At 66.6% G+C, this 110,386-nt stretch carries 118 protein-coding genes, 2 tRNA genes and 3 pseudogenes (1 of these 123 running past the window's edge); 70 read left to right on the forward strand and 53 right to left on the reverse strand.

Features of this window, described 5'->3' with window-relative positions; all coding sequences use genetic code 11:
* A protein-coding gene (rhaI, locus tag D7252_RS07910) for an L-rhamnose isomerase (protein WP_120774882.1) crosses the window boundary here: on the reverse strand, positions 1 to 90 show its start. 1,077 nt of this gene lie to the left of the window's left edge; the window shows 90 of its 1,167 coding nt (coding positions 1-90); it begins with the start codon at positions 88 to 90; its stop codon lies beyond the left edge, outside the window.
* A complete protein-coding gene (locus D7252_RS07915; protein WP_120774883.1) occupies positions 87 to 473 on the reverse strand; it encodes an L-rhamnose mutarotase in 387 nt (128 codons plus the stop codon). The genes rhaI and D7252_RS07915 overlap by 4 nt, the downstream gene beginning before the upstream one ends.
* Before the next feature lie 136 nt (positions 474 to 609).
* On the opposite strand from D7252_RS07915, the gene D7252_RS07920 reads away from it, so the two are divergent.
* Entirely contained in the window at positions 610 to 1,629 is a 1,020-nt protein-coding gene (locus D7252_RS07920) for a LacI family DNA-binding transcriptional regulator (protein WP_120774884.1), read from the forward strand.
* 70 nt (positions 1,630 to 1,699) lie between these two features.
* Positions 1,700 to 1,788: transfer RNA gene (locus tag D7252_RS07925), tRNA-Ser, on the forward strand.
* A 55-nt stretch (positions 1,789 to 1,843) separates the two neighbouring features.
* Here the strand turns inward: D7252_RS07925 and D7252_RS07930 are convergent.
* Positions 1,844 to 2,977 carry a site-specific integrase gene (locus tag D7252_RS07930; protein WP_183055220.1) on the reverse strand — a complete coding sequence of 378 codons (1,134 nt, stop codon included), beginning with the start codon at positions 2,975 to 2,977 and terminating at the stop codon, positions 1,844 to 1,846.
* Positions 2,970 to 3,524 carry a helix-turn-helix transcriptional regulator gene (locus D7252_RS07935; protein ID WP_120774886.1) on the reverse strand — a complete coding sequence of 185 codons (555 nt, stop codon included), beginning with the start codon at positions 3,522 to 3,524 and terminating at the stop codon, positions 2,970 to 2,972. The genes D7252_RS07930 and D7252_RS07935 overlap by 8 nt, the downstream gene beginning before the upstream one ends.
* A gap of 311 nt (positions 3,525 to 3,835) precedes the next feature.
* Between D7252_RS07935 and D7252_RS07945 the strand changes: the two genes are divergently transcribed.
* The 11 genes from D7252_RS07945 (at position 3,836) to D7252_RS07975 (ending at position 10,406) form a co-directional block, all read left to right on the forward strand.
* Positions 3,836 to 4,198 carry a hypothetical protein gene (locus D7252_RS07945; protein WP_120774888.1) on the forward strand — a complete coding sequence of 121 codons (363 nt, stop codon included), beginning with the start codon at positions 3,836 to 3,838 and terminating at the stop codon, positions 4,196 to 4,198.
* Entirely contained in the window at positions 4,191 to 4,718 is a 528-nt protein-coding gene (locus D7252_RS07950; protein ID WP_120774889.1) for a hypothetical protein, read from the forward strand. Before D7252_RS07945 ends, D7252_RS07950 begins: the two co-directional genes overlap by 8 nt.
* Positions 4,719 to 4,804: 86 nt before the next feature.
* A complete protein-coding gene (locus D7252_RS07955) occupies positions 4,805 to 5,041 on the forward strand; it encodes a hypothetical protein (protein WP_147406709.1) in 237 nt (78 codons plus the stop codon).
* A gap of 159 nt (positions 5,042 to 5,200) precedes the next feature.
* A complete protein-coding gene (locus tag D7252_RS19980; protein ID WP_183055221.1) occupies positions 5,201 to 5,350 on the forward strand; it encodes a hypothetical protein in 150 nt (49 codons plus the stop codon).
* Between the two features lie 114 nt (positions 5,351 to 5,464).
* The gene (locus tag D7252_RS20350; protein WP_259461066.1) at positions 5,465 to 5,593 is read left to right on the forward strand and encodes a hypothetical protein; all 129 of its coding nucleotides are present in this window, start codon (positions 5,465 to 5,467) and stop codon (positions 5,591 to 5,593) included.
* Positions 5,580 to 6,155, forward strand: coding sequence for a hypothetical protein (locus D7252_RS07960; RefSeq protein ID WP_120774891.1), 576 nt, complete (start codon positions 5,580 to 5,582; stop codon positions 6,153 to 6,155). Before D7252_RS20350 ends, D7252_RS07960 begins: the two co-directional genes overlap by 14 nt.
* A gap of 130 nt (positions 6,156 to 6,285) precedes the next feature.
* Positions 6,286 to 6,582 (forward strand): hypothetical protein, encoded by a 297-nt coding sequence (locus tag D7252_RS07965; RefSeq protein ID WP_147406710.1) that lies wholly within the window; start codon positions 6,286 to 6,288, stop codon positions 6,580 to 6,582.
* A 173-nt stretch (positions 6,583 to 6,755) separates the two neighbouring features.
* A complete protein-coding gene (locus tag D7252_RS19985) occupies positions 6,756 to 6,920 on the forward strand; it encodes a hypothetical protein (RefSeq protein WP_183055222.1) in 165 nt (54 codons plus the stop codon).
* 10 nt (positions 6,921 to 6,930) lie between these two features.
* Positions 6,931 to 8,538 carry a hypothetical protein gene (locus D7252_RS07970; RefSeq protein ID WP_120774893.1) on the forward strand — a complete coding sequence of 536 codons (1,608 nt, stop codon included), beginning with the start codon at positions 6,931 to 6,933 and terminating at the stop codon, positions 8,536 to 8,538.
* A gap of 148 nt (positions 8,539 to 8,686) precedes the next feature.
* The gene (locus tag D7252_RS20355; protein ID WP_259461067.1) at positions 8,687 to 8,815 is read left to right on the forward strand and encodes a hypothetical protein; all 129 of its coding nucleotides are present in this window, start codon (positions 8,687 to 8,689) and stop codon (positions 8,813 to 8,815) included.
* 43 nt (positions 8,816 to 8,858) lie between these two features.
* Positions 8,859 to 10,406, forward strand: a complete 1,548-nt coding sequence (locus tag D7252_RS07975) for an SGNH/GDSL hydrolase family protein (RefSeq protein WP_120774894.1) — start codon at positions 8,859 to 8,861, stop codon at positions 10,404 to 10,406.
* A gap of 825 nt (positions 10,407 to 11,231) precedes the next feature.
* On the opposite strand, the gene D7252_RS07985 is transcribed toward D7252_RS07975, so the two are convergent.
* A complete protein-coding gene (locus D7252_RS07985) occupies positions 11,232 to 11,570 on the reverse strand; it encodes an ATP-dependent DNA ligase (RefSeq protein ID WP_120774896.1) in 339 nt (112 codons plus the stop codon).
* A 123-nt stretch (positions 11,571 to 11,693) separates the two neighbouring features.
* On the opposite strand from D7252_RS07985, the gene D7252_RS07990 reads away from it, so the two are divergent.
* The 4 genes from D7252_RS07990 to D7252_RS08005 all read left to right on the forward strand — a co-directional run bounded on the left by D7252_RS07990 (position 11,694) and on the right by D7252_RS08005 (position 14,245).
* Positions 11,694 to 11,990: a hypothetical protein gene (locus tag D7252_RS07990; protein WP_120774897.1), complete on the forward strand. Its 297-nt coding sequence runs from the start codon at positions 11,694 to 11,696 to the stop codon at positions 11,988 to 11,990.
* Between the two features lie 832 nt (positions 11,991 to 12,822).
* Positions 12,823 to 13,098, forward strand: coding sequence for a hypothetical protein (locus tag D7252_RS07995; RefSeq protein ID WP_251050667.1), 276 nt, complete (start codon positions 12,823 to 12,825; stop codon positions 13,096 to 13,098).
* A 94-nt stretch (positions 13,099 to 13,192) separates the two neighbouring features.
* A complete protein-coding gene (locus D7252_RS08000) occupies positions 13,193 to 13,516 on the forward strand; it encodes a hypothetical protein (RefSeq protein WP_120774899.1) in 324 nt (107 codons plus the stop codon).
* Between the two features lie 447 nt (positions 13,517 to 13,963).
* Positions 13,964 to 14,245 (forward strand): hypothetical protein, encoded by a 282-nt coding sequence (locus tag D7252_RS08005; protein WP_120774900.1) that lies wholly within the window; start codon positions 13,964 to 13,966, stop codon positions 14,243 to 14,245.
* Between the two features lie 503 nt (positions 14,246 to 14,748).
* Here D7252_RS08005 and D7252_RS08010 read toward each other — a convergent pair.
* Positions 14,749 to 15,021, reverse strand: coding sequence for a hypothetical protein (locus tag D7252_RS08010; protein WP_120774901.1), 273 nt, complete (start codon positions 15,019 to 15,021; stop codon positions 14,749 to 14,751).
* Between the two features lie 272 nt (positions 15,022 to 15,293).
* Between D7252_RS08010 and D7252_RS08015 the strand changes: the two genes are divergently transcribed.
* A complete protein-coding gene (locus D7252_RS08015; RefSeq protein WP_120774902.1) occupies positions 15,294 to 15,557 on the forward strand; it encodes a hypothetical protein in 264 nt (87 codons plus the stop codon).
* Between the two features lie 3 nt (positions 15,558 to 15,560).
* On the opposite strand, the gene D7252_RS08020 is transcribed toward D7252_RS08015, so the two are convergent.
* The gene (locus D7252_RS08020; RefSeq protein WP_120774903.1) at positions 15,561 to 16,199 is read right to left on the reverse strand and encodes an NYN domain-containing protein; all 639 of its coding nucleotides are present in this window, start codon (positions 16,197 to 16,199) and stop codon (positions 15,561 to 15,563) included.
* 217 nt (positions 16,200 to 16,416) lie between these two features.
* Positions 16,417 to 16,968 (reverse strand): hypothetical protein, encoded by a 552-nt coding sequence (locus D7252_RS08025; RefSeq protein ID WP_147406711.1) that lies wholly within the window; start codon positions 16,966 to 16,968, stop codon positions 16,417 to 16,419.
* A gap of 84 nt (positions 16,969 to 17,052) precedes the next feature.
* On the opposite strand from D7252_RS08025, the gene D7252_RS08030 reads away from it, so the two are divergent.
* Together D7252_RS08030 and D7252_RS08035 are read left to right on the forward strand one after the other, a co-directional pair.
* Entirely contained in the window at positions 17,053 to 17,496 is a 444-nt protein-coding gene (locus D7252_RS08030; protein WP_120774905.1) for a hypothetical protein, read from the forward strand.
* A 691-nt stretch (positions 17,497 to 18,187) separates the two neighbouring features.
* A complete protein-coding gene (locus tag D7252_RS08035) occupies positions 18,188 to 19,072 on the forward strand; it encodes an aldo/keto reductase (RefSeq protein WP_120774906.1) in 885 nt (294 codons plus the stop codon).
* A gap of 24 nt (positions 19,073 to 19,096) precedes the next feature.
* On the opposite strand, the gene D7252_RS08040 is transcribed toward D7252_RS08035, so the two are convergent.
* On the reverse strand, positions 19,097 to 20,497 hold the full coding sequence (locus tag D7252_RS08040) for a threonine/serine exporter ThrE family protein (RefSeq protein ID WP_120774907.1): 1,401 nt from the start codon (positions 20,495 to 20,497) through the stop codon (positions 19,097 to 19,099).
* Positions 20,498 to 20,541: 44 nt separating this feature from the next.
* Positions 20,542 to 21,525: an alpha/beta hydrolase gene (locus tag D7252_RS08045; protein WP_120774908.1), complete on the reverse strand. Its 984-nt coding sequence runs from the start codon at positions 21,523 to 21,525 to the stop codon at positions 20,542 to 20,544.
* Between the two features lie 183 nt (positions 21,526 to 21,708).
* Here D7252_RS08045 and D7252_RS08050 point away from each other — a divergent pair, with 183 nt between their 5' ends.
* From D7252_RS08050 to D7252_RS08115, 14 genes are all read left to right on the forward strand, one after another.
* Positions 21,709 to 23,031 (forward strand): DUF4434 domain-containing protein, encoded by a 1,323-nt coding sequence (locus D7252_RS08050; protein WP_120774909.1) that lies wholly within the window; start codon positions 21,709 to 21,711, stop codon positions 23,029 to 23,031.
* Between the two features lie 109 nt (positions 23,032 to 23,140).
* Entirely contained in the window at positions 23,141 to 24,763 is a 1,623-nt protein-coding gene (locus tag D7252_RS08055; RefSeq protein ID WP_120774910.1) for a sodium-dependent transporter, read from the forward strand.
* A complete protein-coding gene (locus tag D7252_RS08060) occupies positions 24,760 to 24,894 on the forward strand; it encodes a methionine/alanine import family NSS transporter small subunit (RefSeq protein ID WP_120774911.1) in 135 nt (44 codons plus the stop codon). Before D7252_RS08055 ends, D7252_RS08060 begins: the two co-directional genes overlap by 4 nt.
* 209 nt (positions 24,895 to 25,103) lie before the next feature.
* Positions 25,104 to 25,982, forward strand: a complete 879-nt coding sequence (locus tag D7252_RS08065) for an AraC family transcriptional regulator (RefSeq protein ID WP_120774912.1) — start codon at positions 25,104 to 25,106, stop codon at positions 25,980 to 25,982.
* Positions 25,983 to 26,020: 38 nt separating this feature from the next.
* Positions 26,021 to 26,821, forward strand: a complete 801-nt coding sequence (locus tag D7252_RS08070; RefSeq protein ID WP_120774913.1) for a DUF1206 domain-containing protein — start codon at positions 26,021 to 26,023, stop codon at positions 26,819 to 26,821.
* Between the two features lie 57 nt (positions 26,822 to 26,878).
* The gene (locus D7252_RS08075; RefSeq protein ID WP_120774914.1) at positions 26,879 to 28,186 is read left to right on the forward strand and encodes a cysteine desulfurase; all 1,308 of its coding nucleotides are present in this window, start codon (positions 26,879 to 26,881) and stop codon (positions 28,184 to 28,186) included.
* Entirely contained in the window at positions 28,183 to 28,617 is a 435-nt protein-coding gene (sufU, locus tag D7252_RS08080) for a Fe-S cluster assembly sulfur transfer protein SufU (RefSeq protein ID WP_120774915.1), read from the forward strand. The genes D7252_RS08075 and sufU overlap by 4 nt, the downstream gene beginning before the upstream one ends.
* Before the next feature lie 16 nt (positions 28,618 to 28,633).
* Positions 28,634 to 29,575 carry an N-acetyltransferase gene (locus D7252_RS08085; protein WP_183055223.1) on the forward strand — a complete coding sequence of 314 codons (942 nt, stop codon included), beginning with the start codon at positions 28,634 to 28,636 and terminating at the stop codon, positions 29,573 to 29,575.
* Positions 29,572 to 30,285 carry an NADPH-dependent F420 reductase gene (locus D7252_RS08090; protein WP_374225785.1) on the forward strand — a complete coding sequence of 238 codons (714 nt, stop codon included), beginning with the start codon at positions 29,572 to 29,574 and terminating at the stop codon, positions 30,283 to 30,285. The genes D7252_RS08085 and D7252_RS08090 overlap by 4 nt, the downstream gene beginning before the upstream one ends.
* A gap of 70 nt (positions 30,286 to 30,355) precedes the next feature.
* Positions 30,356 to 31,015 (forward strand): GntR family transcriptional regulator, encoded by a 660-nt coding sequence (locus tag D7252_RS08095; protein WP_120774918.1) that lies wholly within the window; start codon positions 30,356 to 30,358, stop codon positions 31,013 to 31,015.
* Between the two features lie 104 nt (positions 31,016 to 31,119).
* Positions 31,120 to 31,365 (forward strand): hypothetical protein, encoded by a 246-nt coding sequence (locus D7252_RS08100; RefSeq protein WP_120774919.1) that lies wholly within the window; start codon positions 31,120 to 31,122, stop codon positions 31,363 to 31,365.
* Positions 31,362 to 32,234 carry a hypothetical protein gene (locus D7252_RS08105; protein ID WP_120774920.1) on the forward strand — a complete coding sequence of 291 codons (873 nt, stop codon included), beginning with the start codon at positions 31,362 to 31,364 and terminating at the stop codon, positions 32,232 to 32,234. Before D7252_RS08100 ends, D7252_RS08105 begins: the two co-directional genes overlap by 4 nt.
* A gap of 133 nt (positions 32,235 to 32,367) precedes the next feature.
* Positions 32,368 to 32,952 (forward strand): asparagine synthase, encoded by a 585-nt coding sequence (locus tag D7252_RS08110; protein WP_120774921.1) that lies wholly within the window; start codon positions 32,368 to 32,370, stop codon positions 32,950 to 32,952.
* 77 nt (positions 32,953 to 33,029) lie between these two features.
* Positions 33,030 to 33,102: transfer RNA gene (locus D7252_RS08115), tRNA-Arg, on the forward strand.
* 58 nt (positions 33,103 to 33,160) lie between these two features.
* On the opposite strand, the gene D7252_RS08120 is transcribed toward D7252_RS08115, so the two are convergent.
* Entirely contained in the window at positions 33,161 to 34,090 is a 930-nt protein-coding gene (locus D7252_RS08120; RefSeq protein ID WP_120774922.1) for a LysR family transcriptional regulator, read from the reverse strand.
* A 70-nt stretch (positions 34,091 to 34,160) separates the two neighbouring features.
* Here D7252_RS08120 and D7252_RS08125 point away from each other — a divergent pair, with 70 nt between their 5' ends.
* A complete protein-coding gene (locus tag D7252_RS08125) occupies positions 34,161 to 35,891 on the forward strand; it encodes an L-aspartate oxidase (protein WP_120774923.1) in 1,731 nt (576 codons plus the stop codon).
* Positions 35,892 to 36,039: 148 nt separating this feature from the next.
* Here the strand turns inward: D7252_RS08125 and D7252_RS08130 are convergent, their stop codons facing one another.
* The gene (locus D7252_RS08130; RefSeq protein WP_251050669.1) at positions 36,040 to 36,420 is read right to left on the reverse strand and encodes a hypothetical protein; all 381 of its coding nucleotides are present in this window, start codon (positions 36,418 to 36,420) and stop codon (positions 36,040 to 36,042) included.
* Positions 36,421 to 36,573: 153 nt separating this feature from the next.
* Here D7252_RS08130 and D7252_RS08135 point away from each other — a divergent pair, with 153 nt between their 5' ends.
* The gene (locus D7252_RS08135; RefSeq protein WP_120776871.1) at positions 36,574 to 38,103 is read left to right on the forward strand and encodes an L-serine ammonia-lyase, iron-sulfur-dependent, subunit alpha; all 1,530 of its coding nucleotides are present in this window, start codon (positions 36,574 to 36,576) and stop codon (positions 38,101 to 38,103) included.
* Between the two features lie 81 nt (positions 38,104 to 38,184).
* Positions 38,185 to 38,937: an AAA family ATPase gene (locus D7252_RS08140; protein ID WP_120774924.1), complete on the forward strand. Its 753-nt coding sequence runs from the start codon at positions 38,185 to 38,187 to the stop codon at positions 38,935 to 38,937.
* Positions 38,938 to 39,050: 113 nt separating this feature from the next.
* Here D7252_RS08140 and D7252_RS08145 read toward each other — a convergent pair whose 3' ends face one another.
* Genes D7252_RS08145 through fdxA form a run of 4 tightly spaced genes read right to left on the reverse strand, consistent with a single transcriptional unit; the run spans position 39,051 to position 41,890 of the window.
* Complete coding sequence (locus D7252_RS08145; protein WP_120774925.1) at positions 39,051 to 39,680, reverse strand: superoxide dismutase; 630 nt, start codon at positions 39,678 to 39,680, stop codon at positions 39,051 to 39,053.
* A 22-nt stretch (positions 39,681 to 39,702) separates the two neighbouring features.
* Entirely contained in the window at positions 39,703 to 40,212 is a 510-nt protein-coding gene (locus D7252_RS08150; protein WP_120774926.1) for a flavin reductase family protein, read from the reverse strand.
* Positions 40,209 to 41,567, reverse strand: coding sequence for an FAD-dependent oxidoreductase (locus tag D7252_RS08155; RefSeq protein WP_120774927.1), 1,359 nt, complete (start codon positions 41,565 to 41,567; stop codon positions 40,209 to 40,211). Before D7252_RS08155 ends, D7252_RS08150 begins: the two co-directional genes overlap by 4 nt.
* The gene (fdxA, locus tag D7252_RS08160) at positions 41,564 to 41,890 is read right to left on the reverse strand and encodes a ferredoxin (RefSeq protein ID WP_120774928.1); all 327 of its coding nucleotides are present in this window, start codon (positions 41,888 to 41,890) and stop codon (positions 41,564 to 41,566) included. Before fdxA ends, D7252_RS08155 begins: the two co-directional genes overlap by 4 nt.
* 118 nt (positions 41,891 to 42,008) lie before the next feature.
* Here fdxA and soxR point away from each other — a divergent pair, with 118 nt between their 5' ends.
* A complete protein-coding gene (soxR, locus tag D7252_RS08165) occupies positions 42,009 to 42,458 on the forward strand; it encodes a redox-sensitive transcriptional activator SoxR (protein ID WP_120774929.1) in 450 nt (149 codons plus the stop codon).
* Positions 42,459 to 42,500: 42 nt separating this feature from the next.
* Here the strand turns inward: soxR and D7252_RS08170 are convergent, their stop codons facing one another.
* Positions 42,501 to 44,093 (reverse strand): SPFH domain-containing protein, encoded by a 1,593-nt coding sequence (locus D7252_RS08170; protein ID WP_120774930.1) that lies wholly within the window; start codon positions 44,091 to 44,093, stop codon positions 42,501 to 42,503.
* A 139-nt stretch (positions 44,094 to 44,232) separates the two neighbouring features.
* On the reverse strand, positions 44,233 to 44,661 hold the full coding sequence (locus tag D7252_RS08175; RefSeq protein WP_120774931.1) for a MarR family winged helix-turn-helix transcriptional regulator: 429 nt from the start codon (positions 44,659 to 44,661) through the stop codon (positions 44,233 to 44,235).
* Between the two features lie 251 nt (positions 44,662 to 44,912).
* On the opposite strand from D7252_RS08175, the gene D7252_RS08180 reads away from it, so the two are divergent.
* Positions 44,913 to 45,947: a MerR family transcriptional regulator gene (locus D7252_RS08180; protein WP_183055225.1), complete on the forward strand. Its 1,035-nt coding sequence runs from the start codon at positions 44,913 to 44,915 to the stop codon at positions 45,945 to 45,947.
* A 72-nt stretch (positions 45,948 to 46,019) separates the two neighbouring features.
* Here D7252_RS08180 and D7252_RS08185 read toward each other — a convergent pair whose 3' ends face one another.
* The 5 genes from D7252_RS08185 to D7252_RS08205 all read right to left on the reverse strand — a co-directional run bounded on the left by D7252_RS08185 (position 46,020) and on the right by D7252_RS08205 (position 49,119).
* Complete coding sequence (locus tag D7252_RS08185; protein ID WP_120774933.1) at positions 46,020 to 46,811, reverse strand: FAD-dependent monooxygenase; 792 nt, start codon at positions 46,809 to 46,811, stop codon at positions 46,020 to 46,022.
* Positions 46,796 to 47,161 (reverse strand): FAD-dependent oxidoreductase, encoded by a 366-nt coding sequence (locus tag D7252_RS08190; protein ID WP_120774934.1) that lies wholly within the window; start codon positions 47,159 to 47,161, stop codon positions 46,796 to 46,798. Before D7252_RS08190 ends, D7252_RS08185 begins: the two co-directional genes overlap by 16 nt.
* 49 nt (positions 47,162 to 47,210) lie before the next feature.
* Positions 47,211 to 47,981, reverse strand: coding sequence for an alpha/beta hydrolase (locus D7252_RS08195; RefSeq protein ID WP_183055226.1), 771 nt, complete (start codon positions 47,979 to 47,981; stop codon positions 47,211 to 47,213).
* A gap of 101 nt (positions 47,982 to 48,082) precedes the next feature.
* On the reverse strand, positions 48,083 to 48,679 hold the full coding sequence (locus tag D7252_RS08200) for a TetR/AcrR family transcriptional regulator (protein ID WP_183055227.1): 597 nt from the start codon (positions 48,677 to 48,679) through the stop codon (positions 48,083 to 48,085).
* Positions 48,680 to 48,876: 197 nt separating this feature from the next.
* Positions 48,877 to 49,119: a hypothetical protein gene (locus D7252_RS08205; RefSeq protein ID WP_120774937.1), complete on the reverse strand. Its 243-nt coding sequence runs from the start codon at positions 49,117 to 49,119 to the stop codon at positions 48,877 to 48,879.
* A gap of 220 nt (positions 49,120 to 49,339) precedes the next feature.
* On the opposite strand from D7252_RS08205, the gene D7252_RS08210 reads away from it, so the two are divergent.
* On the forward strand, positions 49,340 to 49,753 hold the full coding sequence (locus D7252_RS08210) for a CBS domain-containing protein (RefSeq protein WP_120774938.1): 414 nt from the start codon (positions 49,340 to 49,342) through the stop codon (positions 49,751 to 49,753).
* Between the two features lie 169 nt (positions 49,754 to 49,922).
* Here the strand turns inward: D7252_RS08210 and D7252_RS20210 are convergent, their stop codons facing one another.
* A complete protein-coding gene (locus D7252_RS20210) occupies positions 49,923 to 50,168 on the reverse strand; it encodes an Atu4866 domain-containing protein (protein WP_215110921.1) in 246 nt (81 codons plus the stop codon).
* 19 nt (positions 50,169 to 50,187) lie between these two features.
* Complete coding sequence (locus D7252_RS20360) at positions 50,188 to 50,931, reverse strand: Atu4866 domain-containing protein (RefSeq protein WP_251050671.1); 744 nt, start codon at positions 50,929 to 50,931, stop codon at positions 50,188 to 50,190.
* 173 nt (positions 50,932 to 51,104) lie between these two features.
* On the opposite strand from D7252_RS20360, the gene D7252_RS08225 reads away from it, so the two are divergent.
* Entirely contained in the window at positions 51,105 to 51,470 is a 366-nt protein-coding gene (locus D7252_RS08225) for a DUF4345 family protein (protein ID WP_183055228.1), read from the forward strand.
* A 78-nt stretch (positions 51,471 to 51,548) separates the two neighbouring features.
* Here D7252_RS08225 and D7252_RS20220 read toward each other — a convergent pair.
* Together D7252_RS20220 and D7252_RS08230 are read right to left on the reverse strand one after the other, a co-directional pair.
* Positions 51,549 to 51,713, reverse strand: a pseudogene (locus tag D7252_RS20220) (LacI family DNA-binding transcriptional regulator); the annotation flags it as partial.
* 72 nt (positions 51,714 to 51,785) lie between these two features.
* Positions 51,786 to 52,289: pseudogene (locus D7252_RS08230) on the reverse strand (CGNR zinc finger domain-containing protein); the annotation flags it as partial.
* 137 nt (positions 52,290 to 52,426) lie between these two features.
* Here D7252_RS08230 and D7252_RS08235 point away from each other — a divergent pair.
* Both D7252_RS08235 and D7252_RS08240 read left to right on the forward strand, forming a co-directional pair.
* On the forward strand, positions 52,427 to 53,683 hold the full coding sequence (locus D7252_RS08235) for an MFS transporter (protein WP_120774942.1): 1,257 nt from the start codon (positions 52,427 to 52,429) through the stop codon (positions 53,681 to 53,683).
* Positions 53,684 to 53,775: 92 nt separating this feature from the next.
* Complete coding sequence (locus D7252_RS08240; protein WP_120774943.1) at positions 53,776 to 53,970, forward strand: three-helix bundle dimerization domain-containing protein; 195 nt, start codon at positions 53,776 to 53,778, stop codon at positions 53,968 to 53,970.
* A gap of 51 nt (positions 53,971 to 54,021) precedes the next feature.
* Here D7252_RS08240 and D7252_RS08245 read toward each other — a convergent pair whose 3' ends face one another.
* On the reverse strand, positions 54,022 to 54,654 hold the full coding sequence (locus D7252_RS08245; protein WP_120774944.1) for a hypothetical protein: 633 nt from the start codon (positions 54,652 to 54,654) through the stop codon (positions 54,022 to 54,024).
* Between the two features lie 97 nt (positions 54,655 to 54,751).
* On the opposite strand from D7252_RS08245, the gene D7252_RS08250 reads away from it, so the two are divergent.
* The gene (locus D7252_RS08250; protein WP_120774945.1) at positions 54,752 to 55,354 is read left to right on the forward strand and encodes a TetR/AcrR family transcriptional regulator; all 603 of its coding nucleotides are present in this window, start codon (positions 54,752 to 54,754) and stop codon (positions 55,352 to 55,354) included.
* A 206-nt stretch (positions 55,355 to 55,560) separates the two neighbouring features.
* Positions 55,561 to 58,101, forward strand: a complete 2,541-nt coding sequence (locus tag D7252_RS08255; protein ID WP_183055229.1) for a LamG-like jellyroll fold domain-containing protein — start codon at positions 55,561 to 55,563, stop codon at positions 58,099 to 58,101.
* Between the two features lie 131 nt (positions 58,102 to 58,232).
* On the opposite strand, the gene D7252_RS08260 is transcribed toward D7252_RS08255, so the two are convergent.
* From D7252_RS08260 to D7252_RS08285, 7 genes and pseudogenes are all read right to left on the reverse strand, one after another.
* A complete protein-coding gene (locus D7252_RS08260) occupies positions 58,233 to 58,892 on the reverse strand; it encodes a response regulator transcription factor (protein WP_120774947.1) in 660 nt (219 codons plus the stop codon).
* Entirely contained in the window at positions 58,889 to 60,133 is a 1,245-nt protein-coding gene (locus tag D7252_RS08265) for a sensor histidine kinase (RefSeq protein ID WP_120774948.1), read from the reverse strand. Before D7252_RS08265 ends, D7252_RS08260 begins: the two co-directional genes overlap by 4 nt.
* Positions 60,134 to 60,201: 68 nt before the next feature.
* Positions 60,202 to 60,864, reverse strand: coding sequence for a serine hydrolase (locus tag D7252_RS20225; RefSeq protein WP_251050673.1), 663 nt, complete (start codon positions 60,862 to 60,864; stop codon positions 60,202 to 60,204).
* Positions 60,865 to 60,976: 112 nt separating this feature from the next.
* A pseudogene (locus D7252_RS20510) lies at positions 60,977 to 61,426 on the reverse strand (serine hydrolase); the annotation flags it as partial.
* A 32-nt stretch (positions 61,427 to 61,458) separates the two neighbouring features.
* Positions 61,459 to 62,283, reverse strand: a complete 825-nt coding sequence (locus D7252_RS08275) for a hypothetical protein (RefSeq protein ID WP_120774949.1) — start codon at positions 62,281 to 62,283, stop codon at positions 61,459 to 61,461.
* Entirely contained in the window at positions 62,283 to 63,014 is a 732-nt protein-coding gene (locus tag D7252_RS08280; RefSeq protein WP_120774950.1) for an ABC transporter ATP-binding protein, read from the reverse strand. The genes D7252_RS08275 and D7252_RS08280 overlap by 1 nt, the downstream gene beginning before the upstream one ends.
* 111 nt (positions 63,015 to 63,125) lie before the next feature.
* Positions 63,126 to 63,569, reverse strand: a complete 444-nt coding sequence (locus D7252_RS08285) for a hypothetical protein (protein WP_120774951.1) — start codon at positions 63,567 to 63,569, stop codon at positions 63,126 to 63,128.
* Positions 63,570 to 63,842: 273 nt separating this feature from the next.
* On the opposite strand from D7252_RS08285, the gene D7252_RS08290 reads away from it, so the two are divergent.
* Positions 63,843 to 66,212, forward strand: a complete 2,370-nt coding sequence (locus tag D7252_RS08290; protein ID WP_259461068.1) for a glycoside hydrolase family 65 protein — start codon at positions 63,843 to 63,845, stop codon at positions 66,210 to 66,212.
* 170 nt (positions 66,213 to 66,382) lie between these two features.
* Complete coding sequence (locus D7252_RS08295) at positions 66,383 to 67,060, forward strand: DUF6766 family protein (protein WP_120774952.1); 678 nt, start codon at positions 66,383 to 66,385, stop codon at positions 67,058 to 67,060.
* Positions 67,061 to 67,141: 81 nt separating this feature from the next.
* Here D7252_RS08295 and aztD read toward each other — a convergent pair whose 3' ends face one another.
* Genes aztD through aztB form a run of 4 tightly spaced genes read right to left on the reverse strand, consistent with a single transcriptional unit; the run spans position 67,142 to position 71,442 of the window.
* The gene (gene aztD, locus D7252_RS08300) at positions 67,142 to 68,353 is read right to left on the reverse strand and encodes a zinc metallochaperone AztD (RefSeq protein WP_120774953.1); all 1,212 of its coding nucleotides are present in this window, start codon (positions 68,351 to 68,353) and stop codon (positions 67,142 to 67,144) included.
* A gap of 29 nt (positions 68,354 to 68,382) precedes the next feature.
* On the reverse strand, positions 68,383 to 69,303 hold the full coding sequence (gene aztC / locus D7252_RS08305) for a zinc ABC transporter substrate-binding protein AztC (RefSeq protein WP_120774954.1): 921 nt from the start codon (positions 69,301 to 69,303) through the stop codon (positions 68,383 to 68,385).
* A gap of 1 nt (position 69,304) precedes the next feature.
* Positions 69,305 to 70,534 (reverse strand): ABC transporter, encoded by a 1,230-nt coding sequence (locus tag D7252_RS08310; protein WP_120774955.1) that lies wholly within the window; start codon positions 70,532 to 70,534, stop codon positions 69,305 to 69,307.
* A gap of 56 nt (positions 70,535 to 70,590) precedes the next feature.
* Complete coding sequence (gene aztB / locus D7252_RS08315; protein ID WP_259461069.1) at positions 70,591 to 71,442, reverse strand: zinc ABC transporter permease AztB; 852 nt, start codon at positions 71,440 to 71,442, stop codon at positions 70,591 to 70,593.
* 55 nt (positions 71,443 to 71,497) lie between these two features.
* Between aztB and aztA the strand changes: the two genes are divergently transcribed.
* Positions 71,498 to 72,148, forward strand: a complete 651-nt coding sequence (gene aztA, locus D7252_RS08320; RefSeq protein ID WP_120774957.1) for a zinc ABC transporter ATP-binding protein AztA — start codon at positions 71,498 to 71,500, stop codon at positions 72,146 to 72,148.
* Positions 72,149 to 72,172: 24 nt separating this feature from the next.
* Here aztA and D7252_RS08325 read toward each other — a convergent pair whose 3' ends face one another.
* Together D7252_RS08325 and D7252_RS08330 are read right to left on the reverse strand one after the other, a co-directional pair.
* Entirely contained in the window at positions 72,173 to 72,739 is a 567-nt protein-coding gene (locus D7252_RS08325; RefSeq protein WP_120774958.1) for a TetR/AcrR family transcriptional regulator, read from the reverse strand.
* Between the two features lie 235 nt (positions 72,740 to 72,974).
* Positions 72,975 to 73,688: a YafY family protein gene (locus tag D7252_RS08330; RefSeq protein ID WP_120774959.1), complete on the reverse strand. Its 714-nt coding sequence runs from the start codon at positions 73,686 to 73,688 to the stop codon at positions 72,975 to 72,977.
* A 99-nt stretch (positions 73,689 to 73,787) separates the two neighbouring features.
* Here D7252_RS08330 and D7252_RS08335 point away from each other — a divergent pair, with 99 nt between their 5' ends.
* Complete coding sequence (locus D7252_RS08335) at positions 73,788 to 74,648, forward strand: NAD(P)H-binding protein (RefSeq protein WP_120774960.1); 861 nt, start codon at positions 73,788 to 73,790, stop codon at positions 74,646 to 74,648.
* Here the strand turns inward: D7252_RS08335 and D7252_RS08340 are convergent.
* Positions 74,641 to 75,657, reverse strand: coding sequence for a LacI family DNA-binding transcriptional regulator (locus tag D7252_RS08340; protein ID WP_183055230.1), 1,017 nt, complete (start codon positions 75,655 to 75,657; stop codon positions 74,641 to 74,643). The genes D7252_RS08335 and D7252_RS08340 overlap by 8 nt on opposite strands.
* A 112-nt stretch (positions 75,658 to 75,769) precedes the next feature.
* On the opposite strand from D7252_RS08340, the gene D7252_RS08345 reads away from it, so the two are divergent.
* The 14 genes from D7252_RS08345 to D7252_RS08410 all read left to right on the forward strand — a co-directional run bounded on the left by D7252_RS08345 (position 75,770) and on the right by D7252_RS08410 (position 93,315).
* Positions 75,770 to 77,152, forward strand: a complete 1,383-nt coding sequence (locus D7252_RS08345; protein WP_120774962.1) for an extracellular solute-binding protein — start codon at positions 75,770 to 75,772, stop codon at positions 77,150 to 77,152.
* A gap of 55 nt (positions 77,153 to 77,207) precedes the next feature.
* Positions 77,208 to 78,194, forward strand: a complete 987-nt coding sequence (locus D7252_RS08350; protein WP_120774963.1) for a carbohydrate ABC transporter permease — start codon at positions 77,208 to 77,210, stop codon at positions 78,192 to 78,194.
* On the forward strand, positions 78,191 to 79,006 hold the full coding sequence (locus D7252_RS08355) for a carbohydrate ABC transporter permease (RefSeq protein WP_120774964.1): 816 nt from the start codon (positions 78,191 to 78,193) through the stop codon (positions 79,004 to 79,006). Before D7252_RS08350 ends, D7252_RS08355 begins: the two co-directional genes overlap by 4 nt.
* A 3-nt stretch (positions 79,007 to 79,009) precedes the next feature.
* A complete protein-coding gene (locus D7252_RS08360; protein WP_120774965.1) occupies positions 79,010 to 81,433 on the forward strand; it encodes a TIM-barrel domain-containing protein in 2,424 nt (807 codons plus the stop codon).
* Positions 81,434 to 81,629: 196 nt separating this feature from the next.
* Positions 81,630 to 82,703: a LacI family DNA-binding transcriptional regulator gene (locus tag D7252_RS08365; RefSeq protein WP_120774966.1), complete on the forward strand. Its 1,074-nt coding sequence runs from the start codon at positions 81,630 to 81,632 to the stop codon at positions 82,701 to 82,703.
* The gene (locus D7252_RS08370) at positions 82,700 to 83,650 is read left to right on the forward strand and encodes a carbohydrate ABC transporter permease (protein ID WP_120774967.1); all 951 of its coding nucleotides are present in this window, start codon (positions 82,700 to 82,702) and stop codon (positions 83,648 to 83,650) included. The genes D7252_RS08365 and D7252_RS08370 overlap by 4 nt, the downstream gene beginning before the upstream one ends.
* Positions 83,647 to 84,486, forward strand: coding sequence for a carbohydrate ABC transporter permease (locus D7252_RS08375; RefSeq protein ID WP_120774968.1), 840 nt, complete (start codon positions 83,647 to 83,649; stop codon positions 84,484 to 84,486). The genes D7252_RS08370 and D7252_RS08375 overlap by 4 nt, the downstream gene beginning before the upstream one ends.
* A 43-nt stretch (positions 84,487 to 84,529) precedes the next feature.
* Positions 84,530 to 85,825, forward strand: a complete 1,296-nt coding sequence (locus D7252_RS08380; RefSeq protein WP_120774969.1) for an ABC transporter substrate-binding protein — start codon at positions 84,530 to 84,532, stop codon at positions 85,823 to 85,825.
* A gap of 70 nt (positions 85,826 to 85,895) precedes the next feature.
* Positions 85,896 to 87,065, forward strand: coding sequence for an ADP-ribosylglycohydrolase family protein (locus tag D7252_RS08385; protein WP_120774970.1), 1,170 nt, complete (start codon positions 85,896 to 85,898; stop codon positions 87,063 to 87,065).
* The gene (locus D7252_RS08390; RefSeq protein ID WP_120774971.1) at positions 87,062 to 88,426 is read left to right on the forward strand and encodes an ADP-ribosylglycohydrolase family protein; all 1,365 of its coding nucleotides are present in this window, start codon (positions 87,062 to 87,064) and stop codon (positions 88,424 to 88,426) included. Before D7252_RS08385 ends, D7252_RS08390 begins: the two co-directional genes overlap by 4 nt.
* Positions 88,423 to 89,355 carry a PfkB family carbohydrate kinase gene (locus D7252_RS08395; protein WP_120774972.1) on the forward strand — a complete coding sequence of 311 codons (933 nt, stop codon included), beginning with the start codon at positions 88,423 to 88,425 and terminating at the stop codon, positions 89,353 to 89,355. The genes D7252_RS08390 and D7252_RS08395 overlap by 4 nt, the downstream gene beginning before the upstream one ends.
* On the forward strand, positions 89,352 to 91,289 hold the full coding sequence (locus tag D7252_RS08400; protein WP_120774973.1) for an SUMF1/EgtB/PvdO family nonheme iron enzyme: 1,938 nt from the start codon (positions 89,352 to 89,354) through the stop codon (positions 91,287 to 91,289). The genes D7252_RS08395 and D7252_RS08400 overlap by 4 nt, the downstream gene beginning before the upstream one ends.
* Positions 91,286 to 92,473, forward strand: coding sequence for a CaiB/BaiF CoA-transferase family protein (locus D7252_RS08405; RefSeq protein WP_120774974.1), 1,188 nt, complete (start codon positions 91,286 to 91,288; stop codon positions 92,471 to 92,473). The genes D7252_RS08400 and D7252_RS08405 overlap by 4 nt, the downstream gene beginning before the upstream one ends.
* A complete protein-coding gene (locus tag D7252_RS08410) occupies positions 92,470 to 93,315 on the forward strand; it encodes a CoA ester lyase (protein ID WP_120774975.1) in 846 nt (281 codons plus the stop codon). Before D7252_RS08405 ends, D7252_RS08410 begins: the two co-directional genes overlap by 4 nt.
* A gap of 183 nt (positions 93,316 to 93,498) precedes the next feature.
* Here D7252_RS08410 and arr read toward each other — a convergent pair whose 3' ends face one another.
* Both arr and D7252_RS08420 read right to left on the reverse strand, forming a co-directional pair.
* Positions 93,499 to 93,909 carry an NAD(+)--rifampin ADP-ribosyltransferase gene (arr, locus tag D7252_RS08415; protein ID WP_120774976.1) on the reverse strand — a complete coding sequence of 137 codons (411 nt, stop codon included), beginning with the start codon at positions 93,907 to 93,909 and terminating at the stop codon, positions 93,499 to 93,501.
* Between the two features lie 38 nt (positions 93,910 to 93,947).
* A complete protein-coding gene (locus D7252_RS08420; protein ID WP_120774977.1) occupies positions 93,948 to 94,733 on the reverse strand; it encodes an SDR family NAD(P)-dependent oxidoreductase in 786 nt (261 codons plus the stop codon).
* A 105-nt stretch (positions 94,734 to 94,838) separates the two neighbouring features.
* Here D7252_RS08420 and D7252_RS08425 point away from each other — a divergent pair, with 105 nt between their 5' ends.
* Positions 94,839 to 95,327, forward strand: coding sequence for a MarR family winged helix-turn-helix transcriptional regulator (locus tag D7252_RS08425; protein WP_120774978.1), 489 nt, complete (start codon positions 94,839 to 94,841; stop codon positions 95,325 to 95,327).
* Positions 95,328 to 95,355: 28 nt separating this feature from the next.
* Here the strand turns inward: D7252_RS08425 and D7252_RS08430 are convergent, their stop codons facing one another.
* On the reverse strand, positions 95,356 to 96,141 hold the full coding sequence (locus D7252_RS08430; RefSeq protein ID WP_120774979.1) for a DNA/RNA non-specific endonuclease: 786 nt from the start codon (positions 96,139 to 96,141) through the stop codon (positions 95,356 to 95,358).
* 141 nt (positions 96,142 to 96,282) lie between these two features.
* Between D7252_RS08430 and D7252_RS08435 the strand changes: the two genes are divergently transcribed.
* On the forward strand, positions 96,283 to 96,597 hold the full coding sequence (locus D7252_RS08435; protein ID WP_120776873.1) for a CHY zinc finger protein: 315 nt from the start codon (positions 96,283 to 96,285) through the stop codon (positions 96,595 to 96,597).
* Between the two features lie 10 nt (positions 96,598 to 96,607).
* On the opposite strand, the gene D7252_RS08440 is transcribed toward D7252_RS08435, so the two are convergent.
* A complete protein-coding gene (locus D7252_RS08440) occupies positions 96,608 to 96,949 on the reverse strand; it encodes a metalloregulator ArsR/SmtB family transcription factor (RefSeq protein ID WP_120774980.1) in 342 nt (113 codons plus the stop codon).
* An 84-nt stretch (positions 96,950 to 97,033) separates the two neighbouring features.
* On the opposite strand from D7252_RS08440, the gene D7252_RS08445 reads away from it, so the two are divergent.
* The gene (locus D7252_RS08445) at positions 97,034 to 98,341 is read left to right on the forward strand and encodes an FAD-dependent oxidoreductase (RefSeq protein WP_120774981.1); all 1,308 of its coding nucleotides are present in this window, start codon (positions 97,034 to 97,036) and stop codon (positions 98,339 to 98,341) included.
* Here D7252_RS08445 and D7252_RS08450 read toward each other — a convergent pair.
* From D7252_RS08450 to D7252_RS08470, 5 genes are read right to left on the reverse strand one after another with little or no spacing between them, the layout of a single operon-like run.
* Positions 98,338 to 100,008, reverse strand: coding sequence for an ABC transporter ATP-binding protein (locus tag D7252_RS08450; protein WP_183055231.1), 1,671 nt, complete (start codon positions 100,006 to 100,008; stop codon positions 98,338 to 98,340). The genes D7252_RS08445 and D7252_RS08450 overlap by 4 nt on opposite strands.
* Positions 100,005 to 101,684 carry an ABC transporter ATP-binding protein/permease gene (locus D7252_RS08455; RefSeq protein ID WP_120774983.1) on the reverse strand — a complete coding sequence of 560 codons (1,680 nt, stop codon included), beginning with the start codon at positions 101,682 to 101,684 and terminating at the stop codon, positions 100,005 to 100,007. Before D7252_RS08455 ends, D7252_RS08450 begins: the two co-directional genes overlap by 4 nt.
* Before the next feature lie 3 nt (positions 101,685 to 101,687).
* On the reverse strand, positions 101,688 to 102,698 hold the full coding sequence (locus tag D7252_RS08460; protein WP_120774984.1) for an ABC transporter substrate-binding protein: 1,011 nt from the start codon (positions 102,696 to 102,698) through the stop codon (positions 101,688 to 101,690).
* Positions 102,695 to 103,528 carry an ABC transporter ATP-binding protein gene (locus D7252_RS08465; protein ID WP_120774985.1) on the reverse strand — a complete coding sequence of 278 codons (834 nt, stop codon included), beginning with the start codon at positions 103,526 to 103,528 and terminating at the stop codon, positions 102,695 to 102,697. The genes D7252_RS08460 and D7252_RS08465 overlap by 4 nt, the downstream gene beginning before the upstream one ends.
* Positions 103,525 to 104,643: an iron ABC transporter permease gene (locus tag D7252_RS08470; protein ID WP_259461070.1), complete on the reverse strand. Its 1,119-nt coding sequence runs from the start codon at positions 104,641 to 104,643 to the stop codon at positions 103,525 to 103,527. Before D7252_RS08470 ends, D7252_RS08465 begins: the two co-directional genes overlap by 4 nt.
* Positions 104,644 to 104,744: 101 nt before the next feature.
* Between D7252_RS08470 and arsB the strand changes: the two genes are divergently transcribed.
* The 4 genes from arsB to D7252_RS08490 all read left to right on the forward strand — a co-directional run bounded on the left by arsB (position 104,745) and on the right by D7252_RS08490 (position 108,503).
* A complete protein-coding gene (arsB, locus tag D7252_RS08475) occupies positions 104,745 to 105,869 on the forward strand; it encodes an ACR3 family arsenite efflux transporter (RefSeq protein ID WP_120774986.1) in 1,125 nt (374 codons plus the stop codon).
* Positions 105,866 to 106,858: a metalloregulator ArsR/SmtB family transcription factor gene (locus tag D7252_RS08480; protein ID WP_120774987.1), complete on the forward strand. Its 993-nt coding sequence runs from the start codon at positions 105,866 to 105,868 to the stop codon at positions 106,856 to 106,858. Before arsB ends, D7252_RS08480 begins: the two co-directional genes overlap by 4 nt.
* 26 nt (positions 106,859 to 106,884) lie before the next feature.
* Complete coding sequence (locus D7252_RS08485; RefSeq protein ID WP_120774988.1) at positions 106,885 to 107,292, forward strand: arsenate reductase ArsC; 408 nt, start codon at positions 106,885 to 106,887, stop codon at positions 107,290 to 107,292.
* A 194-nt stretch (positions 107,293 to 107,486) separates the two neighbouring features.
* Positions 107,487 to 108,503 (forward strand): TerC family protein, encoded by a 1,017-nt coding sequence (locus D7252_RS08490; protein ID WP_120774989.1) that lies wholly within the window; start codon positions 107,487 to 107,489, stop codon positions 108,501 to 108,503.
* Positions 108,504 to 108,536: 33 nt separating this feature from the next.
* Here the strand turns inward: D7252_RS08490 and D7252_RS08495 are convergent, their stop codons facing one another.
* Positions 108,537 to 109,442 (reverse strand): arginase family protein, encoded by a 906-nt coding sequence (locus tag D7252_RS08495; protein ID WP_120774990.1) that lies wholly within the window; start codon positions 109,440 to 109,442, stop codon positions 108,537 to 108,539.
* Entirely contained in the window at positions 109,439 to 110,380 is a 942-nt protein-coding gene (locus D7252_RS08500) for an SDR family NAD(P)-dependent oxidoreductase (RefSeq protein WP_120774991.1), read from the reverse strand. The genes D7252_RS08495 and D7252_RS08500 overlap by 4 nt, the downstream gene beginning before the upstream one ends.
* Positions 110,381 to 110,386 lie beyond the last annotated feature (6 nt).

Consider the following 110,386-nt stretch of genomic DNA (forward strand, 5'->3'; position numbering starts at 1 on the left):
TCGGGTGCCGGAGTTGCCGAACGCCCAGCTGGGGAGTTCGATGCCCTGCTGCTCGAGGGTCGCGAGGTGGTCGGGGGAGAGGATGCTCACGATGCACTGCCTTCTTGGTCGTCGTCGTTGTCGGATGCTGCGTGCTCGCCGGCTGCGGCGAGCTGGTCTTCGAGGTGGAACACCTCGGTGAGTGTGGTGGCGGCCTGATCGGGGCGTCCGTCGAGGCCGAGGAAGTACTTGCTCATCTCGGCTTCCCAGCGTGCGGCGACGGGGGACGCGGCGAGGTAGGCCTGCGCCGCAGCGTCGTCATCGGTCTCGTAGAACCCGAAGAGAGCGCCGCCCTCGCCGAGAAAGAGCGAGTAGTTGCGGCGGCCGGCGGCCGCGATCTCTGCGAGCATGTCCGGCCGGACAGGGGAGTGGCGTGCGAGGTATTCGTCCAGCAGCTCTGGTCGTACCTGCAGCTGAAAACCGACGCGGGTCATGGCGTCCTCTCCTCGTCGAGGGGTCATGGTGTTGAATCGTTTCAACGGATCGATTCACGATAGATCGAGATGCGTGGCGATGTCAAGCCGACCTCCGTGCGACACTGGACCGCGATGCGTGAAGAGCAGGGGTGACATGGCCGTCAGTGTGAAAGATGTCGCGGCGGCGGCCGGAGTGTCGGTCGGCACGGTGTCGAACGTGTTGAATCAGCCCGAGCGGGTGTCTGCGCGCACGGTCGAGCGTGTGCAGCAGGCCATTCAATCGCTCGGCTTCGTGCGCAATGACGCCGCCCGCCAGTTGCGGGCCGGTCGCAGCCGCAGCATCGGACTCGTCGTCCCGGACATCGGCAACCCGTTCTTCGCAGACGTCGCCAGAGGGGCGGAGGATCGTGCCGCCGAAGCGGGGATGACCGTGCTGCTCGGCAACAGCGACGAGCGCGACGAACGCCAGGAGGCCCATCTCGAGCTGTTCCAGGAGCAGCGGGTCAACGGTGTGCTGCTGACTCCGGCATCCGACGATCTCGCGATGCTGCAGCGGTTCGCCACAGCCGGTATGCCCATCGTTCTCGTCGACCGTGACATCGAAGGCGACGCCTTCGCCTCGGTGTCGGTCGACGATGTCGAAGGGGGAAGTATCGCGGTGCGACACCTCTTAGATGCCGGGCGTCGCCGCATCGCCTTCATCTGCGGACCGCGATCGGTGCAGCAGGTATCCGACCGTCTCCGAGGGGCGGATGCCGCGGTGGCTGAGTTCCCTGATGCCGAACTCGAGGTCATCGAACGCTCTGCGCTGACGGTGCTTCAAGGGCGAGCGGCGGGGGAGGCGATCGCGGCACGGGACGCCGCGACACGACCCGATGCGATCTTCGCCGCCAATGACCTCCTGGCTGTCGGGCTGCTGCAGGCATTCAGCTTCGGCTCCGGCATCCGAGTGCCCGACGACATCGCGTTGGTGGGCTACGACGACATCGATTTCGCGTCAGCCGCCGTGGTTCCGCTCAGTTCGGTGCGTCAGCCCGCGCGGATGCTCGGACGCACTGGCGTCGACCTGCTCCTGAACCGCCTCGACGGGGTCGAGCACGACAGTCGGGTGCGCTTTCGGCCGGAGTTGGTCGTGCGCGAGTCCAGCGGCGGCTCTTCCGCAAGCCTTGGGTAGCGGATTCGTGACTGTCTCGCCGGACCCGTTATGATGGACGGGTGCATCCGTGCTTTCGGGTCGGATGCCTGGAGACGTCGCATAGTCCGGCCGAGTGCACCACCCTGCTAAGGTGGAGTCCCCTCACGGGGACCAGGGGTTCAAATCCCCTCGTCTCCGCACCGTCAAAGGTCCGAGATCCCCTGGAAACACTGGGATTCGGACCTTTTGCATTTCAATCTGCCATCGAATTGCCACCAACCGCCTCTTGGGTCAGCGCATCTATTCGCGTCAAAAGAGTCTCAATGTCGTCGTCGAACAGATCTGCGTAGATGTCTAGCGTCATCGCAGCCGACTCGTGCCCAAGCATCCGTTGGATCGCTTTAACGTTGCCGCCAGCGCTGACCGCGATCGATGCGGCCGTGTGCCTCAGATCATGCAGCACCATGTTCTCTGCGCCCGCTTCACGCAGGGCTGACTTCCACCACGACTTCGAGCCGCTGGACGCCCGCACTCGCCGCATGTAGCCGCCGCCAGTGCCAGGGAATACCAAGTCGCTCTCTGCCTTCCCCCCGAGCGCTGCTCCCAGTGCGTCAGCTGTGACACGGGGGAGTGGGACTTGACGTGATCCTGCACGCGTCTTTGGCGTTCCCTCGTGAATCTCTCCAAGCGTCTCAACTGCGTTGCGTCGAACCGATATGCGCCGTCGTTCGAGATCCACGTCACGCACGCGCAGAGCGACTGTTTCTCCCCAACGGAGTCCGCAGTACCCGAGCACGAGAACAAGCGCCCTGTGCTGCCCCGCAGCCTCAGCCACGGCATGCAGCTCCCCAGGAGTCAGATAACGATGGTGCCGCTGCGATGTCTTGCGCGGCAGCGAATCCACGCCCTCGGCCGGATTCCTCGGTATGCGGCCATCTCGCACAGCCTGTTTCAGGATGCCGTTCAGGACACCGTACGCGCGCAACTTCATCGTCGCGGACTTGTCGATTGCGCCGACCCATTCGGCGACTTCGCTGTTGACGATCCGGCGCAGCTCGACGTCTCCCCACCGCGGTGCCACGTAGTTCCGCCAGGACGCCTCGAGCGGGGCGAATGACGACGGCTTCAACGTCGCTTTCTTAAGTGCCAGCCAAGCCGGCGCGAGGGCGCTAACGGTTACCCGGGCCTTCCTCGGGTCGGTCCACTCTCCCGTGTTGAGCTTGGTCTTCTCCGCCGTCAACCACGCCTCAGCCTGATCTCGGGTCGCGAAGCCGCGCTTTTCGATGATCTTGTGGGAGGGCGAGCGGTACCGCGCCCGCCATAAAAGTCCAGACTCCGCCTTCTTCGACGGGTAGGAGTAGACGTTCTGAACGACTCGCTTAGCCATCAGATGAGGGTCGCCACGCCTCAGCGATGATGTTACGGATCGTCTCAGAAATCTCGTCGTCGTCTCTGAGTCTCTTCTCGGCGTAGCCCCGCACCTCTTCGGCCACCTCGACGGGGTCGTACCGCAGCGCGTCCCGAAGTTGATCGACTTGAGAATCAGGGAGGTCGACGCCGTCATCGATGCGCGTCAAGTGCCTCGCCAGCTTCATCTGTGCGTCCAGCATGCGTTGGCTGGCGAAGAACACATCCTCGTAGGCGGCCTCGAGCGGGCGGAGGAGCAAGGTTATTGCGAGCGAGTGTTTGCCATTCACGAGGGAAGTGACATCAGGGAGTTGCAGCGCCCGTGCGAGGGCTGCCGCCTCACCAATCGTCGCCTTCCTGTTGCCCGACTCGATTTTGTAGACCGTTTGCTGTTGGAACTCGAACCCCAACTGCTGCATCTCCTCAGCAAGCGCGGCCTGTGAGAGGCCCTTCCGCTCTCTCGCTTCTCGCAAAGTCTCGCCGAAAGTCTTGTCTACGGCGGTCGCGTCTCTCCCCGGGCCTGGCATGTCATCAAGATACCTCCAAATAAGTGTTGCACTCAAACCGAAATCGGGTGTACGCTGAAGTAGCTTCAAAACAAAACCAAAAGGAGGTTGAGTATGGGTGTATCGGCAATAGGAGATCTCCTCGCACCCGATGCGGTGTGCGAGCTGATCCCCGGCATGACGCGGGCGAAGCTTTCTCAGATGCGCTTCAGCGGAACTGGGCCGGCTTACTACAAGCCAACGGCGAAGACAGTGGTCTATGACCGGGACGTCGTTGTCGCATGGCTCAGGTCCACGGAGCGGGTCGGTACCAGTGAGTTTGCGGAGACCGGATGAACGCACCGTCGTACTCGACTTCCATGCCCCGGGCGAGGTTGGACCCGCACGAAGTCGATCGGCTCATCGTCTACGCGATGGGAGCGCTGGAGAAGCACAAGATGTCGTTTGTCAACGACAGCGGCGCGCTCGTCTGCGTTGGTACGTCTCGCGGCAAGATGAGCCGGCTCGTGAGGGATGCGTTGCGAGTGTTCGGCCCCGAGAAAGCTCGCCGGACGATCGACGAGCACATCGCCAACCTGATTGAAGTCGAGCGGGAGTCTTACCGCAGAGGCTTCACCAGTCAAAAAAGAAAGCGGCCGACCTGTTGGAGCAGGGCGACCGCGGAGTCATCTGAATTGGAGATCCGAAATGACTAGTACCACCAGTGTAGACCACACCCCCGCCGCGCGCACCTTGTTGCTGGACGGGTGCGCCGGGGGTGATGACGCCTTGTTGGACGTGGGGGCGGAGAACAAGACGGCACCTCCGCCCCCTACTCGCCTCGACCCGGGCTGGGAAGAACACGCTGCGGCGTTCCTGGCCATGCACCCGGAGATCTCGGCTGCGGTGCCCCGGTGGACCGAAGAGCTTGACTTCATCGACATTGAGAGTGATGTCGACGGGACGATCTTCTCGTTCGCCCGCACCATTCGAGATGTCGAGATATACGGGGGCGGCAGGCTTCACGCGGACGGACGAGTGGAGCTGTGCGACAACGGCATCCCAAACATCTACATCCGTTCAGAGTTGAGGGCGGACGAAGACCCGAATGTCGCACAGTGGGCACTGCACGTCGCGGAAGATCTCACCGCGGCGGCGTTGTTGTTGCGGGCCGAATCGAAGTTGTTGCGTCGGCCCGTCGATGTCGACGCCGAGCTACAGCGGCTGGACATCTGATGGCCTGCCGGTTCGGCTGGTGTCAGACGCCCGCCAAGCTGCATTCAGAAGACCCGAGCTATCACACGCGAGAACTCGGACACGGAATGCTGCTCACCGTCAACATGGATGGGCAGCCGATCGCCAACTGGATGCCCGACTGGGGTGAATGGTGGATCGACAAGCCCGGAGAGATCGACACCGAGTACGACGACGTCGCGATCATGCTCTGCGAACTCCCGAAGCAGTACAGAGAGTTTCGGGAGGCGCTAATCAACGACCCGGTGTTCGCCGACGAAGTCGCCGCCGTGAAAGCCAAGGATGCCGCGGAGATGAACAGATGACACATCCGAGAGTCCTATATCGAAGCGAATCCGACTATCGCCGTCGAACATGGCGCCGAACTGCTGGCGCGGAACTCGCGCCCGGATCTCTTCGCCCTCGCTGACGACAAGGTCGAAGCAGAGCTGGTCCGCACGGGTCGGCTGAGCCTCGAAGCACCTGTGAGCGAAGCGCGGGGAGAGGAGCCACGCTCTCTCGCCGAGTGGCTGACGATTCGCGATGAACTCGCGGCAACGATCGCCGAGTATGCGCCGCAGGGCGTTTCTGCGTCTTTCCGAGAGGCAGCAGAGGCCCTTCTCGTGCAGGGGTGAATGAAAGCCGCAGCATGACCGAATGGCTTGCGCCATCGACCCAGCGCCCCTCATCTCGGTTGATGAGGGGCGCTGCTGATCTCAACTGAACATCGACCCCGAGGAGGGGATCACATGACGAACGAACCGAAGGAGACCGCAGCGCAGAGGCGGATGAAGGCATTTCACAAAGCGCAGGCACTCATCGCAGCCGCCCGCGAAACAGCGAAGCAGAAGCCGCCTCCGGTCGATGACGACGCATGAGGCGTGGGCGCCGATCCCCAACAACCTGTTTCGGCTCGGATGGACGAAGACCGAACTACTTGTGTACCTCGCGCTGCTGTGTCTGCCGTTTGAACGCAACGGCATTGTCATCGCGGGGCAAACGGAAATATCGGTAGGTGCGGGCGTCTCGGTGCGCACGACCCGAGACGTGCTTCCCCGGCTGGCGGCGGCCGGGGTCATCGTCCAGAAGCAGCTTTACGACGGGATACCGAGCTACTACCGGGTGAACGAACTCCCGCGAGACGGCGGATTCTTTCGGCTACCGCGGCGGTGGCTGTGGGAAACCTCACTGACGGCAACCGAGCGGATCGTCTACCTCGTGCTGCTGTCCCGTCGCAACAGACGCACAGGTGAGGCCGTCGTGTCGTGGGTGTCGATCCTCGCCGAAGCCCGTGTGACGAACCGGACGCTAGCCCCCGCGCTCGACGCTCTGACCGCGGTAGGGCTCATCACACGAATCCATCAACCGCGTCGTGGCAAACGTCAGGGCATCAACAAGTACCGAGTCCAGCTGCCTACCGAACATGTTCCGAACATGTGACCCAGGCAAAAGGGCACACCGACCCAGGCAAAAGGGCACACCGACCCCGGCAAAAGGGAACGAGGAACAAGACATCTCTATAAGACATCTACACAAGACCTTAGGCGCAACTGCAAGCAGTGGCGCTCGCATGAACTTCCAGAACCTACGAGTGAACCGGTCAACAGCGAAACAGCGAACCCTTCTCCGTGATCTCTGGATCATCATCAGCGGGAAGCTCCCCTCGCAACAGGTCGAGCACGTGTGGGAAGTTCTCACCGTCCAACAAGCCCAGGACCTCATCAGCGACTACTACAGCAGGTTCGGGCGCGCCAGCAACTACGACGGTGGCCTCGACGAAGCCGACCCTGAAGTCGAACACCTCTCACCTAAAGGGAGGGCTTTCGTCAGCTCGGGGTTCGACCCCTACTTCGACTTCAACACCTGAACGGAGATCCACAGCATGAGCGCACCGCGACCAGCCAACTTTCGTGCTCTCGCTGATGCATGGGATTCGCCCATCGCATTCGCCACCGAGCTATCGCACTACTACTCGCAACTTCGCGAAAGCGGGCACCTGCTACCTGCACCCGACATCACAGGCGAAAGGAAGGAGATCACGTGACCATACGCACCGCCGTCCTCTGCGACACCTGCGAGGCCGTATTCGTCACCGACAACCGCCAACCACGAGGCCAGCTCACAGCACGGGCACACGCAGACGGATGGACATCGACCAACCACAACGGACGCTGGACCAACCAGTGCCCCGACCACACCAACTGAAGGAGACACCATGACCACCATGCAGTTTCGCGACACCACCAACAACGTCGTCATCCGCGACACCGACAGCGAAGCACTCGTTGACGTCGCCACCCGCATCAAAGCACAGCGCGACACCGCCCGAGCATCGAGCAACGCCCACACGCGGGCCATCAACGAGATCAACAACGATCCGACACTCAGCGAACAAGGCAAGGAGGAGCGCGCCGCAGAACTCGAAGCCACTCGCAGCACCCAGCGCAAGAGCTGGATCGCAGACGAGAAAGCAATCATCAAGAACAAGATCACCGAGCTCGAGCGACGCCTAGACGGATTCGTCGGGTACTCGAGCGAGAACATCATGGCGTTCCGCGACGCGCAGGACCGAGCCGAGAACATCGGTGACCCAGAGAAGGCCGCAACCGTCATGGCCCGCGCCCTCCGCACCAACGACAGGACACTGGCGCACGCGCTATACCGCCGAGCAGTCGAACAGCGATGGGAAGACGCGCGACGAGCGTTCGCCGCAGATAACCCTGCCGTTGCCCAGCTGTCCATGACGTGCACAAGCTCCACGAACTGCACGACAGCACCTTCACACGAGCCGTCGCATACATGTGACACCCAGGCGGGGGTCCCCGGGTGGGGCCTCCGCCTCCGGGTCTCTGGGGCTTGCCGCCCTCTCTCCCCGACATTTTTTTCCACACGGACACCGAAACCACACAGGAGCAACCGAATGAAGAAGCACACAATTCAGCTCGAATCGGTCAAAGCGACAGCCGCCCGGGAAGCAGCGGACGAACTTCACCGCCTCGAATCTCGAACAGAAACCGTCCGCGCCGCAGCTCTGACCGGCAACCTCACGGCCCACGACCTCGCCGCGCACAACGACCAACTCAACCTCGCCAAGCTACGGGCAGAAGCCGCCTCAGAAGCCGCTGACGCCGAACAGCACAACCTCGGCACGGCAAACACTGTCGCTGATGCCATCGCCGAGTTCATCGAAGATCCAGCGCTCGATCCCACCGCGATTCTGGACGCAGCCGAACGAGTGCAGGAGGCGATCACCCAGCTCGAGGAAGCCAACACGACACGAAATGAAGCGATAACCACCTGGGTCAAACGTCTGCGGCAGCTCGGTATCCCCGACCGGGGACTCACCGTAAATGACGACGAGGTGCACATCATCGCGAACGGGACTGGAGGCTCATCTATCGCCATCGGCGCCGGTCGAGTAACGAGCGTTCCCAACGTCGCCGGGTACCTCCGACACATCACACAGCGTGCCACCAGCCGAGCCACCATGAGTATCGACCCGGTAGGACTGAGCAGCACCGACACCCGCTCACGAATGCGAGAAGACATCGCATCCGTAAGGCTCACCAAAGCGATCGGCGGGCGCAGCATCGGTGACGTCCTCACGACTCGCACTCACGCTCGCAGCGTGCTCGCACAGATGGTTCACAACGGCAGCGCTGAACTCATCGAGGGTGATATCCCGGAGCGATCCGAGTACGAGCGGACCTTGTTCGTCGGAGATACGTCGCGACTCCCGGACACGCAGCACGTCACCACCATCCGCAACGTCAACGACGATGCCATCGTCGCAGCAGCGGTCACCAAGGCGTTCGAAGCATGATCACCGCACTCGTGAGCACTCAGTCAAAGGAGCAGGTGCGGGTGCCTCCCCCTGAACCTCTCAGAGTCGCCGGAGATAGCGGGTCCTGTTATGCGTGCGCAGAGGCCCCGTTTTTTCGACCGATCAACCATCTGAGAGGACCTACTTCATGACTCATTACATCAACGGCATCCACCTGCCTACTGGGCAGCTCGAGATCGATCAGATGCCAACCATCAGCGGCGTGCAGCCGAACGTGTACGTCGATTCAAACGGCGTCTTCTACCGGATCACCTAATGGGCGCCAACTACACATCAACCACGAGAGAAGGAGCAAGCCCATGGCTGCTGACTATGTAACAATCACTAACCTGCGTGGACCCGCCGCACGGATCACATCATTCACCGCAAACACGGTGCCCGCCGATCAGCCTGCCGCCGCTCGCATGACAGGTGCAGACCAAAACCGGCAGATCGAAGTAGATGTGCCGCGCGGCCTCTCCGGCCTCAACGCCGTGCCGACCGATGAAGCAGTGGGCACGATGGTAGCCGCTACCGATACGGAAACGGGGATCGCGGTTCGCATTCTTGCGGATTCGGCAGCGTCCCGGCGCGCGGACCCTCTGGGCGGTGCCGCGGCGGAACGCCTATTTACGAAGATGCGGCAGGTGACCGCTGACGCTGTGATCGTGGCGCTGGGTGACTCGACAGGCGATGCGCCGTACCGGTGGCCTCGTAAGCTCGCACTCCTCCTCGTTACCCTGTTCCCTGCTTGGACGGTCGCATACTCGCGGTGGAACAACACCACACGGTCTTACGATGCCGCCGAAGTGTTGAACGTTGGGACGAACGGTCGCACCCTGTTCTTCTGGAACGCATCAGTGTCCGGTGGGAGCACGTACACTCACCAGGCGCCTGACGCGGTGCCTATGTATGTGTCGAAAAACCCGGACTTGGTGTTTCTGAACGACGGCCACAATGAAGGATCGCCGGCTTGGACGCCGCAGAACACTGCACTGGGCTTCCAGGCCCGCTACATGGCCATGGCTGAGGACGTTCGCCGGAACAGCCCGCAGGCTGGGATCGTGTGCATCGGTCAGAATCCGCCGCAGAATGCGGTGGCTCTGATGGCCGACAAGTCAATCATCATCAAGGGCGTCGCGGCGATGCGTGGGTACGGGTTCGCTGACACGACACAGGCTTACATCGACGCCGGAACTCCGGCATCACTGTACGAGCCTGATCTGCTTCACCCGAACTCGGCCGGCGGAGACCTGCAAGCACAGGTGATCCTCCGGTCGATCTACACGGACACACCATCCAACCCGGTCACTTCGCCAGCGTCAGTTTTTACTGACCCTCCCGCGGTGAACCTGATTGCCAACGGCGACTTCGCAACACTCGACGCAACGACGTTCGCGCCCGGTTCGTGGAGTTCGAGCCGTCTCACATTCGCGAAGGACACGACGAACTACGAGAACGCTAAGCGCGGGTATGGGTTGCTGATGACGCCGACTGGTGGCGGTCAGGCGTTCATCTTCCAAACGTTCCTCAACGCCACTCAGATCGTTCCGTGGCGTGGACGGCACGTGACGCTTCTTGCTCGGGTGCGTAACAACGCGTCGGCCCCGAATCAGAATGCGGGTATCGTCCACCTCATCGACGGTGTGCAGGGTGTCAGCGGCGGCGGCATCATCAGCCTGGGCGACCCGTGGACGTTCGGCGGTTTCGTGTGGCGGGCTCTGACGATGCGGATCGCCGACACGGCGACGCAATTGCAGGTCCGCGTGTACGGGGACTACTCCACAGGCGCTGCGGCAGGCGGTCCTGGCGTCACGCTCGATGGCGTGTGGCTTACCGAAGGCGCGATAACGCGGAAAGCTGTGTAGCGTCGTGCGCGACGCGGAGGGGGTTGCTGCCCACACCTCACTAGATTGAAAGACCCCCGCCTAGCCTTCGGGCCGGGTGGGGGTCTTTCATCACCGTGCTCAGTCGTCAGCGCCTAGGCGAAAGGGCTGCCGGGCAAGAGCGCACTACTCGTGGATTCTCTGACGACTGACGCGTTGGTCACCTTCAAGTACCGACTGCTAACCGTGGCTGTGAAGCATACAGATACGCTGCTCGCGGCGATTCCCGAAGCGGAACACGTTCCGTATGTCTTTTCGGTATTGGCTGTATTCCAGAGGCCTTGGTCCACCGCGGTGATCACGGACGATGAGGTCCGGTTTCGTACGATTGTCGCGGCCTGCACGTATTCTCCACTTCGCACGACGCACGCCTGAGCGGATACTTTTGGCCCGTTTAGTGTGGGACCGCAAGTCCAGTTCGAAGGCATACTGAACCCACCCGGGTACGGCTGCCAGTTGCCTGTAGGGGCGGCACTGGCAGGCTGAGCAGTAAAGACCCCGGCGAGGAGGAGGACGATAGCTGCGAGGGCTGTGGATCGCTTCTTCATCTGAGTACCTTTCGTGGGCTTCACTAGCCCGTCAGATCGAAGGTAGAGGCTTCGCACGGCTGACCGCTGTCCCCTTTTTGGCCTACAGACACCGCCGCCGCAAATCGATATGTTGAGAGACTGCCCGCCCAGTGCCTTCGGGCCTATTTGCCAAAGCTACCGATGCGAACCTTCGCGGTGTCTGTCTCGTTATCGATGATCACCAAGCACCGATAGTTGGCCCGGATCATCGCGCCATCCAGCGCACCGCTCGCGGCCACTATGCGGAGTCTGTGTTCTCGAGAGGTGCCACCGGTGCACCTTCGGGGGGCTCGGGCACCAGGTAGAGCCCACTGGGGGAGTTGGCGGTGAACGCCAGCGCTTCGATCCACTGGCGATTGATTGATGGCTGTCGGCCGCCGAAGTATTTGAAGACCAGTGAACTGCCCGGCTGCAGCCAGACAGTGGTGCGCCCACCGCCGACGCTGGCGTCTTCGCGCCAGCTGAACGGGAAGGGCTCACCACGACGCAGCTTGGCCGTGATGACGAACTGAAGGTGCGAGAGAGCGCGGTCTTCGATCTCGGTCTTCACGCCGTCCTCGTAGATGAACTTGCCCATCCGCGTTCCCCCTTGTCCGCCCGCACTTGCCTCGAGAGGCGATCGTAACGACCGCCGGTGCAATCGCCAGTGTCCCATGTTCCCCGATGAAGTATCCCTCTCTTGGCGCGTACTGTTCTACTCATGGGAACTCTCGAGTACAACAGCTCTCGGCCGCCGATCGAGGTCGACGACGCCACGCTGGCGCATCTGAAGATCGTGATCGGTACGAAGCTTCGCCGCCAGGAGAGTTTCATGATGACGTGGCTTCCCGATGAGAAGAATCCGGCTGGACGGCTCACCATCTGGATGCACCCGAGCATTCCGCTGATCTTCGCGTTCAACGACCCGAAACTGCACTCGATCGAGCCGGAGCGCATCGGACGGATGATGGAACACGTGAACTCTCGCGGTGAATTGATCCTCGACCAACTCAGCTAGCGCCCAATCAACTTCGAGCGCCCATTCCGTAGGGACTCCAGCGGCCCCTGTTGCGTGTCACGGCGACGTGAAGCCCCCGCTAGAGCTATCCGGAGGCGCACGGGGGTCTCGTGGTGGCGCGTTGTGGGCCGCGTGCATTCCGGTCCCCGGGGGTGATCCCGACAAGTCTGGGGAACCTGCGGGACCACCTGCCGGCTTCGCTGGGGACTCCACCGGCTTATAGACCGCTGTCACGTGCGATCACGCTCAAGCTATCTCTGAAGCCTTGATACCTGTCAACCCCCTAGCAATCGCCTCTGTCCTAGCTACCGTGATCGGTTGCAGCCCGTGCGGCGATCTGGGGAGAGCCGCGATGGGACTCTGCAGGTCGGTGGCCCGTGGTGGCGAGAAGGGATGCGACTGCGGGCCGCCGCGCTCCGCTTTTTCGAAACACCCGCGTGAAGAGATGCCTGGCGCGGGTGAAGCCTGGATTCCCAAAGCAGACCGGCGTAGCCTGCTCGCAGAGCCGTGGCAAAGGGCTGAAGCTGGGGACCAGTCCGGTCGCGATCTGAGCCGTCCACCGAGCCGGCGCTGGGGTCTTGCTCGGTGGATGGCGACAAACGGCGACCCATTCGAGTTTGAGCCCGGCGTCTGCAGGTCGCGCTTCGTTCGCGCAGTGTCGCGCGTAGAGTAGCCAGGCTGGCCCGGACCCCGCTAGCGACGATGGGTCCGGAGCGGCACCGCGGCCCCGGACCCATCGCCTCGGGCGGTCTGTATCGTGCAACCCCTACGGCTTTCGCTCAGTGAACGCAACCCCGTTTCTGGGCGATCGTCGGCCTCGTACCGTGAGGCGATGACTTCAATGCAGACGATGATTCGCACGCAGGTGGTGGTCGACGGCGTACCGTTCTTGCTCTCTCAAGGCCAAGATTTGGACGCGCTGAAGCGGAGCTTCGAAGCCGCGCTAAGCACCGGCGCGTTCGTGGACTTCTCCGTGGTCGGCAATCGAGAAGTCAGCGTTCTCGTCTCGGCCCACACCAGCATCGTCCTGTCAATTGACACGGTGCAGTTCGACGAGAGGGATGACGGCGACCTCGAGACTCCGTACGGCGGCATGTTCGACTTCTAGAGCGTCATCGCAACCTCTCCGCGCCAAGTGTCATGAGACGGCTCGAGACCAACCGAGGCGGCCTGGGGGCGATGTTCCAGCTAGGGTTCAGAATATGGGAACCATTCAGTACGGCGGCACAGGCGACGCGATCCATATCGACGATCGCGCCCTCGCGCACCTCAAGGTCGTGATCGCGACAAAACTGCGCCGCAACGAAAGCTTCACCCTTTCCTGGGTCCACCACGACGACGATCCCGACGGCCGATCCACCATCTGGCTTCACCCATCCATCCCCCTGCGGTTTACCTTCGAAGAACCCGAAACCCCGCAACTCAACGTGAAATGGATCGAAGACCTCATGCACTCGGCCAGTTCCACGGGTGGCATACAACTCATCGACGAAATGCTCGAGACTCCCGCAGACGAGGCTACGTAGACTGCCTCAACCTTTTGGGCCTGGCGACTGCATCCCGGGTTCGCTCATACTCGGCACGTGCGTACCCGCGGCACTGAAACCTGCATCACAGGCCGTTCTTGGTCGCCGATGGCTCAGATACTTGAGGCATGCGGCGTCCGGGCAGCGATTCGAGCAGGAGCTTGCTGAGAAGCTTCACGAGCACAACTCTTCCCAGCGCGGCCAAGAGCGTAACGACAACTGCTGCGCCAACCCAGACCCAGGGTGACAGCGAACGCGCGACACCCTGTCGGCCACTCCATCTCACCTTTCGCACAGCCTCATCCTTCCTTAGATTCCTCGGGAACGGTATGACTTCTGCTGCTACCCCCAGAAAGCAAGGGGGTTACTCGAATGTGGTCGGACTGGTTGTCTCGAGGAGTTCGGCCGCAGTCGCGCCGATGCCCACCACCACAGCAAGGAATCATCATGACGAACCCCAACACGAACGGGCGCGTCTCTCGTCTCACGACTGAGACCAAGGCTGCGTTCAAGACCACCGAATTCATCGCTTACGTCGTCATCCTCGTCGCAATGTTCATCGCTTCCGCAGTCGTTGACAACGGTGAAGACGGCCAGGGATTCGGCGCGTCGCAGGTCTGGTGGTACGCCACTATCCTCACGGTCGGTTACATGGTCAGCCGTGGTCTCGCCAAGTCGGGCAGCCGCGAGCGGTACGACAGCGACGACCGCGCCAACCGTCACAACTGACGAACGTAGCACCGGCCGGAGGCCCCCATCTAGACTTCGGGTCGGGTGGGGGTCTCCTCGCTTTCTGCTTGTTGCCCCCGGTTCGTGGCGCAACTGCCCGCGCCTCTTCCGACGAGTGCCATGCAACCCAACGACCCACTCGAGTTTAAGCTCCGGGTACTTCGAGATACCACCGAGAGGTTCCGACGCCTAGCATCGTCGGGCGCAGATCCCGCGTTCAACTGTCTCCTTGCTGATCAGCTCTCTCGCCGCGCGGACAGGATTGCAGCGGGAGGGAATGACCACTCGCTGATCCTCTCGACGAGGTGCTCAAGACTCCGCCGGGCGCCTAGCAGCCGGAGAATCAGCGCGCACCCGCGATCTTGTGGCCCAAAGTCGACCTAGACGCCAATCGTGTAGCGGCGTACTCTGCTCGCAGAGCCGCGGTGAGTGAACTGGGGAACGTCCGAACCGCGTTCTGATCTCCCACCGAGCGATACCAGGGGACTCCTCGGTGGGAGGTCCTATCTCGGAAGGGTGGCGCGCGTGATTTCGGCTGCGTGGACGGCGGCGCGATGAGCTGCGTCGCGACCAGCGAAATTCACTGTGACGAAATACTCATCGTTGATGCCGCGCTCGTGGATCGTGACGGCGTGGTCGACGACGATGAGAACGCGTTGGGCGGTCAGGCTTGCGTATTCGAACGTGTTGCCGTCGCGGTTCCAGTCACCACCGAGCAGATCGTCGAGCTGCTCGGTGACCGCACTCTTGTTCCAGGTCGTGTCGGTGAGATCCATTAGTCGCTCCAGTCAGCGGATCGATGCATAGTGCCCGGGGCCGGGTGTTGCCCAGCAAGCTTTTGAATGTCTCGGAGGTTGATACCGAGCGCGGTGGCCATTGCCCCCGGTGGGTATCCTTCCTCGCGTAGTGCTTGGATTGCCCGACGGCGCAGGGCGTCCGCGCGAGACAGATTCCCATGTGCCTCGGCGTGGTCGCCAGCGCGGATCATCATTCTCCGGCCACAGATCGAGAATAGCAATATTCGAACATATGTTCTATCCTCGTACTCATGAGTACGCCAACCGTCGCACCCACGGCAACACTATGGATGGTCAACGACATCCCCACACGGATGATCTACGCCGGCCGACGATGGCGCGTCACAGACACCCCAACGCGACTGCGCCACTCGACCTGGACGGTGCCACTCGAGGAGGCTCACACGGGCCTCTACGGCTGGCGATTCCAAGGGACGGATGACGAGGGGCTGTCACTCGTGTTCGACGTCTACAAGGGCGCGGACGGCTGGCATCTGCACCGCACGTACGAGTGAGACCTAAGCCCAGCGGGCAGGTCTGTTGAAGTTCTTCCCATCGGCGGTGAATGACGTCGGGAGTTGCAGCTTCTTGATGCGCCTTCGGTCTATGTGGAAGGAAGCCGGCATTAGGGTCTTGAGATGTTGAGAGACCCGGTTCGGCGGAAAGGCTGCGGCGACGAAAAGATGGGCACCGATCGATCCCACCGCCTTCACTGCTGGCACCAGATCACTGTCAGCGCTGACGATGATGGCGGAATCCATGCTGTGGAGCGCGGCGTCGGCCACGAGCGTGACCGCGATATTGACGTCGGTCTCTTTCTCTTCGTAGTGCACATGGGAATTCCCGCACTTGAAGCAGACTATGTTCTTCTTCTGATATCGGCCCATGATGGCAGAGAACTGGTTGGGGTAAAGCGCCGCCAGAGCCTCCACGTAGTGCGCCTGTCGGCTCTGAGCACGGGGATCGTCCAGGACGGGGGCACTGAAGTACTTCACCGCAACCAGTCGCTGCTGGGGTCGAAAGCTCTGGGCTAGGGCAACCAGATCCAGCCACAGCGTTGAGCGCCCGAACTCTTGATGCATCCCGTGGTAAAGATTGAACCCGTCGACATAGACGATCAATCTCTCCTTGGGCTTCATCGGGACCGGCTGACTCATCTGGTCATCGTACGGCACGCACCGCGACACGCCCGGGATTCCGAGTGGTAGCCAGCCACTAGGTGAGAGCCTAAGATTGGACATACCACACCTGGTTGACCTGTACAGCCAGGCCCGACGTCCCCGCCGCAAGCGGGGACGTCTTTGTTTTTGCGGCATCTCAGCCGATCATTCACAGCCACGCCGACCCGTCTTCTCCGGCCATGGGATCGGATGCCTACCGGTATGTGATCTTCCACGGCTCGTCGGGAAGCGAGTCAACCCATGCTCGAAGCGCATCTGGAGTGAACAGCGGCTTTGTCCCGGCGTAGTGGGCAACGAGTCGATTCATCTTGACCGCCGCCTGGATCATGCTCACGCTCACGCCTGTAGCTATAGCGGCTTCCTTGAGAGTGTAAGCGACCTTCCGTGAGCCGAGCGCGTGAATCACCTCGTCGTGGACGATGGACCGCAGCTCGTTCGCTGTGAAGGCCAGCCTGACCGCTCCGGGGTCTGGTTGTGCAGGCGGCTCCGGAGTCTGTGGGTAGCCGCGAGGAACATCCGGATGGGATCGCAGGTACTCCTCGAGGTCCACCCACTTGCACGGCAGCTTGGCTCGCGTTGTCCAAAGTTCCACCACGGCCGGGTCGTCGATGAGTCGGATGCGGATGCTTGCCTCGTAGTGCAGGCCCGGATTCAGGATCAGAGCCCTTTGTAGAGGTAGCGCTGTCCCCGGCCTGAACGCCCAATACTCACCGGTCTGAATCCCAAGCTCGCCACCAATCGGCATGGGCCGAGAGTACCCCTTGATGTCTGTACATGCTGACACGATTTCTGAGTATCGTGCTCTCTACCAACTGAGGGGAGATCGCTCATGCACATCAGAGAAGACACACTCGATGCGACGATCCGAAAGGTACTTCGGGAAGAGCTTCGTTCTATGCCGCCCTCTGTGCCAGTCTTCGCCTCATTCAGTCAGGGCGCTGTTGCCGCGGCGGTGCGTGCAGAACTGGCCCGGGCGAACAAGCATCCCGCTGATCTCACGGAGGTGCTCGGCGTCAGCCGGCCGACCGTGGCTGGCCGATTGAGTGGTGCGTACGCATTTTCAGTCGCAGAGCTGGACAGAGTTGCCTTGTTTCTTGGCATCGGCGCCTTCAACATCCTCGAGTCCGCGATGCTAGGAGAGCGGTTCGCCGCGACAGAGACTTCGCTTGAGGAGCAAAAACGCGTCTTCGCACCGGATGCATGGGCGCAGCCACCGCGAGCGCTGGCGGCTCAGAGACGCCGCGCCGAGGGGCGGAGGCCAGGCCCGCACTGAGTTGGTCTAACGGGGGAGTAGATCGCCCGCCACGTTTCTGCCATCAAGTGAACAGTGATCAACGTCCCGAGATGCGTCCAAACTGGCTCCGCATCCGCGTCTTTTCGGCAGTCGGCACGAGGCGGCCGAGCGACGCTAGGTTTCAAATCCCCTCGTCTCCGCAGTGAAAGTCCCCGCTTCGGCGGGGATTTTTTGGTCCCGGGAGCGTGAGGCTCATCCGGTGTGACTGCCGCGTTCCGACTGGGCGCCCCGGAAGCTGTCGGTCCCGCTGTGCGCGGGACGGGCGAGTGCTCGTGGGCACTTGCGTTGTCAGGTTTCTCGGGCTCACGTCAAGCCCCCGGCACGGCTCAGCCCGCGCGGGTCCTGGCAACCCTTTTGACAACTCGGCGCACCTCGACATGAACCGTCGGCCAGCTCGCTGGGACTCAGCAGTTCGGCCACCTTCATGTCCGGCGTCGCTCAGCGATTGAAAGGACTCCCTGTGAACATCTCGGTGGTCGAAGACCGGGCCCGGAGGAAGTGTCATCGCAGCGGCGGCGCTCCCTGTCCTGCGACGGCGGCGGATTCGACGCACCTCGGGCTGACCGCCATCGGGCCTGACGCGCAGAGCGTGCATACTCGGCACCATCTACATCGGTCACAGCCGCGATGAGGTGGAGCCCCTCCGCGGGGCCGCCCGTAGGATCGACCCATGAAGACACGTGCACTCGGCAATGCCACCGTCGGCCGCGTCGAGGTCGGGGCGGTCGGGCTCGGCCTGATGACCTTCGACCAGACCGGCCACCAGCCCCGCGAGCAGCTGCTCGACACCGTCCGCGCCGCGCTCGACGCCGGCGTCACTTTCTTCGACACTGCCGACGCTTATGGGCCCGGCGAGGAGCTGGGCGCTGATGCCCAGGGCGAGAACGAGAAGCTCATCGCCTCGATCCTCGACGAGCTGGGCGTCCGCGACCGCATATTCCTCGCCACGAAGGGCGGTGCCTTCCGCACGGAGGGCGGCGGCTGGGACCTCGACGGACGGCCCGAGTACCTGCGTCGGGCGGTCGACGCCAGCCTGTCGCGGCTCGGGGTGGAGCAGATCGCGTTGTGGCAGCACCACCGCCCCGACCCCAAGGTCGACTACGCCGAGACGATCGGCGCGCTGACCGAGATCGCGGCCAGTGGCAAAGTGCGGATGATCGGGCTGTCCAACGCCGACCCCGGTCAGATCCGGGCGGCGCACGAGGCCCTGGGCGACAGCCTGGTCAGCGTGCAGAATCAGTTCAGCCCGAAGTTCCGCAGCAGCCGACCCGAGATCGACGTCTGCACCGAACTGAACGTGGCGTTCCTGCCGTGGAGCCCGCTCGGCGGGCTGTCGGATGCCAAGGAGCTGGCCACCCACCACCCGGCCTTCCAACAGGTGGCCGAGGCGCGCGGCGTGAGCGCCCAGCAGGTCGCGCTGGCCTGGGAACTCGCCCAGTCGCCGGTGGTCATCCCGATCCCCGGAGCCAAGCGGCCGCAGTCGATTCGCGACTCCGCCGCCGCCGCCGACCTCGAGCTGACCTCCGAGGAGCTGGCCGCACTCGACCAGGGCTGACGGCAGGGGCGGTCGTCTGCGCCGTCACCGCCGAACGCGGGCCCGCGTCTTCGTCACGCTTTCGAGCGTCGACCGCACCGGGGTGCCGAGGTAAAGGCCCAGCGAAGCGCCCGACGCGAGGGCGATTCCGACCACGGCGGCCAAGATCAACGAGGTGCTCCCCGTGAGCATGTCGCTCGTCGAACCATCGTTGTTGATCATCTCGAGCAGCCCCTGGAACACGGCGACGCCCGGCACGAGCGGCACGATCGCAGCGGTCGTCACCGCCACCGACGGAACATGCAGGTGGTAGGCGATCAATACGCCGACGAAGCTTGCGAGCAGTGCGCCGATCGCGCTCGCGGCCGCCGGATGCAGTTGCAGCGCGGTCGCGACCGTATATCCCGCCATGGTGATGGTGCTCAGAAGTGCGCTGACCAGGATGATCCGGATGCCGGCGCCGTTGAACACGGCCACCGCGATCGCGATGATGATCGCTCCGGCGAACACGCCGGGCAGAGACCCGAAGGGGATCGGCTCAGCCGAGAGATCCATGGTGAAGCCCAGCACGCTGCCGAGTTCGAGTCCGACCAGGATGCCGACGACGACGCCCAGCGTCTGCATCGTGAGGTCGAGGATGCGCCCGCCGGCGGTGAGCGCGAAGCCGTCGATCGCATCCTGAGCGGCTCCGACGACCGTGAGCCCGGCCAGCATGAGCACGATGCCGGAGGCGACGATGATCGAGGGTCGGATGCCGACGAACACGTCGATTCCTGCGGCGCCCAGAGCGGAGACGGCGACGGCGACGGCCGTGGTGACGAAGCCTCCGGCGATCTGGCTGAAGAAGAGCGGCACTCTCAGACGGGCGAGACCCGCCTGCGTCAGTGCGGCGCCGAGGGCGGCGACGAAGGTCAGCCCGACGATGATCGGCGACGCCCCGAGCATGATGCTGACTCCCACTGCGAGCATGGCGCGAGCGGTCACCACGACCGGCTGCTGATAGCGGAAGGGCACGCGGCGGATCGCGCGGAAGGTGAGGCGCGCCGTCTCCAGATCGAGCCCGCCTTGGATGTCGGCGACCAGAGCTTGGACCCGCTGCAGCTTCGCGTGGTCCGGCGCTGTGACGCGGACGACCCGCAGCAGGGTCTCGGGCCACACCTCGCCGCTGAGGTGGAACGAGACGGTGATCGAGTTGTAGGTGACATCGACCTGCACGCCGCGAAGCCCATAGGTGTCACAGACGCGCGTGATCGCGAGCGTCACCTCATGCGCCGACGCGCCGACGGCGAACATCGCCTCGCCGATGCGGGTCGAGAGATCGAGAACCCTGGGCACCATGCGCTCGTCGATGACGGGGAGGACCTCCGTGGGGGCGACGCTTGACGGGTCGGTGTGCACGATTCTGCGCACGGAGGCGAGCAGTCGCCTGGGGGAGCTCCGGGGCATATGCCCATTCTCCCGGATCGGCGTCGATCCCGACGCCGCCGCGGTCACTCTGGCGTGGGACGTTCCCTCGTGTCGTCCCCGGCTGCAGCGTCTGCCGGGGAATCGACTCCGAAGGCTTTGCGGAGCGCGGCCTCCTGCGCCCGCCAGAAGGACTGGGAAACCGGGCGGCCCGACATGAGGATGTCGAAGCCGTGGAAGGCTCCGTCGACGACCACGAGTTCGCAGGGCACGCCGGCTTCGCGGAGCCGCTCGGCGTATCGGACGTCCTCATCGTGGAACAGGTCGTTCGAGCCCACACCGATCCACGCCGGCGGCAGTCCGCGCAAGTCCGCCCGGCGAGCAGGGGCCGCATAGTCGAGAACGTTCTCGCCGCCCGGCGGGTGGCCGAGATACGCAGACCAGGCGTAGCGGTTGCTGCCCTTCGTCCAGACACGGACACCGCGCACCTGATGATCGCCACGGACGACCGTCCGATCGTCGAGCATCGGATAGATGAGAAGCTGAAAAGCCGGTTGCGAGCCGCCGGAATCGAGTGCCATCAGCGCGGTCGCGGCCGCCAGTCCTGCTCCCGCACTGGCACCACCGAGGGCGATGCGACTCCCGTCGATTCGCTGTTCGCGGGCATGGTCTACGAGCCACCGGAACGTCGCATAGACATCTTCGACAGCGGCGGGGGCCGGATGGGCGGGCGCGAGGCGGTATTCGACCGAGACGACCGTGATGCCCAGTGACCGCACGAAGGCAGCGTTGGTGCGTTCGTCCGAAAGCCGATTGCCGGTGATCATGCCGCCGCCGTGGACCCAGAGCAGCGCCGGGGTAGACCCGACGGCGTCCCGAGGCCGGTAGACGCGGATGTCGATATCCGGAGCATCCATCGGCCCGGGGATGAGCAGGTCTTCGACGATCAGATCGTCCGGACCCTGTCCCGGCCTCACCGGTGCGCGGTTCGCCAGTGCCGTGATTCTGGGGCCGAAGGAGAACGAAGGGATGAATCGCGCTGCCGTGAGGTCGGGATGGAAATGCGCCATGCCCGATCCTCTCAGGTGGCGGCGCGCACATCGCCACTCGGTCCTCGTCGGCGCATACGCAAGGACCGGGTGTCCGCCACGCAACTCCGCGCGGACGCTACTTAATCACCGAAGACAGCGGCATCGGTGCGACGCAGGCTGCGTACTTTGACGCGAGACAGAACATCGAATCTCGGAGTGGAAATGCATCGAAATATCACGCGACTACTGCTCGCCACCGTCCTCACTGCATCTGCTGTCGTCGGCATGGCGGCGCCAGCAAGTGCTACCGAAACGCCCGCGAAGATCCCCTCGTCACTGATCGGCGCCGACCAGGCTGCGCTATGGACGCCATCCATGTGGGCGCAGCAACTCGATGACCTCGACGCGGCCGGCATCGACGAGGTCATCCTGAACTATGCCGTCAAGAAGACTGATGCCGGTCTTCAGGCGTATTACCCCAGCTCGGTGCCGGGCACGAAGCCCGTGCCGCACGCCAAGGGATCGGAGTCGGTTGTCGACGAGCTTCTCGAGGGTGCGCGCGCTCGGGGCATGAAGGTGTGGCTCGGGACGTACCTGCCCGACCAGGATTGGTTCGACGAGCCGGTCGTCGCGGACGACATCCCGGCCAACGGCGTGATCACGACACAGGTGCTCGAAGATCTCGACAAACGCTATGCAGGCTATTCCGACGTCGTGGAGGGCTGGTACCTGAGCACAGAAGTCTTCAGCAGTTACAGCTGGGTGTGGGACGCCCACGTGGCTCTCGTGGACTACTACAAAGGACTGACGGACGTGGCGAGCACCGCTGCGACGGCTACTCGCACAATGGTGTCGCCGTTCTTCAACATCCGTGAGGACTCCGACCGGAAGCAGTTGCGAATCGACCTGTGGACGTCGATGTGGACTCGTATTCTGGACGCTGCCCCTCTGGACGTGATTGCGCTTCAGGACGGTACCGGCGACTGCTGGCAGAACGAGTGCGGCCCCTGGGCGGGTAACCCGTCAGCCATCAAGAGCGCGCTGATGACGAAGTACACCGCGACGCAGGCCGCCATCGATGCAGCCGGCCGCGACACGGAATTGTGGGCCAACATGGATCTCTACGATTCCTACGGGTATAGTCAGCCGATCGGCGACATCCAGGACTTCCACACGGCCTTGACGCCGCTGGTGTCGCACTTCACTTCGTGGAGCTTCTCGCGTCAGTACGCACCCTGGACCTTGGGCGTCGACTCGTTCTCGAAGCCGTTCGGCATCTGGAATCAGGGAGGCGAGCTGTCACAAGTTCCTCCGTCCGCTCCCGTGAACGTCGTGGCGACCCAGTCCGGGGACGTGGAGACCGTCACGTGGGACGCATCGATCCCCGCCGAGGGCGCCCGTATCGCTCACTACCGGGTGAACGACGCGTCGGGGACCCAGATCGGACAGGAATGGGATGGGTCGTGGTCAGGGAAGGGCGAGTGCGTCACGCTGCAGGCCGTCGATACGTCTGGCAACGTGTCAGAGGTCGTTCCCACCTGCTGACTCGTCCATCCACGCAGGACCCCGCCCGCCAGCCACCTGTCGGGCGGGGTCCTTGCATCAAAGCGGCCCTTTTTCGCGTCATCCACTGCCACTCCGGTATTCTCACCGCATGACCACCGCAACGACTCAGACCGCGAAACGCGAGGCTTTCGGGTCGCGGAACGTATTCATCCTCTCGGCGATCGGTTCTGCGGTCGGCCTGGGAAACATCTGGCGCTTCCCCTACGTCGCGTACGAAGGCGGCGGCGGGGCGTTCCTGATCCCTTACCTCTGCGCACTGCTGACAGCCGGAATCCCGCTGCTCTTCTTCGACTACGCGATCGGCCACCGCTTCCGCGGGTCGGCACCGCTCGCGTTCCGTCGCATCCATCGTGCGGCCGAGCCTCTCGGCTGGTGGCAGGTGCTCATCTGCATCGTGATCGCGGTCTATTACGCGGTGATCGTCGCCTGGGCGGGCATGTACACGTGGTTCTCCGCGCAGCTCACCTGGGGTGCGGGCAACGAGGAGAACTTCTTCTTCGTCGACTTCCTGCAGTCGGCTGACGTGGGCGAGGTCGGAGTCTCCGCCGCCTTCGTCCCGCAGGTGGGTATCCCGTTGATCGGGGTCTGGCTGGTCGTCATCATCATCATGGCGCTGGGCGTGAAGCGCGGCATCGGCAAGGCCAATATGATCCTGATGCCTCTGCTCACGCTGATGTTTGCGGTGCTGGTGGTCCAGGCGCTGTTCCTCCCCGGCGCGATGGAGGGGCTCAACGCGTTCTTCACCCCGAACTGGGAAGCCCTCGCCGATCCGGGTGTCTGGGCATCCGCCTACGGACACATCTTCTTCTCGCTGTCCGTCGCCTTCGGCATCATGGTCACCTACGCGTCGTACCTGAAGCGCAAGACCGACCTGACCGGCTCCGGCCTGGTCGTCGCCTTCGCCAACTCCGGCTTCGAGATCCTCGCCGGCATCGGGGTGTTCGCTGCTCTCGGCTTCATGGCGCAGGCGGCGGGCACGGAAGTGGCCGGCGTCGCCTCGTCGGGTATCGGTCTCGCCTTCATCGCGTTCCCCACGATCGTCTCGCAGGCGGTCGGCGGCTCGATCATCGGAGTGCTGTTCTTCGGCGCGCTGGTCTTCGCCGGCATCACCTCGCTGATCTCGATCCTCGAGGTCGTCGTGGCCGCCCTTCAGGACAAGCTCGGGTGGGGACGCGTCCGCACCACTCTCACCGTCTCGATTCCCCTTGCCGTCATCTCGATGGCGCTGTTCTCGACGACCACCGCATTGTCGGTGCTCGACACCGCTGATGCGTTCGTCAACGCCTTCGGGATCATGGCCGTCGCTCTCGTGGCGGTCGTCGTCGTCGCCTGGGTGCTGCACAAACTGCCAGCGCTGCAGGAGCACCTAAACCGTCGCTCCAGCTTCCGCGTCGGCCTGATCTGGAAGGTCGCGGTGGGAGTTCTGGCTCCTCTCGTGCTCGGCTACCTCCTGGTCACCGAGCTCATCACCAAGATCTCCGAACCCTACGGCGGATACCCCGGGTGGTTCCTCGGTGTCTTCGGCTGGGGAATGGTCATCGCGCTCGTCGTCTTCGCGGTCCTGCTCTCGCTGCTCCCGTGGAGCACGCGGTCCCACGCGAAGGACGACCCCGAGTACGACGACTTCCTGGTCGACGAGCACTACGACCCGGACCCCGAGACCGGTGTCCTCGATATTCAGAAGCCGGCGCAGAACGGAGCAGTGTCATGACCCCCGTCGCCATCGTCATGATGATCGTCGCGATGATCACCGTCTGGGGTGGGCTCATCGCCGCCGTCGTGAATCTCGCACGCCATCCCGAGGCGGACGAGGCCGAGCCCGCGGTGCCGGTCGAGCTCTGACGTCGGTCGCGGTCAGGCGTCGGGTCAGGGGGCGGATCGGGCCACGCCGACGGCCGTGCACTCCGCACTCTCGTCGGTGACGCCGACGCGGGACGTGTTCACACCCGGTCGGGCACGGTGAAGAATGGCCGCACCCGATCGGATCCGACCAGAATGATCGGGTGCGCACGTGTGCCTCGACGACACGATGGTGGGGAAAGGAGGACCTCATGATCGGTACGCTCAACGCTCTCGTCGACCTGGTCGAGACCGACCCGGCAGGTGAGATCGACGTCGCTCGGTTCGCATTCGAACACGGCACGACCGAATATCACCTGCGACGGATGTTCTCGGCGCTGGCGAACATGCCACTCTCGGAGTACGTGCGCCGGCGTCGGATGACGCTCGCCGGAGCAGAGCTCGCCGGAGCAGAGCTCGCCGCGGGCGCCGCGAACCTGCTGGACCTGGCGGTGCGCCACGGGTACGGCTCGGTCGAGGCGTTCGGACGCGCGTTCCGTGCAGTGCACGGGATCGGCCCGAGCGATGCGCGACGAGACGGGGGTCCTCTCCGAACACAACCCACGCTCCGGTTCCGCCTGAGCGTCGAAGGGAGCATCCCGATGGACGTCACCATCACCCACCTGCCCGCACTCAACCTCGTCGGCCACGCGGCCGAGGTTCCGCTCATCCACGAGGGAGTGAACCCGCATATCCAGGAGCACATCGCCTCTCTGCCACCGGAGGAGCACGCACGCCTGAAGGCCCTCAGCGATGCCGAGCCAGCCGGCATCCTGGCGGTCACCTCGAACACCGAGCCGGACGCGCCGGAGGGAAGCCCGCTCACCTATCTCCACGGAGTCGCGGTGCAGTCGACGGCCTCGGTGCCGAGCGACCTCGATGTCATCGCACTCGATGCGGGCACCTGGGCCGTCTTCGCCTCGAGCGGTCCATTCCCGGAGACCTTGCAGAACCTGTGGGCGGCGACGGCGACCGAGTGGTTCCCGTCGAACCCGTGGCGGTTGCGGCAGGGGCCGTCGATCCTCCGTTACCTGGAGTTCACCGGAACGCACGCGTCCTGCGAGCTCTGGCTTCCGGTCGAACAGGCCTGAGCGCTGCCACTGCGCGCGTCGACGGCTATTCTTCATCGATGGGCACCGTCAAACACGCCGCGCGCACAGCGAAGGATTCCTCCGCGTTCCAGTGGATCGCGCGCGCGGGATTCGTCGTCGTCGGCGTGATCCACGTCATCATCGGCTGCCTTGCCGTATCGCTTGCGGTGGGCGCCGGTGGTGACGCGGATCAGGACGGCGCCATGGAGCAGATCCGTCAGAATCCGATCGGAGGACTGCTTCTCATCGGCATCGCCGTCGGTCTCCTCGCGCTTGCGGGATGGCAGATCGCCAGCGCGTTCCTCACCACCGATCCGGCCGACACCAGGAAATGGGGCGTCCGGATCAAGTACTTCGGAATCTCGCTCGCATATCTGGTGATCGCCGCGCTGGCTCTCATCTTCGCGGTGGGCGGTCGCGTCGAATCCGAGAAGGCGTCGCAGACGCTCAGCGCGATCCTGCTCGCCGCTCCCGCCGGGTTCGTCCTTCTCGTGATCTTCGGACTCGCCGTGGTCGGCGTCGGCGTGGGGTTCATCGTCAGCGGCTTCACCAAGGGCTTCGAGAAGCTCCTCCATCTTCCCGAGGGTGCAGCCCGCGCGGGGATCGTCACGTTCGGCGTGATCGGCTACATCGGCAAGGGGATCGCCGTGTCGGTGACCGGCGTCCTGTTCGTCGTCGCCGCCTTCACGGACAATCCGGACCGAGCCGGAGGCCTGGATGCTGCGCTTCGCAGCGTGCTCGCGCTTCCGCTCGGGCCATTCCTCCTCGGCGCAGTCGGTGCGGGGTTCGCGATCTACGGCCTCTTCTGCATCGCGCGCTCCCGCTACGCGCGGATGTGACCGCTGGGGCGGACGCGGGACAACCCGCGACCGCTCACCGGATGAGAAACTGGAACGATGAGCGTTTCTCCTGTCGCCGCCCCTGTCGCCCCTCTGAGCGACACCGAAGTGCAGCGCATCCGCGAGGACTTCCCGATCCTGCGCACACAGGTGCACGGGCATCCGCTCGCATATCTCGACTCCGGCGCCACCTCCCAGCGGCCGTACGCGGTGCTCGACGCTGAGCGGGAATTCGCGGAGACGATGAACTCCGCCGTGCACCGCGGAGCCCACACGCTGGCCGCGGAAGCCACCGAGCTCTTCGAGGACGCCCGCACCTCGCTCGCCCGCTTCATCGGAGCCGACGACGACGAGATCGTCTGGACGTCGAACGCCACGGAAGCGATCAACCTCGTCGCGTACTCGATGTCCAACGCGTCGGTCGGGCGCGGCGGAACGGCCGCCGAGCGATTCCGTCTTCGCGAGGGCGACGAGATCGTCACCACCGAGATGGAGCACCACGCCAATCTCATCCCCTGGCAAGAACTCGCCGCGCGAACGGGGGCCACGCTTCGCGTCATCCCGGTCGACGACGACGGAGCATTGCGGCTCGACATCGCCGGCGACCTGATCGGTGCACGGACGAAGATCGTCGCCTTCACCCACGTGTCCAACGTCCTCGGCGTCGTCAATCCGGTCGCGGATCTGGTCACTCTGGCGCAGGAGGTCGGTGCCCTGACGCTGCTCGACGCCTGTCAGTCCGCCCCGCACCTGTCCATCGACGTGCGGGCGCTCGGAGTGGACTTCGCCGTGATCTCCGGCCACAAGATGCTCGGGCCGACCGGGATCGGTGCGCTGTACGGTCGCCGCGAGCTGTTGGAGGCGATGCCGCCGTTCCTCACGGGCGGCTCCATGATCACCACCGTCACCACCACCGAGGCCGAATACCTCCCGCCGCCGCAGCGCTTCGAGGCAGGAACCCAGCGGGTGTCGCAGGCGATCGCGCTCGCCGCCGCCGTCGATTACCTGACCGCTGTCGGGATGCCGCGCATCGCCGCGCACGAGGCGGCGTTCGGTCGGAGACTCGTCGAAGGGCTGAGGGGGATCGACGGCGTGCGTGTTCTGGGTGCCGACATCGACCTTCCCCGCGTCGGGCTCGCGAGCTTTGACGTCGCCGGCATCCATTCTCATGACGTCGGACAGTTCCTCGACGACCGTGGCATCGCCGTACGCGTCGGGCACCACTGCGCTCAGCCGTTGCATCGACGTCTCGGCGTCACCTCATCGACCCGCGCCAGCACTTATCTCTACACGACGGATGCCGAGGTGGATGCCGTCATCGACGGGGTCGGCGGCGCCATCGAGTTCTTTCGGAGGGGCGCATGAGCGACCTGCAGAATCTTTACCAGGAGCTGATCCTCGATCACTCGCGCACCCCGCACGGCTATGGGCTGCGCGAGGAGATCGCCGCCCAGTCGCACCAGATCAACCCGACCTGCGGCGATGAGATCACCCTCCAGGTGCATCGTGCCCCCGACGGTGGCGTCGAGGCGATCGCGTGGGAAGGGCACGGATGCGCGATCTCCCAGGCTTCGGCATCGCTGCTCGCCGAGCTTGCGGAGGGGCTCTCGGTCGAGCAGCTCGAGGTTCGGATCGCCGCTTTCCGCGAGGCGATGCGCTCACGGGGGAAGATCGAGCCCGACCAGGAGCTGCTCGGCGATGCGGCAGCGCTCGGCGGGGTGTCGAAGTACGTCGCCCGTGTGAAGTGCGCGATGCTCGCCTGGGTCGCCGCCGAGGATGCGCTCGCCAAGAGCTGAGGGCCAGGATGGACACATGTCCGTGCAGCTGAAGCCCCTCCCCGCCGAGCGCTTCGACGACTGGCGTGCGGCCGCGAGACAGCGGGTCGTCGACGGCAACCGGGAGTCGGGGCTGCGCATCGGGGCGGATGCGACCGCTTACGCGGACGAGTTCTTCGCCACGGTCCTGGCGAATGGCGAGGAGACGAACTCTTCGCAGACGATGCTCGTCGTCGACGCTCAGCAGCGCGAACTCGGCACGATCTGGCTCGTCCTGACCGGTCGGAAGTTGTTCGTCCTCGATCTCGACATCGAAGAACGCCTGACGTCCGATCAGAACGACGCACTGCTCGCGCGGCTCGTCACGATCGCCGCCGACATGCAGGCGGACAAGATCGCTGTGCCGCTCTTTCCCCAGGATGCTGTCGAGCATGCGCTCGCCGAGGGGCGGGGCTTCGGCATCGCGTCGATTCAGATGGTGCTGGAGCCTCTGCCCGAGCGGAACGTCGCGGCCCACGTCGATGTGTCGCCGATGACCGAGCAGCGCTTCCCACAGTTCGTCGAGGCGTCCGAGACAGGCTTCGCACAGGATCTCGTCACGTCGGGCCGCTATTCGCCGGAGGATGCGATCGTGGAATCGCGCCGTCAACTCCGGCTGGGACTGCCCGAAGGACTGGCAACTGAAGGCCACTACCTGTTCACGGCATCCGTCGACGATGTCGAGGTCGGAGTCCTCTGGATCGGGCTGCGCACGCGCGACGAGCGGCCGCACATGTTCGTCTTCGACATCGAAGTCGCCGCCGACCAGCGGCGCAGAGGTTTCGGGCGCGAACTGATGCACGCCGTGGAGCGCGAAGCGCGCCGCCTCGGTGCGAAGTCCGTCGGCTTGCACGTGTTCGGTTTCAACGTCGGCGCGATCCGCCTGTACGAGCAGCTCGGGTACCGTCGCGTCGAGGAGACGCGGGTCCTCGACGTCTGAGCTGCCGCCGTGACGTCTCATGGAGACACATGGGGAATAGGCGCGCGGGACGAGCGTTGGGTTCGAGCATGACAACTCTCGGAATCATCGGTGCAGGACACATCGGCAGCCAGATCGCGCGGATCGCGGTGGCGAACGGCTATGACGTGGTGATCGCCAACTCGCGAGGACCGGAGACACTTGCCGATCTCGTCGGCGAGCTCGGGGAGCGGGCGAAGGCCGCCACCGCGACAGAAGCCGCGGCCGCCGCAGACGTCGCCGTCGTGACGGTGCCGCTGCGCGCGATCGACCAGCTCCCCGCCGAGGAGCTCGCTGGCAAGATCGTCCTCGACACCAACAACTACTATTTCGAGCGCGATGGACGGATCGAGGAGCTCGACAAGGGCGAGACCACCACGTCCGAACTGCTGCAGCGCCAGCTGCCCACGTCGAAGATCGCCAAGGCTTTCAACCACATCTATGCGTCCGAGATCACGACGGATGCGCTGCGGGCCGGAACGCCGAGCCGCCGCGCGCTGGCCACGGCCGGAGATGACCCCGAGGCGGTCGCCTTCGTCACTCGCTTCTACGACGAGGCAGGCTTCGACACGGTCAACGTCGGTCCGCTCAGCGAGTCGTGGCGAGTCGAGCGCGACCGGCCGGCGTACGTCATCCGACAGACGGCCGAGGAGCTCACGGCGAACGTCGCGAAGGCCAACCGCCTGCCCTGATCGACAGCCCCCCGCGCCCGCTGGGATACCAAAGCTTGGTTAACCGCCGTTCAGGTGAGAGACTTCGGGGATGACGGGGGCGGGGGCTACCGGCGAATTGGAGTCGGTCAGGGTGACGCGTATCCTGCGCGACGACATCGTCCTCGGGCGCCGCGTGCCCGGATCGCGACTGATCGAGCGCGAGATCGCCGCCCAACTGGACGTGTCGCGTCTTCCGGTTCGCGAGGCCATACGCACGCTCGTCTCGGAGGGCGTCGTCGTGGCCCGCCCGCGCTCCTGGGCGGTGGTGCGGGAGTTCACACAGCGAGACCTTCAGGACTTCGCCGAGGTTCGCGAGTCGATCGAGACTCTCATCTTCGTGTTCGCGGCCGAACGTCACGATGAAGCCGGTATCGCGCGCCTCCGGAGCGTGTACGAGCGGGAGGCGGCCGCCGCCCGTACAGGCCATGTGGAGGCGGCCCGGCTCGCCGCGGGAGAGTTCCACGAAGTCGCCGCCGAACTCGCCGACAACGAGATGCTGTGCGAACTCATCGGGGTGTTCGCGACCCGGCTGCGCTGGCTGTTCAGCCAGCACGACGACCTCGAGGCGATGGCTGAGGAGCACCGCGTCATCTTCGAAGCGATCGCCGCGAGAGACGCGGATGCGCTCCGCCGGATCGTGCCGCAGCATCTCGCCAGCGGCCAGGAAGCGGCGGTGCAACGTCTCGTGAGCAGCGAGATCGCGATCTGACGTTCGCGGCTGACTCACGACCCACCCTCGATCGCGCCGCTCCCGGTTGTATATTGAGCACTTCGGAGTGGTTCCGGAGTTGTCGCCTTGCCCTGGGGAGCGAGATGCGGGGTCTTGCTGTCGTCGTCGGAAGCCTGCTGCTGGTGGGCGGAGCCGCCCTCGTGGTGGTCGCCGACCAGGAGCGCACAGCCGCGGTCGCTGAAGTCCGCACCCAGATCGAGCAACTCGAGCAGAAGCTCGAAGGATCGCGCGGCGAGAATCTCGAGCTCGCGGAGCAGCTCACCGCTTTGCGGTCGCAGATCGCGGAGCAGGGCGCCAAGCTCGCCGACACGACAGGGTTCCTCAAATGATCCGTCGCGTGATCGCGGTCACGGTCGCGACCACGGTGCTGCTCTCCGCGGGTATGGTCGCCCGGGCAGACGCCCTCGACCAGGAGCGAACGGATGCTGTCGCCGAGCTCACCGCCCTCGCGGGTCAGGTGCATGATGCGGCGCAGCGCACGGACTATCTGACGGCATCCGTCGAACAGGCCGAGTGGGATGTGGCCGACCGGGAAGCAGTGCTCGCTTTGCGCCCCGCCTTCGTCGCGGAGGTGGGCGACCTCGTCACTGCACTCGAGCTGGCCGAGGGGAAGATCTACACGGCTGCGCACCGAGCATCCGCGCTCTCCGCGCAACAGGCGGTCGTCGCCGAGAAGGGTGACCCCGACACGGTGACAGCAGCGACGGCCACGGTTCGGTCGCTCACTGCCAAGGTCTCCGCCGAGGTCACGTCCTGGGAGTCTGCGCAGGCGGCACAGAGCGCCGGACCCGGAGGCCCTGTCTTCACGACGAGCGGTCCGGACGGCTATGCCAGGGTTCGTGCGGCGCTCGACCTCGTCGGCGGGGGCGGAATCGGGCTCTACGAGTCGTCGTCCTGTGCCGGGGGAACCGCTCCGGCCTGCGCGAACAGCAACGGCTACATCAAGTACCGCGCGGACATCGCAGGCTGGAGCCCGGCGCGATTGAACTGGGCCATGGCGCATGAGCTCGCGCACATCTACCAGTTCCGGGTCTGGGGAGCATTGAACGCCTCGGGGGCATACGGGGCGATGTTCGGCGGCGACCCCGAGTTCCTGGCCAACTGCATGGCTGTGGTTCGCGGCTACCCGGGATCCGTGGGCTGCAACGGGGATCAGCAGGCCTGGGCGTCGGGAATCTGGGTCGGCGCAGTGCGGTGATATCCCGCGACGCGGCGCACCGAAACGATGCACCGGGCGACGAATGTCGGATGCAGAGGGCAATGTTGTCCGGGGCAATCTGCCCCACACTGCGCCCGAGTGATACCGGTACGCTCGAAGTGAGGAGGTGGCCGTGGGACGAACAGCTGATGCCGTCGCCGAAGGCGTTGCGATCGCGACAGCTGCTGCGCGCCTCTCTCTCAAGAACCGCATCCTGGTGGGAACCATCGCCGAGAACGGTGTCTTCGACATCGACACGTACATCGCGATCGCTCGGGATGCACTCGGAGCGATGGCCGCCGAATCGGAAGACGCGGCCACCACGGTGACGGCTCTGCGCAAGCGCGCCCGTGGCCGGCATTCCGACCCTGTGGGCACGCACGACTACCGCGACCGCGATGTGCGCAACCTCCGCCGACGCGCCAAGCAGTCCGCAGGGGTCGCTGCTCGGCTTCGCGAGATCATGGAGGATCGGGAGCAGCTCAGCCGAATCGTCGAGGAAGCGCGGGAGGCGGCGTGGGCCGATGTGCGCCACAATCTCGATCGCCGTCTGTACGTCGAAGGCATGCGGCCCGACCAGGATCCGGACTACAACCGGATGCGCGAGGCGCGGATGCAGGCGCTCCGGCTGGTCGACCTGCAGGCGCTGTCCTCGGAGCGGCGGGCGCGAGCCAAACGGCTCAAGAAACAGGACAAGGGTGGCGACAACGACGGCTGACTCGTCGTTTCGCAATCCGCTCAGGACTGTTGTAGGCTTATCGTCGGCCCGCTGAGCGATATCGCATCGCGAGTCATGCGCCTCTAGCTCAATGGATAGAGCATCTGACTACGGATCAGAAGGTTGGGGGTTCGAGTCCCTCGAGGCGCACACTGTGTTGAGACAGTACAGAACCCCCGTCGCGAAAGCGGCGGGGGTTTTGCTTTGACTACAACAGGCTGGTGATGGCCGGATCCCGCCGCGCGACCTCCGCCGCCGTCGACACGATGATGCGCCGCATTTCGGCGACGGCAACCGCGGGAGTGACATCGGAGCGGTGCGCCAGGCTGACGGTGCGCGACATCATCGGATGAGACAGGCGAACCGAGCGGAGGGCGGGTTGGTCGAGAAGCACCATCGCCGGCACCACCGCCACGCCGAGCCCGCGCTCGACGAACCGGAGCACGGCATCCATCTCGCCCCCTTCCAGCACGGGTGTCGGATTCAGGCCGGCGCTGCGGAAGGCGGCATCCGTCGTCGCCCGCAGCTCATAGCTCTCGTCGAGGGCGATCAACGGCAGCGTGGCGAGATGCTCCATGCCGATGGCGGGTGTCACGGCGATCGGCGCGCGCGCGGCTGAGGACACGACCACGAGCTCTTCAGCCAGCAACGGCGTGCTGGTCAGGCTGACCCCTGCCGGAGTCGGACCCTCGGAGGCGGTGATGAGGGCGATGTCGACGGCGCCGACCGCCAGCTGCTCGACCAGCCGCCGAGACCCGCTCTCGGTCAGATGAAGGTCGACGTCGGGATGAGCCGTGTGGAACGAGCTGAGCGCCTCGGCGACCAGGCTGATGCACAGCGTCGGGGGAGCACCCAGCCGCACACGTCCCCGTCGGAGCCCGGCGAGTTCGCCCATCTCGTCGCGGATGGCTTCGGCCTCGGCGAGCATCCGCTGAGCCCGGGGAAGAAGGGTCTCGCCCGCGGACGTCAGCGCGATGTGACCGCGCGCGCGGTGGAAGAGCTCGGCGCCGAGCTCGCGTTCGAGGGTGGAGATCTGACGGCTCAGCGAGGGCTGGGCCAGATGAAGGTGCTCGGACGCCCGGGTGAAGTGGCCGAGGCGAGCGACTTCCACGAAGCCGCGAAGCTGCTCGAGGTTCATGCCGCTAGTCTATCGATACCAGAGGGATAATGCATTGGAGTTATCGGCCCCGGGTTCGTAGCGTGGACGCATGAGCTCACGCGAACGGCAGGTCTCCACCACGGTCCTCGTCATCGGCACCGGCGGGTCCGGCCTGCGGGCCGCCATCGAGGTCGCCGAACACGGCATCGACGTCCTCGCCGTCGGCAAACGCCCGCGGCAAGACGCCCATACATCCCTCGCGGCGGGCGGAATCAACGCGGCCCTCGGAACGATGGACGCCGACGACAGTTGGCAGCAGCATGCAGCGGACACCATCAAAGAGAGCTATCTGCTCGCCAACCCGCACACCGTCGAGATCGTGACGCAGGGCGCAGAGCGCGGCATCCGCGATCTCGAGCGCTGGGGCATGGAGTTCGCGAGGGAAGACGACGGACGCATCTCACAGCGCTTCTTCGGCGCCCACACCTTCCGGCGCACCGCCTTCGCCGGTGACTACACGGGGCTCGAGATCCAGCGCACGCTCGTGCGCAAGGCCGAGCAGCTCGAGGTGCCGATCCTCGACCACATCTACATCACGCGCCTGCTCGTGCGCGACAACGTGGTGTTCGGTGCCTATGGCTTCGACCAGTCCGACGGCACGCGGTACCTCATCCATGCGGATGCGGTGATCCTCGCCGCCGGAGGCCACAATCGCATCTGGCGACGCACGTCCTCGCGCCGTGACGAGAACACCGGCGACTCCTTCCGCCTCGCCGTCGACGCGGGGGCCCGACTGCGCGACCCCGAGCTCGTGCAGTTCCATCCCTCGGGCATCATCGAGCCGGAGAACGCCGCCGGCACACTGATCTCCGAGGCGGCGCGCGGCGAAGGCGGCATCCTGCGCAACGCGCTCGGCGAACGGTTCATGGACAAGTACGACCCGGAGCGGATGGAGTTGTCGACGCGTGACCGCGTCGCGCTCGCCGCATACACGGAGATCAAGGAAGGGCGTGGCACCGAGAACGGGGGAGTCTGGCTCGACGTGTCGCACCTCCCGCGAGAGACGATCATGACGAGGCTGCCGCGGGTCTATCAGACGATGATGGAACTGCAGATGCGCGACATCACCACCGACGCCATCGAGATCGCACCCACCGCGCACTACTCGATGGGCGGCGTGTGGGTGCGTCCCGAAGATCACCAGACCGATGTCGAGGGACTGTACGCGATCGGTGAGGCCTCGAGCGGATTGCACGGCGCGAACCGGCTCGGCGGGAACTCGCTCATCGAGCTGCTCGTCTACGGCCGCGTCGTCGGGCAGGCCGCTATGGCGCATGCCGCCGGGTTGGACGCGCAGCGGCGCTCCGCGGAAGCGGTGTCGGCCGCGCGCGCGGAGATAGACGGCCTCCTCGCTGCCGACGGCCGAGAGAATGTGCGAGCCCTGCAGCGAGCGATCCGCAACCTGATGACCGACTACGCCGGGGTGGTGCGATCCGAGGACGGTCTGCTCGCGGGCCTCGCCGACCTCGACATGATCGAGGGGCGGATGGAGGACATCGGCATCCATCCCGACATCGCGGGGTTCCAGGATCTCGCACACGCGTTCGACCTGAAGGCGTCCGCGCTCGCCGCTCGGGCGACGCTCGAGGCCGCGCTGGAGCGTCGAGAGACCCGCGGGTGCCACAACCGCAGCGACTTCCCCGACACGGATCCGACCCTGCAGGTGAACCTCGTCTGGTCGCCGCGCGGAGGAGTGACCCGTGAGGAGATCCCGGCGGTCTCCGCGGAGATCGCTGAACTCATGCGCGAGGTCGACACCGAAGGCAAGCTCGTCGAGTGACGGGCTGCGCTTTCCGGTTGCGGTTTCTGCCGGGGCTGCGCTTTCCGGTCGCAGTTTCTGCCGCGCTTAGACCCGCAGCACGGCAAGAACTGCGACCGGAACGGTGCTGGGTGGCAAGAACTGCGACCGGAACGGCGTGGCCGCGGGCTCAGTCGGCCGTGGCATCCTCGTCGATCTGCGGCTGACCGATGACCCCGATGCCTACAGCCTCGTGGTCGGGTTCGCCCTCTTGGCGCGAAGGAGCTTTCGGCTCATCGCCCGGATCCTTCTCGGTGCTGGGTTCCTCGAGCTCTTCGTTGCTCGGGACCTCGTTCGGCGCGGCCTCTTCCGGCGACTCCGCCTGCTCCGGGGTCTCGGCCTGGTCTGCGGCCTGCGTCTGCTCAGGGGCCTGCGCCTCGCTGCCGGAGTGGACCTGCTCAGGGGTGAGCGCGTTCACCTCTCCGGCATCTGCGCCTGGCGTGGGCGTCGGTACCGCGGTCTGTCCGGTGGTGTCCTGATCCGGCGCGTTCTGCTGCGTGTTGTCGCTCATGACCGTCCCTTTCCTGTCGTCGAAACCAGGATCGCGCCGCGACCCGCGTGAGGGTAGGGGCTTGACGCGCGGGCCACAGCGGATCAACGACGCCGACGGCCGTCGAGTTAATGTCGATGAACCGAATGGGGAAATGCGGCGTAGCCTGGAGTGGTGACAGCGTACGTCTCGGCCTTCGACCTCTTCTCCATCGGGGTGGGCCCGTCGAGCTCGCACACGGTCGGGCCGATGCGTGCGGCGCTGGACTTCGCGCAGCGGATGGAAGCGTGCGGAGCTCTCGGTCGAGTCGCCCGTGTCGGCTGCACCCTATACGGATCACTGGGAGCGACGGGGATCGGACACGGCACCCCGGATGCCGTCGTCGCCGGACTGCGCGGGCTCTCGCCGGAGACCTGTGACCCCGTGCACGTGCGCTCGGCCTGGACAGATCACCTCGCCGGTGAGCCGCTGCGGATCAACGGGCACCACGACGTTCCCTTCGTGAAAGACGACGTCGTGTTCGCTCCGCGCACCAGACTCCCCGGACACCCGAACGCCATGACTCTGACGGCATCGGATGCCGACGGCGCCGTCGTCGCCGAAGAGACGTACTATTCGGTCGGCGGTGGCTTCATCCGTCGCGACGGCGAGGAAGCGCCGCTCTCGCGCGGCGGCCTGCCGTACTCGTATGCGGATGCCGCGTCGCTGCTCGCGCTCTGCGACGAGAACGGACTGTCGATAGCCGAGGTGGCGCGTCTCAACGAGACCGCGCTGCGCAGCGAGGAAGAGGTCGCCGCGGGACTCGACGCGATCTGGGACGCCATGGCCGAATGCGTGGACGCCGGATTGCACGCCGACGGAGTTCTGCCCGGCATCCTGAAGGTGAAGCGGCGGGCCGGAACGATCCGCGCGCAGTTGGAGCAGGCGGAGGCCGGCGGGCATCGCGAGCTTCCCGGCGAGTGGCTCGGCGCGTTCGCTCTGGCCGTCAACGAGGAGAATGCGGCGGGCGGGCGCGTTGTCACGGCTCCGACGAACGGCGCCGCCGGCATCCTCCCCGCTGTGGCGATGTACTGGTGGCGGTTCCTCGCCGACTCTGGGCTCGGTGAAGGCAACGCCGTCACTCCATACGGCGAGCTGGTGGGCAGCGCGCTCATCGGCTTCGACCCTTCCGGGTCGTCGGGCCCCCCTCCCCGGTCGTTGAGCGAGGCGCGCAGCGACGAGACGAAACGCCCCGACCCGGCTCTCGTCGCCGAGGCGAACCGTCGCCGCGGCATCCGACGCTTCCTGCTGACGGCGACCGCTCTCGGGTCGCTGTTCAAGGCGAACGCCTCGATCTCGGGCGCGGAAGGTGGATGTCAGGCGGAGGTCGGGTCGGCCTGCGCCATGGCAGCAGGCGGCCTCACGGCGGTGATGGGTGGCACGAATCGGCAGATCGAGAACGCCGCCGAGATCGCGATGGAGCACCATCTCGGGCTCACCTGCGATCCGATCGGCGGACTCGTGCAGATTCCGTGCATCGAGCGCAATGCGATCGCGGCAGCCACCGCCGTCACGGCAGCCCGGCTGGCGCTGCGGGGGGACGGAAGCCACTACGTCTCGCTCGACGCCGTGGTCGAGACGATGCGGCAGACCGGTGCGGACATGTCGACCAAATACAAGGAGACCAGCGAGGGCGGCCTCGCGGTCAACGTCATCGAGTGCTGACCGGTCGAGGGTGCTGCGGTCGGGGGAGCTGTCGGCTGCCCCCGGTAGTCTCCCACCAGGACCGACCAGGGAGGAGACCGCGTGGATCCGTTCTGGGAGCCGACGAGTCGCCAGCGGCGCCAGCAGCCCGTCGTGGCAATTCGGCCGTCCGACGACGCACCGGCGGTTGACGGGAGCTGGCCGACCAGCATCCCCGCCGTCGCGCAGGTGCTACGCGAAGGCCTCGACCTCGACGCCGGCGTGACGTTCCTCGTCGGAGAGAACGGCAGCGGAAAATCGACGCTCGTCGAGGGCATCGCGATCGCCTACGGGCTCTCGCCGGAAGGCGGCTCGCGTAACGCCCGACATCGCACTCGACCGACTGAGTCGCCGTTGTCCGACTGGCTGCGTCTGCAGCGAGGCGTCGGCGCGAACCGCTGGGGATTCTTCCTGCGCGCCGAGACGATGCACTCCTTCTACACGTATCTCGAGGAGAACCCGTCGGCTGGCGGAGACGTTCCGTTTCACGAGATGAGCCACGGCGAGTCCTTCCTCGCGCTGTTGGAGAGCCGCTTCGACGACCCGGGCTTCTACTGCCTCGACGAGCCCGAGGCCGCGCTGTCGTTCAACTCGACGTTGGCGCTGATCGCGGTGCTCCGCCGCATCGCCGACGAGGGCGGCCAGGTGCTGTGCGCGACGCATTCACCCGTGCTCGCCGCGCTTCCGGGAGCGCGGATCCTCGAGGTCGGGGAGTGGGGTGTCCGCCCGGCGATGTGGGACGACCTCGAGATCGTCAATCACTGGCGGTCGTTCCTCGAGCATCCGTCCCGCTATCTTCGGCATCTGCTCGCGTAACGGCTTTTTGTGCCGCGGCTTGGTAGCGGGTGTGCCCGCTACCAAGCCATCGGAGCATAGCCAGACCCAGCGGACCGACCGCAGATGATCCTGCCCGGTGGGGTGGGGTGGGGTCAGCCAGCGACGATGAGGCCCTGGGTCACGGTGCGGGCGGCCTCGAAGCGGCGCTGCACGTCGGGCCAGTTCACGAGCTCCCAGAAGGCCTTGACGTAGTCGGCGCGCACGTTGAGGTAGTCGAGGTAGTAGGCGTGCTCCCAGACGTCGAGCTGCAGCAGCGGGATGACGCCGAGCGGGGCGTTGCCCTGCTGGTCGAACAGCTGGAAGATCACGGGGCGGGTGCCCACGGAGTCCCAGGCGAGCACGGCCCAACCCGATCCCTGCACGCCGAGTGCCGTCGCGGTGAAGTGCGCACGGAAGGCGTCGATCGACCCGAACGCGTCGACCAGCGCGGCGTCGAGCTCGCCCTCGGGCGCGCCGCCACCCTCGGGCGAGAGGTTCTGCCAGAACACGGAGTGGTTGATGTGGCCGCCGAGGTTGAACGCGAGGTCCTTCTCGAGCTTGTTCACGTTCGCGAGGTCATCGGCGCTGCGCGCCGTGGCGAGCTGCTCGAGCGCGGTGTTCGCGCCCGTCACGTACGTCTGGTGGTGCTTGGAGTGGTGCAACTCCATGATCTTGCCGGAGATGTGCGGCTCGAGCGCCGAGTAGTCGTAGGGCAGCTCGGGGAGTGTGTAAAGAGTGGACATGACGTCTTCCTTTCGATGATCTTCAGTGGTGGGAGGCGTGCGGGAGCGCATGGAAGCGGCGGTCGAGGTAGACGAGCGGGCGCCCCTGTGGCCCGGCGAGCACCTCGAGGACTTCGGCGACCACGACCGTCGACGACCCGACGACCACAGTCTGCAGAATCCGGCAGCGCAGGGCGGCCCGCGCCGAGGCGAGATGGGGCTCACCCGTCTCGAGGGCCGACCGCCCCTGCTCGGGAGTGAAGCGCTCCGAGCCGCTGACCGCGAAGCTCTGCGCGAGGTCGGAGTGCTCGTCGTCAATGAGATGCACGACGAAGGTGTCCGCTCCGAGGATCGCACCCGCCGAACCGGTGGCCCTGGTGACCGAGAAGACGATGGCGGCGGGATCGACCGCTACCGAGGCCACGCTCGACGCCGTGAGGCCGACGGGGCCGTCGGCGGTCGATGCCGTGATGATCGCGACGCCGGCGGGGTGGGTGCGGAACGCGGCCTTGAGTCCTTCGCCGACCGGCGTGGGTACTGGTGTCACGGTCATCGGCCGGCCTCCGTCATCTGTTCCTGTTTCGCATGCGCGAGCATCTCCGCGCGGTCGACGATCTTCGTCCGCTCGCGTCCGCGCTCGGCTCCGGCGCCGCGCTCGGCGGCGTCGATGCGGAGCCAGCCATCCAGATCGACGGCGTGGCCGAGTCGGTTGATCGAATCCTCGCCGCGCGAGACGGGCTCGGCTTCGGCGAGATCGTCGACGAGGTGGCGTACGGTCTGCGCAGCATCCGACTTGGTCGATCCGATGAGCCCGATCGGCCCGCGCTTGATCCAGCCGGTGGCATACAACCGCGGGATCGGCGCTCCCGCCGCGTCCACGACTCGCCCCTCGGTGTGCGGGACGACTCCGAGATCCGCGTCGAACGGCATCCCGGAAACCGCGGTCGAGCGGTAGCCCACGGCCCGGTAGACGGCTCCGACGTCGTAGCGCAGCAGCTCGCCGGTTCCGACCATCCGGCCCAGCTCGTCCGACGCAGTGCGCTCCATCTCGATACCGTTGACGCGGTCCGTGCCCAGCAGGCGAACGGGACGCTGGCGGAGGTGCAGGTGGATGCGGCGCGAGGCCGTCCGCTCCGCCGGATCGAGCGCGGCCCACTCGGTCATGGTGCGCACGATGATGCGGCGCTGTGAGAACTGCGCGACCATCCGCTCGGCGTGCTCATCCAGGACGAGCTCCTCCTCATCGACGATCACGTCGACGTCGTCCTGCTCGGCGAGCTCACGCAGCTCCATCGCCGAGAAGCGCACATCGGCCGGGCCCCGCCGGGCGAACAGGTGCACATCGCGCAGCGGGCTGGCGGCGAGCTGATCGAGTACGGCATCCGGGGTATCCGTGTGCGTCAGCGCGGACGCGTGCTTCGCGAGGATCCGGGTGACATCGAGCGCCACGTTGCCCGCGCCGAGCACCGCAACCGATTCCGCCTCGAGAGGCCAGGTGCGCCCGACATCCGGGTGCCCGTCGTACCAGGCGACGAACTCGGCGGCGCCGAAAGATCCCGGAAGGTCGATCCCGGGGATGTCGAGACGGACATCGAGGTCGGCGCCGGTCGCGACGATGACCCCGTCGTAGGCCGCCCGCAGTTCCTCGATCTCGACGTCGACGCCGATCTCGACGTTGCACAGTAGACGGATGCGCGGGTTGACCAGCACGTCGTGCAGGGCATCGGTGATCTTGCGGATGCGCGGATGATCCGGGGCGACCCCGTACCGGACCAGGCCGTAGGGCGCCGGAAGCTTCTCGAACAGGTCGATCGAGGCGGTCGGTGCGAGGCCGAGGAGGATGTCGGCGGCGTAGATTCCGGCCGGCCCTGCCCCGACGACGGCGATGCGCGGTTCAATGACGGTCATGCGTGTTCCCCCTGAGGTGCGAGCGCGGCGATGATCGGGTGGTCGAAGGCGAGCATTCCCGTCCTGGCTGCACCGCCCGGCGACCCGATCTCGTCGAAGAACTCGACGTTCGCCTTGTAGTAGTCCTGCCACTCGTCGGGCAGATCGTCTTCGTAATAGATGGCCTCGACCGGGCACACCGGCTCGCAAGCGCCGCAGTCCACGCACTCGTCGGGGTGAATGTACAACGATCGTTCACCCTCGTAGATGCAGTCGACGGGGCACTCGTCGATACAGGCCTTGTCCTTCACATCGACGCACGGCAGAGCGATCACATAGGTCATCGCGGGGTTCTCGTTCGGGTCACACTGTCCTCGTTCGGGTCGAACGGCCCGTATCGGGCCACTCCACAACCGTAAAACCTCAAGTACACTTGAGGTCAAATCAGGAAGGAACATCCGGATGAGCCCGCACGCACCTGACGAGCCGCTGACGATCGGCGAGATGACCCGCCGCACCGGTGTCGCAGCCTCCGCCCTGCACTTCTATGAGACCCTCGGGCTCATCGCCTCCACCCGCACGTCCGGCAATCAGCGTCGCTACGCCCGGCACATGCTGCGTCGGGTCTCGCTCATCACGGTCGCCAAACGCCTCGGCATCCCGCTGTCCGACGTGCAGGCCGCCTTCGCCGACGTGCCGCTGACCGAGACGCCGAGTCACGCCGAGTGGCAGCGGGCCTCGCGGCGGTGGAAGCGGGAGTTGGAGAAGCGCCGCGAGGGCATCGAGCGGCTGGAACGCGAACTCACCGGCTGCATCGGGTGCGGCTGCCTGTCGATGAAGGCCTGCGGCCTGCTCAACCCCGACGACGCGCTCGGCACCCAGGGCGTCGGGCCACAGCGCCTGCGCGACTGATGAGAAAGGGCCGCCCCGCACGGATGTGGGACGGCCCAGAAGTCACTCTGCGGCGGGCGCCGGAGGAGGCGGAGGTGTGGTCGGCCTCGACTCACGCTTCGACGGCGGCGGGGTGGCCTCGGCGACACCGGCGCCGAAGCTCCGGCCGACGGTCTGACCCTGGATGATGCCGGCGAGATCGAGTCCGGTCGCCGCGTGGACGCTGTCGAAGACCGAGCGAAGAGCCCGCGCGTTGTCGGCACCGACCACGCTCGATGCGCCGTCGTCTCCGGAACTGCCCACGATCGACACGTTGCCGATGGCCGCGTAGCCCTTGGAGAACTCCGCCATGATCGACGGGAGCACTTCGAGTACGCGCTGGGAGAGGAACGCGTCCTGGTTGGAGGCGATGGCCTTGGCCTCTGCTTCGAGCGATGCTGCGCGGGCGTCACCTTCGGCGCGGATGGCGTCGGCTTCGGCATTCGCGCGCAGGCGTCGGGCTTCGGCCTCTGCTTCTGCCTGTGCACGAAGGGCGTTGGCCTCACCGCTGGCTTTCGCGATGGCGGCGGCTGCTTCACCGTCGGCGCGGGCCTTGTCGGCCTGAGCCTGCTGTTCGGCGATGCGGGTGCGGGCTTCGGCCTGCTTGACCTGCTCGATCGCTGCAGCCTCGGCTGAGCGCTCACGCGTGTAGAGCTCTGCCTGAGCGCGGGTTTCGGCCTCGTAGCGCTGGGCGTCGGCGACGCGCTTCACGTCGGCGTCGAGCTGAGCCTGCTTGTTCTCGGCCTGCTGCTGGAGCACGGCCTGCTGCGCCTGCTCGCGGGCGAGGTTCTCGGCTTGCTCGGCTTCGGCTCGCGCGCGTCCGATGCCGGCGTTCGCGTTCGCGGTGTTGGTGTCGAGCGCGGTCTGCTCGACCAGGTTGGCTTCCTGGTTGGCGATGTTCTTCTGGTTGATCGCACGGTCGGCGTTGGTCTGCGAGATCTCCGCCGACTGACGCTTCGCCTGGATCTCGGGGGAGCCGAGCGACTGGATGTAGCCGACCTTGTCGGTGATGCCCTTGATCTGGAATGAGTCGAGGATCAGGCCCTGCTCGGCGAGCTCCTGCGAGACGTCAGCGGCGATCTGGTCGGAGAACTTCTTGCGCTCGCGCATGAGCTCGACGACCGAGAGTGTGGCGACGATACCGCGGAGTGCACCTTCGAGCTGCTCGGTGGTGAACTGCTCGATGGCGGCATCCTGCGAAGCGAAACGCTCGGCGGCACGGCGCACCAGCAGGGGGTCGGACCCGATCTTCACGATCGCAACGCCGTCGACGTTCAGCGTGACACTGTCGAGCGACTGGGCCTCGGCGTTGAGAGACACCTGCCGGGAGCGCAGCGAGATGATCTCGTGACGCTGCGTGATCGGGTTGACGAGCGACTTGCCGTTGACGATGACGGTGACCGGCGATTCCGACATCTCGTCCCGGCTCGTCCCGTCAGCCGAGAGGACTGCGAGTTGCACCTTCTGCTTGCGGCCGGAGATGACGAGCGCTTCGTCTGCACGGGCCACCTTGATCCAGCTGCGTGCGAACAGCAGCAGGATGAGCAGCAGAACGATGCCGATGACGACGGCGATGCCGACGATGATGAGGATGCCGACGATTCCGGCGATCTCCATGGTGACCTTCCCCCCGCGCACCTCTGTCGGTGCGCTTTAGGCACCACCCTGCCAGATCGCGGTCTGCCGCGCGCGCTCCCGTGGCAGTTGGTGTGGGCAAAGGTCGATTGAGATCGCCACAACCGTGTCGGGAGGAGAGTCAGCCCTGGCGGAGCTTCTTCGTCAGAGCGAGGAGGGTGCGGAGCTCGTCGTCGTCGAGTCGGGACATGCGCTCGGCGATCGAACGACCGTGAATCATCGCGAGCGCGCGGAATGTCTTGGCTCCGGCATCCGTCGCTCGGATCAACGATCCGCGACCGTCGTCGGGATCGGGGCACTTGGCGACCAGCCCGCGCGCCACCATGCGGTCGATGAGCCGCGAGACGCTCGGTTGGCTGATCAGCATGTTCGCGGTGACATCTCGCAGGCGGGCCGTCATCTCCGGCGCCCGGGTCACCGTCAGCAGCACGTCGTATTCGGCCTGAGCGAGATGGGCGTCGTCGAAGTCGGCGAGCATCTCGGTGAACAGCTCGTGCTGCGCGCGGAACAGGCTCTCCCATGCCTCCAGGGCGAGCTTGCGATCGGTCATGCTCACAGAATAGTGCGAACAGTAAAGGGCCGGTCGGAGAGGCTCCCGACCGGCCCTTGTCCCTTGCACCAAGAGTGTCCTGCAATCACATGCGGTGGATGCCACAGCAAACATTCACCGTGTGATCACTGTATAACGGCGGGGTAACGAATGCAACGGTTTGGTTACGGAATCTTGCTATCGAGATGCTGACCGAGCCGAATGAAACTTCTGCTTGCATCTCAAGCGGCTTGAGGTTGAAGGGTGAGAACATGAACACTTCCAACGACACCCTCCACTCCATCGGCGAGGTCGCGCATCGCACCGGACTCAGCGTCAGCGCCATCCGCTACTACGCCGATGAAGGCCTCGTACGACCGACAGAAGCGACCGACGCCGGTCATCGCCTCTACGACGTGGATGCGATCGCTCGCCTGGAGTTCGTTCGCACTCTGCGCGACCTCGAGACCGGTCTGGATCAGGTGCGCCGCGTCCTCGTCGGCACGACCTCGCTGCGCGACGTCCTCGCCGAGCATCTCGACGTCATCGAGAACCGGACGACGCAGCTGCAGTCGAAGCGGGCCGTGCTCCGCGCGCTCGTGCGGCAGGAGGGGACGGCAGAACGCGCGAACCTCTTGCGCAAGCTGGTGACGATGTCGGATGCCGAGCGGCAACGACTGGTAGACGACTTCCTCGACGACGTGTCCGCAGGCCTTCCGGAAGAGGCGATCCACCGGATCCGCGAAGTGCAGCCGGTGCTGCCGCCCGACCCCAGTCCGGAACAGCTCGATGCCTGGATCAGCCTGGCCGAGCTGTTGCGGGATGACCAATTCCGCGAGGCGACCCGGTCTTATCTGCACGCGACGTATGCGCAGTTCCCCGGCTCGGAGATCTCCACACCCCACGTGCAGGAATTCATCCACTCAGCGGGCGCCGACCTGATGCCGAAGCTGATGGCTGCCCACCAGGCGGGATTCGCCGCTGACGACACCCAGGCCGTCTCCCTTGCCGCACAGCTGGTCGAAGATCTTGCGCAGACCTTCGGCGTCGCGGCTGACGACGACCTTCGGAGTCGGCTCGCGGCGCGCTATCGCGATCTCGACAGCCTCACCCTCGAGGCGCTCCAAGACGCGGAGTACACCTCGACCGAGGGACGCTACCTTGAATTGGTCTCGATCATCAATGATCAGCCGCACCCGGATGCCGCCCTTCTCGCCAACGCCCGCCGAAAGCAGAGCGACGGCGACGGACCCAGCTTCGGCGACTTCGGCGAATGGTTGTCTGGCGCGATTCTCGCGGCGCGGTGATCGGGTGTCAGCGCGGGCGGATGCGGGGTCGACGAGTCGTCGTCCCCGGGGATACAGAGCCACTGAGCCCCGTCAGTGGCTCGGTGGAGCCCAGCGTTGCACGCGCGTCATTGCGCGAACCATCAGTGACGGAGGGATCAGGCGCAGCGCGGTGTCGCGGAGGCGCCCTCGCGTGCCGGTGGCTTGCCCGACGGCGCCGGTCCGTCGTGATTGCTGCCATAGCGCACGAGTCCGGGGGCGTCGCAGGTGGTCGTAGCGCGTGAGTGCGGCGTCCAGTGCGGACTGGTCGGCCCCTGCGGGCAGGTCGCGAAGGAGGAGCACGAGGGTCGCAGCGTCCTCGATCGCCTGTCCTGCGCCCTGTCCGAGATCGGGGGTCATGGCGTGTGCCGCGTCGCCGAGCAGGACGCCCCGGTGGCGGACGAACGACGGCGGGAACTCCGCGAGGTCGCTGATGTCGTGCCGCAGCACGGTGCCGTCCGGGGTGGCATCGAGCAGTTGTGCGATCGGCGCGTGCCACGAGCTGAACAGCTGTCGCAGCGTCGAGTGGGCGTCTGCATCGATGCCGCCGGGAGCTGTCGCGAGCGTCGCGAACCAGTACACCTGGTCGTCGGGGAGGGGCACGATCCCGAAGCGCGCGCCGTCGCCCCAGGTCTCGCCGGCCGCATCCGCAAGGTGACCGCTCGCTGGGGCTACTCCTCGCCACGCGGTATAGCCGGCGTATCGAAGCCCTCGGTCCAATCCCCATCGCTGTCGGGCATCGCTGCGGATGCCGTCTGCCCCCACGACCAGACCGAACGACTCCTGATGCTCGCCGACCGTGATCACCGCGGCGCCGTCGGCCGAGACCGTCACCCTGTTTCCCATCGATACGCGCCGCCTGCCAGTCGCTGCAGCAGCGCTTCCTGGAGGTCGACCCGGTGAAGGCTGCGGATCGCCGGTGCCTCGGAGGGCGGCAGCGACACCAGCCACTGCCCGGAGGGTCGCCGCTGGCCGGATCGAAGGCGACCGATCGCGTCGCTGCTGACGGTGCGGACGACATCGCCGAGGCCGATCGCATCGAGCGCGACGAACGCGTTGTCGAAGAGCGTCAGCCCCGCTCCCAAAGCGGCGGGTTCGTCTCGCTGCTCGTACACGGTGACGTCGTGCCCGTCCCTCTGCAGACCGGCCGCTGCCACCAGGCCCCCGATACCTGCCCCGACGATGGCGATCCTCATGCCGCACCTCTTCTCGATGGAGGGAGCGCGCCGGTGCTCGTGTTCACGCTCACGTCGTTGCCGCCGGCGACAGGGTGCCCAGGAACGCTGTCACAGCATCTCGGTACTCAAGGGAGGCGGCTTTGATGCCTTGCAGATGTCCGCCTGGAAGCTGGACGAAAGTCGCCTGTGGATACCGGGAGGCGAGAGCACTCACCTGCTCCGGTCTGACGATCTCATCAGCGCTGCCACTCAGGAAGAGCATGGGGATCGATCCGGATGCCGAGGCCTGGGGATCGGGGGGCCACTCGGTCCCCAGCATCCTCACCGCCGACGATGCGAAAGCGTCCACGACGGCGCGGCGCTTCAGGAGCCGTCTGACCGGCCGAGGCGCGGGGACGTTGCCGCCCGCGATGAAGCTGCGCAACATCTCATCGAGGTCCAGGCCCGGGCCGCTGTCGCAGATCACGGCGTCGATCTCGGTCGTCTCATGACGGAGGCTATGCAGCGTCGGGAAGGTCGAGAAGGAGAATCCCCACACGATCAGCCGGCTTCCAGGCCACGTCGCTGACGCGACGGCGAGGGAAGCGGTGATGTCGCTGCTGTAGCGCTCGGCGAGCTGCTCCCGTGATCGATCCACCGCGGAAAGCCCGTGATTGCGGTGGTCGAAGAGCAGAACGTTATACCCGAGCTCGTGCAGGAGAGCTGCGTGACGCAGGCTTGCCGACTTGGTGAGTCCGATCCCGTGGCCGACGATCACCGTGCCCACTCCCGCTCCCGGGATGCACCAGAGGTGCAGCTCGACACCGTCAGGGGCCGTGGTCGTATGCTCCGTCGCCATCAAGCCCAGATCCTCGGGTGAGCGGTGATGCTGTCTCCGAGGAGGATGAAAGAGCGTGTACGCGAGCCGTCTGCCGATCGCTTCCGCAAGCGATGCCGGCCTCAAGAGCTCGACCGATCGACGCGGAGAACAGCTGCGGACGCAGCGATGACCGAGTCGAAAAGCCATGGGGGCGTGCGCTCAGCCCGCAGCAGTTGACGCGCGGCACTGTAGGGGAGGTCGATGAGCGCGAACTGGGAGCGGCCGATGGTCTCGGCATCGACTCGGCCGAAGTGCGCGACTGTGAAGGCTTTGACCGCGCGCTTGACCTCATCGTTGAGAGTGGTGAGATCCTGTCCGAGTTCCTCAGGCCACAACGCGATGAGGTCCTCGCGCCGGTACAGGGTGAGCAGCTTCGCTTCCTTGCGGTGCGCATCGGTCCACGTCAGCGTGTGCGCGACCGCAGCCCTGGCGGCCGCCTCAGGGTCCTCCGCAGCCAGCGCTTCAAGAAAGCCGATCTGGAAACCCTTGACGGTGCGGATCCACAGCGTTGCCAGAATCAGGTCACGCGACGGGAAGCGGTAGTAGACAGATCCGGACGGAGCTCCCAGCTTCTTGGCAATGGCGACGGCCGTGGCCGCGTGCACTCCGTCCTCCGCGACGAGGTCGAGCGCCGCATCCAAGATGTCCTGATCGGTGTGTTGTGCAGCGCGTCCCATCGAAGCCTTCTTTCGCATATCGAACCGGTAAGTCGCCCGGTGTGCGGGCAGTGCGTCGCAGATCAGGGGGTTCGACTCCAGGGCGTCGTGTCCACCGAGAACTATATTAGAGATACGTCTCTAATATAGTTCTACGGATGGGCGTGATGTCAATACGCGTTGATGAGCGCCGCTTCGGCGTCCTCGCCGACGGGCGATCAGCGCTGGCCGGGCATGTTGAGATCGTCCGGGTCGACATCGACGTCGCCTGCGTCATCCGGCCCGCCGGTACCGGGCATCACGCGGATGCCGTCAGGGTCGATGTCGTCATCGAGGGCCGCCGGTAGCGGGTCGCGCTGCTTGTGTTGCGTCTCGGTCTCGCTTGCCGGGCTGTATGACATGTCCTTGCGGACGATGTCGCTCTCCGAAGCGCCGAATCCGGATCGTTCATTTACGTTCATGGGGGCGACGGTAGGCCGCGGCGGCCGACAGGCCTCGGCCCTTGACAATCGACGGCGACGGTCTTGAGACAGCGCGCATCCCGGCATTCAGGGGGCACGTCTATCTCGCGGTGCAGGTGAGCGCGACAACTCGCGGGAAGAGCCCGGTTGTGACTGTCAACCCCCTCATCCGCGACTCTGGTGGGTGCTTAGCCTCGCCAGATCGAGGAAAGGAGCCACCGTGGCTACTGCACGTGACATCATGACGACCGCGCCGCGTTGCGTCAACGAAAATCAGACCCTCATCGAGGCGGCGAGAATGCTCGCGGATCTCGACGTGGGAAGTCTGCCGATCTGCGGTGAGGATCAGCGCCTGAAAGGCATGCTGACCGACCGTGACATCGTGGTGAAGTGCCTCGCTCAGGGCGGGGACCCGGCAACCACGCGCGCCGGTGATCTCGCTGAAGGCAAGCCCGTCACCATCGGCGCCGACGACACTCTCGAGGAAGCGATGGCCACGATGCAGGAGCATCAGGTCCGGCGCCTTCCCGTGATCGACGGTCACGATCTGGTCGGCATCATCAGCCAGGCCGACATCGCCCGAGCGGTGAACGCGTCCGATACAGGTGAGACGGTCGAGGCGATCTCGGAATGACGCGGGAGCGATGAGTATCGCGCCGCAGATGCGAGGGGGCCGATCGCGTCGCCGGCGAGGAACACTCGAAGCGTCGGCGCCGACGCCGCGAAGCTGACCACGCGGGATCACGCTCGACGGCGTCGGCCTCCTCACCAGCGCGTCAGCCGCATGCGTCGCCGGGAGTCTCTCAGTCCCGGCGCAAGATCATTCCGCCGTGGTGGAGGACGCCGCCGATGAAATCGCCGTCCGCGGTGAAGCCGGTGTCGTCCACATAGTCGATGTGATCTCCGGTGACGACATATCTGCCGGTGTAGGCGCGCTCGCGCGTTCCGCGCGCTTCCACATATCTGCCGTCCGGCAGCAGCTCATGGCGGACGTGGCCGTCAGACGTCTGCCACATGCCGACGTAGGGATGAGTGCTCGGCTCAGACATGTACTCGCTCCTTTCGCGATCAGCGGCGGTTGAGAACGTACGGCCCGTGGTGGAGGACGCCGTCCACGAACTCACCGAAAGCCCAGAAACCGAGATCGTCAAGATAGTCGATGCGGTCACCGTCAATCCAGAACGAGCCCTGGAAGGCATGCGGTCGGCCTCCGCGAGTCTCGTCGTAACGTCCGGCCGCTGTGAGTTCCTGATAGAGAAAGTCGGTCTCATCGATCCACATCCCCACATGGGGGCTGGCGGACGGCGACACTTCGCCGACCAGACTCTTATCGAGCGGCGCAGGCGCATTCGCCGTACGCTCGCCGTTCCAGAGAACGACTCTGCCATCGATGACGACCGCTGCAACGGACCCGGGGCGCGTGAGCACGGTGGCCACGGCACCCGCGGAGTCGCTCGCCAGTTCCGCGTCGACGACGGCGAAGGTTCCGGTGTTCCCTGGCCACAGAGTTCCCAAGTCCGAGGAGCGATCAGCGTTGAGACCGAGTGCGGCACGGGCATCGATCGCCATGGGGACGATCACCATACCCCTGCAGTCGATGACGAGCGCGTCGTCATCCCCCGCGGCCGTCACGATGCCCGGCCCGGTGCCGACGATGAACCCCTCGCCGAGGAGGATGTCGGCATCCTCCATCACATCGACGAGAGAGTCGAACAGGTGCACCCGTGCACCGACGAACAGCAGCGGCTGCGCGTAGTCCGCCTGGTTACCGATGATGCGTTCCAGCAGCTCGGGGGTGAATGCGTTGTTCATGGATCCTCCTCGATCTCCGGAGTGGAGATCCTCAACCCCAGCCTGCGGACCCGCGAACGAGTCAGGCAGACCGTGACACACCCGGGCAGAGCACACCCCGGCTGACGCCGAGCGACTGCCTGAAAGCCCGGCGCGCCAGACCCCGGTCGATCGTCGAGGTGTATCGTGCGACCATGCGGACGAAGATCCTTCGTGGACTGTTGTGGAGCATTTCAGGTGTCGCCGCACTGACCGGCGTGCTCGTCGCTCTCTTCGGCAACCGGGCGATTCCTGGCGCGACTGAGCGAACAGATGCGAGCACGAGCAGCGTTCTGCGGTTCTATGCAGTGATCTGGACCGCCCACTCCGTCGTGGTCGGACGCGCGGCTGCACGGCGGCAGCTCGATCATGACGAGATCGCGGGGATCGGCTGGCTCATGGCAGCCGGCGGCGCAGCGCGCGCACTCGCATGGTGGCGATCGGGACCGCCCCACCCGCTCTTCCGAGTACTCACACTTCAGGAACTCGCGATGCCGATGATCGTGCGCCTGCTGCGCTGAGCGCTCGACGCCTTCTCCACGGGGTACTCGGTGTCGTGGAAACGCAGGCACGGCGACGGACTATCGTCCTGGTTGACGGCGCCCCCGCCTCAGCTCACGCGCTGCGAGATTGGGACGGTAGTCGAGCTCCTCGATTGCTGCCTCCACTCGCTCTCGCGTAGCCGGCGATACCGGAACAGCTCCGGTCACGACATTCGACACGGTCTTTATCGACACTCCTGCACGAGCGGCGACGTCGAGCATCCGCGGAGCGCGATCTTTCCACGCCAAGGCATCGGATGCCGCAGCCTGCGGCGAGTTGCGTCGACGCATCTTGACGTAGTTGCCGCATCCCGTCATCGAGCACCACCGGCCCGATCGGTTGCGCGATCCGTCCCAATAGGCCCAGCGGCATGAGTCCCGGGAGCAGGCTTTGATGCGTTCCCAGCTCCCGTCGGCGCGGACGGCATCGACGGCGGCCAGGACGAGAGCGAGGAACGAGTCCTCAGCGGATGCGATCTGCATCCGTCCGTCACCACTGAAGCGCAGATGCACGGGTACCTGGGCGAGCAGACCATTCAGGCGGGCGATCGCGCCGGGGAGTGGCTCGTGGCCGGCATGCGTCAGCAGCACCTCGCGCAGCCCCTCCCGAGTGCGACGCGCGAACGCCAGATCGCGCTCTGTCAGGGTCATCGGTGGCACCCGCGTGCGAGTCTCGACCCACTCCGCGAGAGCCTGAGGCGAACTCCATGTCTCGGTGTCGGTCTGCCATTCGACCGTGTTCACGAAGTCGATGAGCAACCGCGCGTCCGGCGGTACCGCGATCTCTTCCGCTGCCATGACACCAGTGAACACTTGTGAGTGGAGTCATCGCAATCCCCTGCTTCGCAAACCGCGAACACAGTCGCGGGACGCGCCGTGGATGCGACGTCCGTTTCCCGCCAGAACCCCGCGGCCACTGCTGCTGGACTTCGGGTATGCCCTCGAACCGACGCAGTCCGCTCCCCGCGCAGTTCACCCGCATCGCCTGGTCGAACGTGCTCATCCAGTTCGCCGAGCAGATGGCGCTCATCGCTGCGCCGCTCGCCGCGGTGGTCGTGCTCGGTGTCGGCGCGACGGGGACGGCTCTCCTTCAGGTCGCGCAGACGCTCCCGTTCCTCCTGCTGTCGATCCCGTTCGGGGTGCTCGTCGACCGGTATTCGCCGAAGCGTCTGCTCCTCGCCTCAGAAGCACTGCGCACTCTCACTCTGGCGGTGACGGCTGTGCTCGTGCTCACGGACTGGCTCACCTTCGGAGCGTTGCTCGCCGTGGGGTTCCTCGGCGCGATCGGCAGCCTCGGCGTCGCGGTCGGTATTCCGTCGACCGTGCCGCAGCTTGTCAGCCGTGACCGTCTGATGGACGCCAACCGGTGGCTCGAACTCGGGCGCAGCGTCGCCTTTGTATCGGGGCCCGTGATCGGAGGGGCCATCGTCTCATTGGCCGACGCCGAGACGACCTTCGTGGTGGCGACCATCATCTGTGGTGCTGCGGTGGTGCTGCTCGCGCGGCTCGACGTCCGGCGTCCGGCACGCGCGCGTTCCCGGGAAGCGTGGCGAGAGGTCGCCGACGGGCTCCGGTACGTCCTCTCTCACGAGCTGCTGCGCCCGATGATCGTGACCTCGATGATCTTCAACGTCGGGTGGTTCCTCATCCAGTCGGTCTTCGTCGTCTACGCGTTGCGTGATCTGGGCATGACGGCGGCGAGCGTGGGAACCGCGATCGGCGTGTACGGGGCAGGCATGGTGCTCGGTGCTGTGGTGGCCCGGTCGTTGTCCGCCCGTCTCAGCCTCGGGCGGATGTCGGTCCTCGGGCCGATCGGCGGCTTCCTCGCGGCCGTTCTCATGGTGATCACGCTGTGGCTTCCCACGCCGGCCCTGGCGCTGTTTTCGTACTTCCTGTTCGGGCTGGGTCCCGTGCTCTGGTCGATCTCGACCACCTCGCTGCGACAGGCAGTCACCCCGACGCGGATGATCGGTCGAGTCTCGTCGCTGCTGGTCATCTCCACCTACGGAGCCCGCCCGATCGGTGCCGGTCTGGGGGCGGTGATCGCGGCCACGCTCGGAATGGAGTGGTGCATCGCGGTGGCCGTCGTCGTGTTCGCCGCGCAACTGGCTGTGATGCTGGCTTCGCCACTTCCGGCGCTGCGCGAGCTCCCCGTCTCCGACGAGAAGCTCGTTCCCACGGAAGCGGAGTAGTCAGTCGCGCGCGGCGGAATCCCGAGGTGCGGCAAAAAGAACAGGAGGGAAACAGATCGCTCAAAACGGATGGTCAGGCATAGCATGAGCGCGTGGCTACCAAATTCGATCCGGCCGAAGTCGTGAAGCAGGTCACCGACCGACTCTTCGAGCGCTACCCCGAGACCGGTCGCGAGACCATCGCCACTCTCGCCACCGAAGAACTCGGCAAGATCTCGGACAGCAGGGTCACGGACTACTTCACCGTCCTCACCGAGCGCGCCGTGCGTAAGCGCCTCAAGGTCTGAGCGTCTAGCGCCGCTCGGTGCGGACCTCGGGCAGGTGTTTCCTTTCGGCGGTCAGCTGGCGAGTTCATCGATCCAGCTCGATCGCATTCGCAGGGCGCGCTCCGTGCTGCCGATGACGGCCGCGAATCCGATGATCAGGTTGGCTTGCAGCGGGAGCTGGATAGGCGAGGTGAAGGTTCCGATCGAGTCGGCGATCGCGGGGATCTGCGAGAGCGATTCGATGATCTGCGGCACCTCCACGCACAGGCCGACGATGACGAGAACGGTCGACACGATGCCGATGATGCGGCTGAGGCCGGGATGCCGATGGTGCAGGCGAGCGCGTCGCCCTTCTGCGGATGCGGGGTCAGGAGAGAGCTGCTGTTCGGTGCCGTCTGGGCGGACGTAGTGGCAGCGCTTGAGTCCGAAGCCGGTGATCGCTACGTCGATGTGCCCGCCTGGCACCGAGAAGCGGCTGGGCAACTTCGCGTAGGACTGCAGCGATCCGTCGACATAGAGGCGGGCGCGGATCTCTCCGTCCGTCATGTCGCCGGCGTGGCGAACATCGACTGAGTAGACGGACATCATGCCGCCGGAAGAGGGCAACGTGATCGAACGGAGCGATCTCCCGAACATCTGCCACCAGCGGTAGCGAGCCAGTGGTTCACCGGACCCTGTGCGCACGCGGCGATGTCTGATCCCCATTTCTTCTCCTCCTTCGTCATCAACTAGTACAGCGTGATAGTGAACGAGGAGATAAGCTAGCACACTGTGATAGACGGGTGTCACGCGGAGGGCAGGAATGAACGCTGAATCGACGGCACCGGGCACGCGCGACAAGATCCTCACCGCTGCGGCAAAAATGCTCGGCGAGAACCCGACCGCGCGCGTGAGTGTGCGCGCGGTCGCTGCTCGTGCGCAGGTGAGCACGGGTTCGCTGCGGCACTTCTTTCCGACCCAACGCGAACTCATCGACACTGTCATCGCCGGGCTCTACGACATCGACATCCCCGATGATCCGATCAACGATCGCACCCTGGGTCCGGCTGAGCGCCTGATGGGATGCCTACGGCTGATCCTTCGGCAGATCGGAGTCGGCGAACGCGCTCGCGAGCAGTGGAAGGCGCTGTACGAGGCGTATGTGGTGTCCGCCCCTGCAGAGGACGAGGCGACGACCTACCTCGCGCTCGAGCGGATGGGTCGCCACCGCATCGAACGGTGGCTGGCCACCCTCATCGAGGAAGAAGTTATTCCGGCGGGCGATGTCGAGCAGCGGGCCCGGTTCCTCGCCACCGTCATCAGCGGGCTCATGATGGAACGCGCGCTGCCCGCCGATGCCGTGCGACTCGAGTCTGAAACCGAAACGCTGCGCCTCGCGGTGCACGCCGTGACGACCGCCGCCTGACGGCAGCCGCGGCGTCCAGTCGTCCGTCTCGCGCACCCTCACCTTTTGTTCAGACGCTGTACGACTGCGCCGCGCCTGCACGATCTTCCTGTTTGCCTTCTGGTGCATCCTTCGTTGCCTGTGCGTAACCGGAACACGCGACTGTGGCTGGCGGGTTGCGCGCCTTCCCGTGGCCGCGCCTGCTGACATTCATCAGAAGGAGAATCGTGAAATCCCCCCGTACCCGTTCCTCGAGCGACAGAGGGCGCCGCTGCGGCGCCGCACTCGTCGCGTCAGGCCTCGCCGCCGGTTTCCTCATCGGCGGCGTCGCGCCGGCATCCGCCGTCGACTCGGTCCCCCCGGCCGAGCCCGACGCCTCTCGATTCACCTTCGCGGTGTTGCCCGACACCCAGTTCTACTCCCGCTACTCGGCCGACCAGTTCATCCCTCGCTACGGCGCCGATCCCTTCTCCACGCAGACCAGCTGGTTGACCGAGCATGCCGACGAGCTGAACATCCCGTTCGTCGCTCATCTCGGTGATGTGGTCGACCGCGCCAACGTCCAGATCGAGTGGGAAGCAGCGGATCGCGCCATGCAGAGCCTGGACGACGCCGACCTGCCGTACTCGATCCTCCCCGGCAACCACGACGTGCTCGACAGCGGCAAGCAGGACACCCAGCTCGACGCGGCGAACGAGCCTTTCAACCGCTGGTTCGGGGCGGCTCGCGCGGCGGAGCAGCCGACGTTCGTGGCCTCTGACCCCACCGGGCTCAGCCAGGCGCACATCTTCGAGGCGGAAGGTCAGCAGTTCATGTCGCTGGCCATCTCGTGGAACTCGTCGGATGCCACTCTCGCCTGGGCGCAGAGCGTGCTGGACGCGCATCCCACCGTCCCCGTGATTCTCACCTCGCACGCCCTGATCAACATCGCCCCCGATCAGGTCTCCCCGATCGAGACAGTCGACAGCCAGCGCATGTGGGACACCCTCATCCGCGGCAACGATCAGATCTTCATGACGCTCAACGGTCACTTCCACGGCGCAACCAAGCAGGTGAAGCAGAACGACTTCGGTCACGATGTCCATCAGATCCTGATGGACTACCAGATGGCCTACGAAGGCGGGAACGGCTACCTGGGGCTGTTCGAATTCGACCTGACGAACAACACCATCTCGTTGGAGACCGGGTCGCCGTGGGTGGTCAACAAGCCCCAGGACACTCTCACCAGCTACGACCAGCCGCTGCTCGACGGCGCCAACCAGCGATACACGCTCGATGTCGACTTCGCCGACCGCTTCGCCGAATTCGCACCGGACTTCACCGCCGGCACCCCCGACGAGTCGCCCCTGTCCGACCTGGCCCGCAGCATCCTTCTCGATGGCTTCGAAGGCCCCGACCCCATCTCCACGGAGCCTCCGGGCAACGAGCTGGACTTCGTAGAGGCGGAGGGCACGCTCGCCCACTGGCGGTTCAACGGCGCCGAGGGCGTCGTCGACGCAGACGCGGTCATCGAGGATGTCGCCGGCGACAACGACCTCACTCGGGTCGATCCCGCGGCGACCAACGCCGTGGGTGCGACGTGGGAGGACGTGACCATCGAGAACGACGATGCACACGCCTTCTCGTCCGACGGGGCGTCGATGTGCTTCGCCGACTCGTCCGGCTCGCGTTTCAGCTACCTGACCACCGCCGCGGACGCTCCCCTCAACGAGGCAGATCTTCGCGATGGCTACACGATCGAGACGTTCGTGAAGATGGATGCCGACTGGAGCGTCGAGAACAACGCGTGGTCGAAGTTCCTCACCCGCACCGGCAACCGCTCGCAGATCGGTGTGCCGGAGACGCGCTGGGACTGGACGGCATCCCCGAGCGCCCTGGGAATCTCCAGCCTCCGCGAATTCCAGTGGACGAGCCTGGACGCCGACGCCTCCCTCGGTGACCGCGTCAACTGGTCCGGCGAGATCATGGTCGACAACTGGGTGCACCTCGCGGTGGTGAACGACGCCGAGAAGCGGACCACCACGATGTACGTCGACGGCGCTCCCGTGCTGCGCAACGCGACGGATGTCGGCGGGATGGCGTGGCACCAGGGTCACTCCTGGATCCTCGGGGCGGACTGGGTGGACGACGCCGCCCGGAACGGCTGGCACGGATGCATCGGAGAGACACGCATCATCGACCGTCCGACGTCGCCCGCCGAGTGGCTGACGCAGCGCGCCGACCTCTCGAACTTCGCCGTGACCGAGGCGCCGGAGGGAGAACTTCCCGCGTCGACGACGTCGGTGACGTTCGAGGGATCCGGCTTCCCCGGCGCCGAAGTGCGACTCGTGAACGAGACGACGAACGACGCCGCTGCGGCTGCCGTGGCCGGAGCGACGACAGTCGTGAAGGACAACGGTGAGTGGGCGATCGAGGTGTCCGAAGGGCTCACGCCCGGCGCGCACCGACTCCTTCTCTCTCAGGCGCTCGGTGCCCGAGCATCCGAGTCCGCCGCCGTGGAGTTCGCGATAGCCGCGGCTCCGGTGGACCCGGAGCCGTCGCCCGACCCCGAGCCGTCCGACCCGGAGCCTTCACCCGGCCCCGGCGCGGGCGACGAATCGCCCGGCACAGGCGGCGGTTCTGCCGACGGAACCGACGGGGGGCTTGCCGCCACGGGTGCCGATGCCGGCATGACGGCGCTCGCCGTCGGGCTCGGTGCGGCGCTGCTGCTCGTCGGAGCCGCGCTGGCCACCCTCCGGGCTCGCCGGAAGTCGCTGAACGAGAACTGACCGATCGCGTAAGAAGGGGCCCCGCCGGTGGTGGGGTCCCTTCGTGCTTCTGTGCCGGACGGCTCCGGTCGCAGTTCGGGCCGGTTCTCGGCGCGGGAGCCGGCTGAAAGCGCGACCGGAGCCAGCGCCCGTCACCCGGCCTCTACCAGGCCGGCCCGGATACCCCAGATCACGGCCTGGAGGCGATCCCGGGCGCCGGTCTTCTGCATGAGACCGGTGAGGTGGTACTTCACCGTCGTCGGTTCGACGTAGAGGCGGTCGGCGATCTCGGCGTTGGACAGGCCCTGGGCAAGCAGGCGGAGCACCTCGAACTCGCGTTCGGTGAGCGGACTGTCGGTCGGCGCAGGCGCAGGCTGAGGTTCGCGCCGACGCTGTCCGAATTCCTGCAGGATGCGTCGGGTGAGGCGCTGGTCGAGGGTTCCGTCACCGGCGGCGACAGAACGCACCGCGGCCAGCAGGGTCGCCTCGTCGGCGCCCTTCAGGAGGAACCCGGCCGCGCCGGCCTCGAGGGCCGCGAAGACGTCTGCGTCGACGTCGAAAGTGGTCAGGATCAGCACGTCGACATCGAGGTCGGGGTCATCGGTGATGGTCCTGGTGGCGGCGATGCCGTCCGTCCCCGGCATCCGGATGTCCATGCAGACGAGGTCGGGCCGAAGCTCACGGGCGAGGCGCACGGCATCCGCCCCGTCGATCGCCTCCCCGACCACCTCCAGGTCTTCTTCCGCTCCCAGGATCACGGCGAGCCCGGCGCGCACGACGGCCTGATCGTCGGCGATGAGGATGCGGGTCATGCGATGTTCCGTTCGTCGAGGGGAATGGCGAGCCGGTTTGTCCAGCCGCCACCGGCGGTCGGACCGGTTGTCAGCTGCGCGCCGATGAGCTCCGCCCGTTCGGTCATGCCCGCCAGCCCGTATCCGTCTCCTGAGCCGACTTCTGCGCCCGCCGGACGGGTCGCGAGAGGAGCAGCTTCGTTCGACACCGTCAGCTCCACCGCATCCGGCCCGAACGCGACGCGGACATGACACTCCGCGCCCGGCGCATGTCGGGCGGCGTTCGCCAGAGACTCCTGAACCATGCGGTACGCCGAGGTCTCGCCGAGGGGTCCGAGACCCCGCGTCTCTCCGGTGAGCTCGTACGACACCCTCTGCCCTCGATCGCGCGCGGCGTCGATGAGTGCGGGCAGGGCGGCGATGCTCGGGACAGGACGCGGACGCTCCGCCGGACCCCTGTCATCGTCGTCGCTGCGGAGCAAACCGACTGTGCGTCGCAGATCGGTCAGCGTGATGCGCGCGTCGTCCTGAACGGTCTGCATCATCGTTCGCGCCCGCTCGGGATCGGACATCGTGAGCGCGGCCGCGGCCTGGGCGCTCACGATGATCCCGGAGAGATGATGCCCCGCGATGTCATGCAGCTCCCGTGCGAGCGCCGTGCGTTCGGCCCGAACCTCGAGTTCCGCGCGATCACGGCGCTCGTTCTCGGCCATTCTGGCCTGATCCTTCAACGCAGCGGCGAGACGCTCCCGACCGCGGAAGTACTCCGCGACGACCGCCGGGATCGCGTACAGGAAGGCGATGCGCGCGACCGCCGTGAAGACGATGACGAGGAGCGGTGCACCCGACTCGAGCAGGAGGGCACCACCGCCGATGACCGTCGTCGCAACGGCTCCCGCGCCGAGTGCGGTCCACGCCGTCCGCCGGGAGGTGTGACGCGCCACCGAATACGACGCGATCATCACCGCCAGCGACCCGACGCCCAACTCGCCCGCGGCGCTGGCCAGGATCACGAGATCGACGAGCACGACGCCCGCGAAGACGCCGACGGGTGACCGACGTCGCAGGAGCAGGATCAGCGCCTGCAGAGCGACCAGCCCGGCGTGCACGAATGGTGACACGGCTCCGGGCACGAACTCGGACACCTCCTCGACCCAGAATCCGATTCCGATGTATCCCACCGCAGCGGCGAGCACGAGTGCCGGTGGGAACACCGTGCGGAACCGCACGGCGGACATCGGCGCGGACCGAGAGACAGACATGGATCGAGTCAACCACGCCGAGCGCCGCCCCTGTTCAGGCGCGGCACCCGGCGTCGTCACCTTCCGTGTCAGCTGTCGCACAAGGTCTCATCGAGCGCATCGACGACGATCCGGTACTGATCGAGGAGCTTCTCCTCATCGTCCGGCGAGACGATCGCCCAGGGCAGGGCGGTCACGGCGATGGTGACGGCGGTGCCGTCGGGGCCGACCGCGTTGCGGGTCTGGGTGCCGGGGATGTCTCCACCATGCCCCCATGCCACGCCGCCGCAGCTGAGCGGGTAGCTCTGCAGCCCCAATCCGTATGCCGCCCCGGGCCACAGCTCATCGCCGGCCGGCACCGCCGTCTGCATCACCGCGAGCATCTCGTCGTCCAGGAGCTCGCCATCGAGGAGCGCCCCCATGAAGACGTTGAGCTCGCTCGGGGTGGAGACCATCGCTCCCGCGGACCAGGCGAACGACGTGTCCATATCCGAGAAGTCGCGCAGCTCGCCGGGAACGTCGGCATGGTATCCGGTCGGGTGTTCGCCGCGGATCTCCCGCTCTCCCGGTGCCGGGAAGTATGTGTGCGCGAGACCGAGGGGTTCAACGATGCGCTCGTCCACCTGTTCGGTGATCGCCCGATCGGTGACGGCCTCGATCAGCAGGCCCAGCACGAGGTAGTTGGTGTTGCTGTACTCCCATCTCTCGCCGGGCTGGAACCCGGCGGGTCGGGTGAGCGCGACATCGAGCATGTCCCGCGGCGAGATGTACTGCTCCTGTGCAGCGAACGTCGGCAGCGATCTGGTCGGCGTACTCGGGAAGACCCGTCGTCTGCTGAAGCAGCTGATGCACGGTGATGCGGGTGCCGTCGATGCCGTCGCCGGTGACAAGACCGGGAAGATACCTGTCGATGGGCGCGTCGAGATCGACGCGCCCTTCCTGCACCAGTTGGAGCACGACCGTCGACACGAACATCTTCGTGTTGCTGGCGATCCGGACTTCTCCGTCGATCGGTGGCTGTGCGCCCGTGTCGACGTTGCCCGCACCGACGGCGACGTCGACCACGTCACCGTCAGGCTCGGTCACGGAGGCGAGCACAGCGGGATACCCGGCGTCGACGAGCGTCTGCATACGGGTTTCGAGTGCCGAGTTCTCGCCGGCCTGCGCTTCGGCGGTGCTCTCCGCGGTACGGAGAAGAGCACCGGTGGTGACAGCTCCAGCGATCAGGACGGCCGCGGCCGAAGCGGCGATCACCCTGCGCGCCGTGCGGAGCTTCGAGGGTCGAGAGGTGCGGACGTTGTTCATTTCGTGCATTCCTTTCGAGAAAGTGATTCGGATGCCGACGGTCAGATGTCGCGTCGAGCGAGGGCGACGGATGCCGCGCCGAGAGCCGCCACCGTGACGGCGACCAGAACAGCAGCGGCTGTTCCGACGTTCACTGCCGCTGAGCCGCCGTGGATGACGTTCTGAGCGAGTGCGACAGGGAGGAACTGCGTCCAGACGAGCGCGATCCCGCCACCGGCGAGCTGGCTCGTCGCCGCGACGAGGGGTTCGACGAACAGGATGCCGAGCATCGTGAGTACGCCTGCGAGCTGGGTGCGGACCAGAACGCCGACGGCGACACCGATCAGAGCGAGGCACACGACGGCGGCGATACCGCGGGCGAGTGTCGCCAGGATGTCGACGGTTCCCGCCGAGAGCGGAATCCCCATCACAGCGAGGCTGCCCAGCAGTGTGACAAGGCTCACCACTGCCATCGCCGCCCCGATGACCACTGCGGCCAGGCCCACGGCCGCCGCCTTGCTGACCACGATGCGTCCGCGACGCGGCGAGGCGAGCGCGGTGCCGACGATGCCGCCGTAGCGGTCGTCGCTCGTGGCGGCGAGGACTCCGAACAGAACGACCGCGATGAGAGCGATTCCGATAGACCCGCCGCCCATCGAGGCGCCGAGGGGGTTGAGGGCGTCCAGCTGTGCGTTCGGCGAAGTCAGGTCGATGCTGGGGAAGTCGGCGCCGAGAGCGTCGAGCCCCGGACCGATATCGCCCCGTTCGATGGCGGGCATCACGGTGACGAACACCAGTTGGGTGAGCATCAGGCCGACGATCGCGACGAGGGATGCCACTTTCGCAGCCGTGGTGGTGACGAGGCTCAGGAGTTCTGCGCGGAACATCAGCGCACCCCCGCCGTGCCGGTGACCTGCAGGTAGAAGCCTTCGAGGTCGGCATCCGAGGTCGCGACGGCATCCTTCAGCGCCAGGTCGGCCACGACGCGACCGTCCGCGATGACGACGATGTCGTCGGCGATGTCCTGCACGTCGGAGAGGAGATGCGACGACAACAGCACCGTGCCTCCGTCGTGGGCGAATGCGCGCAGCCGGTCCCGAAGCCACCGCATGCCCGCCGGGTCCAGCCCGTTCGACGGTTCATCGAGCACGAGTACCTGAGGTTCGCCGAGGAGGGCAGCGGCGATCGCGATGCGCTGCTTCATGCCCAACGAGTATCCGCCGGCGCGGCGGTCGGCGTCTCGGGTCATCCCCACTTCGGCGAGCACCACGTCGACCCGCTCGGCTGCCATGTGACTGCGGGCCGCGGCGATGCGCAGGTGCTGGCGTCCGGTGCGAGCGGGGTGCAGACCGCCGCCGTCGAGGACAGCGCCGACGGAGCGCGCAGGCCGTTCGATGTCGCGGTAGCGGCGCCCGAAGACGAGCGGCTCGCCGGCATCGGATGCGGCGAGTCCGAGCAGCAGCCGGATGGTCGTGGTCTTGCCGGCGCCGTTCGGGCCGAGGAGGCCGACGATGCGGCCGGGGCGGATGGCGAAGGAGACATCGTCGATGCGCGAGTGGCCCTTGAAGGCCTTTCGCAGACCACGCGCCTCGAGGGGCAGGGAAGCTGAAATGTTCATGTCTTCAGCCTCATCGCCGGGTCGCCGAAGCGCCCCCGCCGGCGGCACAGGCCGCCCTGTCCGAAAGGCCAGTCGTAGGGCGGCCCCTCGCCGTTCTCTTCGCGATTCCGCTCAGGAAGCCGGACTCTGCGCCTTCTCGTCGGGGTGATTCGGTGTCCATCCCAGCCACCCGGTGGGAGTCTCGGCGACGGTCCACTCGCCGCACGCGAAGACCGACGAGACACCGTACACGTCGACAGTGTCGTCGATGACGTACGGCGGTGCGGACTGGCGCGGAACTTCGATGCACATCGCGCTCGGGAGGCTGCCTTCGCTGACGACGGCCACCGCGGCGTCGTCGGCCTGCGTCGACTGGACGACGCGGATCCCCGAGCTGTCCCTCGGGAGCCAGGCGACCTCGAGGTCGCCGTCGGCCTCCAGCGACGCGGCGTCGGCGAACTCCGAGGATTTCTTATGGTGCGCCAGTTCGTCGACGACGCTGCAGCCGGAGGCCGTCAGGCTCACGATGGCGAGGAGACCGGTGACGGCGAGAGCGGAGGTGAAAGACTTTCTCATACCTCCACTCTCGCGGCCGGCTGTCTGCCGGTCGTCGGCGGCAAGGCTGACTTCGGCTACATCCCTTGGCGTATTCTCCCGTCGCCGATCCGGTCTCGTTTCGGGCTGCCGGGCGTCGGAAAGCGCGTCCGGAGCCCCGGACAGCCGGTGCGCTTTACCGGGGTCGCCTGCGGCGCGCAAGCGGCTGGATTTGCGGCGTCGCCTCTTCTACCGTTCCGGTATGTGGTCGCAGAGCAACAGATGCAGTCGGCGAAGGAAAGTCGAGGGGGCCCCGTGACCGGGCCGCGCTTCGACGTCGACGACTGGAGCGTCGGCATCGACCGCGTGGAGGTGGAGAATCTCGCGCACGAGGAGTCGGTGTTCGGGCTTTCCAACGGCCACGTCGGGTGGCGGGGGAGCCTCGACGAAGGCGACCCGCGGGGTGTCGCCGGCAGCTACCTCAACGGCGTCTTCGAGGAACACCCGATGCCGTATGCGGAGGACGGCTACGGATATCCCGAGCACGGACAGAGCGTCATCAACGTGTCGAACGGTCAGATCCTGCGCCTGATCGTCGGTGACGAGCCCTTCGACGTGCGGCACGGAAAGATCCTGTCTCACAGCCGGCGGCTGGATCTCCGCGACGGCACGCTGACCCGAGACCTCGACTGGGAGAGCCCGGCCGGCAGGCGGGTGCGGGTGCGATCCACACGCCTCGTCTCATTCACGCATCGTTCGGTCGCCGCCGTCCGCTACGTCGTCTCCGCGGTCGGCGCCCCCGTCGACGTCACGGTGCTGTCGGAGATGCTCGCCAACGAGCCGCTTCCGATCGTGCATGACGACCCGCGCGTCCAGGACCTTCTCGCCGAACCCTGGGACGAGGTCTCATCGATTGCGGTGGGCACGTCGGCCACGCTGGTACACCGCACACGCAAGAGCGACCTCACGGTGGCCGTCGCCATGGATCACGCGGTGGCCGGTTCGGGGTCCGCCGCCCCCTCCGTCGCAGCCGAGGCGCAAGGCGATCACGCGCGGATCACCGTGCGCGCCGTCTTGCAGGAGGGGGAGAATCTGGAGATTCTCAAGGTCGTCGGCCACGAGTGGTCGCCGTCGCTGTCCGCGGCGACCCTGCGCGACAGAGCGGAAGCGGCCGTCGCCGATGCCCTGAGCGACGGCTGGGACAGCCTCGTCGAGGGTCAGCGTGCGCGCCTCGACGACTATTGGGAGTGCGCCGACGTGCGCGTCGAGGGCGAACCGCGGTTGCAGCAGGCTGTCCGGTTCGCGCTGTTCCAGGTGTTTCAGGCATCGGATCGCGCTGAACTGCGCTCGGTACCGGGCAAGGGGCTGACAGGATCCGGGTATGAGGGCCACACCTTCTGGGACTTCGAAGGGTTCGTCCTGCCGGTGCTGACATCCACCGCTCCGCATGCCGCCGAACAGGCGCTGCGCTGGCGGCACTCGACTCTCGGCCACGCCAGGGAGCGGGCCGAGCAGTTGCACCTGAAGGGCGCGGCATTCGCCTGGCGGACGATCGACGGGCGGGAAAGCTCGGGGTACTGGCCCGCGAGTACCGCGGCTTTCCACATCAATGCCGCCATCGCGGGAGCTGTCCTGCACTATGTGCGAGCGACCGGGGACCGTGACCTCGAGCGCGACATCGGCGTCGAGATCCTCGCCGAGACGGCCCGCCTCTGGGTATCTCTGGGGAGGTGGGATGCACAGGGCGGCTTCCACATCGACGGGGTCACCGGCCCGGACGAGTACTCCGCGCTGGCGAACAACAACGTGTACACGAACCTGATGGCGCGACTGAACCTCCGCGGTGCCGCGGCGGCAGCCCGACGGCATCCGGACGTCGCCCGGAGCCACGGTGTGGAGGACGACGAGATCAGCGGATGGGAGGCGGTGGCCGCGGCCATGACGATCCCGTTCGACCATGCCCGTGGCGTGCATCCGCAGTCCGCGGGGTACACCGACCTCGCGCCCTGGGACTTCGACAGCACCGGGCCGGACCAGTACCTGCTGCAGGAACATTTTCCGTACTTCGACCTGTACCGCAGACAGGTCATCAAACAGGCGGACCTCGTCCTCGCCCTGTACTTCGCTCATGAGGCCTTCACCGCGGAGGAGAAGGCACGGGCTTTCCACTACTACGAAGCGCTCACCGTACGCGACTCGTCTCTCTCGGCCGCGGTGCAGGCCGTGCTCGCCGCGGAGGTCGGTCATCTCGAGCTGGCGTACGACTACCTTGCCGAGGTCGCGACCATCGACCTCGACGATCTGCACGGCAACACCGAACAGGGGCTCCACATCGCCGCGCTCGCCGGAGTATGGACGGCGATCACCGGCGGATTCGGCGGAATGCGCGACAGTGAGGCCGGGCTGACCTTCAGCCCGCGCCTGCCGCCGCAGCTGTCTCAGCTCAGTTTCGGCGTCCGGATCCACGGCTGCACCCTTCGTGTGGACGTCACCCCCGCCGAGACGACATACCGGCTCAGCACGGGCTCGCCTGTCACGATCCGCCACTTCGGAGAGGAGCTCGTGCTCGAGGCCGGGCGGCCGGTCGTCGTCGACACTCCACCGCTGACGCCGTCGGGGCCTCGCCCCACGCAACCGCGGGGCCGCGAGCCGCGGAGCGCGCGAGACGCGTTCGGTGCATCCTGAGATCGCAGTATGCGGTGTCGGCCGTCGCCGATACCGCCGGGGAGGAGAAGAAATGTCCGATCACCGCGTAGGCCGCGCCTCGATGCGCACCGCATTCTGGTCATGGATGGTGATCATCGTCGGGGGACTCGCGACCATGATCGTACTGCCGCTCCTGGGGCGGTGAGGACATGCGTCGCTTCGTCCGAGACACCGGCCTGAGCCTGGCCTTCCTCGCGATCTTCGTCCTGAGTCTCGTCGGGCAATCGATCGTCGGCCACACCTACAACAACGAGGAACTCGCGTTGCACGGGCAGCCGTCCGTGTCGTACATCGAATTCGTCACGTCGTCGGACTTCCTCGTGGACGTCGCCGAGAACTGGCAGTCCGAGTTCCTGCAGTTCTTCCTCTTCATCCTCGCGACCATCTGGTTCATCCAGCGCGGCTCCCCGGAGTCGAAGAAGCCGGGCGACGAGGGTGTCGGGTCCGACGCCGACCAGTTCATCGGAGACCACGCGCGCCCGGACTCACCGCTCTGGGCGCGGGTCAAAGGGGTGCGAGGGTGGATCTACGCCAACTCGCTGCTCCTCGTCATGGGCACCATCTTCACGCTCTCCTGGTGGGCGCAGTCCCTCGCGGGTCATATCGTCGCCAATGAGGAGAACGCCCAGCACGGGCTCCCTCCCGAAAGCTGGGGCGATTACGTCGTCTCGGCGGAGTTCTGGAATCGCACGCTGCAGAACTGGCAGTCCGAGTTCCTCGCGGTCGGCGCGATGGTCGCCTTCTCCATCTACCTGCGGCAGCGCGGATCGAGCGAATCCAAGCCCGTCGGCGTGCCTCACCACGTCAGCAGTGTCGAGTCCGAATAGCGACCAGACCGATTCCGACCCGAAACGGCGATGGGCGGGACGCGCATGTGCGCGTCCCGCCCATCGGTTCTCCCGACCGCGTCAGCCGGCGGCCGGTGCGATCTCGTTCGGCGTGACCTCGAGCTCGGTGCTCGCAAGCACGTCGCCGGTGGTCAGGTCGACAGCGTGGACACTGTTCGCGGCAGGCTCGGTGACGTATGCGACGTTGCCCGCGACGACGATGGCGGGGTGCGCGTCCTGCCATTCGGCCGGACTCTCCCAGGCTTCGACGACAGGGTAGCTGTCGGTGATCTCACCGGATGCCGGGTCGAGCACATGGATCGAGCCGTCGCTGCTGAGAATGTACGCCAGGTCTTCGGGGCCACGGACCACATCGCGGAAGGTGTACTCGACGCCCTCGGGAAGGTCGACGACCTCGAGCGTCTTCGCCTCGGTGTCGATGAGGGTCACCGCGTTCAGGAGGTACCCCTCGGCATCGACGTCGTTCTTGTAGTCGCCGACGACGATGGGGCTCGTCTCGCTGACGTACGCGTTGCCCATCCGACCGTACGGCTGGTCGGGTGCGTCGAGCTTCGTGATCTCGCCGTCCGAGTAGACGAGCGCACCGTCCTCGCAGCCGAACACGACCGCCTCGTCTTTGGCGGTGCCTTCGCCGTGAACGCCGGGGCACTGATCGGAGACGGCGATGTCCTCGCCGGAGGCGTCCTTCGCCACGATGCCGTTGCGGCCATCGGCGTTGCCGACCGTGGTGAGGAACGTGCCGTCTTCCAGCACGACCGAGACGCCGTGATGAGCCTCGACACCCTCGATCGTCTCGACGTCGGGCAGACCTTCCGCGCCTGCCAGGTCGGCCGTGTCGAAGATCGTCGTGTCGCTGGTGCCGTCGGCGTACAGCACGGTCTTGCCGGCGTGGCGGACGACATGGCCCGGGGCTTCGGCTTCGAAGATCGTGTCGGTGAGCTCGGGCTCGTCGGCCGATCCGGCAGCCGTGTCGAGCACCTGGAAGCCCTCGCTCATGGTGACCATCACGTGGCGGTCGTCGCCCGCCGGGTTGAGGCGGGTGAAGGGCTCGGATTCGAAGTCGGCCACGGTCTCGAGGGTTTCACCGTCGAGGACGAGGACTCCGCCGTCATACGCGACGGCGACTCGCGCACTCGCCTGGTCGCCGGCACTCGCGTCGTCGGGTGTGGAGGCGGGGGCCGACGAATCGGCTCCGGCGCAGGACGCCAGGGTGATGACCGCTCCGATGGCGGCGGCGCTGAGAAGCGCGCGCCGCAGGGGGGAGGTTTTCATGTGTGTCTCTTTCTCTGAGGGGCGAGGTCTCATGGGGTGAGACCGGTGGTGATGCGCTCGGTGTTGACGCGCATCATGGTCAGGTAGTCGGGGGCGCCTTCGTCCGCCGCGGTGAGGGATTCGGTGTAGAGCTCGATGACGTCGACGTGGACGTTCGCCTCGTCAGCGAGTGCCTGTACGAGACGGTCGGGTGAGGACGACTCGGCGAAGATCGCAGGCACACCGGTGTCTTCGACCGCCTCGACGAGATCTGCGAGGTCGGATGCCGAGGGGGCTGCGAGCGTCGTGCCGCCGGGGATCACCGCACCGACGACGTCGAAGTCGAACCGTTCGGCGAGGTACCCGAAGACATGGTGGTTGGTCACCAGTGCTCGGTTCCCCTCGGGGATGGACTGAAAAGCCGCGACCATCTCGGCATCCAGGGTCAAGAGCTCCGCGCGATACGCGGCGACCGTCTCGTCGAGCGCGGCAGAGTCCACACCGTCGACCTCGGCGAGCACCGGTTCGAGAGCCTCGATCACGTCGAGCATCCGCTCCGGGTCTGTCCAGAAGTGCGAGTCCGGCATCCCCGCGGCATCCCCCTCGCTGTAGTCGAGCACCTCGATCACATCGCCGGCGACGAAGGTGGCGACGTCGTCGGCGCTCGCCGCATCGAGATGCTGTTGAAGGCCCTCCTCCAGTCCGAGGCCGTTGGACACCAGCAGGTCGGCGCTTCGCAACGTCGCCGCCTGTTTCGCGGAGATCTCGAACGAGTGGGGGTCGGCGTTCGGTTTCATGAGCGTCATCACCTGGGCCTGATCGCCGACGAGCTCCTCGACGACGTCCCCCAGGATGTTGGTCGACACGACGATCAGCGGACGGGAATCCTCTGCCGTCGTGCACGCGGTGAGACCGCTCACCGCGACGCCGGCCAGCGCCAGCGTGGTCAGTATCCGCTGCGTGCGGCGCATGTCAGCGTCCTGTCTCGGCGACGAACGCCGGTGGGGTCGAGGTCTCGAACGTGCGCGCGACTCTGGCGCCGTCCGCGTAGTCGATCTCGTACAGCCGCTGCTCGGTGGGGGCGCTGAGGTAGGCCCGCTGTTGATCGGCGACGAGAGTCGGCTGTGCTCCGCCGGCGAGGGACTCCGCCGTGAGTGGGGCGGTCTCGGCGAGCACGGCACCGTCTGCTCCGTTCAGCACGAAGACGCGACCGTCGCGGGCGAGTGCGAGCACGTGTCCCTCGTCGTCGTCCACCGCGGTGACGTGCACGAGGGGAGCGGGGGCGGGAAGAAGGGTCCACGATCGTTCGCGGGTATCCAGCAGCCAGATCCGGTCGGGTCCGGCGAGGGCGGCGACGGTGGGTCGTCCTTCCCGGTTGTCGAACGAGGTGGCGGCGGGGGCGGAAGCATCCGCCGGGTAGGGGATTCGTTCGATGTGCAGCTCGTCCGCGTCGACGTGAGCGAGCAGCGCGCCGTCCGCGCAGCCGATGACGGCGCCGACGCGCGTCGTGATCGTGCCGGCCGGGTCGGCGCAGGGCTCCTCGACCCCGATCTTCTTTCCGTCGGCGGTGTACCCGACGACCGTGGTGCCCGCTCCGTCCTCCGCGTGGGTGACCAAGGCGAAGGACCCGACGGGGACGACGAGTCCGTCGTGGGGCTCTCGTTCGAGGCGGAAGAGTTCCGTGATCGTGCCCTTCGACAGCGCCTCCGTGTCCAGCAGCACGGCGTCGCCGGAGCCGGCGAAGGAGATCCCGGTGCCGCCGGTGGTCGACAGGTTGGTCGTCGCGATGGTGGCGGGACCCGCTCCGTCGACGGCGCCCAGGAGAGCGGGCGCCGCGCGGTAGTAGTGGAAGTGGTCGACGTGATCCCAGGTCCACACCCCGCTGTCGACGATCTCCACGCCCTCGTCGGTGGTGGCGAAGAGGTAGCGGCCGTCCGTCGCCATGTCCGTAAGGGCGGAGATCTCGCCGAGGTCGGCGACGCTCTCGTCGAGCAGGTCCAGGTGCGTGACGGCGCCGTCCGGATCGATGGATGTCAGGCCGAGTTGGGGTTCGGCGGCCTCCTCGGCACCGGACACGGCGCCATGCCCGCCGGCGGCAGCGTCGGTGTCTGTCGGCGCGGGCGTGGCCGGTTCGCCCGCGCAGGAGACCAGAGTCAGGGTGAGGGCGCCGGTGAGGGCGATGAGAGGGATGCGGGAGCGCACGGGTTCCTTCCAGATTCGTATTCGTGCAGGATCGCGTCGTCGCGAAGGGTCGGGTCTCAGGAGCGGCGCACCCGTGACCGGAAAGTGGTGAGGCCCGCGTGCACTGTCCAGGACACGCACGTGAGCAGGATGGCGGCTGCAGCGACGGAGGCTCCCGCAGCGGTGGCCGCGTACCAGGAGGCGAGCAATCCGAGGAAGACGGCCACGACGCCGAACAGTGACGCCAGGATCATGCGGCTCGGGATGCGGGTTGTCCAGTGGCCCGCGGCGACCGCGGGTGCGAGCAGGAGGCCGACGACCAACAGGGAGCCGACCGCCTGGTAGGACGCGACGACGGCGAGGGTGACCAGCCCCACGAGAGCCGCCTGCGCGATCCGCGGGCGGAGGCCGAGAACCGATGCGATGCGTGAATCGAGGGCGAGCGCGACGAAGGACCGATGGAAGAGCATGGCGACGGCCAGTCCGACCGCGGCCGCGATGGCCAGCAGCACCAGATCGCCCTGGTTGATCGCCAGGATGTCGCCGAACAGGATGCTGGTGGCGTCGGTCGCGAAGCTTCCGGAGTGAGAGATGATGATCACGCCGAGCGCCAGCATCGAGACGAACAGCAGCCCGATGCTGGTGTCGTACGACAGTTTCGCTCTCCGTTGCAGGGCGCCGATGCTCACGCTCATGGCGACGGCGCTGAGTGCTCCTCCGACGAGGACCGGCAACGACAGGACCGTCGCCAGCGCGACGCCTGGCAGCATCCCGTGGGCGAGTGCCTCGCCGAGGAAAGCCATGCCGCGGATGACCACCCAGGTGCCGACCACGCCGCACAGGATCGCGACGAAGGCGCCACCGATGAATCCGCGCTGGAGGAAGTCGAGCGCGAACGGTCCGAGGGGGCTGGCTGGTGAGACGGTCACGTTCAGCGAGCCTAGACGTTTATGAGAATGATTATCAAACTCATAAGATGAGAGCATGAGTTCTTCTTCCGCCGCGGCCGAGACCGCGGCCAGACTGACCCACGTTCACGTGGCGTTCGAGGGACGCGAGGCTCTCTGCGGTGTCGAGGCGGAGATTCACGCCGGGTCGCTCACCGTGATCGCCGGCCCGAACGGCGCGGGGAAATCGACGCTTCTCGAGGTGCTCGCCGGTACTCGGGTTCCGACGTCAGGGTCGCGTCGTGTCTCCGGGTCCGTCGCGTTCGTCCCTCAGCGTGCGTCGATTCCGCCGCGGCTCCCCGTCTCCGTGAAGGACGTCGTGAGCGTCGGGACCTGGGGTCGACTCGGCTTCTGGCGTCGAATGGACTCCACCGCCCGTGAGCTCGTCGATCGTTCGTTGGAGCGGCTCGACATTCACGGGCTCGCGCGGCATCCGTTCACGTCCCTGTCCGGCGGGCAGCAGCAGCGCGCACTCCTCGCGCAAGGGTTGGCGCGCGAGGCCGACGTCCTCCTGCTCGACGAGCCCACGACCGGTCTGGACGCAGCGAGCAGTCTCCGCATCCGCGCTGTGCTTCGGGAGGAAGCCGCACGGGGAGTCGCCGTGGTCTGCGTCTCACACGACGCCGCCGTCATCGGTGACGCGGACCGCGTGATTTCTCTCTCGGAGGGCAGGGTCGCTGCCGGCTGAGCGTCGTCGGTCGCCGCGGAGGTGTCAGGGGATGAGCCCGGCCACCAGGGCGTCGACGATGTCGTCGGTCGAGGTGTCGGGGTCGATCGGAGAGGTGAGACGGTCGAAGACGAGGCCCTCGATGGCGTAGTGGAACAGGGCGATCTCGCGGCGACCTCCGGGCAATCCCGCTGCTTCGTGGAACGCGACATCGCCGTCGAGTGCGGTCCGTTGCCAGTCGGCCAGAGCGGTCCGGAGCTCAGGGCGTCTGGCCGCTTCGAGGCGTAGTTCGTAAAGCGCGAGGGTCACCTCGCGCTGGGTGATGAGTCGTCGAACGATGTCGCGGCAGTAGTCGGCGAACAGGTCTCGGGTCGGCGGCTCGGTGGTTCGCGCCGCCAGGTCGTCGGGCGTCGGTGCCAAGCGTGTCCCGATTCGCTCGAACAACCCGGTGATGAGTGCTTCGCGGGTGCGGAAGTAGTTCGATGTGGTGCCGACCGGAACGCCGGCCTCGGCGTCGATCGCCCGGTGGGTGAGTCCGCGAGACCCTTCTCGCGCCAACACGGCGATGCCGGAGTCGGTCAGAATGCTGCGGCGCCCCTCGTTTCTGGCCATGGCCCGACTCTAGCCGGACCACGACATCTGAGTTGGTTGTGGCCCAGTGGGTGCTTCGGTGTCCGTCGGGTGAGTTCCGGTCGCAGTTGTCGCCGCCTCGGTGTCCGTCGGGTGAGTTCCGGTCGCAGTTGTCGCCGCCTGCACACTGCGGGAGCGACTGGAACTGCGACCGGAGCGGTCGGGAGCGACTGGAACTGCGACCGGAGCGGACGGGGAAACCGCGACCGGAGTGAACTCAGGCCCCGCCGAGACCGGAACGCAGGTAGGCGACGGCGGAGCCGGCAGGCAGAGCTCTGGGTGTGAACCCGACCCCCGTGCGCCGAGGGCTTGTGATCCTGTCGCTGCGGAAGACCCGCCAGTCGGCGCGGTCGAGATCCCACCCGAAGAGGTACCAGCGGCCGTCGATGAGTACCTGGGTGTGCGGTTCGACTCGGCGTCGGGTGTCGGTGCCGACCGCGTCGGTGTAGTCGAAGACGATGATCTCCTCTGTCGCGATCGCTTCGGCGAGAACCCCGAGCGCGTCCGCCGCGATGTCGGGAACCTGTCGACGCTCTGCTTCGATACTCGACCGCAGTGCGGTGGCTCGTGAACGTAACCGCGTGGGCAGCAAGCCTTCGATCTTGCCGTAGGCGCGGACGGCGGCATCGTTCAGGCCGCCGGGGCGGGTAGGTGCCGCGGCCGCGAGTGACGCCAGCGCGACGATTGTCGCGACCGCCTCGTCGTCATCGAGGACGAGTGGCGGGAGGCGCTGACCGACTCCCAGGCGGTAGCTTCCGCCGGGCCCGGGGCGCGTGAGCACCGGATAGCCGTATCCGCGCAGCCGTTCCACATCCCTCCGCAGCGTGCGAGGAGTGACGGACAGTCGGCCGGCGAGATCCGCGCCACTGAACGACCCGCCTCCCTGCAGGGTGGCCAGGAGCGCCAGCATCCGCTGCGTGACATCTGCCATGGTCCGAGTGTAAGAGAATGCGGACAGAATCAGGCCACATCTGGTGGTACCTTCGTCCGCACCTCGACACGCGAGGTGCGGACGGACAGGAGGCTGCGCATGACGATCGGCGTGATGACACCGAAGGGAAACATCGGAGCACATGTGCTGCGGATGCTGGTGCACGGCGGTGAGCGACCGCGAGCGCTCCTGCGTGATCCGCGCACGCTCGACCCCGAAATCGCCGACTATGTCGAGACGGCGACGCTCGACGCCTGGGATCCGCCCACGGTGACCGAGGCGACGCGGGGGCTCGAGGCCTTGTACTGGGTCAGCCCGACGGCCTCGGATCGTGACCCGGTCGCAGCGCACGTCGAGGCCGCAGCCGCAGTCAGGGCGGCGATCGATGCGAACGGGATCGAGCGCGTCGTCTTCCAGTCCAGTGTCGGCGCGGAGAAGCGCCACGGGGTCGGGGAGATCGACGGGTTGGCGGCGACGGAGCAGGAGTTGGAGGCCACGGGGGCGTCGGTCACCAATCTGCGGTGCGGATACTTCTTCACGAACCTCCTCATCGACGCCGATGCGATCCGGAGCGGCTCCCTCTCCACCGCGATGGACATCGATCGGCCGATCCCGTGGGTGGCGCCGGTCGACATCGCCGCCGTCGCCACGGCACGTCTGCTCTCGCGGCGGTGGAGCGGTCGGCACGTGCATGCGGTCCACGGCCCCGCGGATCTCACATTCACTCAGGTCGCCGGCATCCTCTCGACGGTGCTCGAGCGGTCGGTCCGCGCGCACCAGCTCAGCGACGACGACGTGCGATCACAGCTGCATCAGTTCGGGATGCCGAACGCGCAGATCGAAGCGATCGTGATGATGGCCGCGGGAATCCGAGAGGACTTCACGCCCGAGAATCCGCGGACCTACGCCACGACCACGCCGACCACGCTCGAGAGTTGGGCGGTGGAACACCTCAGGTGATCGGGGAGCGGGGGCCGGCCACGGACTCCCGCTGCACCAGCGTCGGCTCGAGGATGATCCGACGGGGGGCGCTCTGCCCGTCGAGCTGTTCCATGAGCAGATCGACGGCGACCCTGGCCTTCTCGGCGATGTCCTGGCGCACGGTCGTCAGAGACGGGGTGACCATGTCGGCGATGGGCAGATCGTCGAAGCCGACGAGGGAGAAGTCGTCGGGCACGCGGATGCCGCGCCGGGCGAAGGCCTTGATGAGCCCGATCGCCAGGATGTCGGCGGTGACGACCGCGGCGGTGAACCTCTGCGGGCTCGCGAGCAGCTTCGCTGCGGCGGCCTCCGCGTCGGCGAATGTGAGGTTGGTCAGCACCCTCATGTCGTCGACGTCGATCTGCGCTTCCGTGAGGGCGCGCGAGAACCCCGTGAACCGGGCGTTGATGACGCCGGCGCTCGTCGCGCCAGGGCCGACGAACGCGATGGAACGGTGCCCAGCCGAGAGGAGGTGTCGGGTGGCGTCGTAGCTGCCGTGGGCGTCATCGAGTCCGACCGTGGAGATCTCGACGTCCGTGTATGCGTCGATGAACACCATCGGGACGTCCTGGTGCCGCCGTAGCTGCTCCACTTCGTCGGCCAGGACACCGAGGAAGAGCGCGCCGTCCACATTCCAGGATCGAAGCCGACGTGCCGTGTCCGACGCATCCGTCGCCGCATGGATCATCAGATGTTTGCCGGCCGCGCTGAGGTGTCGCTCGATCTCACCGAGCAGCATGGCGTCATGGGGGTTCGACAACCCCAGATCGCCGTCGGCTGCGGCGTAGTACACGAGGGAGATGATCTCGCTGCGGGAGACCGACAGCGACCGTGCCGCGGCGCTGGGTTGATACTGCAACTCGGCGGCTGCACCCAGCACCCGCTGTTTGGTCGTCGCCGACACCTTGTCGTCGCGCCCGTTGAGCACGTTCGACACGGTCATCTTCGACACCCCGCACACGCGTGCGATGTCAGCGATCGTCACCATGCCTTGCCTCCCCGGCCTCCAGGCCATCCTGCCCTCTTGACGGAGAGCAACGCCCTGTTGCATCATAGTTTACCGGTAAAAGTTTACCGGTAAACCCGACAAAGGAGTCCTGATGATTCGACCGAAGAGGCGAGTCCGCGTCGCCGCGAGCATCGCGGCAGCGACCGTCATCGCCGTGTCGTTGACAGCGTGCGGGGGAGGCGGAAGCGGCGGTGTGGAAGACACCGAAGCCGACAAAGGTCTGCCCGTGGCCGGCGTCAACCTCACCTACGACCCCAACACTCTGGTCAACGACGGCAAGCCCATCGAGCTGGAGTGGTGGGCGTGGAGCAACATCGAGCAGTTCCAGGCCATCGCCGACGCGTACACCGAGATCCATCCGAACGTCACCATCAAGGTCGTCAACCAGCCGTGGGAGGACTACTGGACCAAGCTCCCGCTCGAACTGCAGTCCGACGGGGGACCTGCGATCTTCAACGTGCACAACTCGCAGCACGACAACCTCATCGCGAAGATGGAGCCGTACGACATCGACCCCGCCGATCTCGAAGCCGACTACACGGGCGCCGCTGCCCACGTGATCGACGGCGAAACCTACTACGTCGACCTCGGTCTGATGAGCGGCTCGATCTACTACAACACCGACATGTGGGAGGCCGCGGGCCTCACCGAGGCCGACATCCCGAAGACCTGGGACGAGTTCCGCGAGGTCGCTAAGAAGCTCACCATTCGCGAGGGTGACGAACTGCGTCAGGCCGGCTTCAACTTCAACGGTGCAGGGCAGGCGATGCAGATGGGCATGGCGTACCAGCTCGGGCAGAACCTGTTCGCCGCCGACGGCGCCACCCCCGCGGTCGACAACCAGGCCAACCTCGACGTGATCAATCGGTTCCTCGACATCTACGCCGACGGATCAGGGGATGCCGACTTCGGTGCCTCTGCCACCGAAAGCTTCGGCCAGGGGCTTTCGGCCATGACGTACGCCTGGGGCTGGTTCTCCGGCACTCTGCGGAACGAGTACCCCGACCTCAAATGGAGCGCTTTCCAGACGCCGGTCCCGAGTGGCGGAGAGACGCCCTATGCGTACGACCGGTACAACGGCGAATCCACGTTCGGCATCAACGCCAACGCGAGCGACGCAGAGAAGGCCGCCGCGCAGGACTTCCTGCGCTACTACCTCACCGATGAGGAGTCGATGAAGGAGCTCTCGCTGAGCTTCAGCATCTTCCCCGCCTACAAGCCGATCGCCGACGACCCGGCCTTCACCGAAGACCCGGCGCTCGCCGCGTTCGGCGACATCGAGCGCTACATCTGGCCGGGTCCCGTGCCGTCGACCTTCGAGACGTCGACGGCGACCATGTGGGAGGAGATCCTCTTCAACGGCGTCGCGCCAGAAGACGCTCTCGCGACGGCGCAGAAGACGATCGAGAAGGATCTCGACGGCAAGGGCTTCGTCCCCACCGAAGATCTCTACCCGTTCTACGCGGCCGACTGAGATCACAAGAAAGGAGCACTCCCGGCCGTCGACGTGACGGCCGGGAGTGACACCCATGAGCATTCACACCTCCACGAAACAGGCGGCGTCCTCTTCGGCGCCGGCCGCATCCGCGAGCGGTCCGCGGCGTATCAGGAAGCCCGCGAGCGAACTGTGGCTGCGGAACATCACCGTCGGCACCGTGATGGTGTCGATCGTCGCCCTGCTCCTCATCCCGATCGGTATTGCCCTCGTCGGCAGCTTCCATGACTGGAATCCGCTGAACGGCACCTTCGACTTCACCGGCATCGACAACTACGTCGAACTCTTCGCCGACGCCACCTTCTGGCGGGCCTCCGCGAACACCCTCGTGTTCGGCATCCTCGCCATCGTCGGCAGAGTCGTGTTGGGCCTCGCCATCGCGTATGCGCTGTTCTCGAAGCTCAGCCGCTGGCGCACCTTCTTCCGCACGATCTTCTACCTGCCGACGGTGATGCCGCTGGTCGCCGTCGCCTTCCTCTGGAAGCTCATGTACAACCCGCAGTTCGGCGCGATCAACACGCTCTTCGGGCTCGACATCAACTGGCTGTTCGACCCGCGCTACTCTCTTCTCGCCATCGTCATCATGACCATCTGGAAGGACTTCGGGTTCGCCGTCATCCTCTTCCTCGCCGGCCTGTACGCGATCCCGGAGGACGTGCTCGAGGCGGCGTCCGTCGACGGGGCGAACGCCTGGCGCACCTTCTGGCACATCATCCTGCCGCTCTTGCGACCGATGCTCTTCTTCGTGGTGATCACGTCGATGATCGGCTACCTGCAGGCATTCGTGCAGGTGCTGGTGATGACCAACGGCGGGCCGGGCACCTCGACCCAGCTCATCTCGTTCATGATCTACGACCAGGCATTCGTCAAGTACGACTTCGGCTATGCCTCGGCCATCGCCTTCGTGCTGCTCGTCGCCACCGCTGTGCTGACGGCAGCCTCGTGGCGGATGAACCAGTCCGCGATCGACACCCCGCGTCGGCGCAGAGCGACGAAGCGATCGGAGAAGAGGCCCTCATGAAAGTTCGCGTCTTCGCGCTCAATGCGACCCTCGCCGTCGTCGGCGTCATCATCGTCCTGCCGTTCTTCTGGATGATCCTTTCGGCGTTCAAGTCCAACGCCGAGATCGTCGGCTTCGAGCAGAGCTTCTGGCCGCGGGAGTGGACGCTGCAGAACTTCATCTCGATACAGACGAAGCTGGACTTCTTCCGCCTCTTCGGCAACAGCGTCTTCCTGTCGGTGACGATCACGGCGCTGTCGGTCTACACGAGCCTCGTCGGCGGGTTCGTGTTCGCGAAGTACCGCTTCCGCGGACGGGGAGTGCTGTTCGCCGTCATCCTGTCGACGATGATGGTCACCTGGGCCGTCGTGATCATCCCGCGGTACACGATGTTCCGCGAGATCGGGCTCACCGACAGCTATGCCTCGATCATCATCCCGGCCGTCATCAGCGCCTTCGGGATCTTCATGATGCGTCAGAGCATGGATGCCGTGCCGGACGAGATCCTCGAGGCCGCGCGCATCGACGGCGCATCGGAGTGGTTCATCTTCCACCGGATCGTCGCCCCGATGTCCGTCAATGCGATCTCCGCGCTGTCGATCTTCATCTTCCTCTGGGTCTGGGAAGACTACCTCTGGCCCTATCTCATGATCTCTTCGGAGGAGAAGCAGGTGCTGGCCGTCGGTCTGACCACGTTCAACGGGCAGTACAGCACCGACTATGGCGGGTTGTTCGCCGCGACGTCGCTGGCGATCGTGCCGGTGATGATCGTGTACGTCATCTTCCAACGCCGGTTCATCGCCGGCGCCGCGAGCGCAGCACTGAAAGGCTGACGGATGCAGGACACATCGACGATCGCGCTCTCGGACGGCGCACCCGCACCCGCGAATCCGGAAGGGATCGTGCGTGGGCCGGGGTACCGGATCACCGTGCTGACGGACCGCCTCTTCCGGATCGAATGGGATCCACAGGAGCGATTCGTCGACGAGAAGACGCAGACTGTGCTGAACCGTGCGTTTCCGGCACCGCGGTACGAAGTGGTGAACGCCGATCGAGGAGTCGAGATCATCACCGACAGTCTGCATCTGCGCTACGACGGGCGGACGCCGAGCAGCTCAGGCCTCTCCGTGACCTTGCTCACCGGTGCCACAGACGTGCACTACGCCACCTGGCGATACGGGCAGGAGTACCCCCAGGCGCTGCCCTTGCGTGGCAACCTCGGCAGCACGGCACGCACACTGGATGAGGTCGACGGGGCGATCGAGATCCCGCCGGGGCTCCTCTCGACCTTCGGTTTCGGAACCCTCGACGACTCCGCATCCCTCGTCCTCGGTGAGGACGGATGGATCCATCCCAGGGCGGGCGGAGGGGAAGCTGCGGATCTGTACTTCTTCGGGTACGGACGGGACTTCTCTGCCGCACTCCGTGACTTCCATGCGCTCACCGGCCCGATCCCGCTGGTTCCGCGTTTCGCGCTCGGCAACTGGTGGAGTCGGTATTGGGCGTACGACGAGGCCGCGTATCTCGGTCTGATGCGGAAGTTCCGTGACAACGGCATCCCGCTGTCTGTCGCGGTCATCGACATGGATTGGCATGTCGTGGCGGTCGACCCGTCGCTCGGAACCGGATGGACGGGATACACCTGGAACGCGGAGCTGTTCCCCGACCCGGAGCGCTTCCTCGCGAAGCTCCACTCCCACGGTCTCGCGGTGACGCTCAATCTGCATCCTGCCGACGGCATCCGCCGCCACGAAGAGTCGTACGACCGTGTCGCGGAAGCGATGGGTGTCGACCCGGCGATCGGAGCGGCGATCGGCTTCGACGTGTCATCGCGGCGATTCATGGGCGCGTACCTGGAGCATGTCCTGGACCCGCTGGAGGACCAGGGCGTGGACTTCTGGTGGATCGACTGGCAGTCCGGAGCGCATTCCGATCTTCCGGGCCTGGACCCGCTCTGGATGCTGAATCACGTGCATTTCCATGCCTCCGCGCGACACGGTCGTCGGCCACTGACCTTCTCGCGGTACACCGAGCGCGGGGGACACCGCTATCCGGTGGGGTTCTCCGGCGACACCATCGTCAGCTGGGGGTCGCTCGCGTTTCAGCCCGAGTTCACCGCGACGGCGGCGAATGCGGGCTACACCTGGTGGAGTCATGACATCGGCGGCCACATGCACGGCGATCACGATGTCGAGCTCGCCGTGCGGTGGCTGCAGTTCGGCGTACTCTCACCGATCAACCGGCTCCACTCGTCGACGAACCCCTTCAGTTCGAAGGAGCCCTGGGCCTATGGCGAGCCTGCTGCAGCGATCATGGGCCGTTTCATGCGGTTGCGGCATCGCCTCATCCCGATGCTGTACACGGCGGCGTGGGCCGCGCACGCTGAGAACGTGAGTGTCGTGCGGCCGCTGTACCACGACGCGCCGCGCGAGCACGGCGCCTATACGCATCCGAATCAGTACCTGCTGGGCGAGCACCTGCTGGTCGCCCCGATCACCGCGCCACGCGAGCGCAGGTCGCATCTCGCGACCGTGCGCGCGTGGCTGCCGGAGGGGGAGTGGGTCGATGTCTTCACCGGACTGCGGTACCGCGGTTCGCGGGAAGTCGCTCTCACGAGGCCGCTGGAGCTGTATCCGGTGCTCGCGCGGGCGGGAGCCGTGGTGCCGTTGGATGCGGACCCGATGTCACACGCGGCGAACGCGCCAGAGACCATGGAGCTGCTGGTTGTCCCGGGGACCGGCCGATCGACCCTCGCCGAAGACGACGGTTCGGCCGAACCCGAACGAGGAATCGTCACGTTCCGGCAGACGCTCGACGTCCGCGGTGACGGGAAGGCGGACATCGTCCTGACGATGACGCATTCGGGCGCGCGGATGCGCGAACGGCGCATCGCACTCCGGCTGCCGGGTGTGCGGGGCGTCGAGTCGGCTATCGCGGACGATGGTCGGGTGCTGAGGGTCGACACGCTGCCTGCGGACGCCGAGGCACTGGCACCGGCGGGGCTGGGCGTCGATCTCGGCGCGGTCGATCCGGCGACGGAACTGACCGTCCGCATCGTCGGGGCCGAGCGTGCACATCCGTTCGACCGGCAGGGCGTCTTCGAGCTGCTGCAGCGATCCGAGATCGGCTTCGAAGCGAAGCGGCGTGTCTGGAGTGTCGTCGAAACTGGCGGCCCGGTCGCCGAGATCAGCGGACTCGATCTACCGCGCGAGCTCAGCGACGCGGTGAACGAATACGTCACATCGCTCCCGGCCTGGTAGAGGGGTCGACCCCGTTCCGGTCGCAGTTTGGGTCGGCTGAAGGCTGGCGAGGCGGCACAAACTGCGACCGGAACCGTCGCGCGGGCTTTCGGGGCTGCGGCCCCGGATTCGCGGCAAGGACTTGACAGCGAACGCACTCGATGGCATCGTCGAACCCATCGTTGGAAACGTTTACAGCACTCAAGGGGGAGCGCGCGTGGCACGGGTCACCATCACGCAGGTCGCCGCACATGCCGGCGTCTCGATCGCGTCCGCATCGCGCGCCTTGAACGGGCAGATCGCCAGCCCGGAGACGATCGAGAAGGTCCGGAACGCGGCGGCCACCCTCGGCTACGTCGCCGACGCGACGGCGCAATCGCTCAAGCGCGGCCGTACAGACCAACTCGCCTACGCCGTCGCCGACATCGGCAACCCGGTCTACGTCGAGATGATGAGCGTCATCGAGCAGGTCGTGTCGTCTTCCGGGTATCGACTGGTGCTCTCTTCCACGGGTACCTCCTCGTCGTCCGTCGACGTCGTCCGCGACCTCGGGCGCGGATACGTCGACGGCATGATCCTCTCGCCGCTTCGTGTCACCGACGAACTCCTCGCCGCGCTGAAGGCGACCCCCGTGCCGGTCGTCGTGCTGGGGCGCTTGCCCGATGGCGCGGGTCTCGACACCGTGCGTGCCGACTCGCTCACCGCCATGCGCCTCATCGTCGATCACCTCGTCGACGAAGGGCGGCGCGACATCGCTTTCGTCAACGGCCCTGCAGACACGACTCCCGGAACGTATCGTCGAGAGGGATTCGCCGCCGCGGTCGCCGCACATCCGTCGGTGTCCACCCGCAGCGTCGACGCGCAGGACTTCACCATCGCGGCAGGCTATGCCGCGGCACTCGCAGCGCTTCAGCGAGACCAGCGTCCCGACGCCATCGTCGCGGCCAACGACTTGATCGGCATCGGCGTGATCCGCGCAGCCGAAGACCTCGGATTGACTGTTCCCGACGACATCGCCGTCACCGGTGTCGACAACACGGAGCTCGCCGCCGTGGTGCGCCCCGGTCTGACGAGTGTCGATCTCGGCGCGGAGGAGCGCGGCCGGGTGGCCGCAGATCTTCTCCTGGCGCGCATCAACGAACCATCGCGCGCCGCGCATACCGTCACCGTCTCGCCCTCGCTCGTCGTCCGTGGTTCGTCGACGCGCGCCAGCGACCGGGGTCGGATCGCCTCCTTCCTCGACGTCGGCACCGAAGCAGCATCCCTCGATGAAGAGAGGTCGGCCGGATGAGCGCCACCGCCACGGCGAAGAAAGACACGAGCACGAACCGTCGCGAGCCGAAGAGAATCGGCCACCGCGCTCGCGCACAGCGCCGTGAAGCGATCGCCCTCGTGGTGCCGGCGCTGCTGCCGATCATCATCTTCTCCCTCATCCCGCTCGTCAGCGGTGTGGCGCTCGGCTTCACCAACGCCACCCTCAAGCGCAACGCGGAGATCGAGTTCATCGGGTTCGGCAACTTCATCGAGCTGCTCGGCGACGATCGGTTCTGGGGCTCGTTCGGCATCGGCATCGTCTGGGCGGCATCGGTCGCCCTGCTGACACTCGTCTGTGCGATAGGGCTCGCGCTGCTGCTCAACAGCGACCTGCGTCTGAAAGGCCTGACACGCGTTCTGGCGCTGATCCCGTGGGCGATGCCCCCGGTGGTCATCGCGATCGTGTGGCGGATGATCTACAACCCGAACTCGGGCCCGCTCAACGGTGCGCTCGAAGCGGTCGGCATTCCCGGGGTCAACTGGCTCGGCGACTTCTCGACGGCACTTCCCGCTGTCATCGTCGTCGGCGTCTGGGCCGGAATCCCTCAGACCACGGTTCTGCTGCTGGCCGGAATGCAGTCCATCTCGCCGGAACAGCACGAGGCTGCTGCAGTCGACGGAGCCGGGGCGCTCCGCCGCTTCTGGCACATCACGCTGCCAGCGCTGAGGCCGGTCATCATCGCGGTCACGGCGCTCGACTTCATCTGGCAGTTCAACTCGTTCGGCCTCATCTACGTCCTCACCGAGGGCGGCCCGGGTGGGCGGACGATGATCCCCCCGCTGTTCACCTACCTCGAGGCGTTCCGCAACCGCGAGATCGGCTACGCCTCCGCGATGGGTGACGTGCTGGTGATCGCGATCATGCTGATCCTGTCGCTCTATCTCGTCAATCAGTTCCGCCAGACGAAGGGGGCACGCTCATGACCTCGAAGCGCCCCTGGTGGGGGACGCTGCTGATGTACGTGGCGCTGGCCGCGTTCCTGTTCTTCCTCGGATTCCCCCTGCTCTGGCTGCTGTCCGCATCGTTCAAGTCGACCAGCGAACTGAATTCGCTCGCGGTGAACCTGATTCCCGCGGACTGGGACTTCAGCAACTACACCACGGCGCTCGAACGGCAGAACCTCATCACCGCAGCGGGGAACTCACTGCTCGTCTCGATCGCGACGATGGTGATCACGGTGCTGCTGTCGATGCCGATGGCCTATGCGCTCGCGCGGCTCAAGGGTCGGCTCCGTGCGGCCGGCACGGTCTGGATTCTCACCAGCCAGGTGTTTCCTTCGATCCTGATCATCATCCCGTTGTTCCTCGTCCTGCGCTCGATCAACCTGAACGACACCCTGTTCGGTCTGATCCTCGTCTACGTGACCTTCACCCTGCCGTTCACTCTGTGGATGCTGCAGGGCTATGTCGCCGCGATTCCGACGGAGTTGGAGGAGGCGGGCGAGATGGACGGCGCATCCCGCGTCACGATCTTGCGGACGATCATCCTTCCGCTGCTCGCGCCGGGACTCGTCGCCACCGCGATGTTCACGTTTGTGTCGGCATGGAACGAGTTCTTCCTCGCTCTGGTGCTGCTGCAGAGCCCCGAGCTGTACACCCTTCCGATCGCACTGCGGTCCTTCCTGGGCGCCGAAGGCCAGACCCAGCTCGGGCCGCTGGCAGCCGGAGCGATCCTCGCGACGATCCCGTCGCTCATCATCTTCAGCATTCTGCAGAAGAAGCTCACCGGCGGCATGCTCGCCGGCGCAGTCAAGGGCTGACCCGGCCCACCACGAGAACCACACAACGAGAAAGGCGAGCAACATGAACAGCATCCGAGGCATCGGCGCCATCGCTTTCGCGGGCGTCGCCGTCCTTGCCCTGAGCGGTTGTACGCAGGGCAGCGCGAACAACGGATCGGGCGAGGGCGAGGGCGGAGCAGTCACCCTCCAGTTCCAGTCGCTCTCCGACCAGCCGGCGACGCAGGCCGCCGTGAAGTCCATCGTCGACGAGTGGAACGCGGACAACGCCGACATCCAGGTCGAGATCATCCAGGCGGGATGGGACGGCGCGTTCGACAAGCTGATCACCCAGTTCACCGGCGGTACGGCACCCGACATCATCCACTTCGAGGCGAGCTCGATCGTCTCCTTCGCGGCAGACGGCTACCTCGCCGACCTGACGGACCTCGTCGACGAGGACCTCAAGTCGGACATCTCCGAGGGCATCTGGGAGTCCGTGACCCAGGAAGACCAGATCATCGCGTACCCCTCGACGCTGCAGTCGTACATGGCTTTCGCCAACGCGGACCTGCTCGAAGCAGCAGGTGTCGAGATCCCGACCGGCGACACGATGACGTGGGATGAGCTGCAGGAGATCGCCAAGGCGACCACCACGGGCGACACCTACGGACTGGGCTGGGGGCTCGCCTCGCCCACAGCGACCGTGATGAGCCTCGCGCTCGGCTTCGACGGCGGCTTCTTCTCCGGCGAGGGGGCTGACGCGTCGATCGAGGTGGGTGAGAACGAACTCGCAGTCCCGGAGCGCATCCACGAGATGGCCTACACCGACAAGTCGATCCAGCCCACGTCGCTCACCCAGTCCGGTTCCGACGTGCTCGCCTCGTTCTACGGTGGCAAGGTCGCGATGACGGTGCAGGGGTCCTTCCAGGCGACGAACATCGCGAACGACGCCCCCGAGGGATTCAACTGGGTCGCTCTCCCGCCGCTCGAAGGCTCGGAAGGCGCCGTTCAGGCCGCAAACCCGCAGACCTACTCGGTGAACGTCGATTCCGAGTACGTGGAGGAGTCCGCCGAGTTCCTCAACTTCTTCATGAGCGGCGACAACCTGGCGCAGATCGCCTACGCCGATGCACTGATCCCGTCTTCGGAGTCGGCTCGCACCGAGGTCGAGAAGCTCGCGGCGGACAACCCCGCCTGGACCCAGGTGCTGGCGTCCGGCGAAGGACTCGTCGGACCGCCGTTCCTCAAGGTGGAGAAGTACACCGAATGGAAGGACACGATCGCCACACCGGCCTTCCAGCAGTACCTGGCGGATCAGATCACCAGCGAGGAGCTGGCGGCGCAGCTGTCCGACGGCTGGGCAGACATCGCCGGCTGATGACCTGAGCGGGGGCGGGCGACCGTCCGCCCCCGCTCGTCACCGACGACCAAGGCAAGAAGGAGTGGGAATGTTCGTGTTGCAGGACCGAGTGGCCGGAGTGCTCGCAGGCGCCGCAGTAGGAGACGCGTTGGGAGGGGCGACCGAGGGGTGGACACCCGAGCAGATCGAGGAACGCCACGGCGGTCGCGTCGAGGGCATCGTCGGTCCGTTCCTCGCGGACTGGAAGACCGCTCGCCCGATCGCGCCGTACCACAAGGGCGACGGCCACGTCACGGACGACACCCTGATGACGCACGCGCTCGTCGAGGTGTACGCGAAGCGCCGGCGCCATCTCGACGCCTACGACGTCGCCGGCGATCTCGTCCCGCTCATGATCGGCGAACGGCGCTGGATCCCCGAACTGGAAGACGACGCGCTGATCCTGCAGCGCGTCTTCCTGGCGGAGAAGTGGATCGTGGCGAAGCTGCACTACGGACACGCTGACCCCCGCGAGGCAGGGGTCGGCAACATCGTCAACTGCGGAGCCACGATGTACATGGCGCCCGTCGGTCTCGTGCACATCGGCGATCCCCGCGGAGGGTACGCCGAGGCGATCGACATCGCCGGCGCCCACCAGTCGTCGTACGGGCGGGAGGCGGCCGGCGTCTTCGCGGCAGCTGTGGCGGCATCCGCTGCCCCCGGTGCCACCGTCGCCGACGTGCGCACCGCTGTGCTCGACGTCGCACATGACGGCACTGCGGCGGCGATCCGCGCGGTCTTCGATGCGGTCGACGCCTACACCGCGAGCGGCGGATCGGACGATCCCCGCGACCTTGCTCGTGTCGTCCGCGCCGCCGTCGCCCCCTTCGACACGGTGGGGGAGCAGTACCGGGCGCCGGCCATGGATGCGCGTCTGCCCTCGCGCACGAAATCCATTGAAGAGCTTCCTGCTGCGCTCGGCTTCGTCGTGGCTCGAGACGGCGATCTGCGTGCCGCGGTTCTCGACGCCGTCAACTACGGCAGAGATTCCGACTCGATCGCGACGATGGCCGGCGCGATCTGCGGTGGTCTGCACGGTGCCGATGCTGTGCCGAAGGAATGGGTGACGGGCGTCACCACGGCCAGTCGACTCGACCTCGACGGGGTCGTCGCCGCGATGACCGAGGTCGTCGAGGACATCGCTCGCGCTGACGCCGACCGGGCTTCTCGGCGTGCGGCCACCCTCGCCGGCTTGCTCGGCCAGGGGGACGCCGGATGAGGCTGACATGGGCGCAGCCGGAGGATCTGGTCCCCGCCGAATTCGCGGCGCTGCGGGAGCAGGGCGTCGCGGAGGACGCGCTCGCCGCAATCGAGCGGGAGTGGGCGGATGCCGGAGGACCGACGGTACTCGCGCCATCCGGGGCGAGTGCCACACCGGTCTCGGCAGAGGTTCGAGCGCTCGCGCGACTCGTCCTCGACGAACTGGCGAGGCTGCAGACGCCGAGCGCCGAAGAACCGGACGACTGGGATGAGATCGTCGCTCTCCTTCCGACGGTGGAGGCCGCTCCGACGCGTGCCGCGTTCGACCGCGTCCACGGTGCCTGGCTCGGACGTGCTGCCGGATGTCTTCTGGGCAAGCCCGTCGAGAAGATTCCGCGAGAGGGCATCGAGGAGATAGCCCGCGCCACGGGGAACTGGCCGATCGAGCGGTACTTCACCGCTGTCGCGCTGCCGTCCGACATCGCGGAGCGCTGGCCGTGGAATCGCCGTTCGGCGCCGACCTCGCTGCGGGAGAACATCGACGGGATGCCGGAGGACGACGACCTCAACTTCCCGATACTCGCGCTCGACCTGCTCGAGACCCACGGCGACGACTTGACCACCGATGACGTCGCTCAGGCCTGGCTCGCCGCGCTGCCGGCGGGAAGAGTGTTCACCGCCGAACGTGCGGCGTACCGGAACATCCTCGACGCCCGGCCCGTGCCCGAGACGGCCACCCATCTGAACCCGTTCCGCGAGTGGATCGGTGCGATGATCCGTGCCGATGTGCACGGATGGGCGCACCCCGGCGATGCCCGCGCTGCCGCGGCCTCGGCATGGACCGACGCCCGGCTCAGCCATACGCGCAACGGAATCTACGGCGAGATGTGGGCTGCCGCGCTCTGCTCGGCATCGATCGTCGTGACCTCGATCGACGAGGTGCTGGATGCGGCCGACGGTGTCGTGCCGCCGGCATCCCGTCTCGCCTCCGCTGTTCGGCTCGGACGCGATCTCGGACGGTCGCTGGCCGAGGGCGCGCTCACAGCCGACGCTGCGCTCGATCGACTGCACACGGAGTTCGCCGGCATGCACTGGGTGCACACGCTCAACAACGCCGCTCTGACCGCGTGCGCGCTGCAGGCCCACGGCGACGACTTCGGATCCGCGATCGCTCTCGCCGTCGCCGGCGGGTGGGACACCGACTCCGTCGGAGCGACGGTCGGTTCGGTCGTCGGCGGGCTCCTCGGGGCGGACGGGATCGACGAGACATGGACATCGCCGCTGCGGGACCGCATCGCGACGTCGATGCCCGGCGGACCGGAGCGATCCATCCGTGAGCTCGCAGAGCGCACGCTGCGACTGTCGACGGCGACGCCATGACCGTCGTCATCGTCGGCAGCATCAATCAGGACATCGTCGCGCAAGTCGAGCGCATCCCCGCGCCGGGTGAGACCGTGCTCGCCACGACGCTGCTGCGCACCGGAGGAGGCAAGGGAGCGAATCAGGCCGTCGCCGCACGGCGGGCGGGTGGAGCGAGGGTCGCTTTCGTCGGTGCTGTCGGTACTGACGCCGACGGAGAATCACTCCGCTCCGCGCTCATCGCCGACGAGATCGACGTCTCCGGTCTCTCCCAGATCGACGGTCCCAGTGGCATCGCGCTGATCGCCGTGGATGCCGCCGCCGAGAACACCATCGTGGTCGTCCCGGGAGCGAATGCGGCGATTCCCGCACTCACCGAGATGCAGAGTGCGGTGGTCGCCGGCGCGAGCGTGCTTCTCACGCAACTCGAGATCCCGATCTCGCTCGTCCAGGAGGCAGCGGCGGCGCGATCGGCGACCGCGTGGCATCTGTTGAACGCAGCGCCGTCCGCGCCGTTCATCGCCGCCGGAGCCGCTCTCCTCGCCGCGGTGGACGTGCTGATCGTCAACGAGCACGAGGCGCTCGACATCGCCGAGGTCGCCGAGGTCGACGAGGCCATCGACGTCCTCGCATCCCGTGTGGGAGCACTCGTCATCACACTCGGACAGAGCGGGTCTCTCGTCATCTGCCGCGGCGAGCGCGCGCACGTTCCGGCGTTCGCGGCGGACGCCATCGACACGACGGGCGCCGGGGACACGTTCTGCGGCATGTTCGCCGCGACCCTCGCGGCATCCGGCCGCACTCCCGACACCGCCGACGTGACGCTTCTGGCCGGGGCCGCCCGCGCCGGCGCGGCTGCCGCTGCGCTCGCAGTCACACGACAGGGAGCGCAGGCGGCCGTGCCCGCGCAGACCGAGGTCGCGGCACTCCTCGAAAGGGGCGACGTATGAGCGGCGGTTTCGATCCCCTGCACCCGCGCGAACTGGACCTGCCGACGCTCGTCCCTCTCGACGTCGATGTGGCGGAGGGAGACGCGGCACTCATGCTCGACGATGCCAAGATCTTCGCCGCACCCGCCGACGCCGCCGACGTGCCCACCTGGCGGGAGCAGCTGACGGCCTGGCGCGAAGGAGCCCGTCAGCGGCATGGGGCGCCCGTGCGGTACGACGAGCCTGCGTCGCGCTGGGCGAGCCGGTGCTTCACGGTCGCGCAGGTCTGGCTGTGGGATGAGCTCTTCTTCGACTTCGACGCCCAGCGATTCACGCCGCACCGCTTCCTCGCCGACGCGCGCGAGCGCTTCGGCGGGCTCGACGGGGTGGTGCTCTGGCACGCCTACCCGGTGATCGGCATCGATGACCGCAACCAGTGGGACTTCTACGATGTGCCCGGCCTCGCCGAGGCCGCCTCGGAGCTGCGGGTCGCCGGGGTCGCGGTATTCCTCGACTACAACCCGTGGGACACGGGGACGCGGCGCGCCGGGGCCGACAAGGATGAACTCGCCGTGACGATGCGTCGGCTCGGGGCGGACGGCGTCTTTCTCGACACTCTCAAGAAAGCGGACCCCGAGCTGGTCGCCGCGCTCGACGAGGCGCGCCCCGGCGTCGGCCTCGAGGGTGAGTCCAAACTCGCCACCGAGCGCATCGCCGACCACACCCTCTCGTGGGCGCAGTGGTTCGCGGACTCGGAGACTCCGGGGGTTCTCCGGGCTCGCTGGTTCGAACGCCGCCACATGCAGCACCACATCCGCCGCTGGCATCGCGATCACGCAGCCGAACTCCGCTCCGCCTGGCTCAACGGCGTGGGCATCATGGTGTGGGAGGTGGTCTTCGGCGCCTGGGTCGGGTGGAACGATCGCGACGCGGCAACACTGCGACGCATGCTTCCGGTGCAGCGCGGATTCCATCGGTGGCTCGTCGACGGGGAGTGGACGCCGCTGACGGTTCTCGACGGACCTCTCGTCGGGTCGGCGTTCGACCTCGACGGAGTCACCCTTCTGCTGCTCGCCAACACCTCCGACGAAGAGATCGTGTACCGTCCGTCGGGCGCAGGATGGTCGGCTCTGCACGCGGGGGATGCGGCGGAGGCGATCACGGTGCCCGCGGGTGGGATCGCCGGAGCGGTCCGCGTCGCAGACGGGGTCGACACCCCGGACGAACTCGTTGTGGTGCGGGAGGCCCTCGCCGATGAGGTCGTCGTGCGGGATGCCTCATTCCCGCACCGCCGAGCCGCGCGTCTGGCCGCGCCGCGCTGGGACGGCCCTCTTGCGCCGACCGCCCCGGCATCCGATCCGGCGGTCGTCGTGCCCGCAGGCGATCACACGCTCACGGTGCGGTTCCGCATGCGGGAGACCGGGATGTATGACGGAGCGCCCTACGTCGATGAGTGGAAGCCGCTCCCTCCGCGCTTGCACGACCAGCGCACGCTGGAGCGCTCGGTGACACTTCCGAGGCCGGTGCGCGTCGCCGTCGCGGAGGTCAGCGAGGCGGAATACGCCCGATTCCTGGAGGCGATCGGGGAGGTCGCGGTCTCTCGTGACCCGGAACGGCCGGCCACCGGCGTGACCTTCGCTCGTGCGCGTGAGTACGCCGCCTGGGCGGGAGGCCGACTGCCGACCGAAGACGAGTGGCAACTCGCCGCCGCGCAGCCAGGCTTCGTCCGGCGCACCCCCGAGGTCTGGAACTGGACCGACTCAGAGCATTCGGACGGGCGTACGCGATTCGTCATGCTCAAGGGAGGCAGTGCACACCGGAGCGAGGGGTCCGACTGGTACTTCGACGGAGGGGCGAAGCCCGCAGACTTCACGGCCAAGCTGCTTCTTCCCGGGCTCGGCCAGGATGCCTCCCCGTCGATCGGATTTCGGATCTGCCGGGAGGACACCGAATGAGCGCGCTCGAGGGACTGCGGGTGGTGGACGCGTCGACGTTGTTCGCCGGGCCCATGGCTGCGATGCATCTGGGGGACATGGGTGCCGAGGTCGTCAAGGTGGAGCATCCGCGTCGGCCGGATCCTGCGCGCGGGCACGGTCCGAGCAAGGACGGTCAGAATCTCTGGTGGAAGACGCTGGGGCGCAACAAGCGCACGGTGGCTGTCGACCTCCACACGGAGGGCGGGCGCGACGCGTTTCTCCGTCTTGCCCGTACGGCGGATGTCGTGATCGAGAACTTCCGGCCAGGGACCCTCGAGCGCTGGGGGTTGGACTACGCCGCCTTGTCGGAGGAGAATCCGGGGTTGATTCTCGCGCGGGTGACCGGATTCGGGCAGATCGGGCCGTACCGGCGTCGGCCGGGTTTCGGCACCCTTGCGGAGGCGATGAGCGGATTCGCGTCGTCGACGGGCGAACCTGATCGGCCGCCGACTCTCCCGCCGTTCGGGCTCGCAGACGGCGTCGCCTCACTCGCGACGGCGTACGCGATCATGGTCGCGCTGCATTCACGCGACCGGGACGGCAAGGGCCAGGAGGTGGATGTCGCGATCATCGAGCCGATCCTCGCAATGCTGGGCCCGCAGATCACTCGCTGGGATCAGCTCGGAACGGTGCAGCCTCGGACGGGCAATCGCTCGGTGAACAACGCTCCTCGCAATGCGTACCGGACAGCGGACGGCTCCTGGGTCGCCGTGTCGACGAGCGCGCAGTCCATCGCCGAGCGCGTCGTGACCCTCGTCGGCAGGCCGGAGCTCGCTGACCAGGCCTGGTTCGCCACGGGGGCAGGTCGAGCCGAGCACGCGGATCTCCTCGATGACGCCGTCGGCGGCTGGATCAGTCGGCACTCCCGCGAGGAGGTCGTCGATGCGTTCGAGAAGGCCGAGGCTGCGGTCGCGCCGATCTACGATGCGTCCGACATCGTCGCGGACCCGCAGTTCAACGCACTCGGCACCATCCACCGGATCCACGATGAAGATCTCGGCGACATGGCCATGCAAGGACCGCTGTTCCGATTGTCGCGCGATGATGCGACGATCGCTTTCACCGGGCGGGCGCACGGTGCCGACACCGATGCGGTCCTCGGTGAACTGGGCTACTCGGCGGCGGAACTCACCGCGCTGCGCGAAGAGGGGAGTATCGGATGAACCGGTCGACCATCGTCGCCGTGTACGCGCCGGCCGACCGTCCCGAGCGTTTCGAGAAGGCGCTGGATGCCGGGGCGGATGCCGTCATCGTTGATCTCGAAGACGCGGTCACGGCATCGCGGAAGGATGATGCTCGCGCAGCGCTCGTGGATTTCGCCGCGGCGTGGGCGGACCGCGGGCAGAGCGCACCGAGCGTGCAGGTGCGTGTCAACACGATCGGTTCGCGGTGGCACGACGCCGACGTCGAAGCCGTTGCCGACCTCCCCGCCGAGTTCGGCCTCCGTCTGCCGAAGACGCAGTCGCCGGAGCATGTCGCCGGCGTCCGCGCGGGCGTCCCGGGCCGCCCCGTGCATGCTCTTCTCGAGTCGGCGCTGTCGATAGAGCGTGCGTTCGAGATCGCCTGTTCCGGTGTCTCTTCGATCGCGACGGGTGAAGCCGACCTGAGGGCGGAACTCGGCGTACCCGCCGGACCGGGCGGCGAACCGGGGCTGGCATGGTCGCGCAGCCGCATCGTGAACGCCGCGGCGGCCGCCGCACTTCCGGCCCCGCTGATGGCGGTGTATGCGGATGTCGCCGATCTCGATGGGCTGGAGGCAAGCTGCCGAGCAGGGCGGGCACTCGGGTTCGGAGGCCGCACGGCGGTGCATCCCCGTCAGATCGACACGATTCGCCGGGCATTCACTCCGGATGCGGCGGAGATCGCCCGGGCGCAGAGCATCATCGATCGCGTGCGCTCTGCTGCCGCGGACGGCACCGGGGCGTTCGTCCTCGAAGACGGCACGTTCATCGACGTCGCGATGGTGCGTGCGGCCGAACGGATCGTCGCCGCCGCCGGAGGGTGAGGGTCGCCGCCTCGCCCGCGTCGGAGCCGTTCCGGTCGCAGTTGGTGCCGCCTCGCCCGCGTCGGAGCCGTTCCGGTCGCAGTTGGTGCCGCCTCCGCGCACTCCAAGCGGCCCGAACTGCGACCGGAACGAAAGGGAGCCACCGGAACTGCGACCGGAACTGCGAGCATCTTCGAAGCGGCCTCAGTTGATGATCTCGCCACCCTCGTCGGCGCGGATTGCGGCCAGCCGCTGCCGCCACGTCGCCAGCGCTTCGGGCGTCAGCCGCGTCCAGTCGACGACCTCCCCGACGACACGGATCGGATCGCTGCTGCGGTACGACCGGGTGGGATTGCCGGGGAACTTCTTGTCGGTGACGTTCGGGTCGTTCTCGAACGTGCCGATGGGCTCCACGAGGTAGACCCGGGGCTCGCCGTCGCCGGCTGCGAGTTCGGCGGCGAGGCCGGCACCGTCTCGCAGGGCGGTGAAGTAGATGTGATTCATGACGATCTCCGGGCGGTAATTCGACCGGAACCCTGCGGTGAGAAGATCCCCGACCTGAAGATCGGCCTTGGTGCCGTGGAAGAACGGACCGTCATCGGGTGCTTCGCTCATCGCGCCAGCCTAAGCCGACGCGATGAGCGGAGCGAGTGTCAGACGATCGTCGGCAGCACGCCGCCGTCCGCGCGGAGCGCGGCTCCGTTGGTCGCGGACGACAGCGGGCTGGCGAGGTAGGTCACGAGGTTCGCGATCTCGGTGGGTTCGAGGAAGCGCTGCACCAGCGAGGTCGGGCGCACGAGGGCGGACTTCATCTGATCGGTTGTGATCGACTGCGCCGCGGCGATCTGCTCGACGACGTTCGCGACCCCGTCGGAGTAGGTCGGCCCGCCGAGGACCGTGTTCACAGTGACGCCCGTGCCGCGTGTGAGCTTGGCGAGGCCGTTGCTCACGGCGAGGGATGCCGCCTTCGTCGCACCGTAGGGGATCATGTTGCCCGGCACGTCGACGGCGGATTCCGTGCCGACGAAGATGATCCGACCCCAGCCGCTCTCGATCATCGAGGGGAGGAAGCGGCGCGACAGCCGCACGCCCGCCATGACGTTGACCTGGAAGTACCGCAGCCACTCGTCATCCGTCGTCTCAGGGAACTCTGCGACGTCGAAGGTGCCGACATTGTTCACGAGGACGTCGACCGCTCCGATCTCGCCGAGCAGGGCGTCGATGCCGGTGGCGTCGGAGAAGTCCGCGGCCACTCCGAAGACGCTCCCGCCGGGGACGGCGCCACGCAGCTTCTCGACTGCCGAGTCGACCCGTTCGGCGGTGCGTCCGTTCACGATCACCTCGGCGCCCTCCGCGAGGCACGAGGCGGCGACGGCATAGCCGATCCCTTGCGTCGAGCCGCTGATCAAGACGCGCTTTCCTGCGAGCTTCAGGTCCATGGTCAGTCCTCCTTCTGCTGCCTCTCCGACAGCATTTACTTTCTTAGTCAAGTGAACCCTACGTTGATTCACTTTCCTGAGCAAGTTTGCGGCTACGATGTGGGGATGGCTGATGCAGGCGATTCGCGCGGGTGGAACCCGGAGGAACTGGAGACCTGGTCGGCGGTGGCGACTCTGCTCGAGTGGCTCCCGGCTGTTCTGGACACCCAGCTGCGACAGGACTCCGAGATGAGTCACTTCGAATTCGGCATCCTGTTCGCCCTCGATCAGGCGGAGGGCAACACGCTCACCATGAGTGAGCTCGCGGGATACGCGAACAGCTCCCTCTCGCGGCTGTCTCGTGCGGTCGCGCGACTGGAGAAGAACGGATGGGCGGCGCGTCGACCCAAGCCGGACGACGGCCGCATCACCCTCGCCACCCTGACGGACGAGGGGGCGGCAGCAGTTCGCGCGGCCCTCCTGGGACACACCGCGCTCGTGCGCCGAATCGTCTTCGGCTCGTTGACCGACGCCCAGTCCCGCCAGCTCGGGGCGATCGCGCGCAGGATCACGACCGCGATCGACTCCCAGGACGCGTGGGCTCCGCCGCGCTGAACGACGCCGCCTCTCGCCCCGCCCGGTCTCAGAGGACGATGTCTCCGAACGAGGCGAGCGACCGCCTGCCCGCCGGCCGCACCGTCGGGTCGTTCAGCACGTCGGCGTCGCGGAGGACGTCGACCGCGATGCCCGCGGCATCCGCGATGTCGGTGATCGGGGCCTGGAACGTCCGGAACGCGCCGAGTGGGGGATGCGCCAGCAGCCCGTCGCGGGTATCGACCAGCTCGCTCTGATCCAGGAGGAACCCGGCGGCCCGGAGACCGTCCGGGCTCTGCCAGGCGGCGATCTTCCAGAAGAGCAGCGGAACACGGATGCCGCGGTACGGCGGGTCGTCATCGGCGAGCACCGGGGCGGTGAACACACTCACGCGCTGATCGGTCGTCTCCGCGTACGCGAGCACGTGGTCTTCGAGGCCGAGCCAGAGCTCCTTCGACTGATTGAACCCGGCGGCTTGAGGGGCCGCATTCGGGTAGAAGAACGTCGCCTCCATCGCGTCGCGTGCTTCTTCCGTGTCTCCCCAACCCGGATCGCGTCGACGCACGAGGTGGCCGCGATCGAGGTCGTTCCGCGCATACACATCGGGCCCCGTCTGCTCGCCGGCATCCGCTCTCGGGTCGAGTCGCCAGTCGCCGTCCCGGGGGAGGTCGCGGAGCGAAGCCCCGTCGATGTTCACACCGGTGACCGACGCGAGCCGCCGTTCCGGGTCGAGGAGCACCGTGAATCGCGGATAGGGGAGTGTCCGGACCTCTCCCCCCGGTTGTGGAAGCATCAGTTCGGTGGCGAGGAACCTGGAGTCGTAGCCGTCGGTCATGGCTCCTATCGTGCCGGACTCGTGGCAAGCGCGAAGGCTCCCACGGCGTGGCGGCCGCCGCGCGCCTCCGCGTGACGATGTTCTGCTGCGGATGCGGTGGCGGTCGCATGGCAGGATCGTGAGCGGAAGGGGGTGCGCGCGATGATCGTACGCGGCCGCATCATCGACGCGATGACGAGGTGCGTGCACTACGGAACCGCCGTCGACATCGTCGCGATCCGGTTCGCGTGCTGCGGCGAGTACTACCCCTGCCATCTCTGTCACGAGGAGACGGCGGGTCACCCGGCGCAACAGTGGGGCTTGCACGAGCGCGAGACCAAGGCTGTGCTGTGCGGAGCATGCAGGACGGAGTTGTCGATCGGTGAGTACCTCCCGGTCTCGGAGTGCCCGCACTGTCGATCGCGGTTCAACGAGGGGTGCGCGCTGCACGCCCACCTCTACTTCGAGATCGCGTAGCCCGCAGTGGTCACGCAGTGCGCAGGGCGTCGGCAGCCGCATCGAGCGCCGTGCCGTTGAGGGCGAAGTAGGCCCACTTGCCGCGCTGCTCGCGGGTGACGAGACCGGCATCGGTGAGCAGTTTCATGTGGTGCGACACCGTGCCCTGGGAGAGGCCGACCGGCTCGGTGAGGTCGCAGATGCAGGCCTCGCCCCCTTCTCCCGCGGCGATGAGTGACAGCAGGCGCACACGGGTCGGATCGCCGAGAGCCTTGAATACGCGCGCTGAGCGTTCGGCGTCTTCGACGGACAGCGCCGAGGTGACGCGCGGGACGCAGCAGGCGGTGGCGTCGATGGTCAGGGGCAGGCTCACGGGTACAGTCTCACATGTATTGACATTCTTCGATAGATGCGCGAGCCTCAATCGTATTGAAGAACTTCGATTTGAGGAGATGCGATGTCCGAGCTTCCGTTCGTCATCATCGGTGCAGGCCCGCAAGGGCTGGCCGCCGCCGCCCATCTGGTCGAGCGGGGCCAGGATGTGGTGGTGCTCGAGAAGGGCGCCACCGCCGCATCCGCCGTGTCCGAGTGGGGTCATGTGCGCCTCTTCTCCTCCTGGCCCGAGCTCACCGACGCGGCTGCGCGTCGGCTGCTCGAGCCTTCGGGGTGGGTTGCTCCGACCAGCGGGTACCCGACGGGCGCGGAATGGGTGAGCGGGTATCTGGCTCCACTCGCCGCGGCGCTGGGCGACCGGGTTCGGTACGGCACGACGGTGACCGGGGTCGCGCGGCAGGGCCGCGACAAGGTGGTCGACGGAGGGCGCAGAAGCCAACCGTTCGTGCTGCACGCGACGGATGCTGACGGCGAAGAACGGCGATTCCTTGCACGAACGGTCGTCGATGCGAGCGGCACGTGGGAGCTCCCGAACCCGGCAGGGGCGGACGGCTACCCCGCGCAGGGCGAGACTGCTGCGACGGAGCACATGTCGTACCGCATCCCTGACGATGTGTCGGGATTCGCCGGAGCGCACGTCGTCGTGGTCGGCGCCGGGCATTCGGCGACGCACACGGTCCTGCGCCTGAGCGAACTCGCTCGGCGTTCACCCGGCACCCGCGTCACGTGGCTGCTCCGCCGGGGGAGCGCGAACCAAGTCTTCGGCGGCGGTGCGGGCGATGAGCTCCCCGAACGTGCGGCGCTCGGCTCCCGTGCGCAGAAGGTGATCGAATCCGGGGTCGTCGAGTTGATCACCGGCTTCCGTGTCTCGGAGTTCCGGCGCGACGGCGACGGTCTGACCGTCCTGTCCGAAGACGGGCGCGAGGTCACCGGCGCCGCCCACGTCTTCGCGCTCACGGGGTTCCGGCCGGACACGCGCATCCTGCGCGAACTCCGCACCGACCTGGATGCCTCGCTCGAAGCGGTCGCCGGGATCGCCGCGGAGATCGACCCGAACATCCACTCGTGTGGTTCGGTGTCGGCGACGGGAGCGCGCCAGCTCGCCCAGCCCGAACAGGGGCTCTTCATCGTCGGCGCGAAGTCCTATGGGCGGGCGCCGACGTTCCTCGCGCTCACCGGGTTCGAGCAGGTGCGCAGTGTCGCCGCGCACCTGGTGGGCGATCATGAAGCGGCGGCGCGCACGGAGTTGGCTCTGTCGGAAACGGACGTCTGCGGCGGCGCCGGCGACTTCGACGCGTCAGGCGGCGGATGCTGCGCAGCACCGGCGGTGTTGCAGATCGGCCTGCAACCGGTCGGTGGCGGGCGGCCCTAGCCGCGCGTGCGGTCGGGGACCGAGCTGAATTCCTTCGCCGACGGCGCCCCGGGCGTCTTCAGCTCGACGACTCGGTCAGCCGCGGCGATAGTCGCCGGCCGATGTGCGACCAGCAGCACCGCCCGGTCGTCCATGGTGTTCACCACTTCCATCATCGCTGCGTCGGCCTCGGGGTCGAGCGAGGCCGTCGCCTCGTCGAGCACCAGGACCTGCGGATCACGCAGGAGTGCTCTGGCGATCGCCACCCGGGCGCGTTGCCCTCCGGAGAGCCCGGAGCCATGCTCTCCGACGGGCGTGTCCAGTCCGAGCGGAAGTGCACTCTCGGGGCGAAGGAGGCCGGCTGCGTGCGCGGCGGTGTCGACCATGTCTGCGGTCGCGCCGGGATCGCCGAGGATGATGTTGGAGCGGATCGTCCCACGCAGGAGAGGGGACGACTGTGGGACGACCGCGATGCGCACACGGAGTTCATCGTCGGTGAGGTCGCGCAGATCGGTCCCGTCGACCCGGACGCTGCCGGCATCCGGGTCCCACAGTCGCTGGGCGAGGCGAGCAGTCGTCGTCTTGCCCACACCGGATGGACCGGTCAGCGCCACGATCTCGCCGGGACGGATGTGCAGACTCATGTCGGCGAGCACCGGTCGCTCGCCGTCGTACGAGAACGTGATCCGATCGAAGACGAGACCCGACTCCGGCCAGGCGGGGTGGTGGTCCCTGCGGTCGGTGATGGCGGGCGGCGTCGCGAGCACACCGACGATGCGATCGGCCGCGGCGCGCAAAGTGCCGGTGTTGCGCAGCAGGTCCGCGATCTGCGCCGCGGGCGCGAGGCCGGCCACGGCTACGGTCAGTGCCAAGGGGATATCGACGGGCATGATCGCCGACGGAGTGAAGACGACGATGAGGATCGTGCCGATCGTGGCCAGTGCCAGCGAAACGTCGGCGATGCCCCGCTCCGCTCCGAGACGGCCCGCTTCCCGCACCTGGGTGCGGGCGAGCATCTCGGTGTCCTGGGCAAGACGACCCACCTGACCTCCGAGCGCGTCGGCGCTGATCAGCTCTCGAAGACCACGCACGGTGTCGAGAAGCTCGGCCCGCAGTGCCGCCGACCCGGCGGCGAGCCGGTCGCTGTCTCGATGAGCGCGACGAGCGGTGATCAGGGGCACGACCACGCCCACGGCGAGCAAGGGAAGCCAGATGAGCAGCAGCAACGGGCTGATCGTGGCCGACACGGCGATGCTGGTCGCGAGAACGAGGACCGCGCTGAGCAGCTGCGCGGCGGTGTGGGCATACAGCCACTCGAGGGTCTCGATGTCGGCCATCACGGTGGTGGCGAGGTCTCCGCTGCGGCGGTGCCCGACGCGCGCCGGAAGCGCACGACGAAGGGCATCGAACACCCGCGTCCTCAGATCGCCGATTATCCCGTAGGCGAGGTCATGCGAGACCCAGGACTCACGCCACGCCGTCAGCGAAGCGACCACGCCGAGCCCGATCAACCCCGCGAAGGCACTGTGCGGAACGGGTTCTCCGGTGAGCGACCGCCCGACCACGATGGCAAGGCCCAACGCGATGGTGAGCACTGCTGCCTGCGTGACCACGCTCCACAGGACCGTCTCGATGAAAAGCCCACGGCGTGTCGCGACGATGGGAAGGAGACGGAGAACGGATCTCATCGCCCGCCCTGCCGTGCAAGTGCGCCGACCGGCGGGGGTCCGCTTCCGGAATCCGACAGTCGCCCGTCCTCCAGCGCGATCCAGCGTGTGGCATGCGCGCATGCGCTTTCGCGATGCGCGATGAAGACGATCGTGCGGTCCTGTGCTGCTGCCGCGACGCCATCCATCACGCGGCGCTCGGTGTCGGTGTCGAGAGCGGAGGTCACTTCGTCGAGCACGAGGAGCCGTGCGGGCGACAGCAGCGCCCTGGCGATCGCGAGGCGCTGCCGTTGCCCGCCGGAAAGCTGCTCGCCGTTCTCCGCGAGGAGAGTGTCGTAGCCGTTTGGCAGCGCCGAGACGACCGCGTGGACGTCTGCTGCTTGGGCCGCCGCCACGATCTCGGCATCGTCCGCGTCCGGTCGGAAGAGGCGGAGATTGTCCCGCACCGACCACGCGAACAGTACGGGATCCTGCGGGACGACGACCACGCTGCGGCTGCGGGCTCGGGCAGTGAACCGGCGCAGATCGACGCCATCGAGGCAGATGCTCCCGGCGCTGGGATCCATCTCGCGTTCGAGCAGCCGGGCGAGGGTGCTCTTGCCCGATCCGGATGCGCCCAGGACTGCCACTCTCTCTCCGTCGGCGATGCGAAGTTCGATGCCGCGGACGCCGCTTCCGGTGCGGGGGTAGCGGTAGGAGGCTTCCATGATGTGCAGGTCTCCGGTCTGAGCGGGGTGATCCTGTGTGCCGTGCTCCGGGACCGCGGGGGTGAGGGACAGGAGACGATCGAGGCCGTCGACGGCGTTCAATCCGAGGTAGCCGGCGTGCCAGTGGACTCCGAGGTCCTGCACCGGACGGAAGCACTCTCGGGCGAGGAGGAGGACGGTGACCACCGTCGCAGCAGACGCGTCGCCCGCGAACGTTGTGGAGGCCGCGGCGAGAACGGCGAGGATGACGCCCAGGTGCATCGCGAGGGCGCTGACAGCGGTCTCGACGAGCGAAAGACGCAGTTGCGACATGGTCGAGCGTCGAAGGACCTCCGCCTCGAGTGCGAGCTGGGTTGCGGTGCGTCCTGAGGCGCCGAATCCGCGCAGCAAAGGGATGTTCTGCAACGCCTCGATGTACGCGGAGGTCAGCCGGGCGAACCGGTCCCACCGGGTTCTTCCGTTCTTCAGAAGCAGGGAATCCCATGCACGGGGGGCGAGCACGGCGATGGCGGCCGCACCGGCGAGAGCGATGCCGGCCGCCGGTGACAGGGCGGTCGCGATGATGACGATGGTGGCCGGCACGACCAGGACGATGAGGAGCTGCGGCAGGTAGCGCGTGTAGTACGCGTCGAGACCGTCGACGCCGTCGATCACCGTCGCCGACAGAGCCCCGGAGTCGCGCTCTGCGGCGGGCACCAATGCCAGTCGGTCCAGCAGTCGCCGACGCAGCGCGATGCGTACCGATGCACCGATCCGTACGGCGAGGGGTTCTCGGGCCCAGATCACAGCGCCCCGCAGGATCGTCAGGGCCGCCAGCAACCCGAGGGGGAGCAGCACGTCACCCTCCCCGCGCGTCAACGTCACGATCACCGTCGACAGACTGAGCGCGAACGCGACCTGCAGCGTGGAGATGAGCAGGCCGACGATGGCGAGTGCGAGAACCGCGCCGGGGACCGCACCGGCCAACTGCAGCAGTCGTCGGTGGATCATCGTTCAGAAGGCGTCGGGGTAGAGCGCCTCGGCGATCTGCCGCACGGCACCGACGTTGCCCAGGGTCCCGGGGAACACATCGGCGCTCGACACCGCGATCAGGCGGTCGTCGCGGACAGCAGGCATGTCGGGAAAGGTCGAGGTGAGGTATTCACGAGTAGCCGCTTCGTGAGCTTCGTCGTACACGGAGAACACCAGCGCTTCCGGTTGCTCGGCGGCGAGGGACTCCGGGGAGATGGTGGCGGCGAAGAACCCGGCGAAGGCCGGCTGCTCCGGGGTGAAGACGTTGTCGGCTCCCGCGGATCGGAGGATGTCGTACTCGATGCCCGCCCCGATTCCCTGCAGCGTGGCGCCCTCGACGTACACCTGCGCCACCCGCAGGTTCTCGACGTCGGCCACCGCGTCGGCGACCTCCGCCAGATCGGCCTCGCTCTCGGCGACGAGCTCAGCCGCGGCATCCTCGACGTCGAAGATCTTGCCGAGGTTGTCGAGATCGATGAACAGGTCGCTCACCTCTCCGCTCATGCGCCGCTCTTCACATCCGCCCGCGGCGACGTAGACCGCGGCACCTGCCTGTTCGAGCTGCTCGATGCTCGCGGATCCCTGCTCGGCGGTGAACTCGTACGTGGTCGGTGAGTAGACGAAGTCCGGTTCCACCGACAGGAGGTCCTCCCGGCTGGGCGGCATGGCATCGCCGATCACCGGGACGGACTCGGCGAGCCCGGCCACGTCGGTGGGGAGGGCCTGCGCCGTGGACTGCGCCTGTCCCGCCAGGCGATCGGCGAGACCCAGACGGAGAAGCAGTTCCGTCTGCGCCGGGTGCATGCCGACGACCGCCTCCGGGATGGCGTCGAGCACGATCTCCCGTCCGCAGTTCTCCACCGTGACCGCGGCCTGGTCGGCTCCGTTGTCGGCGGCCGGGGTCACCGAGGTGCCGCAACCGGTCAAGAGCAGCGTCCCGGTGGTGACCGCGATGACGGCGGTGCGCGTGCGAACGCGAAGGGTGAGAGTCATGAGTGGATGCTGCTTTCTGTTCGGGTCGGTAGGGGCGGAAGCGCCTCGGGGGTGCCGTCGGAGGGGGAGTCGTCCATGCGACGGAAGGCGAAGACCGGCGCGTCGCCATCCCGGAGGACACGGACGTCGACGCCGAAGACGCTGCGGATCAGGTCGGGGGTGAGCACGTCGGAGGGAGTGCCCGCCGCCACGATGCGACCGCGGTGGAGCACGATCACCCGGTCGCAGTATTGGCTCGCGAGGTTGAGGTCGTGGAGGGCGGCGATCACGGTGCGGCCGAGATTTCGCACAGTGCTCATGAGGTCGTGCTGGTGGCTGATGTCGAGGTGATTGCTCGGTTCATCCAGGACGAGCACCGGGCTCTCCTGGGCCAGAGCCCGTGCGAGCATGACGCGTTGCCGTTGGCCACCGGAGAGGGTCGCCACCATGCGGTCGGCGAGGTCCGTGATCTCGGCGCGCCGCATCGCGTCCGCGACGATGCGCAGGTCGTCGGCGGTGTCGCGGCCGAAAGAGGCGTGATGCGGCGCTCTGCCCAACAGGACGGTCTCCTCGACGCTCAGATCGAAGTCGGTGGGGGGATCCTGAAGCATGACAGCGACGGCTCTGGCGCTCTGTCTTCCGGTGAGGCTCGTCAGGTCTTCGCCGTCGAGGCGCACACGGCCGCTTCGCGGCTTGACCGCGCGATAGAGGGTGCGCAGCAGTGAGGACTTCCCGCTGCCGTTCGGCCCGAGAAGACCCACCACCTCTCCCGAATGCACCGTCAGTGACGCTTCGCTGACGACGTCGTGGCCGCCGAGACGAACGGTGATGCCATCGATTTCGACCTTCAACGCCCGAACCCCGCCCGCTCGGCACCACTGCGCCTCATCAACCAGAGGAAGAACGGTGCGCCGACGAAAGCGGTGAGGATCCCGAGGGGGATCTCTGTCGGCGTGGCGACGGTACGTGCGAGCAGATCCGCGACCATCAGGAAGACAGCGCCACCCAGCACGGTCACGGGCAACAAGCGGCGGTGATCTGCACCGACCGCGATTCGTGCGACGTGCGGAATGACGAGGCCGACGAAACCGATCCCGCCGGCGACCGATACGACGGCTCCGGTCAGCAGGGAGGCGATCACGAGCATCAGGCCCCGCAGTCGCCCGGCATCGATTCCGAGTGATGCAGCTGATTCGTCACCGGTCATCAACGCATTGAGCGATCGCGCCAACAGCGCGGCGACGGTTCCTGAGATGACCAGTGCGACAGCCGGACCGATCAGGCTCGACATCGTCGCTGCGGAGACGCTGCCGAGCAGGAAGAAGAGAACGCTCACGACGTTCTGCGCGTCCGTGGAGATGGTCAGGTAGCTCGTGACCGCGCTCAACAGCGTGCCGAGTGCGACACCCGAGAGGATCATGCGAGTCGGAGACAGTGCGCCATCCTTTCGCGCCAGGGCCCAGACGCAGGCACAGGCGACAAGGGCGCCGGCGAACGCAGCGACGTTCATCGACAGCCCGCCCAATGCGGCGGATCCGAGCACGATCACAAGCACTGCGCCGACACTGGCACCGGAGGAGACGCCGAGGATGTACGGCTCCGCAAGCGGATTTCGCACGGTCACCTGCATCAACGCACCCGCCAGCGCGAGCCCCGCACCGGCGAGTGCCGCCAGAAGCGTTCTCGGGAGTCGGAACTGCCAGACGGCCTGATCCTGCAAGACGGTCACAGACCCGTCGGCCATCCACGGCATGCCAGGAATCAGGTGCCCGATGACGATCTGCGCGGCTTCGACCGGTTGCACCTGCACTGATCCGATCGCACCGGAGATCACGATCAGACCGAGGATCGCAGCTGTCAGGGCGACGCACAGCCAGGCCGCACGCCGCGGCAGCCGACGTCGATGCGCCGCCTCGGGCGCCTCGTCACGCCGTTGCGCGCCGGTGGCGCGAGAGATGAGGGACACGATCACAGGTTATTGATAATGATTCTCAATCGCAAACTGAGGAGTGCAGGGCAATTCGCTTCGCCGCGGGTTGTGGACCGCATCGATGAGTGTCAATATAGATGCATGTCGATACAGCGAGACGTTCCGTGAGTACTGCCACCGCGCCGACTCCGGTCGCGACGACACGTCGACTCTCCGCGCTCGACCGCTGGCTCCCGTTGTGGATCGGCCTCGCCATGATCGGCGGTGTCCTCCTGGGCCGCTTCCTCCCCGGTGTATCCGAAGTCCTCGCCGATTTCGAGGTCAGGGGCATCTCCATCCCGATCGCGCTCGGCCTGCTCGTGATGATGTATCCGGTGCTGGCGAAGGTCCGCTACGACAAGGTCGCAGCCGTCACCGGGGACAAGAAGCTCCTGGTCTCCTCTCTGCTGCTGAACTGGGTCGCCGGCCCGGCGCTGATGTTCGCCCTCGCGTGGATGTTCCTTCCCGACCTGCCGGAGTACCGCACGGGGCTGATCATCGTCGGCCTCGCGCGGTGCATCGCCATGGTCGTCATCTGGAACGACCTCGCCTGCGGTGACCGTGAGGCGGCCGCGGTCCTCGTGGCGATCAACTCCGTCTTCCAGGTCGTCGCCTTCGCGCTCCTCGGCTGGTTCTACCTCACCGTTCTGCCCGGGTGGCTGGGGCTCGACACCGCTGGCCTGGAGATTTCCGTGGGCGAGATCGCACTGAACGTGCTGATCTTCCTCGGCATTCCGTTGGCCGCAGGCTTCGCGTCGCGATTCCTCGGAGAGCGGCGCAAGGGACGCGAATGGTACGAGGAGCAGTTCCTGCCGCGCATCGGTCCGTGGGCGCTGTACGGGTTGCTGTTCACCATCGTGCTGCTCTTCGCCCTGCAGGGCGAGCAGGTCACATCGCACCCATGGGACGTCGCGCGCATCGCCGTGCCGCTCCTGGTCTACTTCGCGGTCATGTGGTTCGCCGGGCTGCTCACCGGCAAGGCGCTCGGTCTCGGTTACGCCCGCTCGTCGACCCTGGCGTTCACGGCGGCCGGCAACAACTTCGAGCTGGCCATAGCCGTCGCGATCGGCACCTTCGGGGCGACCTCCGGACAGGCCCTGGCCGGCGTCGTCGGGCCGCTCATCGAGGTGCCCGTTCTCGTCGGGCTCGTCTACGTCTCGCTGTGGGCGGCCCGTCACTGGTTCCACACTGATCCGTACACCGCGGAGAGGATGCCGTCATGACCGTCACCGTGACGTCCGGCGAGACCTGCAGCCCCGTCGCCACCCATGCCATCGGGCAGGCGGCAGCGGTTTCGGTGGCGACGACGCTGAAGGCGCTGTCCGACCCTCTGCGTCTGCGGATGCTGTCGGCCATCGCGTCCGATCCCCGCGGGGAATCGTGCGTCTGCGACCTCGCGGAACTCGCCGAGGTGTCGCAGCCCACGGTGTCTCACCACCTCAAGGTGCTCAAGGACGTCGATGTCCTCGTCTCGGAGCGTCGGGGCACGTGGGTCTGGTATCGGATCAACCCCCGTCGCCGCAGCGCCGTGACCGCACTCCTGGATTCGTTCGCGCCGGCCACGGTGGACGCGCCGTGGAGTATCGAAGCAGACGTGGAGGACCGCCGGCCGGACTTCGACGCCCGCGTGACGCGTCTCGCCGAAGAGCTGGCGGAGGAAGTGACGGAGCTCGACGCCGGCACGGTCTTGTCGGTGGTGCGCGAGTCGTACACTTCGCTCGCGCGCACCGCCCGCGTTTCGTCGGCTCTGGTCCCGCTCACCGAGCGCTTCGCCCGGCAGCGTCTGAGCGATCTCACCCGCGATCGCCGCGCGGGCCTCCCGCAGGTTCTTTTCGTCTGCGTCGCCAACGCCGGTCGTTCGCAACTGGCGGCCGCGCTCGTCAACCAGCTCGCGCAGGGCAGAGTGGTCGCTCGTTCGGCAGGCTCCAGTCCCGCCGATGTCATCCACCCCCATGTCCGTTCGCTCCTCGCGGAGATCGAGGGCGATGTCGCGGACGAGCGCTTCCCCAAACCGCTCACCGACGACGCCGTCCGCGCAGCCGATGTCGTCGTCACGATGGGCTGCGGTGATGTCTGCCCGATCATCCCCGGCATCCGCTACGACGACTGGGCGGTGGGAGACCCCGCGCTCGCATCGCGGGAAGGCGTGGAAGCCATCCGCGACGACATCGCGGACCGGGTGCGCATCCTTCTCGACGACCTTCTCTCTTGATCACCCCTTCACTCCCAGGAGTCAGCATGACCGACACAGCATCCAAGCCGTCCGTCCTCTTCGTCTGCGTGCACAACGCCGGTCGCTCGCAGATGGCCGCGGGGTTCCTCCGTGACATCGCCGGCGACCGCGTGGAGGTGCGCTCCGCCGGATCCATGCCCGCCGATCAGATCAACCCGATCGCCGTCGACGCGATGGCCGAGCTCGGCATCGACATCACCGCCGAGCAGCCGAAGGTGCTCACGACCGAAGCGGTGCAGGCATCCGACGTCGTGATCACGATGGGCTGCGGCGACGCCTGCCCGTTCTTCCCCGGCAAGCGGTACGAGGACTGGAAGCTCGACGACCCCGCAGGTCAGGGCATCGAGTCGGTCCGTCCCATCCGCGACGACATCCGCCGCCGAATCGAGCACCTGGTGAGCGAGCTGGTCTGACCTGTGCCGGGGTTGTCGGCGGATGTTCAGGAACGGACGGACGCCGCCTTCTAACCTGGAAGTCCCAAGGGGAGTACTCCGATACGGTCGGGTCGTCATTACGGATGCACGTCGCATCCCGGGCCACCGGTTCCTGATCTCAGGAATGGAGAAGACTTTGGCGGTGCTTCGGCACCCCGAGTCGGGAGTCTCTGTTGGAAATCACCCCACTGATCTGGGTCATCACGATCGCGGTCACGATCGCCTTCTTCGTCTACGAGTTCTTCGCGCACGTGCGCACGCCACACGAACCGTCGATCGGCGAATCCGCACGATGGTCGGCGTTCTACATCGGCCTCGCGCTGCTGTTCGGTGTCGGCATCGGCGTGGTCTCCGGTTGGACGTTCGGCGGCGAGTACTTCGCCGGGTACCTCACCGAGAAGGCACTGTCGATCGACAACCTGTTCGTCTTCCTCATCGTGATGACCGGCTTCGCGGTGCCGAAGATCTACCAGCAGCGGGTGCTGATGATCGGCATCGTGATCGCCTTGATCCTGCGTGGTGCGTTCATCGCGGTCGGCGCCACCCTGATCGAGAACTTCTCCTGGATCTTCTACCTGTTCGGGGCGCTGCTGCTGTTCCTCGCCTACCGTCAAGCGACGGGCAGCCACGAGAGCGACCCGGCCAACGGGCGGTTCATGACCTTCGTCCGTCGGCATCTTCCCGTCACGAACGAGTTCCACGAGGCCAAGCTCACGGTCGTCAAGGACGGCACGCGGTTCGTCACGCCGATGCTGCTCACGATCGTGACGATCGGGTTCGTCGATCTCATCTTCGCCGTCGACTCGATCCCGGCCATCTACGGACTCACCAATGAGGCGTACATCGTCTTCACGGCGAACGCCTTCGCTCTGATGGGGCTCCGTCAGCTGTACTTCCTGATCGGCGGGCTGCTCGAGCGCCTCGTCTACCTCGCGCAGGGGCTCGCCGTCATCCTCGCGTTCATCGGTGTCAAGCTCGTGCTGCACGCGCTGCACGTGAACGAGCTTCCGTTCGTGAACGGCGGTCAGGCCGTCGAGTGGGCGCCCGAGATCCCCATCTGGTTCTCCCTGCTGTTCATCGGGGCGACGATCGCCGTCGCGACGGTGGCCAGCCTCATCAAGACGCGGGTCGACCGCGGGACAGCCACGGTCGAGTCGGACGACGCGGTGCCGGAGCGGGAACTCTCCTGACCGAGGGCGTCACGCTGACGCCTGTGGTGGGATTCAGCGCACCAGCGCTGTGCCCAGCGTGCTGAGGCCGTCGTCGAGAACGTCCACCAACAGGCGGGCGTATCGACCATCGGGGTCGAGGTCGGGATCGAACACGGTCACGCTCGCTCCGACCGCCCGGGGCGCGAGTACCCGCAGCAGATCGGTGAGTTCGGCTGCGGTGATCCCGCCGGGGTCGGGGCTGTCGACGGCCGGCATGACAGACGGGTCGAGCACGTCGACGTCGACCTGAAGCCAGTAACCGTCTGGGCCCGCGACCTCGGCCGATGCGGCGGCGACAGCGGCGGCACCTCTCGCGACGACCTCGGCCGCCGACGTCACGCGACCGAGCAGTGCGCGCGCTTCGTCCTGTTCCGCGTCGTCAGGGCGATGACCGATGTGCGCTGTGCGCGCGGGGGAGAAGTAGGGCGCGAGTCCGTCGATGTCGGTGATCGCGGGCCAGTGCATTCCGACTGAAGCGGCGAGGTCTTCCCCGGCGACACTCGCGCAGTCGTCGCTGTTGCCCGGATGCCGGAAATCGGTGTGCCCGTCGACATGAACCAGACCGATGCGCCCCCGTCTGGCGGACGCGACGCCGGCACCGAGGAGAATCGAGCAGTCGCCGCCGATCACCAGAGGGGCATTCCCGGCATCCAGTACCTCGCCGATGCGTGTTGCGAGACGCCGCGCGTGCTCGACGAGCGCTGCTTCATTGCGCACCCGCCCCGGCAGTCGCGCCTCATCGTCGTCGATGTACCGGCCGGGGAGGACGACGCCCCCGTCTGCTGCGCCTTTCGCGGCGAAGCGGGCATGGAGCCCGGCTTCGCGGAGTGATTCGGGGGCCTTCGCCGTGCCGGGCACGCTCCCTCGCTGCGGCGGCCGGAGGCCGAGGTTGCTCGGAGCCGACAGCAGAGTGATCATGAACCCAGTGTCGTCGGGGCGTCGGACATCCCGTCAAGTGGGAAGCGCACGCCGGTGAGCTGTTCCGCCGCCGGCCACAACGCGGCGCCGGTGTCCGCCGAGCGGACCTCAGCGGAGACCGCGACACGGGCCGGAGTGCCGCGGAACTCCAGCTTCCCGCTCGGACCCCAGTAGTCGCCGCTCTGCACGCCGGCAGCGGTGGCGGCGTGGATCACGGGCGCGGCACCGTCATCCTTTCCCTGCACGAAAGGGCGACTCAGCGCGGCCAGTCGACGGAGCGCGGCGGACACCTCGACGCTCCCGGGACGTGGTGCCGTCAGCGGGTCGACCGCGTATCCCGGGTGTGCGCAGACCGCCGACCGTCCTGTCCCCGACCACCGTCGGTCCAGCTCGAACACGAAGGCCATGAGTGCGGCTTTGGATCGGCCGTACCGCCGGAGCGAGCTCCCTTTCCATGGCCGGGACAGCTCGCCGGGGTCGATGCGGGCGAATCGGTGCGCGAGTGAGCCGACTGCCACCACGCGAGCGTCATCGGCGAGAAGAGGCTCGAGCCGGGCGACGAGCGCGAAGTGGCCGAGGAAGTTCGTCCCCATCATCAGGTCGAGACCGTCGCTGGTCTTCGCGTCGCGCCGTGCCGACTTCACACCGGCGTTGCAGATGACGGCGTCGAGGCGTTCGCCGATCTCTGCGGCTGCTCGTCTCACGCTGTCGAGCGAACCCAGGTCGAGGCCGACGACCCCAAGGTCCGCGTCGGGCACGTGTAGCCGGATCGCGTCGACCGCCGTGGCTGCCCGTTCGGCCGAACGACATCCGAGGAGAACTCGCGCTCCGCGTGCGGCCAGTGATTCGGCGCACCAGTAGCCGATGCCCGTGTTTGCTCCGGTGATCAGGATCGTCCGGCCGTCGAGGTCTTGCGGCTTCGTGGCGGGAGCATCCATTGATCC

Source organism: Microbacterium sp. CGR2 (assembly GCF_003626735.1).
In the GTDB taxonomy this organism is placed as follows: Bacteria; Actinomycetota; Actinomycetes; order Actinomycetales; family Microbacteriaceae; genus Microbacterium.

Bases quoted from the DNA above. Each gene is read 5' to 3' on its own strand.
- D7252_RS08260 (WP_120774947.1), bottom strand. From the start codon at position 58,892: ATGACCCGCATCCTCATCGCCGACGATCAGGCCGTCGTGCGCGCCGGG.
- D7252_RS08170 (WP_120774930.1), bottom strand. From the start codon at position 44,093: ATGGAGATCGCCGGAATCGTCGGCATCCTCATCATCGTCGGCATCGCC.
- aztD (WP_120774953.1), bottom strand. From the start codon at position 68,353: ATGAAAACCTCCCCCCTGCGGCGCGCGCTTCTCAGCGCCGCCGCCATC.
- D7252_RS08150 (WP_120774926.1), bottom strand. From the start codon at position 40,212: ATGACCGTGACACCAGTACCCACGCCGGTCGGCGAAGGACTCAAGGCC.
- D7252_RS08495 (WP_120774990.1), bottom strand. From the start codon at position 109,442: ATGATCACTCTGCTGTCGGCTCCGAGCAACCTCGGCCTCCGGCCGCCG.
- D7252_RS08000 (WP_120774899.1), top strand. From the start codon at position 13,193: ATGGGAACCATTCAGTACGGCGGCACAGGCGACGCGATCCATATCGAC.
- D7252_RS08125 (WP_120774923.1), top strand. From the start codon at position 34,161: ATGAGCTCACGCGAACGGCAGGTCTCCACCACGGTCCTCGTCATCGGC.
- D7252_RS08280 (WP_120774950.1), bottom strand. From the start codon at position 63,014: ATGAACATTTCAGCTTCCCTGCCCCTCGAGGCGCGTGGTCTGCGAAAG.
- D7252_RS08250 (WP_120774945.1), top strand. From the start codon at position 54,752: ATGAACGCTGAATCGACGGCACCGGGCACGCGCGACAAGATCCTCACC.
- D7252_RS07930 (WP_183055220.1), bottom strand. From the start codon at position 2,977: ATGGCTAAGCGAGTCGTTCAGAACGTCTACTCCTACCCGTCGAAGAAG.
- D7252_RS08245 (WP_120774944.1), bottom strand. From the start codon at position 54,654: ATGGGGATCAGACATCGCCGCGTGCGCACAGGGTCCGGTGAACCACTG.
- D7252_RS07915 (WP_120774883.1), bottom strand. From the start codon at position 473: ATGACCCGCGTCGGTTTTCAGCTGCAGGTACGACCAGAGCTGCTGGAC.
- D7252_RS07985 (WP_120774896.1), bottom strand. From the start codon at position 11,570: ATGGGCAAGTTCATCTACGAGGACGGCGTGAAGACCGAGATCGAAGAC.
- D7252_RS08065 (WP_120774912.1), top strand. From the start codon at position 25,104: ATGATCGGTACGCTCAACGCTCTCGTCGACCTGGTCGAGACCGACCCG.
- aztC (WP_120774954.1), bottom strand. From the start codon at position 69,303: ATGCGCCGCACGCAGCGGATACTGACCACGCTGGCGCTGGCCGGCGTC.
- D7252_RS08055 (WP_120774910.1), top strand. From the start codon at position 23,141: ATGACCACCGCAACGACTCAGACCGCGAAACGCGAGGCTTTCGGGTCG.
- D7252_RS07950 (WP_120774889.1), top strand. From the start codon at position 4,191: ATGACTAGTACCACCAGTGTAGACCACACCCCCGCCGCGCGCACCTTG.
- D7252_RS08130 (WP_251050669.1), bottom strand. From the start codon at position 36,420: ATGAGCGACAACACGCAGCAGAACGCGCCGGATCAGGACACCACCGGA.
- D7252_RS08395 (WP_120774972.1), top strand. From the start codon at position 88,423: ATGACCGTCGTCATCGTCGGCAGCATCAATCAGGACATCGTCGCGCAA.
- D7252_RS08225 (WP_183055228.1), top strand. From the start codon at position 51,105: ATGCGGACGAAGATCCTTCGTGGACTGTTGTGGAGCATTTCAGGTGTC.
- D7252_RS20355 (WP_259461067.1), top strand. From the start codon at position 8,687: ATGACTCATTACATCAACGGCATCCACCTGCCTACTGGGCAGCTCGAG.
- D7252_RS08335 (WP_120774960.1), top strand. From the start codon at position 73,788: ATGACGATCGGCGTGATGACACCGAAGGGAAACATCGGAGCACATGTG.
- D7252_RS08350 (WP_120774963.1), top strand. From the start codon at position 77,208: ATGAGCATTCACACCTCCACGAAACAGGCGGCGTCCTCTTCGGCGCCG.
- D7252_RS08295 (WP_120774952.1), top strand. From the start codon at position 66,383: ATGCGTCGCTTCGTCCGAGACACCGGCCTGAGCCTGGCCTTCCTCGCG.
- D7252_RS08480 (WP_120774987.1), top strand. From the start codon at position 105,866: ATGACCGTCACCGTGACGTCCGGCGAGACCTGCAGCCCCGTCGCCACC.
- D7252_RS20350 (WP_259461066.1), top strand. From the start codon at position 5,465: ATGACGAACGAACCGAAGGAGACCGCAGCGCAGAGGCGGATGAAGGCA.
- D7252_RS08085 (WP_183055223.1), top strand. From the start codon at position 28,634: ATGTCCGTGCAGCTGAAGCCCCTCCCCGCCGAGCGCTTCGACGACTGG.
- D7252_RS08060 (WP_120774911.1), top strand. From the start codon at position 24,760: ATGACCCCCGTCGCCATCGTCATGATGATCGTCGCGATGATCACCGTC.
- arr (WP_120774976.1), bottom strand. From the start codon at position 93,909: ATGAGCGAAGCACCCGATGACGGTCCGTTCTTCCACGGCACCAAGGCC.
- D7252_RS20210 (WP_215110921.1), bottom strand. From the start codon at position 50,168: ATGTCTGAGCCGAGCACTCATCCCTACGTCGGCATGTGGCAGACGTCT.
- D7252_RS08145 (WP_120774925.1), bottom strand. From the start codon at position 39,680: ATGTCCACTCTTTACACACTCCCCGAGCTGCCCTACGACTACTCGGCG.
- D7252_RS08450 (WP_183055231.1), bottom strand. From the start codon at position 100,008: ATGAGATCCGTTCTCCGTCTCCTTCCCATCGTCGCGACACGCCGTGGG.
- D7252_RS07945 (WP_120774888.1), top strand. From the start codon at position 3,836: ATGAACGCACCGTCGTACTCGACTTCCATGCCCCGGGCGAGGTTGGAC.
- arsB (WP_120774986.1), top strand. From the start codon at position 104,745: ATGCATGTCGATACAGCGAGACGTTCCGTGAGTACTGCCACCGCGCCG.
- D7252_RS08370 (WP_120774967.1), top strand. From the start codon at position 82,700: ATGAGCGCCACCGCCACGGCGAAGAAAGACACGAGCACGAACCGTCGC.
- D7252_RS08005 (WP_120774900.1), top strand. From the start codon at position 13,964: ATGACGAACCCCAACACGAACGGGCGCGTCTCTCGTCTCACGACTGAG.
- D7252_RS08430 (WP_120774979.1), bottom strand. From the start codon at position 96,141: ATGACCGACGGCTACGACTCCAGGTTCCTCGCCACCGAACTGATGCTT.
- D7252_RS08070 (WP_120774913.1), top strand. From the start codon at position 26,021: ATGGGCACCGTCAAACACGCCGCGCGCACAGCGAAGGATTCCTCCGCG.
- D7252_RS20225 (WP_251050673.1), bottom strand. From the start codon at position 60,864: ATGCTCGATGTCGCGCTCACCCGACCCGCCGGGTTCCAGCCCGGCGAG.
- D7252_RS08015 (WP_120774902.1), top strand. From the start codon at position 15,294: ATGAGTACGCCAACCGTCGCACCCACGGCAACACTATGGATGGTCAAC.
- D7252_RS07960 (WP_120774891.1), top strand. From the start codon at position 5,580: ATGACGACGCATGAGGCGTGGGCGCCGATCCCCAACAACCTGTTTCGG.
- D7252_RS20360 (WP_251050671.1), bottom strand. From the start codon at position 50,931: ATGAACAACGCATTCACCCCCGAGCTGCTGGAACGCATCATCGGTAAC.
- D7252_RS07955 (WP_147406709.1), top strand. From the start codon at position 4,805: ATGCTGCTCACCGTCAACATGGATGGGCAGCCGATCGCCAACTGGATG.
- D7252_RS08285 (WP_120774951.1), bottom strand. From the start codon at position 63,569: ATGAGAAAGTCTTTCACCTCCGCTCTCGCCGTCACCGGTCTCCTCGCC.
- D7252_RS08390 (WP_120774971.1), top strand. From the start codon at position 87,062: ATGAGGCTGACATGGGCGCAGCCGGAGGATCTGGTCCCCGCCGAATTC.
- fdxA (WP_120774928.1), bottom strand. From the start codon at position 41,890: ATGACCTATGTGATCGCTCTGCCGTGCGTCGATGTGAAGGACAAGGCC.
- D7252_RS08075 (WP_120774914.1), top strand. From the start codon at position 26,879: ATGAGCGTTTCTCCTGTCGCCGCCCCTGTCGCCCCTCTGAGCGACACC.
- D7252_RS08120 (WP_120774922.1), bottom strand. From the start codon at position 34,090: ATGAACCTCGAGCAGCTTCGCGGCTTCGTGGAAGTCGCTCGCCTCGGC.
- D7252_RS07970 (WP_120774893.1), top strand. From the start codon at position 6,931: ATGACCACCATGCAGTTTCGCGACACCACCAACAACGTCGTCATCCGC.
- D7252_RS08235 (WP_120774942.1), top strand. From the start codon at position 52,427: ATGCCCTCGAACCGACGCAGTCCGCTCCCCGCGCAGTTCACCCGCATC.
- sufU (WP_120774915.1), top strand. From the start codon at position 28,183: ATGAGCGACCTGCAGAATCTTTACCAGGAGCTGATCCTCGATCACTCG.
- D7252_RS08385 (WP_120774970.1), top strand. From the start codon at position 85,896: ATGTTCGTGTTGCAGGACCGAGTGGCCGGAGTGCTCGCAGGCGCCGCA.
- D7252_RS08100 (WP_120774919.1), top strand. From the start codon at position 31,120: ATGCGGGGTCTTGCTGTCGTCGTCGGAAGCCTGCTGCTGGTGGGCGGA.
- D7252_RS08360 (WP_120774965.1), top strand. From the start codon at position 79,010: ATGCAGGACACATCGACGATCGCGCTCTCGGACGGCGCACCCGCACCC.
- D7252_RS07975 (WP_120774894.1), top strand. From the start codon at position 8,859: ATGGCTGCTGACTATGTAACAATCACTAACCTGCGTGGACCCGCCGCA.
- D7252_RS07935 (WP_120774886.1), bottom strand. From the start codon at position 3,524: ATGCCAGGCCCGGGGAGAGACGCGACCGCCGTAGACAAGACTTTCGGC.
- soxR (WP_120774929.1), top strand. From the start codon at position 42,009: ATGAGCCCGCACGCACCTGACGAGCCGCTGACGATCGGCGAGATGACC.
- D7252_RS08330 (WP_120774959.1), bottom strand. From the start codon at position 73,688: ATGGCAGATGTCACGCAGCGGATGCTGGCGCTCCTGGCCACCCTGCAG.
- D7252_RS08340 (WP_183055230.1), bottom strand. From the start codon at position 75,657: ATGGTGACGATCGCTGACATCGCACGCGTGTGCGGGGTGTCGAAGATG.
- D7252_RS08485 (WP_120774988.1), top strand. From the start codon at position 106,885: ATGACCGACACAGCATCCAAGCCGTCCGTCCTCTTCGTCTGCGTGCAC.
- D7252_RS08045 (WP_120774908.1), bottom strand. From the start codon at position 21,525: ATGGCGCATTTCCATCCCGACCTCACGGCAGCGCGATTCATCCCTTCG.
- D7252_RS08420 (WP_120774977.1), bottom strand. From the start codon at position 94,733: ATGGACCTGAAGCTCGCAGGAAAGCGCGTCTTGATCAGCGGCTCGACG.
- D7252_RS08190 (WP_120774934.1), bottom strand. From the start codon at position 47,161: ATGAGGATCGCCATCGTCGGGGCAGGTATCGGGGGCCTGGTGGCAGCG.
- D7252_RS08325 (WP_120774958.1), bottom strand. From the start codon at position 72,739: ATGGCCAGAAACGAGGGGCGCCGCAGCATTCTGACCGACTCCGGCATC.
- D7252_RS08025 (WP_147406711.1), bottom strand. From the start codon at position 16,968: ATGCCGATTGGTGGCGAGCTTGGGATTCAGACCGGTGAGTATTGGGCG.
- D7252_RS08095 (WP_120774918.1), top strand. From the start codon at position 30,356: ATGACGGGGGCGGGGGCTACCGGCGAATTGGAGTCGGTCAGGGTGACG.
- D7252_RS08030 (WP_120774905.1), top strand. From the start codon at position 17,053: ATGCACATCAGAGAAGACACACTCGATGCGACGATCCGAAAGGTACTT.
- D7252_RS08105 (WP_120774920.1), top strand. From the start codon at position 31,362: ATGATCCGTCGCGTGATCGCGGTCACGGTCGCGACCACGGTGCTGCTC.
- D7252_RS08445 (WP_120774981.1), top strand. From the start codon at position 97,034: ATGTCCGAGCTTCCGTTCGTCATCATCGGTGCAGGCCCGCAAGGGCTG.
- D7252_RS08020 (WP_120774903.1), bottom strand. From the start codon at position 16,199: ATGAGTCAGCCGGTCCCGATGAAGCCCAAGGAGAGATTGATCGTCTAT.
- D7252_RS08185 (WP_120774933.1), bottom strand. From the start codon at position 46,811: ATGGGAAACAGGGTGACGGTCTCGGCCGACGGCGCCGCGGTGATCACG.
- D7252_RS08200 (WP_183055227.1), bottom strand. From the start codon at position 48,679: ATGGGACGCGCTGCACAACACACCGATCAGGACATCTTGGATGCGGCG.
- D7252_RS08380 (WP_120774969.1), top strand. From the start codon at position 84,530: ATGAACAGCATCCGAGGCATCGGCGCCATCGCTTTCGCGGGCGTCGCC.
- D7252_RS08035 (WP_120774906.1), top strand. From the start codon at position 18,188: ATGAAGACACGTGCACTCGGCAATGCCACCGTCGGCCGCGTCGAGGTC.
- D7252_RS08355 (WP_120774964.1), top strand. From the start codon at position 78,191: ATGAAAGTTCGCGTCTTCGCGCTCAATGCGACCCTCGCCGTCGTCGGC.
- D7252_RS08040 (WP_120774907.1), bottom strand. From the start codon at position 20,497: ATGCCCCGGAGCTCCCCCAGGCGACTGCTCGCCTCCGTGCGCAGAATC.
- D7252_RS07995 (WP_251050667.1), top strand. From the start codon at position 12,823: ATGACTTCAATGCAGACGATGATTCGCACGCAGGTGGTGGTCGACGGC.
- D7252_RS08425 (WP_120774978.1), top strand. From the start codon at position 94,839: ATGGCTGATGCAGGCGATTCGCGCGGGTGGAACCCGGAGGAACTGGAG.
- D7252_RS08155 (WP_120774927.1), bottom strand. From the start codon at position 41,567: ATGACCGTCATTGAACCGCGCATCGCCGTCGTCGGGGCAGGGCCGGCC.
- D7252_RS08265 (WP_120774948.1), bottom strand. From the start codon at position 60,133: ATGTCTGTCTCTCGGTCCGCGCCGATGTCCGCCGTGCGGTTCCGCACG.
- D7252_RS08010 (WP_120774901.1), bottom strand. From the start codon at position 15,021: ATGGATCTCACCGACACGACCTGGAACAAGAGTGCGGTCACCGAGCAG.
- D7252_RS08460 (WP_120774984.1), bottom strand. From the start codon at position 102,698: ATGACTCTCACCCTTCGCGTTCGCACGCGCACCGCCGTCATCGCGGTC.
- D7252_RS08500 (WP_120774991.1), bottom strand. From the start codon at position 110,380: ATGGATGCTCCCGCCACGAAGCCGCAAGACCTCGACGGCCGGACGATC.
- D7252_RS08405 (WP_120774974.1), top strand. From the start codon at position 91,286: ATGAGCGCGCTCGAGGGACTGCGGGTGGTGGACGCGTCGACGTTGTTC.
- D7252_RS08410 (WP_120774975.1), top strand. From the start codon at position 92,470: ATGAACCGGTCGACCATCGTCGCCGTGTACGCGCCGGCCGACCGTCCC.
- aztA (WP_120774957.1), top strand. From the start codon at position 71,498: ATGAGTTCTTCTTCCGCCGCGGCCGAGACCGCGGCCAGACTGACCCAC.
- D7252_RS08400 (WP_120774973.1), top strand. From the start codon at position 89,352: ATGAGCGGCGGTTTCGATCCCCTGCACCCGCGCGAACTGGACCTGCCG.
- D7252_RS07990 (WP_120774897.1), top strand. From the start codon at position 11,694: ATGGGAACTCTCGAGTACAACAGCTCTCGGCCGCCGATCGAGGTCGAC.
- D7252_RS08345 (WP_120774962.1), top strand. From the start codon at position 75,770: ATGATTCGACCGAAGAGGCGAGTCCGCGTCGCCGCGAGCATCGCGGCA.
- D7252_RS08195 (WP_183055226.1), bottom strand. From the start codon at position 47,981: ATGGCGACGGAGCATACGACCACGGCCCCTGACGGTGTCGAGCTGCAC.
- D7252_RS07965 (WP_147406710.1), top strand. From the start codon at position 6,286: ATGAACTTCCAGAACCTACGAGTGAACCGGTCAACAGCGAAACAGCGA.
- D7252_RS08375 (WP_120774968.1), top strand. From the start codon at position 83,647: ATGACCTCGAAGCGCCCCTGGTGGGGGACGCTGCTGATGTACGTGGCG.
- D7252_RS08175 (WP_120774931.1), bottom strand. From the start codon at position 44,661: ATGACCGATCGCAAGCTCGCCCTGGAGGCATGGGAGAGCCTGTTCCGC.
- D7252_RS08180 (WP_183055225.1), top strand. From the start codon at position 44,913: ATGAACACTTCCAACGACACCCTCCACTCCATCGGCGAGGTCGCGCAT.
- D7252_RS08455 (WP_120774983.1), bottom strand. From the start codon at position 101,684: ATGATCCACCGACGACTGCTGCAGTTGGCCGGTGCGGTCCCCGGCGCG.
- D7252_RS08275 (WP_120774949.1), bottom strand. From the start codon at position 62,283: ATGTTCCGCGCAGAACTCCTGAGCCTCGTCACCACCACGGCTGCGAAA.
- D7252_RS08435 (WP_120776873.1), top strand. From the start codon at position 96,283: ATGATCGTACGCGGCCGCATCATCGACGCGATGACGAGGTGCGTGCAC.
- D7252_RS08205 (WP_120774937.1), bottom strand. From the start codon at position 49,119: ATGAACGTAAATGAACGATCCGGATTCGGCGCTTCGGAGAGCGACATC.
- D7252_RS08050 (WP_120774909.1), top strand. From the start codon at position 21,709: ATGCATCGAAATATCACGCGACTACTGCTCGCCACCGTCCTCACTGCA.
- D7252_RS07920 (WP_120774884.1), top strand. From the start codon at position 610: ATGGCCGTCAGTGTGAAAGATGTCGCGGCGGCGGCCGGAGTGTCGGTC.